This is a genomic window from Chelativorans alearensis, assembly GCF_010993735.1.
Lineage (GTDB): Bacteria > Pseudomonadota > Alphaproteobacteria > Rhizobiales > Rhizobiaceae > Chelativorans > Chelativorans alearense.
On the sequence record NZ_WQNI01000007.1, the window covers coordinates 2,501 to 114,779 of the forward strand.

The window sequence follows — 112,279 nt, forward strand, 5'->3', positions numbered from 1 at the left end:
TACGTGAGTTGGGTTCAGAACGTCGTGAGACAGTTCGGTCCCTATCTGCCGTGGGTGTAGGAATATTGACAGGATCTGTCCCTAGTACGAGAGGACCGGGATGGACGTACCTCTGGTGGACCTGTTGTGGCGCCAGCCGCATAGCAGGGTAGCTATGTACGGAAGGGATAACCGCTGAAGGCATCTAAGCGGGAAACCCACCTGAAAACGAGTGTTCCCTGAGAGCCGTGGTAGACGACCACGTCGATAGGCCGGGTGTGGAAGTGCGGCAACGCATGAAGCTTACCGGTACTAATAGCTCGATCGGCTTGATCATTCTCATTGCTCGTGCCCATCTCTTCGCGCTCACGCATGAGCGGCCCCGCGGGCCTATGCTCCGCGGGGGCGCCGGGCGACCGGCGGCGCGCAGTCGCGCGCTCACGATGGTTCTTTGTCCTCACGGATGAACGCGGCTTGCGCCGCTATCCTCCGGACGGGGCGCGCAAAAGTGCGCGACGGCCGGTCGGCCTTGCGGAACCTGCAGTTCCGGAGGCGCCTGACCGATCACGGCATGGCACAAATCCAGCTTCTCGAAAATCATGCGTTTGGCCGACCTGGTGGTTATGGCGGGGTGGCTGCACCCGTTCCCATGCCGAACACGGCCGTGAAACGCCCCAGCGCCGATGGTACTTCGTCTCAAGACGCGGGAGAGTAGGTCGCCGCCAGGTCTGCCAAACGCATGAAACCTCTTCAAAACGCCGCAAAGCGGCCATCGCCGGAAAAAACGCTTCCCATAGGCAACTGCCTATCGCGACGCGGGGTGGAGCAGCCCGGTAGCTCGTCAGGCTCATAACCTGAAGGTCGCAGGTTCAAATCCTGCCCCCGCAACCATCTTTACTTGCGATGACCCCGCCCGACCGGCGGGGTTTTTCGTTTGGACGGAAAGCGTAAGGATTCCAGCGAGATCGCCGCGCACGTCGATCTCCACCTTGCCGTCCACCGGCGTCAGCACGATGTCCTCGACCAGCGTCCTGATGATATCGGCGGCCTCCGTGCGCTTCTCTTCGTCCTCATCCTGCAGCGCATCGTAGAGCTGCTGGACGCGCGACCGGTAGAGCTCCGCCATGGAGGGATGCAGAAGGGGTGGCGGCTCATCGGCTTCAGCAAGGAAGGCTTCGACTTCCTTCTTCCGCTGTTCCAGGCCAACCATCTTCGCATTGATCTTGTCGGCCGCGCCTCCCTTGAGGACCAGATCGAGGAGGGTATCCAACTCGCGATCGATCTTCCTAATCTCGGCTTCGGCCGCAGCGATGTTGGCGCGGCCTTCCATGCGGAGGCTATTAACCTCCCGTGTGAAGACCTCGCAGAACCTGGCGAACAGCGCGGGATCAACCAGTCGGGTGCGCAGGGCGTTCAAGACGCGCGATTCCAGTTCATCGCGCCGGATGTTGACGCGATTGTCACAGGTGCCCTTGTTCCGTGCTGTGGAGCAGCCGATCAGCGTTGCGGAAATTGCCGAATACCCTCCGCCGCAGCAGGCGCATTTGGTGAGGCCGGAGAAAAGATACTTCGGACGCCGGCGACGGTGGACCGCCGCCACATCGGCCTGGCCGTTCTCGTCTCGCGCGATCCTGTTTCCCGCCTGGCGTGCCTTCACTTCCTCCCAGAGCTCGTCATCCAGGATGCGCAGCTCCGGCACGTCCTGGATCACCCATTCCTCTTCCGGGTTCGGCCGCGCCTGCCGCTTGCCTGTGTCGGGATCCTTCACGAAGCGCTGACGGTTCCAGACGATCTTGCCGATGTACATTTCGTTGTTGAGGATGCCGTTCCCGCGCTTCGGGTTGCCGTTGATCGTGCTGAAACCCCAATCCCCGCCTGAGGGAGCAGGGATCCCCTCCTTGTTGAGCGCGAAGGCGATCGTCTTGGCCGACTTGCCCGCGGCATAGTTACGAAAGATGCGGCGGACGACCTCGGCCTGCGTTTCGTTGATCGTCCGGCCGCCCCGGATCGGCTCGCCATTCACGTCGAATTTCTTGACGACGTCGTAGCCATAGGAGTTTCCGCCACCGGACTTGCCGGCTTCCACGCGACCGCGCTGTCCTCTCCGCGTCTTGTCGGCCAAATCCTTGAGGAAGAGCGCGTTCATCGTGCCCTTCAGACCGACATGCAGGTGGGTGACCTCGCCCTCGGACAGGGTGAGGATTTTCACGTCCGAATAGGCCATGCGCTTGAAGAGGCCAGCAATGTCCTCCTGGTCGCGCGAAAGGCGGTCCATCGCCTCGGCGAGAACGAGATCGAAGCGGCCACGCGTCGCGTCAGAGATCAATGCCTGAACACCGGGCCGCAGCAGCGAGGCGCCGGAGATGGCATGATCGGAATACTCCTCGACGACGATCCAGCCCTGCTTCTCGGCATGGAGGCGGCACATGCGGAACTGGTCGGCGATGGACGCATCGCGCTGATTGTCGGAGGAATAGCGGGCGTAGATGGCGACTTTCAATGTGCGTCTCCCAAGGCGATCAGGAGCCGCGTGAGCCCTGCCTCTTGCTTTCCTTCTCGAAGAATTCGCGAGCCGCCTGCCGGGCGAGAAACTCGACCAAGCGGACGAGGCGAGGGTCGGGATCGCCCCGCGGCGTGAACCTCAGCTCGGGCTTCTCGACGAGCATAGCCTCGAGCAACTCTTCGCGCTCGGTCGGCAAAACGCCCTTTCTCGATTGGCTTGCTTTGCGGTTCATGCAGAGCAGAATTCATGCCCTGAGCATGATAAGCAACTGAATTGAAAGGCGGATATTTGGCGGCGTTTCGCCTGCTCTCGCGCATCACTGCGTATGGCCGCGCACTGTAGCAGGCGCTGGCATAGCGAAATAACCTAGCACGGCTCCAAAGGTTCTGCGCGCTGCGCATACGAACTCCTGCTTGAAAATCGTCTCCCTGCCGCCGTGCCTCCACAGCCCGCACCATGCCGATCACCTCCGAAAGCGCGGTGTCCAGCGCTCTTCCAGGTCGGCATCCTCATCCTCGTCTTCGTCCTGATAGGCTTCGTCAACAAGCGAGGGGCATGTGAGCACTGTCAGGGTTTTACCGTAGCTTCCCAGTCCGATGACCTCTTCAACGGCCTCAACGGACCGGGTGCCGCCGAGCCAATCCATGATGTCGATATCGGCCTCTGTGCGATCCGCATTCGCAATCCGGCTGGGATCGGCATTGAACTGTGCTGTCGCCGTTTGCCTAGGAACCGGAGTACCCTTGCGCAGCCAGGTGAGTTGCGGCAGCGACTTGATGGTGTCGGACAAAAAGCAATAGTCGATGGTCTTGCCCGTGCTCACGACAACAGCCACGGCATCGTCGGTCAGTTCGGCATAACGGATGGCGGTCGCGGTGAGGGATGTTCGGCACAGACCGGCAGCCGATTCGACGGCCACAAGCCCTTGCCCGGCACGGCTAAGCGCCCGGCTGAACAAGGTGCTGGGCATTAACAGCCCAGCACTGAAGTGATCGGCTTCAAGCTCGTACGGATCGGCAGACACGAAACCGGCACGTGAGGCGTGAACGCCGTCTTCCGGCAGCACATGATCGATGTGGCCGTCGAGGAAGTAATGCCCCAGTTCATGGCCGACGCTGAAGCGCTGGTATCCCTCGCTCGGAATATAAGTCGCGTACAGGATGCCGAAGACATCGCCGTGGCGAAGCAGCATGCCAGAGACGCCTGGCTCAGTGTCCGGTTTAGGCTCAACCAAAATATCATGGTCCACTGCAATCGCGAACGGGTCAACCGGTAGCGAATCGATCTTGCGTTCGCGGATTAGCGCTTCGCCTTTCTGCTTGGCCATTTTCAGGCGAAAGGCGAGATTCACGGGTCATCCCCCTTCTTCCTCGCGTGGCTGCGCTCAGCCAACATCTTCAGAAAGTCCTTGGCCAGTTCGCGGTCACGGGAGGTCAGCTTGCTCACATCGCGGTAGAGCGGATCACCTGACTCGGCGAGCGCGGGGTCGTCGGTTCGGCCAAGCAGATAGTCTGTTGTCACTTCAAGGGCATTGGCGAGCTTGCGCAGCGTATCGAAAGACGGTTTGCGGGAACCAGCTTCGAAATGAGCGATGGAGCTGGGTGGCAAACCGGCCTTTCCGGCCAGTTCCCCCTGGCTCAGCCCTCGCAGGTCGCGCGCGGCCTTCAGCCGCTCCTTAAAGATTTCGGACGGGGCTTCTTTCTCAGTCATGTCGAACTCGACATATAGGGGTTGACTCCTTTTTCAAGACGCATACATACTCGACACATATTGCATGGCGATATCGCCAATAGCAAGAAGGTTTGAAGGATGAGCAGAGAGCATGTGAACCACGGCGACATCGTTCGCTTTGCCCAGGACAGGGTGAACCTGCCCAAGGACAAGGCGAATGAATTTCGCGCACAGGCTCGCCGTCTGCGCGAAAGGCTCGACGGCTACCTCGATGAGCACCCGGACTTCACCCTGAAAAAGATGATGCTATCCGGCAGCCTCGCTAAGGGGACGGCTCTGCGCTCCCTGAACGATATCGATGTCGCCTGCTATATCAGTGGCGCCGACGCGCCGAGTGATATCGCCGCCCTGCTGGAGTATCTCGCCGAGCGGCTGCGCAAGGCGTTCCCGAACTTCAGCCCCGACCAGGTCCAGCCGCAGACATATAGCGTGACCGTGTCGTTCCGCGGATCGGGCCTCGATGTCGACGTCGTGCCAATTCTCTATGACGGCGACCCGCAGTGGTACGGCAACCTCGTCAGCCAGGACGACGGCTCGTTCCTGAAAACCAGCATCCCGCTCCACTTGGAGTTCACGCGCAAGCGCAAGACGGCGCAGGAAACGCATTTCGCCCAGATCGCACGGCTGGTGAAGTTCTGGGCGCGGAAGATGAAGCAGGAGCGAGCGGATTTCCGGTTCAAGTCCTTCATGATCGAGATGATCCTCTCGCACCTGTGCGACCGGGGGCTCGACTTCTCCGACTACCCGGAAGCGCTGCAGCACTTTTTCACCTATGTCGCCCGCAGCAACATGCGGGATAAGATCATCTTCACCGACTACTACGCGGCTTCGGCGGTCGGGTCGTTTTCCGAACCTGTGCAGATCATCGATCCAGTGAACGAGAAGAACAACGTCAGCCGGCTCTATACCGCCGCGCAGGCCGACGCGATCGTAGATGCCGCGCTCGATGCGGGCGATGCCATCGATTCGGCGCTCGCCGCGCCGACGAAGCAGGAAACCGTCTATTACTGGCAGAAGGTCTTCGGACCTTCGTTTCAGGTGTGAGGGACGAATGAGTTACAGCTTTACAGTTGCCGAAACGGCCACGTTCACCCTCACCCACGCGAAGCACATGGCGGCGAAGGTCGCCACCGACCTCAAGCGGATGCAGCGGCTGTACGGATACCCGAGTGACTCGGAGATTGCCGGCTACGAAGCGGAGGCGATCGAGTTCCTCAAGGCGGGATATCTTGGCACCGTCACCTACGGGTTTCGCCGCAACGGCGAATGGATCGAGCCGACACTACGGTATACGGCGCGTGACCTCGCAGGCGGTTCGGCGAACGACGATGATCCGGGCCGGATTCGCCCGGGAGCGGATATCAGCGGGGCCTCCTTCTACAGCTACATGACCTACAGCGCGGCGTGGCACAGCCTGACCGACGCCGAGAAGGCAGAATTCGAAAAGCGCCTGCCGTTCCCGCGGACGGGCGCCCCGGAGCCTGCCATCAACGGCTACCTGAGTGGCGACCGAACCTATTCGTCAGGTGGCCGGGCACTCGATCGCGCTAGCGTAAGGAGTTACTGATGACGACGCGGCCTGGTCTCGACGAACTGTTTGAGCGACGTATCACTTACCCGGACTTCGAGCCGCAGGAACGGCTCGCACGTCTCGTCGGTCTGGACGATCACAAAGCGCGTCTGGCGAAGATCCTCGGGTTGCTGGTCAATCCGGCGGGCCTCGAAGCCTGGGCGAAGAAGCACCATCCCGGCGCCAACGGCGTGCTGCACGCGGTGCTGCGCCGTCCGCCCCTTGTTGTGTTGGCGGGTGATGTCGGGTCGGGAAAATCGGAACTTGCCGAGACGATCGGCGATGCCGTGGCGCGGCAGGAGGATATCGAGATTACCCTTTTTCCGATGAGCCTCTCGACGCGGGGCCAGGGCCGCGTCGGCGAGATGACGCAACTCCTCTCCGCCGCATTCGACTATGCCCATACGGAGGCCAGCAAGCTCAAGGGCAGCGGCGCGCGGTCGCGCGGCGCGGTCATCCTTCTCGTCGATGAGGCGGATGCCCTCGCCCAGTCGCGCGAGGCGGCACAGATGCATCACGAGGACCGCGCGGGCGTGAACGCCTTCATCCGGGGCGTGGACCGACTCGCCAACAGCCGCGTACCCGCCGCAGTGATTATGTGCACGAATCGCCTCACCGCGCTTGATCCGGCCGTACGCCGCCGGGCGGCGGATATTTTGACGTTCCAACGGCCCGATGAAACGCAGCGGCGGGCCGTTCTCGGGCCGGCGTTCAAGCAGCTCGGATTCTCGCAGCCACAGATTGACGCCGTGGTCACCGCCACCGGCGCGACGGAAGGCGGCTACGGATTTACATTCTCGGACCTGACGCAGCGGTTGCTACCCGCCATTGTGCTCGACGCCTATCCGACACGAACGGTGACGGCGGCTCGCGCGCTGGAGATCACGCGAACGATGGCGCCGACGCCCCCCTTTCAGGACCGTGCAACATGAGCGAGTGGTCTCTTTCGCAGCTCCTCTCGGGGCTGCACGACGACATTCAGCGGCGCCTGGAAACGGTGCGCAAGAGCTTCGGTCATCCGGGTACGAAAGGAGACGCCAGCGAGAAGGTGTGGCTGGAGCTCCTGCAGACCTATCTGCCGCAGCGGTATCAGGCCGCCACCGCCCACGTCGTCGACAGCCGGGGCGTGTTCAGTCAGCAGATTGATGTCGTCGTTTTCGACCGCCAGTATTCGCCCTTCATCTTCCATTATGAAGGGCAGACCATTATCCCCGCCGAAAGCGTCTACGCCGTGTTCGAGGCGAAACAAGCGATCAACGCAAGCCAAGTGAACTACGCGCGGGAGAAAGTGGGAAGCGTACGACGTCTTCACCGTACCAGCCTGCCGATCCCTCACGCCGGGGGCACATACCCGGCGAAACCGCTGATCCCGATTCTCGGTGGCATACTGACATTCGAGAGCGACTGGACGCCGGCCTTGGGTGACTCACTAATCGAAGCGCTCGATGGCGGACAGGACGGGGATCGCCTTGATCTGGGCTGCGTGGCGGCACACGGATATTTCAGCTTTCGCCAGCAGGACAGCCGTTACGAGGTTCACGCCGGTGGCAAGCCGGCAACGGCGTTCCTGTTCAAGCTGATTTCGCAACTGCAATTCAGCGGCACCGTTCCGATGATCGATGTGCAAGCTTATGCCGAATGGCTTTCCAAGTAGCCGAGCCGGACGAAGCAGATCTATTGGCTCATTGAGGGCGCGGCAGAAGATCCCAGAAGACCGGGTCTTTGTCGATGAGCGCCTCAACGGAGAGCGACGCCAGTGTAGAAAGATCGGAACGGAAATGAACGTCGCTAACTCCCGCAGGCAATGCCCCTCGTATCGCCGGAACATCCTCAAGGCTGAAAAACTGCAGGGACGACTCCGCTAGCCGCATGTCGAAGCGCCTGGACAGCGCATCATTCAAGCTTGCGCCCAAGGTTGCTGCCACGGTCTCATGGAGCTTAAGCACGAGATCGGCGTGAGCAGATACGCGGGCTTCTATCTGCTCCATTAGGGTGTGGAGGAGCATGCCGCCCGCAGCCTGCTCCGCGTGCAACGAGGCTACGACCGCTATAGTCCCCGATGAGGGATTGCATTGCTCATATGAGAATGAGTGGATGCGGCCTCGGCCACCTGTCGCCTTCACGTCCAGCCGGACATCCCCGTCAGAGAAGTCGAACCTTGCGTTCTCGTCAGTGCGCCAAGCTCTCAGCGCCCGGACGGCATTGCCGCTGCGAAAGAGAAGGTAAAGCTCCCCAAATAACCCATTGAGCGGTCGTGCAGGCGGCTGCCGGACTCTCTGGAAGATGGCGGCCAGCCGATTAACGGCCGTGGCAATCTGAGTCCGCGCGGGATTGTCGCCAAGCATGCGAAGAATCGTCTCGCAGACCGAAAGGAAGTAGCGCGTCGTCTCGCTGTCGCTGTCCCGGCAGCGGATTACGGTGAAAGTGCCCTCGCGCTCCAGCTCACCCACCTTCTTCAAATGGCAGCGCAACTCGAACTGTGCGTCCAGGCTCTCAAGCCGGATGGGCGGATGCGGCCTGCCGGTCTGATCGCTCGTTGAAACGAGGAGGCAAGCCAGCGACTCCCTGTCCTTACCGACGAAATAGCTAGTATGACCGGGAACCGGCATAACCGCGTAGAGCGGTTTGTCTGAGGAGTCCGGAGAAGGCGAAGGAATCGCTTCGAAGATATCGGCTAGGCCGGTGGCCATCATTGCTCATCCTGAGAGATCCAGGCACGGGCCAGCCGCGCCGGAACCCAGACGGCAAGGACGGGTACATTCTCGGCAACCACCTGCTCGTCGCGCGTCAGATCGAGCGTATGAATCTGAATCGTTACATTGTCGTCGTCGCGGATTGCGCGGTCGCCGGGATACACCTCGCCGCGCCGCTCGCGCGGATGAACAGGCGCCTCACCTTGAAACAGGTTGGTAACCTCGCCGTTCTCGTCGATACCACGGCGCCGTCGGGTGGCCGGGCTTATCCTGTAGATCGTGCAAAGCTCATCGGGGTCGTCTTCGAGTGCCTTGCTGAGTTGAAGCAACACCCCCGTGTTCCGTTGCGAATCTGTCGTGCCCGTGATCCGCATGGTTACGAGGAGTTGCTCGATCGCCGCGCGCAGAGGGATGTCGCGGCAGATATGGTGGTGTTGAGCGTCCGTTCGGTCTGGATGGCCGCTATCCTCCTCAAACGCGAGACCCTGGATGAAACCGGCTACAGCCTCGCGGTTTGCCTGCACGACGGCGTCTGACGCGAGGACGACCCGGGGTGCCACCCAATCATTCGAGAAACGCCCACGCATGTAATCAAATTCAAGGACGTGATGTCGGCACGGCCGAAATGCCGTATCGAGGACAAAGGCCCTCTTCCAATCGTTCAGGGGATGACCGTTGTCCTGAAACTCCTCAAGCTGGCCGCGAACGTCCTCCTCATGCTCAACATATTTCTGGAAGGCGCGAAGCGTCCCCTGCTCAAGGTAAACGCGGCAATAGCCGAGATAGGATCGCTTGTACCCGAAGAACCGCGCACGCTGCTGCACGGTGTCGGCATTGCCGACGCCAATGCCGCGCGGCATGTATGTGACCGTAAGACCTTCCACCGTGAAACCACGATCCATTGCCTGACCGCCAACAAGAATCCAGCCATAGGCGCTACGCCAATCGACGGGTGGCGTGCGCCCTCCGCGGGCGTTCACCTCAAGCACCCGCGTATTCCGAAAGGCAAAGCGCAAGGACGGCACGAGCTCGTCGAAATCTGGGAGGGGATCCCCGACGCTTTGAGCAAGATCATCGTAGGCTCCGCGGAAATCTTCGATTAGCTCCTGCTTGTCGGGATCGTTGTCTGGCAAGTTGAGGGTGCGCTTCCAGTCGTCGAAGATATCGCGTACCCAGTTGTAATATTCCTGATGCTGGGCCGTACGATGTGATGGGTGGACCAGCATGGATCGGTTGCCTGTATTGCGACCCTGGCTAATCCCGGCGGTCACACCCACCATGAAAACACGTAGCGCATCCAGAAGCGATTCCGGCGGCTCGCTGAGGGGATTGGCGTTAGTGGGAACGTCCTGCGGCGGAATCACGCGGACATAGGTTTGATTATCGGCAAAGAATTCGCGCCCGCCCACGTAGGCTTCGCCCGGCTCAAGAACTTGCACGAAGTTCGGCGAAAGGGAGTCTATGATGCTTACCAACAATGGTGCTTGCGGCGTTGCGGTGTATTGCAGGTACGTATGGGATGGCAAAGCTTGCCTGAGCGCCATGAGGCAACGGTAAGTAGTGCTTTCTTGTCCTTGCGCCACTTCAGTGTTCAGGCTGGCCTGATCGGCCTCGTCGTCAATGATCAGGACCGGCACGCCCTCTGCCCCAACCGCGCGGATAAGATCGGCCAGATTCTGAAGGCGCCTGTGATTCTTGAGAATGGTCACAAGCACCGTCTTCTTGTATTCCTCCGGCGTGCCAGGATCCCGCCAATCATCCAGCACGTCGCGGATCGCTTGCACGGTGGCATCATCCGCCGACGGATTCTGAAACTGTATCCATCGCCGCACACGATCCGGCTCGTCGAGCCGCAGATCGCGGCGCAACCGGCCCGTTGATTGATCAAGAAGCGGGTTTGCGATGCCGGCCACAACGATGACGATCTGGAAGGCGTTGTCGCGTGCGAGAGCAGCCACCGTCTCAAACGACATTGTCTTGCCGCTCTGGACGTAGCCGACGACAAGGCCTGTCTCTTGCCTGAACTCGCCGGTGGGTGGGACGCCTTTGGCTAGAATGGAGACGGCGGTGTCGCGCACATCATCCCGGCTTGCCTCCGGAACCACGGTGGCCAGGAAGTCAAGCGTCTCCGGCCCCGCAAGCGGTGCCCATCGACCACCTGCCGGCGCGACAACAGGCTCGACGATAATAGGATTGTCGTTTGTCATTCGTGCCCCCTTCCCATTACGGCTCTGAGAGAGCGTCCCGGAGAATATCGTTGACGTTGCGCCTCACCGTTCCTGCCTTTCGGACGCCGGCGTCTCTGGCCAGCACCTCGGCGACCGCAATAGCAGCAGCTACGCGAAGAAGAGCCTCGACATCCTCCGAGTCCGTCTGCGCAAAGCGCACCATGAAAGGGTGGACCATTGACACCCGGATATCCACGCGTCTCGGCTGCTCTCGGGATTGCGCTACATCGGTCACGGCCAGCCACTGGCCTTCCGCCGGATCGTCAGCTAGCTCGACATTGATGGTCCACTCCCTGTCGCGAAATCGGACATCGAAACGCCGGTTGGCCAGCGTCGAAGCGTGAGGTGTTTCCTCCGTGGGCGTATCCACCGGCTCGGCGTCCGCAATAGAAGGAATCACATCAGGCAAGCGTCTTTCGAGCGCCTGAGCGGTGTTCTCGACGGCCTGACGCGCGGACGTTGTCAACTGGGCCCGGGCCACGCGCACGCGATATCCCTCAGCCTGCTTCAGCAGCGGCAATTCCTCGCTGTCGAGATGCTCTCGGAGCAACTCGAGAAACGGTTGCTCGTTTTCGTCCCAGCGAAAGCCATCCTTGGTGTGGCTGACTTCAAAACCGTCGAGATGAAGCTCGCCGAAAAGTCGTTGATATCGGTAGCTGTTGGAGCTGCCGAAAATGTAGGCCGGGCGATAGCCTTCATCCCCGCTGCCTTGAATTACGCGGCCGCGCCGGAATAGGGAGAAGCCGGCCTTGGCGGTGTTCGCCGTCTCTCGGAGGGCCGCGAAGCCGTGGACGGAAAGACCGTTGCCAAAATCGAACTCAATCGGCTTGCGCCATTCCTTGGCTGAACCGCCCTTGTCCTTGAAATACGCCGCTTTGAGGACCTTCGGCTCTCGATATACGAGGGGCTCGCCATTGAACCGCAACTCAAGGGTTCCGTCGCGCATGAACGCCCGGTAGATGTCGGTTAGGTGCTCCTTTAGCTTGGCGACGGTCCGTCCGACTGGAACGTGGAACACATCCTCCAGGACGATTTCCGTGTAGTGCCTATCTGCCGCCTCCTGGACCTCTTCTATAGTGAGCTCTTCAATGTCGTCGTTGACGATATTCTCAATGTCGAAATGAACGGTGCGCGCCACCGGCTCGCTAAGGGCGGACGTCCGGACCGTCCACCGAGGCGCGAACCAGCATGCGGCGCTTTTCATTCCCATCCCGAATTCCGCCAAGCCCGTGCGGTTCGGTGGAATGGCAGCAGGGCGGAATGCGCGGCTGTACTCCGACTCAAATATGCCGGCGGCGTTATCCCGGATCGAGATACGTGGCGGCGATGCGGTATCGATATCGATGTCTACGCGCAGCTTGAAGTCGTTCCCGTGCATCTCTTGAAGAGCAAGGCGATGCTCGGCAAAACTTTGCACTGCGTTATCGACGAACTCACCCAGCGCGTACCAGGGGCGGTAATTCAGGTGCCGCAAGACGGCTAGGACACTGACGCCCGGTCGTATGTCTACCTTCTTCACCCCCAACGTTCCGCCCCTTCGTCTACGCCGCCCTCACCATTCTGCGCACCGGCTCGGAAACAGCTCGCAGTCGGTCATTGCGTGATGAAGCTTTGGTTTGCGGAGGCGTAGGGTCGAGTGCGAGAAGATGACGGGCAATCTCCTTCACCACATCGACATTGACGGCGTTTCCCAAAGCCTTGAACGCCGCGGTTTGCGCCGACGGAAAATGCTCCAGGTCTCCCATGCTCTGAAGCCGGCTGGCCTCGCGGATCGTCATGTAACGACGCTCCCACGCCACGACAGGAACCTGGCTCGTGGTCATCGCGACCAGCGAAGGTGCCGTCGTCGGGCGTTTGACTCGAATGCCTGAAGCGCGGAACTGGATAATATATTTCCAGACATCACGCTCCCCACCTTTGCAATTCCACTCAAACTTCTGGAAGCTGGGCGCGAACTCAAGAACGGAAGGCAACCATCCGTCAATCCACTTCTTATGTCGCTTGTAGAAATCGCGATTCTGGCGAATGAAATCGATCTTCCACTTCGGAAATTTCTTGGCAGAGTCCCGCGCATAAGGTGGCACCGCGGCAAGCACGTCCTGCTCTGACAGGCCGCGCAGGGACTGACCAAAGCTTCCTCTGAACGGGCCAATGGCATTCAGGCCAACGCCAGAAGGCGAGTTCTCGGCATAAGGATAAGTTGCGCCGAACTCCATCGCCCATATCGGGAAGGATGGGAGCTGCTCGTCCTCAGGGAACAGGTCGAGAAACGTCTGCCACGCCTCCAGGTATTTGATGAAGCTCTCAGGTAGCGCACGCGCTTCAATCGGATTTTTATCAAGGATCGAGTGGATGGAAAGCTCATCGCTATCCAATCGCTCCGGCCAGGCAAGCCCTTCAAGGCCACCGCGCCTGCCGACGATGAAAGCTCTCTCGCGAATCTGCGGGACGCCGAAATGGTGAGGGGAAAGCAGCCTGTCCCTGACGCTATAGCCGGCTAGCCGTAGACGATGCTCGATTGTCCGCCAAGTCTTGCCCTGCCGGTGGCGCACGAGATTGGGCACATTCTCGATAATGAAGTAGCGCGGCTTATGTAGGCGCAGAATCTGAATTACGTAGTCGATAAGATCTCCCCATTGGGGGCATTCAAGCCCCTGTTGTCCGCCCGCCTTCGAAAATGGCTGGCAAGGGAATCCGGCGCACAGGATGTCGTGGTCGGGCACAGACGATAGCTCGATCGACCTGATATCGCCGTGCGGGCGTAAGCCGAAATTCTTCTCATAGAGATCGGCCAGGTCCTCATCGACCTCGCAGGCGAACACGCACTGATGGCCGAGCGCCTTCAGCGCTTGATGGAAGCCGCCCAGTCCTGCGAACAAATCAATGAACCGATATCCCCCCAACTTTGCGCTCCTTTATTGTTCTTTCTTGTTGAGCGGCAACTGAAGTTGCTTGCCCCTATGCTCGTCCAAGAATCTTTGTAAAGCGTAACGAGCGACAAATTGAAGGGAGAGTGGTGGCCTGCTTGCCTGCGCGATGCGGCGCAACTCAGCATATTCGTTCGGCTCAAGCGACACACTGAACCGCTTCATCTGTGATTTTTTCGACATCATGCTGCAGTCAAGATTCTCCCTTGCCGTTCAGGATGATACACTGAAACGCACCAAAATGCATCTATTTGGTGCAAGTCGCGCCAGTGCGGGAAAGGAGCTTTGTCACAAGGGCTTAGGCACCTACGTGCTATCTGCAAGAAAACTTTTGATGAGCCGATCGAGGCGGTCGGGCGCCTTCGTTTCGCATTCCCAGATCACCAGGACGCTCCAGCCCTCGTCCGCGAGGCGCTTCCGAGCGTGCCTGTCCCGCTCGACGTTGCGGGCCAGCTTCGGCAGCCAATACTCCGGATTGGTCGAAGGCCGCTTGGAGCCGAGGCGGCAATCGTGCTGATGCCAGAAGCATCCATGCACGAATATGATCTTCCTCAAGCGAGGAAAGACGAGATCGGGTGTGCCAGGCAGGTCACGCCGATGAAGTCTGAAGCGATAGCCCAGCCGATGGGCAACTCGGCGCACCACCAACTCTGGCTTCGTATCTACCTTGCGGATGCGCCGCATGTGGGCGCTGCGTGCCTCGGGAGAGAGCCTGTCAGGCATTCTTTTGGCGCAAGTCCTCTATAAGGTCGGCCACTATTGTGCGTACCCGGGCCGGTGTCATCTGGCGAAGCCGCCCGAAGGACGAAGAGTATATGGATCGCGTTCACGATGCCCACGGTCCGCTATCGTCCCATCTGAAATTGAATTCGGCGAGCTCTGCTGCCGCTTTGATCGGCGGCAGCGCGAAACTTCCGACCTCGTTGATTGTCTCTCCGAGGTTTGGCGCCGCAATTAGCAGCGGTTCGCGGCGGACAAATGCTGCCCATTGCCGCTGCTTCTCATGGTCCTCCGCAAACCTGTCACTAAGGCCTTCCGGCGCCGCCACGGGGATAGCCGTCCCGCGCCGCTCAAAAGTCGCGCGGATGGCCGAGACAAGGGTACCGCCATCGAAATCGAACAGGCGTGACAGCGCGAGCAGGTCATAAAAGTCCTTCATCCGGCTGTTTGCGCGGCCGAGGGAAACGATCGCCTGAAGCTTCTCGGCGACGACGGTTTCCTTGGGATACGCCTTCAGCCGCGGGCCGGCGGGTTCGAGTAGCGATGGAAACTCCAGTTCTTTCGCCGCCGGCGTGATCACGTCGCCGAAGCCGATATCGACCTGCACAGGAATTCGGGTCTTGCCGAGAAGCGCCGTTGTCTTCACACGAACGCCGCCGTACTGCTGATCCTCGCGTATTGGCTCGACACGCAGGCTGTCAGCATCGAACACCAATCCATCATCATCCGTCGACACCTGACAGATCGTGCGGAAGGCGGCTTCGATTGATGAGGTTGCGGGATCGCCGTGGCCGAGGAGGTCAAGGTCCTGCGTCGGGCGGAACGCATCCTCGAGCCATGCCGTGAATAGCATCGCACCCTTCAGGATGAACCGATCCCGATATGGAGAGATGCTGAGCCGATAAAGCAGCCGCTCGATGGCGTAGCGGCGCAGGATGAGTTGATAGTCGGAGTTCTTTGCCCGCGCCACATTGCGCAGGCGGGCGAGGACCGAAGCGCGGAGGTTGGTCGGCTTATCCTTCATCAGCGACGACGCTTTCGAGATAAGGGCGCACTATGCTCCAGATGCGCAGTTCCTGCGCGTATCTCGCAATGTCGTCGGGCTTCGCCTTGCGGGATCGCCAGCCCATGCGCAGGGCTTCAAGTGCGACATCAAGACCGACTGAATTGCGAAAACGGAAGCAATCCACAATCGACTTCGCAGGATCGAAGATGCGGACGGGCACGGAATCGATCTTGTGCCTTTCGAGGCCGAGGGCGAGCGCCTTCTCACCGAATCGGACGACGCGAATTGGTGGGTAGTCAATCGCCGGTGTTCGGTCCTTCTGCCCAATCGCGACCCAGACACTGCGAGGAAGCTGAAGCGTGATTTCGTGGAATTGGAGCGCCGAAATCAGGCAGATCACGCCTTTCGGAACACGCTTGGCGACTTCGGCGAGAGCATGCGCGGCTTCGATGTCGGCGTCGGCGAGTTCGTAGAGCCCGCGCGAGGGGCGGTGCAGGACGCCTTCCTTGACCAGGCGCGCAAGCGTGGCCGGATTGATGCCATGGCTTTTCAGGTCCGACTGGCGCATGATGCCGTGCTGCTCAATCAGGGTCACAGCAAGGTCTCGCTGGGTGGTTTGAGAAGGCTCAGCCATGTAACATCTTGTCGGTATATGGGGGTATCTTCCGACATTTTGTTACATCACGAGCGGCATCGGGGCAACCTAAATCTGCCCATCAGCCGGCTCCACACCAAGGATGCCACACACTGCCTTCCTCCTAGAACGCAGTGTGGATCGGTTCCGGCAAGCCGTCATGATCATCGGCGGCATCATGGCCATGATTGTCGACGAAGGCGTCGTCATGATCATCGTTATCATCGTCGAGATGATCATGCTGATGATGTTGACGCAGTCTGTGCGCGGCTTGATGTCTGTATTCGTACATGAAACGGGCGCGTACGCAGCCACGCGCGGCCATTTGGAAGTCAGTGCGCCGCTAATTGGAACCCACCAGATCGCGATCTGGAAGGAGCGGGGAGGGGAAAGCCTTCCCCTGCGGCCGACCCCTTCGAGCGGGGGATTCCCCCGCAACGCCCCCTTTGGGAGTGAGAGTGCGGACCGGTTTGCCGTGACGGGTTGGAAGCCGAGGGAGAGGCTCTCGGTGCCCGTCGCGGAGAACCGCGATGTCCAGACAGAACCGCAAGACCGGTGCCAGGCGCGACCGGGCCAATCTCTATTCCGAGATCACCGACAAGATCATTGCCGAACTGGAGGCTGGCCGCGTGCCTTGGGTCCAGCCATGGGGCACGGCGGCGGCGAAGGCGCCGCTCGGCCTTCCGAAGAACGCTTCGACCGGCCGGACCTATTCCGGAATCAACGTGCTGCTGCTCTGGGGCGCCGTCATCGAGCGCGGCTTTTCCGGCCAGAGCTGGCTGACATTTCGCCAGGCGCTGTCGCTCGGCGGAAATGTCCGTAAGGGCGAACGCGGCACCACCGTCGTCTATGCCGACCGATTCGTGCCGGAGGACGAGAAGCGGCGCGCTCGCGAGACCGGCGAGGATGCGCAGGCAATCCCGTTCCTGAAGCGGTTTACCGTCTTCAACACCGACCAGTGCGAGAACCTGCCCGAGGATGTCCAGACGGCTGCGCCGCCGGCACCGACGGGTTTGATAGAACCGCGCTTCGAGGCCCTGATCGAGGCCACCGGCATCGATTTCCGCATCGGCGGCAACCAAGCCTTCTATGTGCCGGCGCACGACTACGTGCAGGTGCCGCCGCCGCAGGCCTATTTCGAGCCGGTCAACTGGCATCGTACGGCGCTGCACGAGCTCGGGCATGCCAGCGGCGCGCCCCACCGGCTCAACCGTGATCTCTCCGGATCGTTCGGATCGAAGAAATATGCCTTCGAAGAGCTGATTGCCGAGATCAACGCCGCCTTCTGCTGCGCCTCGCTCGGCATCGTGCCCACCGTCCGGCATGCCGACTACATCGGCTCCTGGCTGGAGGTGCTGCGCGAGGACAATCGCGCCATCGTCCTCGCTGCGAGCCAGGCGAGCAAGGCCGCCGACTGGCTGCTGTCACTGCTTGACTAAACGCCGTCTTTATCGGTGCTCTCGTCGCGTTCCGTCGGTTCCAGGGGCCGGATATCGGTAATCACATTGCGGACAAGGACAGGTTTTCCATCTTCATCAACCTGCACGAAATAGGGATTGGCCGTCTCTTCGTGTTTCAACTCGACGTCACGAACCTCGTGCAATGCGCATGTCACTAGCTTCGCGGCGTCGAGATCAAATAGCGCGATGTTGAAGCGATCCGTTCCGAATGCGCTTCTGTAGGCTACCCCGTCATACCCTTCGGACCTGAACACCTCCGCGATGATCTGGGTCGGAGCATACTCGGCGATATCATCGTCGCGCGTCGCAGGTTCTCTGAATGCGCGTGCCATATGACTCCAAACTACCTGATCTCGCTCGTCTACAGCTGGCTCGCCTTCGAGAAAGAAGCGATTGCGATCCGCGTCCCTTGTACAATCGACAATCTTCAGAGCTCGTTCCGTCCGGAATACGCCAAGCGAGACTAAGGAACCAATCCACGGTCTCGCCTCTGCCATTGCAGTATGTTTGTCACTCGCCATGTAAAGGCAGGGAATCCCCTTCGGATTGACGCGGCCCTCCCGAGCGCGGCCGCGCAGCGGGTTCATTCGGTTCGGAAGGGCGGGCCCCGGAAAGCTGTCGCCGACTTCTGGCTCGAATACGTCATGATGTGCGACCTGGGCACGAAAGAAATGCTTCCCTTCAGGAATATCGACCGATCGGTCATGGCAGGTGGTCGCAACAGCGGACAGAAAGGCTTGAGCCGTCTTCGAACGGACATAACGCCAGTCTCGAATAACCTCACGGCGAAACTCCCAATAGCTACGCCACGACCTGAACTCACCGTTTCCGGGCTTTTTGTTGTTCATTTCATCACCGTCAATGCCGCCGACGCGGGACAGTCTACTCCGCTCCACCTCAGATGAGCGAGAGCATACCTGAAATCCCTATTTTCCGGCGTTGTCCCTCGACTGAGATCCAGCAAAGGAGAGTGAGAGGGCTGCGCCCCTTTTCCGTGATGGGTTGGAAGCCGAGAGAAAGGCTCTTGGCGCCCGTCGCGGAGTAACCCACCATGGCAACTGCTAGTCACAAGATCACCCTCAGCGCCTCGCGCGACATCCCCTTCAACAAGCTCGTGCTCAGCCAGTCCAACGTCCGGCGGGTCAAGGCCGGTGTCTCGATCGAGGAACTGGCCGAGGACATCGCCCGTCGCGGCCTCCTGCAGAGCCTCAATGTCAGGCCGGTCGTGGATAGCGACGGCAACGAGACCGGCATGTTCGAGATTCCCGCTGGCGGGCGCCGCTACCGGGCGCTCGAACTGCTCGCCAAGAAGAAGCGGCTCGCCAGGACCGCGCCGGTGCCCTGCATCGTGCGCGAGGGCAGCAGCGACATTTCGGCCGAGGAGGATTCGCTGGTCGAGAACGTCCAGCGCGCGCCGCTGCATCCGCTCGACCAGTTCCGTGCCTTCCAGACGCTGCGCACGCAGGGCCTGACCGAGGAGGAGATCGCCGCGCGCTTCTTCGTCTCGGTCAATATCGTCAAGCAGCGGCTCAAGCTCGCCTCGGTGTCGGAGAAGCTCCTCGACATCTATGCCGAGGACGGCATGACGCTGGAGCAACTCATGGCCTTCACCGTCTCGGCCGATTCTGCACGCCAGGAACAGGTCTGGGACGCTGTCGAGCATAGTTGGTCGAAGGAGCCCTATCAGATCCGCCGCATGCTGACGGAGAACGCTGTTCGCGCGTCCGACCGGCGCGTGCGCTTCGTCACCATCGAAGCCTATGAAGAGGCCGGCGGCTCCGTCATGCGCGACCTGTTCCAGGACGACGACGGTGGCTGGATCGAGGATGTGCCGCTGCTCGAACGGCTCGTCGCCGACAAGCTCAAGGCCGAGGCAGAGACCATCGCCGAGGAAGGCTGGAAGTGGATCGAGGTCGCGGCCGATTTTCCCTATGGCCATACGCACGGGCTCCGGCAACTCGTCGGCACGCCCGTCGATCTGACCGACGAGGAGCGCGCCAGCCGCGAGGCCCTGCGCGAGGAGTTCGACCAGCTTGAAGCCGAATATGCTGAGGCCGACGAGCTGCCCGATGGGGTGGACGAGCGCCTTGGCGAGATCGAGACGGCGCTGGAGGCCTTTGAGGATCGGCCGATGCGCTACGACCCTGCCGAGATCGGCCGTGCCGGCGCCTTCGTCAGCATTCGGCACGACGGGCAGCCTTCGGTCGATCGCGGCTATGTCCGCCCCGAGGACGAGGCCCCCGAGGGTGACGATGACGCGGGCGCGGGCGTCGATGGCGATACGGCGACCAACCCCGGCGCGGTGCAGCGCACGGTGATCACCGTGGGCGGCGAGGCCGAGAGCCCGGATGAGGAGGAAGACACGGTCAAGCCGCTGCCCGAGCGGCTCGTGATCGAGCTCACCGCGCATCGCACGCTCGCCCTGCGGGACGCGCTGGCGAACAATCCGCATGTCGCGATGACCGCACTCCTGCACAAGCTGGTGCGCGATACCTTCCGGCACGCCTCCTCGACCGGTTGCCTCGAAGCGTCCGTTCGCCACGTCTTCTTCCCCGTTCAGGCCGACGATCTGAAGGACAGCCCGTCCGCCAGGTCCGTCGAGGAGCGGCAGGAGGGGTGGCAGGCCGACCTGCCGACCGATGACGATGCGCTCTGGGCGAAGATCGATGGGCTCGATGAGGCAAGCCGCCTGGCGCTGCTCGCCCATTGCGTCTCGTTCGGCGTGAACGCGCTCTACGAGAAGGCCAATCCCTACGGTACGGGTCCCACGTCCCATGGCGTGCAGCAGCGCATCAACGAAGCGGACCGGCTGGCCCGTGCCGTGGGGCTCGACATGGTGGAGGTCGGCTGGCGGCCAACGGTCGACAACTATTTCGGCCGCGTGACCAAGCCCCGCATTCTCGAAGCGGTCCGCGAGGCCAAGGGCGAAGAGACGGCACAGCTCATCGACCATCTGAAGAAGCCGGACATGGCGAAGGAAGCCGAACGGCTCCTCGCCGACAGCGGCTGGCTTCCCGAACCGCTGCGCCTCTCCACGCCCGATGACGTCAACGCCGGCGAAGACGGGGCCGAGTCCGATGCGCTTCCGGCGTTCCTCGCCGAGGGCGAGGACACCGAAAACGACGGCGCCGACGATCCGCAGCCCGTCGCGGCCGAATGAACCGAGGGCGGGGCGACTCCAGCCACCCCGCCGCTCTTTCCCACCAATCTCGATCAACGCCCGGCGATCGCGCCGGGCTTCCTCGTTTCAGGAGCCCGCTATGGCTGACTATTTCACACACTTCTCGTGCCTGCTCGATGTTGGCACGCCCGGCAACGCCGCCCGCGCGCTGGAATTGTACAATGATCTTTGCGCGGAAGGTGCTGCGGAAGATCCGCCCTCCGATAGTTTTCTCCTGTCGCTCAATCCCGCCTATGGAGGCTCAAACCTCTGGATGCGGGACGACGGCACCGGCGATCCGCAACGCGTCATCGACTTCGTCCTGCGCTGCGCGGACGCCTTCGCGCTCACCGGCCGCTGGGGATTTCAATGGGCGAACACCTGCTCGCGTCCGCAGCTGAACGCCTTCGGCGGCGGCGCGCATGTGCTCGACCTTGGCCGACGCGACACGGTCGCCTGGATCGGCACGCATGGCTGGCTCGACGACACGATCAAGGGAGGCCGGCCATGAGCATTCCCGATCACGTCCGCGCCAATTTCCAGACGCTGCTGTGCGCGGCCGCCGACGGCAATCTCGCTTTGCTCGAATGCACCGACGCCGCGACTGGCGCTCCGCGCTACGTCGTCTGCGCCGTCGGCCGGGACGGCGAGGAATTCCTCTTCACGCCGTTCGGGCATCTCGCCGAGGGCAACCCCTACGACGCCTATGTGCCACCGGCGCCGGAGGCGCCGTGAGAGGGAGAGACAGGCCGGGACGGGTTTGAGCCGGTTCGGTCCGAGAGAGAGCGCCGGCCGGCTCGTCCCGTTCCCGCTCTCCCGAGGTTCCCTCCATGACACAGCTCGCTTCGACGGCGGCGCTTGCCAGCGCCGCCCAACCACTTGTCCCGGCCAATTCCACGCCCTTCGTGGTCGAGGCTGCCCGCCTTCTCTTGCCGCATCTCGAACAGGGACGCCGCATCGATGCGCCAGACTTGCGCGCCGCGATGGACGCCGCCTTCGGCGGCTCCGACACCGATGGCGCCTGGGACTGGAAGACAGCTTACGATGCCTGCGAAGGCGCGGCGGTCCTGTTTCTGCGCAAATACGGAAAGGCGCTTCTGCGTAAAGCCGGGTCTCCGGCGGCTGCGCTGCCGCTGCTCGCAAAGATCGCCCATCTTCTGCCGTCGCACACGCGCCGCTCCGAAGAGAGCGAGGCCTTCCAGCAATTCTCGACGCCGCTCGCCCTCGGCTTTGCCGCGGCGACCGCCGCCGCCATCACGGCGGACGACATCGTGCTGGAGCCGTCCGCCGGCACCGGCCTGCTCGCCATTCTCGCCGAGATAGCCGGAGGCAGCCTCCGCCTCAACGAACTCGCCGAGACACGCGGCGACCTTCTGTCTTCTCTCTTTCCGGCTCTGTTCGTCACGCGCTTCGACGCGGCCCAGATCGATGATCATCTGGACGCCGCCGTTGTTCCCAGCGTCGTGCTGATGAACCCGCCATTCTCGGCAATGGCAAATGTGTCGGGCCGCATGGCCGACGCCGCCTATCGCCATGTCGCCTCGGCGCTGGCGCGCCTGGCGCCCGGCGGCCGGCTCGTCGCCATCACCGGCGCCAGCTTCGCGCCCGATGCGCCCAGATGGCGGGACGCCTTCGTCCGCCTGCAGGAAAGCGGACGTATCGTCTTCACAGTCGGCATCGATGGCGCAGTTTATGCGCGGCACGGCACGACCATCGACACGCGGCTGACGGTGATCGACAAGATCGCGGCCGACGATCCGTCCATCTTTCCGGGATCGCCGGGCGTCGCCGCCGATGCGGCCACGCTGCTCGCCTGGGTCCAGGCGCTAATGCCGCCGCGTCCGCCCGTGACGTTGCCGACAGGCTCCGCGCATGTGAACCGCCCGGCTCCCCTGAACGGAGCGATCTCCAGGCGGGTCGATACCACGCCGGCGCCGATCCTGTCCGCGCCGGAGGGCGTGGCGCTCGACTACGAGACCGTCGACTGGACGCCGCCGGAGGGCACGCGGCTCACCGATGCGCTTTATGAAGAATACGCGCTTCAGTCGATCCGTGTTCCCGGGTCTCAGGCGCACCCGACCAGGCTGGTGCAATCCGCGGCCACGGCCTCGGTCGCCCCTCCAAAGCCGAGCTATCGTCCGCATCTGCCGCCGAGCCTCATAGCCGATGGCGTTCTGTCCGACGCCCAACTCGAAAGCGTGATCCATGCCGGCGAAGCCCACAGTCAGCATCTCGCCGGCGCCTGGACCGTCGATGAGACCTGCGATGTCGTCACCGCGGCCACCGACGATCACGACGGCGCCATTCGCTTCCGGCGCGGCTGGTTTCTTGGCGATGGCACCGGAGCCGGCAAGGGCCGCCAGGTCGCCGGCATCCTGCTCGATAACTGGCTCAAGGGCCGCCGCCGCGCCGTCTGGGTGTCCAAATCCGACAAGCTGATCGAGGACGCGCAGCGCGACTGGTCGGCGCTCGGTCAGGAACGGCTCCTGGTCACGCCACTGTCGCGTTTTCGCCAGGGCACGCCGATCCGGCTCTCGCAAGGCATCCTTTTTACAACCTACGCCACGCTGCGCTCCGACGAGCGCGGATCGAAGGTTTCGCGCGTCCGGCAGATCGTCGATTGGTTGGGAGAGGACTTCGATGGAGTGATCATTTTCGACGAAAGCCACGCCATGCAGAATGCCGCCGGATCGAAGGGCGAGCGCGGCGACCAGGCCGCCTCGCAGCAGGGCCGCGCCGGGCTGCGCCTGCAGCACGCATTGCCCGATGCGCGCGTGGTCTATGTCTCGGCGACCGGCGCCACCACGGTCCACAATCTCGCCTACGCCCAGCGGCTCGGCCTGTGGGGCGGCGAGGATTTTCCGTTTGCCACCCGCGCCGAATTCGTCGAGGCGATCGAGGACGGCGGAGTCGCGGCGATGGAGGTGCTGGCGCGCGATCTGAAGGCCCTCGGTCTCTATCAGGCCCGCTCGCTCTCCTATGAAGGCGTCGAATATGAGCTGGTCGAGCACCAGCTCACCGACGAGCAGCGGCGCATCTATGACGCCTATGCCGGCGCCTTCGCGATGATTCACAACAATCTCGACGCCGCCATGCGGGCGACCAACGTCACCGGCAGCGAAGGAACGCTGAACGCACAGGCGAAGTCCGCCGCGCGGTCCGCCTTCGAGAGCGCCAAGCAGCGTTTTTTCAATCATCTCATCACGGCGATGAAAACGCCGTCGCTGATCGCTTCCATCGAGGCCGACCTTAAGGCCGGCCATGCCGCCGTCATCCAGATCGTCTCGACCGGCGAAGCCCTGATGGAAAGGCGCCTCGCCGAGATCCCGACCGAGGACTGGAACGACGTGCAGGTCGACATCACGCCGCGCGAATATGTGCTCGACTATCTGGCGCATTCCTTCCCGGTGCAGCTCTACGAGCCCTTCACCGACAGCGAGGGCAATCTGTGCTCGCGTCCGGTGTTCCGCGACGGCCAGCCCGTCGAAAACCGCGAGGCCGTCGCCCGGCGTGACCGGCTGATCGAAAAGCTCGCCTCGCTGCCGCCCGTACCCGGGGCGCTCGACCAGATCGTCCAGCGCTTCGGCACCGATGAGGTGGCCGAGGTGACGGGCCGCTCGCGCCGCATCGTCCGCAAGGGTGACCGCCTCGCCGTGGAAGGCCGCGCCGTCGCCGCCAACCTCGCCGAGACCGCTGCCTTCATGGACGACGCCAAGCGCATCCTGGTCTTCTCGGACGCCGGCGGCACCGGGCGGTCCTATCATGCCGACCTCGCGGCGAAGAACCGGCGGCTGCGCGTCCACTATCTGCTGGAGCCGGGCTGGAAAGCCGATGCAGCGATCCAGGGCCTGGGGCGCACCAACCGCACCAACCAGGCGCAGCCGCCGCTCTTCCGACCGGTCGCCACCGACGTGAAGGCGGAGAAACGCTTTCTTTCCACGATCGCCCGCCGGCTCGATACGCTCGGCGCGATAACACGCGGCCAGCGCCAGACCGGCGGTCAGGGCCTCTTCCGCGCCGAGGACAATCTCGAAAGCGCCTATGCGCGCGATGCGCTGCGCCGGCTCTATCTGCTGATCGTCGCCGGCAAAGTCGAGGGATGTCCGCTGCAAACCTTCGAGGAGTCGACCGGTCTCAAGCTGACCGACGCCAACGGCATCAAGGACGAGCTGCCGCCGATCACCACCTTCTTGAACCGCCTCCTGGCGCTCACCATCGATCTGCAGAACATCCTCTTCGCGCGCTTCGAGCAGCTTCTCGCGGCGCGGATCGAAGGCGCCATCGCCAGCGGCACCTATGACGTCGGACTGGAGACACTGCGCGCGGAACGTTTCACGGTCCTCGATCGCCAGGCCATCCATACCCATGCCGCGACGGGCGCGGTGACGACGCTGCTAACCATCGCCCAGCGTAAGCGCAACCGGCCGGTCACGCTCGATGACGCGCTCGACCATCTCGCCGATCCGCGCGCCTGTCTGCTGGTTAACGAGCGCTCCGGCCGCGCCGCGGTGCGCGTGCCCACCACCAGCCTCATCAACGATGACGGCTCGGTCGAACAGCGCGTGCGTCTGATCCGGCCAATGGAGGCGACCAACGTGCCGGTTGTCATGATGGGCGACACGCATTGGGTGGAGGCCGATCGCGCCACGTTCACCAATGCCTGGGAGGCGGAAGTCGCATCGGTGCCCGAATTCACCGACAGCACCATCCATATGGTCGCCGGCCTCCTGCTGCCGATCTGGAAGCGCCTGCCGAACGAATCGACGCGGGTCTACCGGCTGCAGACCGATGACGGCGAACGGATCATCGGCCGGCGTGTCTCGCCTGCCTGGGCCGCGACAGCCACCACAACCGGCACGGCGACGCTCACCCCGGACAACGCCTTCGCCGCGCTGATGGACGGCCGCACGATCCTCGACCTTGCCGAGGGGCTGCAACTTCGCCGCGCCCGCGTCATGGGCGCGAACCGCGTCGAACTCACCGGCTTCACCGACACGATGCGCGACCGCCTCAAGGCCTATGGCCTGTTCGGCGAGATCATCTCCTGGAAGCTGCGCCTGTTCGTTCCGACCGACGCCTCCGGCCCCGCGATCCTTGCCAAGCTTCTGGAGCGCTTTCCGATCGAGCGCATCGCCGAGCGGGAGGCTGCATGATGACCCGCGACGCATCCGAACTCGCACATCGTCTCGGCCGGCAGGCCGAGGCCGTGTGCCGCGAATACCTGTCTGCCGGACGGCGCGAGGGCCGCTACTGGATGGTCGGCGACGTTCGCAACACGCCGGGGCGCTCGATGTTCGTACGCCTCGTCGGCCCGGAATCCGGCAAGGGCGCGGCGGGCAAATGGACCGATGCCGCGACGGGCGAGCATGGCGACCTGCTCGATGTAATCCGCGAAAGCTGTGGCCTTGTCGAATTCAGGGACGTTGCCGACGAGGCGCGGCGCTTCCTCGCTCTACCGCATCCCGAACCGGAGTCCGCACCACGATGTGGACTGAAGACGCCCGCACCAGCGGGTTCGCCGCTCGCAGCGAAGCGGCTGTTTTCGATGGCTCGGCCGATCATCGGTACGCTCGCAGAATCGTATTTGCGTAATCGCGGCATTACGGCTTTGCACGGCGCCGGATCGCTGCGATTCCATCCGCGCTGCTATTACCGGCCCGACGAGCATGCGCCGACCGAGACTTGGCCGGCCGTGATCGCCTCCGTCACCGACCTCGACGGCCACCAGACCGGCGCCCATCGAACCTGGCTCGATCCGAAGGGGTTCAGCGAGGTGAGGCTCGGCAAGGCGCCGATCGACACGCCGCGACGGGCAATGGGCGACCTGCTCGGCAATGCGGTGCGCTTCGGCGTGGCGGGCGAGATCATGGCCGCCGGCGAAGGCATCGAGACCATGCTGTCGCTGCGATGCGTCCTGCCCGACATGCCGATGGTAGCAGCGCTTTCCGCCGCCCATCTGACCGCCCTCGCACTCCCGGGCTCGCTGCGCCGTCTCTATATCGTGTGCGATGACGATCCGGCAGGCGAAGAGGCGCGTGACAGCCTGGGCAAACGCGCCGACGCCGAGGGGATCGAGGCGCTGACCATCGCGCCGATGCTGGGCGATTTCAACGAGGATCTGCGGCTGCGCGGACTGGATGCGCTCACGGCGTCGGTTCGGGTCCAGCTCGCCCCGCAGGATGTCGCGCGCTTTCAGAAGACCGCTCAGTTGGCCTGAACGGGAAGCGGCATGGTGGGGCCAGTGTCCCCGCCGTCACGCGCGGGCTCTCCCATCGATGTCGCAGAGGGCCGCGCCCCGGCCTTCTTCAGAGGGCGACCGGACGGCAGCCGGGTCGGGCCGGCAATGGCTGCGGCCGACGATTTTCCGGCGCGGCCTGACGGCCGCTTTCCATCGCGAAGCAAAATCGCCGGCCTCCGCCATCCTCCACTGAGCTCCGGCCCGTCCGCTTGCGCTTCCGGATGCAGGCCCGGCCCGCCCGCCGTCTTGCGGCGCCATGAAGGCCGCGGCGGGCGCGGCCAACCGACAAGGGAGCATCCCCATGGCGCATGAAGACGACGACACCTTCGAGCCCCACCACGAATCCTCTCCGACCGACCACGCGCTGAGCGAACTGCAGCTCTACGGCTATCACCACGACGAGAACACGCAGGACCCGAGACCCGTCCCTGACGATCGCACCATCGAGGGCGCCGTCTCCGACATCTTCGACGCCCTGATCGCCACCATGGCCGACACAGCGCTCGATTTCGACCTCGACGACCTGCTCTGGTCGACCGTCAACAGCTTTCACCGCGCCGTCGACCGGGTGGAGCGCAAGCTCGACGACAACGAGCAGGCGCAGAAGCGCCGGCAGCGCGAACAGGACGGCTCGGAAGTCAAAGCCGTCGAGCTCGAGCGGCTGATCGAGGTCGGCAAGAGCCTCATCGAACGCCGCGACAGCCTGGAGTTCTTCCGCGAAAGTGCCGCCGAGCACTATCTGCGCACCACCGGCACGCCCTGGTCACCGCGAACCGGATCACGAGTCAACCATCGCACGCTGACGTCAGCCATGATCGACAGCCGCGACTTCATCGCCGCCCGGAAACGCGCCGACACGCAAGTGCTCCTGCCCGATGGATCAAAGGTCGCCCTCACCGGCGGGCTCGACTTCAACGACCACAGGCTGATCTGGGACAAACTCGACCAGGTCCATGCCAAGCACCCCGACATGGTGCTGATGCACGGCAAGTCACCGAAAGGCGCCGAGAAGATTGCCGCGCGCTGGGCCGACCACCGCAACGTGCCCCAGATCGGTTTCGCGCCCGACTGGACGAAGCACGGCCGCGCCGCACCTTTCAAGCGCAACGACCAGATGCTCGATGTCCTGCCAATCGGGGTCATGGTCTTTCCCGGCACCGGCATTCAGGAGAACCTCGCCGACAAGGCCAGGAAGCTCGGCATCCCGGTCTGGCGGTTCGGATGAACCTCGGCCGATGGATGCTCAGCGGGACGAAGTGGAACATCGGGTCGATGGCCCGTCAGGATCCGGTGAGCGTCCTCAGGTTTAACTGAACTCCCGGTCCAGCAAACCCATTATGACGTCGTCTTGCCAGGCGCCGTTGACAAATGCAGCTTCGCGTTCCCGGCCTTCTTCGACAAACCCGCATTTGCGGTAACAGGCGAGTGCGCGTGCATTGCTCGACAGGACCCGCAGGGAAATACGATGCAGGCCGCTGTCGAAGGCGTAGGCGAGAACGAGCATAATTGCCTCGGTGCCGTACCCCTTGCCCAGGCGGGAGGGGTCATCGATACCAATAGCCAATGCTGCCCGCTTGTCCTGCTGGCTGAAACCATGGAGGCGGACATGGCCGATGAAACGACCTGCATCGATGACCCAAGCATGGTCTTGTCGCTCAATGAACTGAATGGCTGCCTCTGCATGGCTCCGGGTAAAGGCGGCTGTGCGATCGAATGTGCCGCCATACGCCTCGACAATCTCCTTGTGCCGACCCAACCCGAGCCGCGTTTCCACGTCTTCGGGTGTTGGTCTGCGAAGGACAATACGGGCGCCTCTGAGTTCTGGAATTTCGATTGTCATTGCCAAATTCTTGATCATCGTGGACTTGCTGGCGAACGCGTTCCGATCGCAGAGTAACGTTTCAGGCCGCGCTCGACCGTTATTGTGATAACCTATTTTCAGTGCGCCATGGAGGTGGTGGCAGGCGCAACCATTAGCCCTTGGGAGACCGCCACCATGATTATCCTCGCCATTCTCGGTTCAATCGCGGCAATCGGCGTCATATGCTGGTTGCTATTCACGCTCGCCGTCTACGCCTTGCCCGCGCTCGGCGGAGTGGCCGCCGGAATGTGGGCGTATCAGACTGGAGCGGGCCTCCCGGGCAGCGTCACTGTCGGTCTAGTCGGTGCCGGCCTTGTGTTCGGCGTCGGGCAGTTTCTGATCCTGTTTGCCCGACCGATGTGGCTGAAAATCACCATTACGCTCGCTTTCGTCGCGCCTGCCGCAATCGCGGGGTTCCACGCCACCCATGGGATCGTGCAACATCTCATGCCGTCGGAAACTTGGCAGACCATTTTCTCGGTGATCGGCGCGGTTGCGGTCGCAATCACAGCCTTCGTACGCGTGACTTCCATAGCCGCGCCCGGACCTACTGGGCAGAAGCCCGCCAGCGTCTGAGCACCGCCGGTGGCTGACCAGGACGGGGCGAAGAAACCCGGCGCCATGACTGTGTCGAGGGATAAGGCGAAGAGCGGCCTATCCGTGCAGGACCGTCGATTTCGGTAGATGGGCGACTCCCGTCGAATGCGTGATCGTCGTTGCCCACAATAGCGCGACGGAGTCATGAGGGGGAAATGGCTGTGGATTCTCTTTCAGCAGCGTCACCGGGCCCTTATTCGGACTGGCCTGCTCGGCGGTGACGAACTCGGTGCTTTCGCCGGAACGAAGCTTGAGTGCAGGGCGTCGCCACTGCCTCCTTGAACGATCCCTGAGAGCCGACCGCTCCAAACGGCCTCTTCAATGGGCTGATCTGGCCGAAGACCGGCTGCGCCTCGATCGCCTATGGCGCAATGACGCCCGTCAAGTTTCTTCCCCTGACGGCTGCGCCGCCATTCCTCGCGAAACAAGAAACCCGCCGGATCGTCATCCTCCGCTGACGCTCCGGTCGCAAGCGATGCGCCGTCGATCGCCTCCGGCCTCTCCGATCGCCATCGAGGCCGCAATGGTGCGGGCTCGAAACCAGTGATCAAGGAGAACTACCATGGCGACCATCGGCACCTTCAAGAAGTCCGGCAACGAATACACCGGCGAAATCGTCACCCTTAACGTGCAGGCCAAGAACGTCCGCGTCGTCCCGGAGACCAACCAGACCAACGAGAACGCCCCCAGCCACCGCGTCCTGGTCGGCCGCGCCGAAATTGGGGCAGCTTGGTCCAAGCAGTCCAACGAGGGGCGCGATTATCTGGGTCTCAAACTCGACGATCCGAGCTTCACCGCTCCAATCTACGCCAACCTTTTCGACGACGAAGACGGCGGCTACAACCTCATCTGGTCCCGCCCGACGCGCCGCAACAGCGACTGAGGCCCGCCCGAGCCCCGCCCGGCAAGTCCGGGCGGGGCCAACGCCGTCGGGCAACCGAATCAGTCCAGCGACTTCCTGGCTTCAACCCTCAAAAGAAGGATAATTCAGTGGCATATCCCGCCAAGAGCGACTAAAATAGTCGTAGTTCTGGCGTGCGCATTCGTGGCTGTAGGAGGTGATCATGCATGATCACCGCCCGACAGTCGCGGGCCGCGCGTGCGTTGCTGGGTTGGACGCAGGAGACGCTCGCTGACAAGGCCCGAATATCGCTGACCGCTCTCAAGCGCCTCGAATCTGAAAACGATCTGAGGGTGTACGAGACCACGCGCGATCAGGTCCGCCGGGCGCTCGAAGCGAACGGCGTTGTTCTCCTGACCTCCGACCGAGGCGAAGGAGTGATGATCGTTCATGCCGCGGCGAAGCGGGATCAGGAAACGTCGTTCTGACAAAAACCTGCCGATTGGCGCAATGCCCGTCTCCGTCACAGCGACTCGCGGTGCCCCGCTACAATCTTGGTGGGATTGCATTAACCATAGCCACTTGCGGATCCGCGCCGAAACAAGGAGCACCCATGGGCAAAGCCGATTTCCTGGATGAACCACCGAATAGTGAGCATCTGACAGACTACGATCGCGCCCATGTCGTGACCTATCTGCGATTGCTCGACGCCGAGGCGGCCGCTGCACATTGGCGTGAAGTCGTTCGCGTGGTCTTCGGTCTCGACCCCGACAAACAACCCGAACGCGCCATGCGGGTTCACGAGACCCATCTCGCCCGTGCTCGGTGGATGACGGAGAACGGTTACCGCGACCTCCTTCGTTCTGCCTACCATTAGATGCTCGAGGTGATGCGCAGATCGCATCGCCATATGTCGATTGCCCCGCTATCCAGAATTGAATTTCGCCGCGATCTTCCAAGGACATGCGGACCCACTGCATAGAGTCGGGGAGGAAATCGGCATGGTGGTGCTGGGGAGTTGGCGAGACGCCGAGACATATCGGTACCTCAAAGACCTGAACTCGGCGGAACTCGCCTGGGAATTCCTGCGGCGCAATTCCGACTATCAGCGGGAGGTCGCGGCCTCGGATCCGTTGGATGAGCGAGCCGCAGCGGCGCTGAACGCGCACTGGGGGTTGCGCTTTCCCGATACTTCCAGACCTGCCCGCCACGAACGCCGACATCTTCTGGAGCCCCGCTGTCGATCCGGCCGCAGTCATTCTGGCGCCGATAGTCGTGCCAGGCTTGATCACGGCAACGATCGCCATCGATCCGATCAGCGCCAGATCGGCTGAGGAAGGCCTCTATCTCCGCTTCGTCGTAGCCGGCGAGCGCTTCGCTGCCATTGCCCTTGACGGCAAAACACCTCGCGGCCCTGTGGCCGTCCTCACTCCCGTCGATCCGCTACTCCATGATCGCGTCGACGCGCTGTTCCGATTCCGCGATGCTCTCGTTCATCATCGAGCGGCACCAGACGTTCGCCTCACGGTCCAGCGCAGGCTTCATCTCATCGAAATGCTCCGGGCGATCGATGGCCGACGGGCAGGCGCCACATATCAAGACATCGCGGAGGCGGTGTTCGGCGCAGAGCGCGATAGCGCGATTTCATGGAAATCGATGCCGTTGCGCGACGTCGTGATGCGCCGGGTACGCACTGGCTTCGATCTTGTGGCCGGCGGCTATCGCACACTGCTTCACAAACACCGAGCCCGATGTCGCCAAAGTCCGGCGTAGCTTCCTGATAGGTCTTCGACGCTCGGAAGGGGTGCGAATCTCTTTAGACATCTTCGCACTCCCCCGCGTCGTTCCTTCTCCGCCACCGTGGTCGCCATTCGCCGCTGAACCGCAGCGGTCACCGGCTACCCCACGGAGGCCCGATCCATGCGAACCGATCAAGCCGCACTGCCCCCGCGCTTCCTGCGCACGAAGGAAGCCGCCGAACTCCTCAGCCTCTCCGCACGCACCCTGGAGAAACACCGGACCTACGGAACCGGTCCGGCGTATCGCAAGCTCGGCGGCCGCGTCGTCTATGCCGTCGATGACCTCGAAGCCTGGGCGGCGCGCGGCGCCGTGACGTCCACCTCGGACCCGCGCGGGCGCGTGTTGCCTGCCAAACCCCAGACGCTCCCCGACGTTCCGCAACCCGGCCGTCACGCGCGCTGAGTGCGAGCAGGTTCGTGAATGACGGCGCGACGTCGATCCCTGTCGGAGCGCGGGCAGCTCGATCTGTTTCGGGCGCTCCCCGGCGATTTCGCGCCACGAGACGCGCAGGATCTCATGGCTTATCCCTTCTTCTCCCTGTCCAAATCCCATCGCACCGCGCCGATCGATTTCACCGCCGGCGGCGTCTCGATCCGCGTTGAAGCGGTGCCGGACCACGGCATGGCGACCATCTGGGATGCGGACATCCTCATCTGGGCCGCAAGCCAGATCGTCGAAGCCCGCGACGAGGGGTTTCGAACGTCGCGCCTGATGGCGGCGACGCCTTATGAAATCCTGACCTTCGTCGGCCGCGGCACGTCGATGCGCGACTACCAGCGCCTCAAGGCCGCTCTCGACCGTCTCCAGTCCACCACCGTTTCCACCTCGATCCGTCAGCCGAGCGAAGGCCGGCGTCATCGTTTCTCCTGGATCAACGAATGGCAGGAGCGCGCCGATCACCAAGGCCGACCGGACGGCATCGAGCTGATCGTGCCGGACTGGTTCTATCGCGCCGTGCTCGACGACGGGCTCGTGCTGACCATCGACCGCGCCTATTTCGGCCTGACCGGCGGGCTCGATCGCTGGCTCTATCGCCTCGTGCGCAAGCATGGCGGCCGGCAGCGCGGCGGCTGGCGGTTCGACTTCCGCCACCTCCATCAGAAATCCGGCAGCCTCTCGCCCTACAAGCGCTTCGCCTTCGAGCTGCGCCACATCATCCGCCGCCAGCCGCTGCCCGGATACACGCTCTTTCTCGAAGTCGAGGCGGGCGGCCGCACGCTGCTCGCCTTCGAGCCTGTCCCGGCCTGTGGGAACCCTGTGGATGGCGTCGTGCTATCGGGAACCCGCACTATCGTGCCATCAGGAACCCGAGGCTCGTGCTATCGGGAACTCAAATCGGACTTAACGTGCGAGACAAAAAAGAAAAATCGCCCCCGTAACTTAGAGTCTAACAAAGAATCTAACTCTGTAGAGGGCGCGCGCGATGTGGAAAACATCGCTCAAGACCCTACGCCATGCCGCTCGAAAGCGCGTGAAGTCAACGCTTCTGCGCCATGCCCAGACACGCGGATGCTGCCTCTCGATGACCGTCCGGGAGGCAAGCGATGATCGTCGCCTTGCTCAACCAGAAGGGCGGCACCGGCAAAACGACGCTCGCCCTGCATCTCGCCGGCGAATGGGCTCGGCGCGGCAGTCGCGTCACGCTGATCGACGCCGACCCGCAAGGTTCGGCCCTCGACTGGTCCGAGCAGCGCGCCCGTGAACATCTTCCGCGCCACTTCGGCGTCGTCGGCCTGGCACGCGATACGCTTCATCGCGAGGCGCCCGAGCTCGCACGCAACGCAGATCATGTCGTCATCGACGGCCCGCCGCGCGTCGCCGGGTTGATGCGCTCGGCTTTGCTCGCCGCCGATCTCGTTCTCATTCCCGTGCAGCCGTCGCCGCTCGATGGCTGGGCGTCGGCCGAGATGCTGGCGCTCGTCAACGAGGCACGCATCTATCGGCCCGAACTCATCGCACGCTTCGTTCTCAATCGGTGCGCGGCGCGCACCGTGCTCGCACGCGAAACGGCCGAGGCGCTGGCCGATCACGATCCGCCGGTTCTCTCCGCCACCGTCGGGCAGCGCATCGCCTTCGCGGCCGCCGTGCAGACCGGCCGCCTCGTCTCCGAAATCGACAATGCCGCAGCGGCCGCGCGCGAGATCACCGCCCTGGCCAATGAGACCGACCGCATCGTCGCCGGAAAAGCGTCGCCATGACCGACCGTCCGAACCGCCGTGCATTCGCCGCCAGGCCTGCCGATCCCGAGCAGTGGATCAAATCCGCCGATGCCGCCTCCCGCGACGGCAGGTCATCCGGCTACACCGCGCGATTGACCATCGACATCACGCCCGAGTTGCGCGGCCGCATAAAGATCGCTGCCTTCCAGCGCGGCGTCACGGTCGCCGACATGCTGCGCGACCTGCTCGCGCGCGAATTCTCAGAAGACGAAGGAGACCTCTCATGACCGGCACCGCGGCCCCCCGCGTTGGCGGCGGCCCGATGCCGTCCGCCGACACCCCCGATGCGCTCACCCATGTCGAACTGACCTGGATCGAGAAGCGGATCGAATACTGGATCCGCTTCGGCCGCGAGGCCGGCGAGCGGATCATCGACCGCCGCCGGCGCGTCGTCTACTTCCGCCCCGGCGCCGTCTTCGCCTTCGTGCGATGGGCGGCCAACGACTACGGCACGGTCATCTCGCGCATCGACATCGTGCGCGCCGTCGACCCGGGCGCCGCCTATCAGACGCTGCCCTTCGTGCGCCCCGGCGGCGAAATCCTCCTCAAGATCGAAGGCTGGCCCAAGGTCGAAATGGTGCTCCAGCACATCGACGCGGTGGAAGCCGCCGGCGTCGATCCCTGCGACGCCGCGCCCGAGCACTGGCGCCATGTGGCGCACAGGATGAGCGCCGGCCAGGAGCCGCGTGCCTACACGCAGGAGCGCCATCAGGCATGGCTCAAGCGGCGGGAGATCGAACAATGACCCGCTTCGGCTATGTCATGCTGACGTACTTCGCCGCTATGGGTGTTGCCGCGGCCGCCGTCATTCCGATATCCCTCAAGCTCGTCTGGAACGTGTCGGCCAGCGCGCCCATCGGGCTTTACCGGATCGAACCCGCCGAACACCTCGAAGTGCCCGATCTGGTTGCAGTGATGCTGCCCGCGCCGCTCGAGGACTTCATGGTCGAGCGCGGCTATATCGGCCGCGACGTGCCCATCCTGAAGCACATCCTCGGCCTGTCGGGACAGCGCGTGTGCCGCACCGGTCACGTCATCACGGTCGATGGAATCGCGATGGGCTACGCGCGCGACCGCGATCGGCTCGACCGCCCGCTGCCGGTCTGGAGCGGCTGCCGCGTCGTCGCGGCCGACGAGCTCTTCCTCATGAACTGGCAAGCCTCCGACAGCTTCGACGGCCGCTATTTCGGCCCGCTCCCGGCGGCGACCGTCATTGGCCGGACCATTCCTCTCTACACCGACGAAGACGGAAACGGCCGCTTCGTCTGGCGCGCGCCGACGCGGTGACGACGCATGCCTTCCTGCAATCCCACCGCAACCAAACAGGAGCTCATCATGCCCCAGATCGGTCAATTCACCCGCACGCCAACTGGCTATAGCGGACGTATCCGCTCGCTCTCGTTCGACTGCGAACTCACCTTCGTCACCGCCGACAATGCCGACAGCGAGAACGCGCCCGCCTATCGGGTTCATCTCGGCGACGAGGACGGCCCAGAGGTCGGCGCCGGCTGGAAACACTCCGGCGAACGGGCCGGCACCTACATCTCCGTCGTCCTCGACGACCCCGCCTTTCCGTTGCCGGTCCGCGCGCGGCTGTTCCAGTCGGACGAGGATGGACGCGACTGGGGCTTGCACTGGACCCGCCCGAAAAAACGCGGCGAGCGGGACTGAGCGATGCAGTTCATCGGTCTTTTAGCAACATTGCGGCGGTGCGGTCCTTGCGGCCGCATTGCCCTCTTTCTCCTTTCCGGCCTGTCTCTCGGCCTGATCGAGAGCGGCGGCGCATTCGCTCAGCCGGTGGTCGTCATGGAGCAGGAGGCCGATCATCCCTTCGCCGCACATATCGCGGAGGTGGCGCAGCGCTTCGGCATTCCCACAGGCTGGATCGTCGCCGTCATGGAGGCCGAAAGCGCGGGCGATACGCACGCAGTCTCACATGTTGGCGCGATGGGGCTAATGCAGGTCATGCCCGGCACCTGGAATCACTTGCGCACCCGTTATCGGCTCGGTCTCGACCCATTCGATCCGCGCGACAACATCCTCGCGGGCGCGGCCTATCTGCGCGAGATGTACGACCGCTACGGCACCATCCCGGCGATGCTGGCGGCCTACAATGCGGGACCTGACCGCTATGACGAATACCTTGCCACAGGTCGGCCGCTGCCCGCCGAAACCCGCGCCTATGTCAATCAGCTTGCGCCAGCGCTGGGCGTTGCAACGCAGTCGGTGGACGCCCCGGCCGCACCGCCGCTGCCACCAGACTGGCGCGAAGCACCGCTGTTCGTTCCGCGCTCGAACGACCGCCGGATGGCCGTAGACCGCACCATCGAGAATCCATCGGCGCGCAGCTCTGCTTCCGTGCCGGTACAACGCGACGCCGAGGACTCTTCTGATCCGAAGACGGTGTTCGTCGTACAGAACACGCCGAGGGACGCCCCATGACGCGGACCAGCTCATTTCGCATGATGTCGGGCTCTGGCGTATCATGGCGGACGAGAGTGGGAGCGGCAAGCACCACAACCGCACGATGGCGAGATAAAAGGGCGCACGTTGCGCTTCCGTCGGGTGGTTGTTTTTGTTCATGTTTCTGGCGCGTTCCGCACGTTGCAGGGTTTTTGCGCACCGTGCGCCGAAGGTCCATGCCTTTGAATTTTCCTGGTATTTTGAACGTCGCGGGGGTGCGCCATGTCCGATGAGCGTGACTTCCGCATCCGTCCCGGGCGCATCCGCTCGACCCGCGCGCAACAGGCGCGGCCCTTCATCGCGCAGGCGCTGGCGGCGGCACAGAAGGCCGGCGGTCGCGTCTCGCGTTCCGGCAGGATCACCCCCGGCAATCGCTCACGCTTCGGACGCGGCCAGCGCGCCGCCATCCAGGCCAATCGCCTGCTCACCGGGCGCTCTCGCATCGTCGTCATCAAGACCCGCGTCGTCCGTCACAGTGCGCGCTGCGCTCCGCTTGGCGCACATCTGAACTATCTGCGCCGCGACGGCGTGACCCGTGACGGGGAGAAGCCGCGGCTGTTCGGGCCGGAGAGCGAGGACATGGACGGCCGCGCCTTCGCCGAGCGCTGCGAGGACGACAGGCATCATTTCCGCTTCATCGTGTCCCCGGAGGATGCGGTGGACATGGCCGACCTCAAGTCCTTTGCCCGCGATCTGATGGCCCGAGCAGAAAAGGATCTCGGCACGAAACTCGACTGGGTCGGCGTCGATCACTGGAACACCGACAATCCCCACGTCCACATCATCCTGCGCGGCCGCACCGATGATGGCCAGGACCTCGTGATCTCGCGTGACTACATCAAGGAGGGCATGCGCGCCCGCGCGCAGGATCTTGCCACCATGGAGTTGGGGCCGCGCACCGACCTCGACATCCGCCGCAATCTGGAGCGTCAGGTCGAGGCGGAACGCTGGACGCAACTCGACCGGCAGCTGGTGCGCGATGGGGGCAAGACCGGCATCGTCGATCTCGCTCCGCATCCTGACCGCCAGCCGGACGAATTCCATGCGCTGAAGGTCGGGCGGTTGCGCACCCTGGAAGTCCTCGGCGTCGCCGGCCAGGTCGGCCCGGCGCAGTGGTTCATCAAGGACGAGGCCGAAACGGTCCTACGGGAACTCGGCGAGCGCGGCGACATCATCAAGCGCATGCACCGCGCCTTGAGCGAAAGCGGCATCGAACGCGGTTCGGCGAGCTATGTGCTCGCGGCGGAAAGCCTCGACGTTCCTGTGATCGGACGTCTGGTGGAGCGCGGCCTCGATGACGAACTGAAGGGCACGGCCTATGCCGTGGTCGACGGCGTGGACGGCCGCACCCACCACATCAAGCTGCCGCATCTCGACGCCGCCGGCGACAGCGCGCCCGGCTCGATCGTCGAACTACGCACCTATGAGGATGCGCGCGGCGAGCGTCGCGTTGCGCTCGCCGTTCGTTCCGATCTCGATCTTCAGCAGCAGGTCTCCGCGCCGGGTGCCACCTGGCTCGACCGGCAAGCCATCGCCCGCGATCCCGTGGCGCTCTCGGAAGGCGGTTTCGGCGCCGAGGTGCGCCAGGCCCTCGAACAACGGGCGGATCATCTGGTCGGCGAAGGTCTCGCCGAGCGTCAGAGCGGGCGCACCATCTTCGCACGCCGGCTGATCGACACGCTTCGTCGCCGGGAGCTTGACGCCCTCGGCGACAAGCTCACCGCCGAGATCGGCCTGCCGTTCAACCGCGCCGGCAGCGGCGAATATGTCGCCGGTTCCTATCGCCAGCGCTTCACGCTCGCCTCCGGCCGCTTCGCGATGATCGATGACGGCCTCGGCTTCCAACTCGTGCCCTGGTCGCCCTCGCTCGAAAAGCAACTCGGTCGCCACGTCTCCGGCATCGCCCGCGACGACGGCGGCATCGACTGGAGCTTCGGCCGCAAACGGGGGCTGGGCCTCTAACCTCAACCAGAAAGGACAGCCGCAATGTCCGCGACGAAAATCCTCTGGGGGCAGATCATCGTGGTCTTCCTCATCATCCTCTTCACCACCTGGGGCGCAACGCAATACGTAGCGTGGAGCCTCGGGTTTCAGGCGCAGCTCGGCCCACCCTGGTTCGAACTGTTCGGTGTGCCGGTCTATTACCCGCCCGCGATCTTCTGGTGGTGGTACTTCTACGAAGCTTATGCGCCACCGATTTTCGCCACGGGCGGCATCATCGCCGCATCCGGCGGATTCATCGCGATCGCCGCGGCCATCGGCATGTCGGTCTGGCGCGCGCGCGAGGCGAAGAACGCCGCCACCTATGGCTCGGCGCGGTGGGCGGAAGAGGGAGAGGTCAAGGCGGCTGGGTTGCTCGATCCCGATGGCGTCGTGCTTGGCCGTTACGAGCATGAATATCTCCGTCACGACGGACCCGAGCACGTGTTGTGTTTCGCGCCCACGCGGTCGGGCAAGGGCGTCGGCCTTGTCGTGCCCTCGCTTCTGACCTGGCCGGGCTCCGCCATTGTTCACGACATCAAAGGCGAGAACTGGCAGCTTACCGCCGGCTTCCGTTCGCACCACGGGCGCGTGCTGCTATTCGATCCGACCAATCCGAACTCATCGGCCTACAACCCGCTGCTCGAGGTCCGCCGCGGCGAATGGGAAGTCCGCGATGTTCAGAACATCGCCGACATCCTGGTCGATCCGGAGGGTTCGCTGGAAAAGCGGAACCACTGGGAGAAGACCAGCCATGCCTTGCTGGTCGGTGCGATCCTGCATGTCCTCTATGCCGAGAAGGACAAGACGCTCGCCGGCGTCGCCGCGTTCCTCTCCGATCCGAAGCGCCCGATCGAGTCGACGCTGGCTGCGATGATGAAGACCACGCATCTCGGCAAGGCCGGTCCGCATCCTGTTATCGCCAGCGCCGCGCGCGAGCTCTTGAACAAATCCGACAACGAGCGTTCGGGCGTGCTCTCCACCGCCATGTCGTTCCTGGGTCTCTACCGCGATCCGGTCGTTGCCGAGGTGACACGCCGCTGCGACTGGCGCATCACCGACATCGTGGGCGGTGAGCGCCCGACAACGCTCTACCTCGTGGTCCCGCCCTCCGACATCAACCGGACAAAACCGCTGATCCGCCTGATCCTCAATCAGGTCGGCCGCCGCCTGACCGAGGATCTGCAGGCGAAGACCGGCAGGCACCGGTTGCTGCTCATGCTGGACGAGTTTCCGGCACTCGGCAGGCTCGACTTCTTCGAGAGCGCTTTGGCTTTCATGGCCGGCTACGGGCTCAAATCCTTCCTCATCGCGCAGTCGCTGAACCAGATCGAGAAGGCTTATGGCCCGAACAACTCCATCCTCGACAACTGCCATGTGCGCGTGAGCTTCGCCACCAATGACGAGCGGACTGCCAAACGTGTCTCGGACGCGCTCGGCACCGCGACGGAAATGCGGGCGATGAAGAACTATGCCGGACATCGGCTCTCGCCCTGGCTCGGTCATCTGATGGTGTCGCGCTCCGAGACTGCCCGCCAGTTGCTGACGTCGGGCGAGATCATGCAGCTTCCGCCAAGCGACGAGATTGTCATGGTCGCCGGCACGCCGCCGATCCGGGCGAAAAAGGCGCGCTACTACGAGGACGTCCGCTTCACGGAGCGCGTTCTGCCGCCACCGGAGCTGTTCCAGTCCGAGGTTGCCCATCCGGACGACTGGGGCCGCCTGCCGATCCCGGCGCAGCCGGAAGCGGCTGCGGCGCCGGCCGCGTCCGGAAGGCAAGATGAAGATCCGACCGAATCCGAACGCCGGCAGCAACCCGAACTCAGCCGTGTGAAACCCGTCGAGAAAAAGAAGCCGATCGACAACGAGTTCGAGATCGAGCCGCCCGACGACATCGACGAGGACGCGACACGCAATCAGCGCATGACCCGGCTCGTGCAGGGTGTCGCCTGCCAGGTCTCGCTCGACCCTAATGACGGCATGGAGTTGTAAGCGTCATGACGGCTAGTATGAAGAAACGGAAGGTCTCCGTCTATCTCGACCCGGATGTCATGAGAAGTCTGGCCGACTACGCCGTGCGCCGGGAACAATCGCAATCCATGATCGCCGAGGCGGCCATCGCTTCGTTCCTGTCGCCGGATGACGCCGAGCGGCGCGAGGCGTTGATCGTCAAGCGCCTCGACCAACTCGACCGCCGCATGACCCGGATGGAGCGCGATGTCGGCATCGCGGTCGAGAGCCTGGCGGTGTTCATCCGGTTCTGGCTGAGCACGACGCCGGCCCTGCCTGAACCTGCCGCCCAGGCTGCGCGCGCCGAGGCGGGCAAACGTTATGAGCGGTTCGTGGCAGCGCTTGGCCGACGCCTCGCACATGGCCCAAAGCTCAGGCAGGAGATCTCCGAGGACGTAGGCGAATCGCAGGCATGACGGCGGGAGCCCGCCATGGGATTGTGTGACTCCCGATTAAGGTCAGCGTGTCACCGCCGTTCTCCTGTATTTGCACGCCACGCTACTACGACGCCGGAAACCTGTTGAACAGGCCTGATTTCGGGCTCTTTTAATCATCCCCGACCGGGGATCATCTGTTGCGTCCCCACGAGAAACGGGGACGAAATGGCATCCACCCACCAGAGACAGGAAGCGATCCAGCGCGGGGCACGCATGCTGCGCACCGCGCTCGGCCCGGCAATCGCGCGGTTTCTGGAAGACCCGGTCATTGTCGAGGTGATGCTGAACCCGGATGGCCGTATCTGGGTGGACCGGCTTTCCGAAGGTCTGGCCGATACAGGCGAGATGATGTCAGCCGCTGATGGTGAGCGCATCGTGCGCCTCGTCGCGCACCATGTCGGCGCGGAGGTCCATGCGCGAGCTCCACGTGTCTCGGCCGAGCTTCCCGAAACCGGCGAGCGGTTTGAGGGGCTGTTGCCGCCGGTCGTCGCGGCGCCGGCCTTCGCTATCCGCAAGCCGGCCGTCGCGGTGTTCAGTCTCGATGACTACGTCGCCGCCGGCATCATGACCACCGATCAGGCCGCGACGCTGCGCACGGCCGTCCAATCCCGCGCCAACATCCTCGTCGCTGGCGGCACCTCGACCGGCAAGACCACGCTGACCAACGCGCTGCTCGCCGAGGTGGCGAAGGGCACGGATCGCGTCGTCATCATCGAGGACACGCGCGAGCTGCAATGCGCCGCGCCGAACCTTGTCGCCATGCGAACGAAGGACGGCGTGGCAACGCTCTCCGATCTGGTTCGCTCGTCGCTTCGCTTGCGTCCCGATCGCATCCCCATCGGCGAGGTGCGCGGCTCCGAAGCCCTCGATCTCCTGAAGGCCTGGGGAACCGGTCATCCGGGCGGCATCGGCACGATCCATGCCGGCACCGGCATGGGCGCGCTCCGGCGCCTCGAGCAGCTTATCCAGGAAGCCGTCGTCACGGTCCCGCGCGCGCTGATCGCCGAGACCATCGACCTCGTTGCCGTGCTGTCCGGCCGCGGCGTCTCGCGCCGACTCGCTGAGCTCGCCCGCGTCGAAGGGCTCGGCTCCGACGGAGACTACCGCATCACCCCCGCAACCCAAGCCTCCAACCCGACAGGAGAACCGACATGATCCGATTCCTTTCGCGCGACCGCCAACGTATGGCAACGGCCGCCACCGCCGTCGCCATCGGCGTGATGCTGGCGCCCGCCGCCCGTGCGTCAGGGTCGTCAATGCCGTGGGAAGCCCCGCTGCAATCGATCCTCCAGTCCATTGAGGGACCGGTTGCGAAAATTGTTGCCGTCATCATCATCATCGCGACGGGCTTGGCGCTCGCCTTCGGCGACACAAGCGGGGGATTTCGCCGCCTGATCCAGATCGTGTTCGGCCTATCGATCGCCTTCGCAGCGTCGAGCTTCTTCTTGTCCTTCTTTTCGTTCGGCGGCGGGGCGCTCGTCTGATGGCGGTCGCTTTCGAACAACTCGACGCGGTGCCGGGATTTTCGATCCCGGTCCACCGGGCGCTGACCGAACATATCTTGCTCGGGGGCGCACCGCGCTCCATCGCAATCATGAACGGCACGCTGGCCGGAGCCGTGGGCCTCGGCCTGCGCCTCTGGCTGGTCGGAATCGCCGTCTGGGCCATCGGCCATTTCGCGGCCGTGTGGGCGGCGAAGCGCGATCCGCTCTTCGTCGAAGTCGGGCGGAGGCACCTGCGCATTCCCGGTCATCTGTCGGTGTGAGGGAGGCTTCGCAATGATGAATCTGGCCGAATATCGCCGCACCTCCAGCCGGCTTTCCGACTATCTGCCCTGGGCCGCGCTGGTCGGGCAGGGCGTCGTGCTCAACAAGGACGGCTCTTTCCAGCGTACCGCGAAGTTTCGCGGTCCCGATCTGGATTCCGCCGTCGCCGCCGAACTGGTCGCGGTCGCTGGCCGCATCAACAATGCCTTCCGCCGTTTAGGCTCCGGCTGGAGCATCTTCGTCGAGGCGCAGCGAAGCGAGGCAGCGACCTATCCCGAAAGCACCTTTCCCGACGCGGCATCGGCGCTCGTCGATGCGGAGCGCAAGGCCGATTTCGAGGAGGAAGGCACGCATTTCGTGTCGGGCTACTTCCTCACCTTCCTGTTTCTCCCGCCGGCCGAGGAAGCCGCCCGAACTGAAGCCTGGCTCTATGAAGGCCGCGAGAAAGCGGGTGTGGACCCGTGGGAAGTCCTGCGCGGCTTCGTGGATCGCACCGACCGCGTGCTGGCGCTGCTCGACGGTTTCATGCCGGAATGCGCCTGGCTCGACGACGGCGAGACGCTGACCTACCTGCACTCCACCATCTCGACCAACAGGCATCGCGTCCGCGTGCCTGAAGTCCCGATGCATCTCGACGCGCTGCTCGCGGACCAGCCGCTGACCGGCGGCCTGGAGCCCCGGCTTGGCAGCCAGCACTTGCGCATCCTGACCATCGTCGGTTTCCCGACGGCGACGACGCCCGGCCTGCTCGACGAGATGAACCGGCTCGCCTTTCCCTATCGCTGGTCTACCCGCGCGATCCTGCTCGACAAGACCGACGCGACCAGGCTGCTAACCCGGATCAGGCGGCAATGGTTCGCCAAGCGCAAGAGCATTGCGGCGATTCTGAAAGAGGTGATGACCAACGAGCAATCAGCGCTCGTGGATACCGATGCGGCGAACAAGGCCGCCGACGCTGATATGGCCCTGCAGGAGCTCGGAGCCGACATGGCGGGCATGGCCTATGTCACGGCCACCGTCTCCGTCTGGGACGCCGATCCGCGCCTTGCCGACGAGAAGCTGCGGCTGGTCGAGAAGATCATGCAAGGCCGCGACTTCACGGCCATGATCGAGTCGGTCAACGCGGTGGACGCCTGGCTCGGCTCGCTCCCCGGCCACGCTTACGCCAATGTCCGCCAGCCCCCCATCAGCACATTGAATCTCGCCCACATGATCCCCCTCTCCGCCGTGTGGGCGGGGCCGGAACGGGACGAGCACTTCGGCGCACCCCCGCTGCTTTACGGCAGGACCGAAGGCTCGACCCCGTTCCGGTTGAGCATCCATGTCGGCGACGTGGGCCACACCCTCGTCGTCGGCCCGACCGGTGCCGGCAAGTCCGTGCTCCTGGCCCTCATGGCTCTGCAGTTCCGCCGCTATGAGCGCGCCCAAGTTTTCGCGTTCGACTTTGGCGGTTCCATCCGGGCGGCCGCACTCGCCATGGGCGGAGACTGGCAGGATCTCGGCGGCGGCCTGACCGAAGGTTCGGATTCTTCCGTCTCGCTCCAGCCGCTTGCTCGCATTCACGACACCTACGAGCGCGCCTGGGCTGCCGACTGGATCGTGGCGATCCTGACGCGCGAAGGCATCAAGATCACCCCCGAAGCCAAGGAGCATATCTGGACGGCGCTGACATCGCTTAGCACTGCACCCGTTGAAGAACGCACCATCACCGGCCTTGCCGTGCTGTTGCAGGCCAATGACCTCAAGCAGGCCCTTCGGCCCTATTGCGTGGGCGGCGCCTATGGCCGGCTGCTCGATGCCGAGACCGAACATCTGGGCTCGGCCGACGTGCAGGCCTTCGAGATCGAAGGGCTAGTCGGAACCGGGGCCGCGCCCGCCGTGCTCGCCTATCTCTTCCATCGCATCGGTGACCGGCTCGACGGGCGGCCGACGCTGCTCATCATCGACGAGGGCTGGCTTGCACTGGACGACGAAGGGTTCGCCGGCCAGCTCCGCGAATGGCTGAAAACGCTCCGGAAGAAGAACGCCAGCGTCATCTTCGCCACGCAGTCGCTCAGCGACATTGACGGCAGCGATATCGCGCCCGCCATCATCGAAAGCTGCCCGACACGGCTTCTTCTGCCAAACGAACGCGCCATCGAGCCGCAGATCACGGCGATCTATCGCCGCTTCGGTCTCAATGACCGGCAGATCGAAATCCTCGCGCGGGCGGCGCCCAAGCGCGACTACTACTGCCAGTCGCGGCGCGGCAACCGCCTGTTCGAGCTGAGCCTTTCCGAAGTCGGCCTCGCGCTCTGCGCCGCGTCCTCCAAGACTGACCAATCGCTGATCGCCAGCCTCGTTTCCGAACACGGCCGCGAAGGCTTTCTCTCCGCCTGGCTCAATGCCCGAGATGTCGGCTGGGCGGTCGATCTCATTCCCAACTTCCCGACGCCCATGCCCCAGCCCGAAAAGGACCCACAGCCATGACCACCCGCCGTTTCCGCTCGCGCGCCGTTCTCCTGGCCGCAACCATCATGGCTGCGCCACTCGCGCTCTCGCCCATGCTGGCCACGCCGGCCTTTGCGTGGCGGATCGTCTTCGACCCCAGCAACTACGCGCAGAACGTGCTGACCGCCGCCCGGACGCTGGAGCAGATCAACCACCAGATCACCTCGCTTCAGAACGAGGCGACCATGCTGATGAACCAGGCCCGCAATCTGGCGAGCTTGCCGTTCTCGTCGCTTCAGCAACTCCAGCAGAACGTCAGGCGGACGCAGCAGCTCCTGGATCAGGCGCAGAACATCGCCTTCGATGTTCAAGGCATCGATCAGGCATTTCAGCAGCAATACGGCAATGTGTCGATGTCGGCGACCGACGCAGAGCTGGTCGCGAATGCGCGCAACCGTTGGCAAAACACCGTGGGCGGTCTGCAGGACGCCATGCGGGTTCAGGCCGGGGTTGTCAACAACATCGACACCAATCGCACGCATATGTCGGAACTCGTCGACCGGAGCCAAAGCGCGACCGGCGCGCTTCAGGCCACGCAGGCCGGCAACCAGCTTCTGGCGCTCCAGTCGCAGCAGCTCTCCGACCTGGTCGCGTTGCTTGCCGCCAACGGCCGTGCCGGCGCGCTGACCGAAGCCGAACGCACGGCGGCGGCCGAGCAGGGACGCGAACAGCGCCGCCGCTTCCTCACGCCGGGCACAGGCTACCAGCCCGGCCACGCGCAGATGTTCAACGGAAACTGAGGATAGGCCAATGGACGGCAAGACGCTGGCCCGGCTGGGCGCTGTCGTGTTCGTCGCCGTCGCGGTGACGGCGACCGTCATTGAGATGACTCGCAAGGAAGACGCGCCGGCATCCTCGCCGGTACGCCTCCTTCAGCCCGAACGCGACCCGCTGCGCGAGGGCCAGCGCCGGTGCCAACAGCTTGGACAGCAGGCGGCCGGGGATGCGGAATGCCTGCGCGTCTGGGCCGAGACCCGTGACCGATTCCTCGGCCGCACGCCCGCGCCCGCCGCTCCGCAATCCACCGAAGGACGGTGATCCATGGGTGGCGCGGGTGTCATCGACAACTTCCTCGGGGTCTTCACCCAATACATCGACTCGGGCTTTGGCTTGCTCGGGGGTGAAGTGGCCTTCATCGCCACAACCCTGATTGTCATCGACGTGACGCTGGCGGCGCTCTTCTGGTCCTGGGGAGCCGATGACGACATCATCGCGCGCCTAGTCAAGAAGACGCTGTTCGTCGGCGTCTTCGCATATCTCATCTCCAATTGGAACAACCTCGCGAAGATCGTCTTCGACAGCTTCTCCGGCCTGGGCTTGAAAGCCACTGGCACCGGCTTCTCCGCGCAGGATCTGATGCGCCCCGGCAAGGTCGCCCAGATCGGCCTCGATGCCGCCCGGCCACTGCTCGAATCCATCTCCGACCTAATGGGCTGGGTCGCCTTCTTCGAGAACTTCATCCAGATCGCCTGCCTGCTCTTCGCCTGGGCGCTGGTACTGCTCGCCTTTTTCATTCTGGCCGTACAGCTCTTCGTGACGCTGATCGAGTTCAAGCTGTCGACGCTCGCCGGCTTCGTGCTGATCCCGTTCGGCCTGTTCGGCAAGACCGCATTCATGGCTGAACGTGTGCTTGGCAATGTGATTTCCAGTGGCATCAAGGTGCTGGTGCTGGCCGTCATCATCGGCATTGGCTCCACGCTTTTCAGCCAGTTCACGGCCGGTTTCGGCGGTCAGACCCCGACCATCGACGACGCCATGGCTGTCGTCCTGGCCGCACTTTCCCTTCTCGGCCTCGGCATATTCGGACCTGGTATCGCGAGCGGTCTTGTTTCCGGTGGGCCGCAACTCAGCGCTGGCGCCGCCGTTGGCACCGGCCTCGCGGTCGGTGGCGCGGCTCTTGCTGCTGGCGGTGCGGCCGGTCTGGCCGTGAAGGGAGGATCTGCTGCCCTATCTGGAGGCGCCGTTGCGGTCCGCGGTGGTGCCTCCGCTGCTGGCGCAGCTTCCTCCGCCTACACCCTCGGCTCCATGGGGCAGACCGGCGCTTCCGGCGTGGCCTCCGGTCTTGGTGGCGTTGCCCGCGCGGGTGGATCTGCAGCCAGCTCACCGCTTCGTCGGGCCGCCACACGAGCCAGTGAGAGCGTCAAATCCAGCTTCTCGGACGGCGTGAAGGGTGGCTTTGGGGCAACCGGCGGCTCCTCGACCATGGGTACCGTGGGAGGTGACGCCACCGGCGACACCTCCGGCAGCATTGCCTCGACCGCTGGTTCGGTACCCTCCCGCGAAGACCCTCCCGACTGGGCGAAGCGCATGAAACGCAGCCAGGCGATGAGCCACGGCGTCAGCACGGCCGCGCACGCGATCCGCGCCGGCGACAGCCACGGCTCCGGCTCCTCCGTCAACCTTTCCGAAAGTGACCGCACATGAGCATCTTCAAACGACCGGCAACGCACTACGGCAAGACGCCGGAACCTGAGACCCCTTATCAGAAGGCCGCACAAGTCTGGGACGAACGCATCGGCTCGGCTCGCGTACAGGCGAAGAACTGGCGGCTGATGGCCTTCGGCAGCCTGGTCCTTTCGGCCGGCTTCGCCGCCGCGCTTGTCTGGCAATCGGCACGCGGGACCGTCGTTCCCTGGGTGGTGCAGGTCGACAATCTCGGCCAAGCACAGACTGTCGCTCCGGCCACGGCCGACTATCGCCCGACCGACCCGCAGGTGGCCTGGCATCTCGGCCGCTTCATCGAACAGGTCCGCTCGATCCCGGCCGATCCGATCATTGTGCGGCAGAACTGGCTGCGTGCCTACGAGTGGACCACCGATCGCGGCGCGGCGGCGCTCAATGACTATGCCCGCGCCAACGACCCGTTCACCCGCGTCGGCCGCCAGCAGGTCGCCGTCGAAGTCTCCAGCGTCATCCGGGCGTCGCCGGACAGCTTCCGCGTCGCCTGGACCGAGCGCCATTTCGAGAACGGCCAGCTCTCCACCACCGAACGCTGGACCGCGATCCTGACCATCGTGATCCAGCCGCCGCGCGATGCCGAGCGGCTCAAGGTCAATCCGCTCGGGATCTACGTTAATGCCATCAACTGGTCGCGGGAGATGAGCCAATGACCCGCACGACTTTCCTTAAACCCGCATTGGCGGCTTTGCTGGCCGCGACTGCGCTGGCTGGTTGCGCCACCAACCGCACGCCGCAGTTCAGCTATGACAGCGACGTGCCGCCGCTGCCCGTGGTGCAAGCCGCCGTCACCGATGACCGGCCTCGGCCATTGCACACGCCTCCGGCCTGGACCGTTGCGCGGGGTGGGACCGCTGCGACGACACCAGCGGGCCGCGTCGAGAACGCCAATGCCGCCGCCCGTGTCGAGCCGCGCCGCGAAGGCTATTACAACGCCATCCAGATCTACCCGTGGTCCGAAGGCGCGCTCTATCAGGTCTATGCCGCACCGGGGCAGATCACCAATATTGCGCTGCAGCCGGGCGAGAGTCTGACCGTGGCGGGACCGATTGCGGCGGGCGATACCGCGCGCTGGATTATCGGCGACACCGAGAGCGGCAACGGCGTGAACCGCCGCGTCCATATCCTCGTTAAGCCGACCCGGCCCGACATCTCGACCAATCTCGTAATCACCACCGACCGGCGCACCTACATGATCGAGCTGCGCGCGCGCGAAACGCTCTACATGCCCGCCGTGGCATGGGCTTATCCCGCGCCGCCCGCAGGCCTGCGCCAGACCGTGTCCGCTGCGCCGGTCATCCCGGCCGAGGCGGCGCGCAACTACCGCTACGGTCTGACCGGGGACAGCCCGCCCTGGCGGCCGATCTCCGTCTTCGACGATGGCCGCCGCGTCTATGTCGTCTTCCCGCGTGGCATCGTGCAGGGCGAGATGCCGCCGATCTTCGTTCTCGGCTCGGACGGCGAGCCGCAGATCGTCAACAGCCGCATCCACCGGAACATCCTGATCGTGGACCGCCTGTTCGGCGCGGCCGAACTGCGCCTTGGCAGCGGCGAGCGTGAGCAGGTGGTCAGGATCGTCCGCATCGAGGAGCGGCAGGCCGCAGTCCCGCAGCAGAGAAGCGCAGGCAAAAGAGGCTCGTCGTCATGACCGAAAACACGACCACGAATGCAGCCCCCATGCGCCTGCGCGCCGAGCCGCCGCGCGTCACGCGCCTGTCCCGCAAGATGCTTGCCGGCGTCGGCGCCGCAGCACTTCTCGGCATCGGCGGGGCGCTGATCTATGCGCTCCAGACCCGCGACATGGGATCTGGCGGCGAAGAACTCTATTCGACCGAGAACCAGCCCACGGCGGACGGCCTGTCCGGCCTGCCGCGCGACTATACCGGCCCGGTCCTGGGACCGGCGCTGCCCGGCGATCTCGGCCGTCCGATCCTCGACGCGCAGGACCGGGGCCAGCCCATCGCGCCGCCCGTCATGACGACGCCTGCGGTCGATCCCGAGGAACAGCGCCGTCTCGCCGAGGGAGAAGCCGCGCGCGTCAGCCGCGTCTTCTTCCAGACCGCGCCGGGCACGGGCACTACACCCGGAGCCGGCGCGAGCCTCGCCGGTCTCGGCCTGGCCGGTCAACTCGACCAGACGGCCACTCAGGACCGGCACACGGCGTTCCTCAACGGGCCGGTGGACCGTCGGACGGTCGCGGCGGACCGCATCATGCCGCCGGCCTCGCCCTATGTCCTACAGGCGGGGTCCGTGATCCCGGCCGCGATGATAACCGGCATCCAGTCGGACCTTCCCGGCCAGATCACCGCGCAAGTGACGGAGAACGTCTATGACAGCCCAACCGGCAGCCTGCTCCTGATCCCGCAGGGGACGCGCATCATCGGCCAATACGATGCCGGCGTGACGTTCGGCCAGCGCCGTGTCCTTCTGGTCTGGAACCGTTTGATCCTCCCCAATGGCCGATCCATCGTTCTGGAGCGCCAGCCTGGCGCGGACGCCTCCGGCTATGCGGGCCTTGAGGATGGCGTCGATTACCACTGGTGGGATCTGATGAAGGCCGCCGGTCTTTCGACGCTGCTCACGGTCGGAACCGAACTCGCCACCGATGACGAGGACCGGCTGATCCGCGCCATCCGCGACGGGGCGCAGGACACCATCAATCAGGCCGGGTTGCAGATCGTCCAGCGCCAGTTGCAGGTCGCGCCGACTCTGACGATCCGGCCGGGCTTCCCGGTCCGGGTAATCGTTACGAGAGATCTAGTGCTCGAACCCTACAGGAGTTGACCACGGCAAAGCTGAAGCTCGGTTCCCTCGTGAAGGACAAACCCGTCAAGGTGATGGTGGAACTACCGACGGTGCTCCACCGCAACCTCGTCGCCTATGCCGATTATCTGAATAGTCAACATATCCATGTCTCATGGACGGGAGGTAAAACATGCCGGAACTGAAACTCGGCCGTCTACCGAAGGTCGGCGTGGCGCGTCTGACGATCGCGTTGCCGGAACCACTCAAGGAAGAACTCGACCAGTATGCGGCCGAACACAGCCGCCTCTACGAGCCTGTGGAGACCGCAGCGTTGATCCCGCACATGCTGGAAGCCTTTCTTCGCTCGGATCGCGGTTGGCGCAGCCGCAAGGCCAAGACCGGTCGTGCCCGTCAGCGCGGTGCGTCTCTTCCGGCCAGCGGCACGATCCGGAGCGATTGACGGTCGCTACGAGCCACATGCGATGCGATCGAGAAGTTCTGTAAGCAAATGCCGTTCGCCATCGGTCAGGACGGATGTCTGATCTAAAGACGCGCGGAGTGCCGCTGCGGCGGCACTGGGACCGGAAGCAGTCGGCGAAGTCGCTGCGCTGGCAATCTCGGATATGACCGCCTCGCGGGCGGCGATTGACAGACCGGGATCACGGTAGGTTTCCGGCTGGCTGAGAAGCGTCAGCACCCGCCAGGAAATTCAGCACCAGCCGACAGACTATCATGCGTATCCGCGATGGAAGGTTCACGGCTGTTCGGTCTTAGTGTGTCTGGCGGAATAGTCTTTTGTTTCGGCGCCTGATAAGATTGGGTCACTGAAACCGTCGTAGTGACCGTTGCGCCCCCAATCGCGGGATAAGGTTTACGGCAAGCATATCCAGCGGGTCTGCGCCGCAGCCCAGACCAGTTCATAATTCAGTGCAAATTCTGCCGTTTCACTTGGAAACCCAATCACGGCTCCATTGTTTGTTGAGCCCCCTCAAGACGGCATCTCAACGATCTCGCCCAGGAGTTGAACATGTCAGCCCGCAGACGGATCATATGTGTTCGCGGCAAAGGCTTCACAATCCGTTCGACCTTGGCGTGTCTGGGAGAACAATTCTCCTGTGGTTGCCGTCCGTTGTGCAAGTAGTTTCTGACCTTTTTTGACGTGTGATCGAGTGCGGTCTTCTGTAGGCGCGCTGCGCACAGTGAACGACGTGGTCAGGCTTCGCGGCGACCCGGCCGTCGCGTGTCACGGTCTAATCCTGCGAGATATCTTCGAGGTGCGAGGGCTTAGAAATGGGGGTCCGAATAGCGCCCACCGACGCATCGAGAACATCCCGAAGCCGAAGCACGGCCGCACGCAGCTGTTCGGTTGAAAAACCACCGAAACCAAGCATCAGACCGACACGGGCAGGGGTGGCCGCATACATGGGTGATATTGGCCGGACAACCAATCCCGCCCGCTCGGCCTGATCCGCAAGCTTGACGTCATCCATCCCAAGCGGCAACCAGAGCACGAGATGCATGCCCTGGTCGCAGGGCTGGAGCGTGGCCCAGGACGGCAATTCTTGCTTTATCGCGGCGATCAAGGCGGCGCGACGCTCGGCATACGCGCCTCGGATGCGTCGAATGTGGGCTTCGAAAAGTCCTTCACGCATGTATTGGGCCAGAACGTGCTGCTCCGCCGTCGGGGAATGGCGATCCACCATTGCGCGTGCGCCGGCGAAGGCGTCAATCAAGGGCTCCGGCACGATCGCGTATCCAAGGCGCATCGATGAAAACAGCATCTTGCTCATCGTCCCGAGATAGACGACTCGCGACGGGTCAAGGCCTTGAAGAGAAGGAAAGGGATGGCCTGCATAGCGCAGTTCGCTGTCGTAATCGTCCTCGACGATCCACGCGTTGCTCCGTCGGGCCCAGGAGAGGATTGCCGTTCGCCGTCTCATGCTCATCGGCATACCCAAAGGATACTGATGGGAAGGGGTTACGAAGGCGACGCGCGCCTCCGGACATCGGGAAACGCCTTTCTTGACGTCGATCCCTTCGGCATCGACCGGAATTCTCCAGGTTTTAACGTCGAAATTCCCGAGAACAGCGTCGATCCCGGGATAGGCGGGATCCTCCGCCCAAACCGCATCGCCGGCCGTTAGCAAGACCGTTGCGGCGAGAAAGAGACCCTGCTGGGTTCCCGCGGTTATGATGACCTGTTCGGGCTCGCATTTCACGGCGCGTGCCTTGCGCACATAGTCGGCAATTGCCCCCCGCAGTTCCGGGAGGCCTCCGGGGTCGATATATCCCGTTGGAGCGGCAGCGCGCGTCGCACGGACGCGATTCCCGAGGCGCCTCCATTTGTCGTCGGGGGCGACCGCTCCTGCCGGGTGCGCGATGGCGAAGGGTAGCGCGCCCTGGGGTCGGAGCATCCGCGCAACAGCAGAAAGACGGGCGACGTTTGCGGGCAGACTGAGTTCGACCGAGTCGGGCTGCATCGAAATTTCAGGACGGGCGATCTCGGCGGCGCCAGCGTGTACGTTTGTTACAAACGTACCACTTCTGGCGCGAGCCTCCAGGTATCCTTCTGCGTGCAACTGATCGAAAGCTTCGACGATTGTACCTCTCGCAAGCCCAAGCGACGTCGATAGGGCACGGGTCGAAGGAAGGCGCTCACCAGCCTTCAGTTCGCCGTTTGCGATCGCGTCGCGGAGCGCTTGGGCAAACTGCTGCCCGATATGGCCAGCCGACCGATCGAGCGACTTCAATGAGGGAATAGTAACGATGCTCCGTCGCCGCGCCATTTTTTTTGTGGACTACCTCATTCTCTAACTTGGCAGTTCAATACTAGACCACCAACGAGCTTCGATAAAGCAATGCGGATTCCAACTGCGCGGGCTTGCGTCGGGAGATACACAGCATCAGCCAAGTTCTTGCATGATTTGACCGAGAGGGAGGTCGCAAGGTGTGCCGGGAAAATTTGTATTCATGAGCAGTCTCAGGTCCGCACCACACCGGGCCAGTAGTGGCCGTCGGGTGTGGGGCGCTTTCCGAAGATTGCTTGACCGACACGCACGACATCAGCGCCCTCTTCAATCGCCACCTCGAAATCACCGGACATTGACTGTGGCGAGATTGGTCTTGAAAGTGACGAGCGGATCAACACCGAAGCGTTCGATGTCTTCGTGTGAGAGTCCAACCGGAGATGCCTGTGAGATCATAGTAGGCTCCCTAGGGTCAGGACCTATTAATCTTGCTGGATTGGCGGAGTTTACTCTTACGTATCCGCATCGGCAGTTGCGGCGGACGCCTGCCGGAATTTGACCGGCTTGAAGAGTTCTTCGGGAAATTCGGCCAGGCGAGAATTATGCAAATTGCATCCGAGACCGTAGAACTCGCGGAAACTCATGATCAAAGGTCGCCATTTCTCTGGATCAATACGGTCCTTGTTGTCATTCCGCAAAATGTTTTCTGCAGCATGGACCCTGACAATTCGCACTTCGATGGCCTTCATCGGGGTACGGATTCTGGGATTGTCGACTCCGAATTCGTGAACGGCCGCAAGCTCGGCCTCCAGCTGCACAGGACACTCCAGAGCGCGCGGTACTATCACCTGATCGGATGGGACGGGGGTCAAGCCTGCAAGGCGGAATTTGTCGGCCACATATCGAAAGCCAATGGGTACTTTGTTCGGGGGGACCGGGTTACTCCCCGTTGTGAGTGCGAGTCGGTCCACGGAGGCCACTTGCGTCTCGGCAGGCAGATTGAGAACGCATTGTCCGGTCCGAAGAATATTCTCGACTGTCTTGGAACTCCGGTTCAGACCAAGCATGCAGCCCCAGCCCAACCACCATGCCGATGACATTGGCGCGAGGTTAGGAGTTCCATCCTCATTCAATGACGAAATAAGCACGACCGGCGTTCCCATATAGAGGATCGCCGGATCGATGGTGACCGTATCCGGTGGCGCCACCTTTATAGCGTCCAGTTGAAGCTTTCCTGACATATTCTGAATCCTTTAACTCTGGCGAAATTCCAATTGCTGTCAGCGGTCGGTTGGCTCACGCAGGCGTAAGAACCATTCGCAGATTGAAAGCGGGATCGGCGACCTGTTCCGGTGTCGGCAGCCGATCCCTGGCAATGAGCTGTCGCGCCAGAAGGTGTTCGCCGGGTCTGTTGATGGTCTCGACGGCGTGTAGCCTTTTTTCCGCGAAGTGCCATAACGAGAAGGCGCCATCCTCGCCGTCGCGTCTGATGGTGCGGTCCACTCGGTCCAAGAACCCCACCATCTGGAACTTGCAGTCATGTTGATCGGACCAGAACCATGGGGCAGAAACATAAGGGCTCGACCGACCCACGAGGGTTGCCGCCGCCGTTGCCGCCTGGTCGTGGGCATTCTGGATACATTCGAGCCGGATCGGGATGCGGAGTTGATGGCTCGGGAAAGACGTGCAGTCGCCCACCGCGAGGATATGCGGGTCTGCGGTCCTGCAAAATTGGTCGACGAGGATGCCGTTGTCGCAGGGCAGACCGGCATCCGCCGCCAATTCGATATTGGGCACTGCACCAATCCCGAACAGCAGCATATCGGCCTCCAGTTCGAGCCCGTTCGTCAGTGTTACCCGCTCCAGCCGTTCACTGCAGGCATGGATTTCGGCCAGGCCGGCCTGAAGATGCAGTTCGATGCCGGCGCTTCGGTGAAGGCCCTCGATCGCGTCCGCAACTTCGGGTGAGCAGGATCGTGCGAGCAGACGCGGCTGAAACTCAACCAGCGCGACCTGACAGCCTATCGTGGTCAGCGCCGAGGCGACTTCGAGACCAATAAACCCGCCGCCGACAACGACGATCCTGCGCGCTGAAGCGACGGCGGTGCGGACGAAGCGAGCATCCTCGATCGTCCGCAGACTGAGCACGCCTGACGGGATCTTGCCGAAACTTGCGGGCAATGTGCGAGCGCGGGCCCCGGTCGCGAGGGCAAGAGTTTCATAGCGAAGCCGTGCCCCGTCCGAAAACGCGACGGTTTTCGCGGTCCTGTCGATTCCGACGCAACGTTTCTCGGGCAGGAGGTTGATGCCCGCGTCCGCGAAAAACCGCTCGGAGCGAAGGGCGAGATCACCTTCGTCGATCTTCCCAAGCAGAAACGCCTTGGAGAGCGGTGGCTTCTGATAGGGAAGGCCGGGTTCGCCGTTGATGAGCGTGATCGGCTCTTGATATCCCAACTCCCGGGTCTTCGCGGCGAGCTGAACGCCGGCGTGCGAAGCCCCGATGATGATCAATCCTCCTGGCATTCGACTCCCCCATGAACTTGAGCCGCAACCGAAAGGCTTCCGCGCCGACGCGGTGCTTCGTTGCAATCGACGGCTGCCGCCGAAATGGCTGCCGCGGTATCGAGCGTCGTGATTGGGTTTAATGCTTCAAAGGCGCGCGCTGCGCGCAGCACAAGCGCGTCGGATCTCAGCGGTCCGACGATCTGAAGTCCCACCGGTAGCCCGCCTCGAGTGAAGCCACAGGGCACGGAAATCGCTGGCAGCTGCGCGATGTTGATGGGATAGGTAAACGGACTCCAATTGGTCCAGTTCGCACCCCAGTCTTCAACGCCGGCATAGCCCGGCGGCGGAGTGTCCGACCCGACCGGGATGGCGGCCGTCGGCATCTGCGGCGTCAGCAGAAGTTCGTATTTCGAGAAGAGAGCATCGAGCTGGCTCGAGAGCGCGAGGCGCTTGCGCGTCAGCGCTTCGACTACGTCGGCTCCGCTGACTTTGACACCGCGTTGGGCGGATTGCACCAGGCCGGCGTCGCAAAGCGACCAGGAATCGGGCTCATAAGCGCGCAGCGCAAGCGCAGCCCCCGCGGTCCAGAGCGTCGTCAGAATGTCGATAGGATCCGCAAGGCCCGGATCGACCTCATCGACGATCGCACCCAGATCGGCAAAGGCTCTGGCTGCATACGCTGTGACGTGCGCCACATCCGGATCGATCTGTGTCGCGAAACCGAGGGTGGGCGACCAGGCCACACGCAATCCTTTGATGCCGCCATCCAGTCCCCATCGATAGTCCGGTGCCGGCACATTCCACGCGGTCGGATCGCGGCTGTCCGGCTGCGCGATGATTGACAGCAGATGCGCGGCATCCGTAACGGTCCTGGTCAGAGGACCGATATGCGCCAGGCCACCCATCACCGATGTCGGAAACGACGGTACGCGCCCGTAGGACGGCTTCAGCCCCACCACTCCCGTGAAGCTGGCCGGAATACGAACCGACCCGGCGGCGTCCGTGCCGAGGTGAAACACGCCCATTCCTAGAGCGGCCGCGACAGCGGCGCCCGAGGATGAGCCGCCACTGGTGCGCTCTAGGTGCCAAGGGTTTCGGGTAACCCCCGTGAGAGGACTGTCACCAACGCCCTTCCAGCCGAACTCGGGCATTGTCGTCTTGCCGAGAAGGACGCAGCCGGCCTCCTTCAGGCGGGCGATGGCAGGCGCGTCGAAGTTGACCGGTTCCTTGGAGGTGAGGCGCGAACCCTGCCGGTTTGGGTGCCCGCTCCAAGCTATATTATCTTTCACAGTCGCCGGGATACCGTCACCGGGGCCGAGCGCCTCCCTTCGCAGCCAGCGCCGCTCCGATGCCTCCGCGGCCTTAAGCGCTCCGTCGCGGTCCTGAAGGACGAAGGCGTTTACCTTCGGCTCGAAGCGATCGATGCGGTCCAAGCAGGCTGTCAGGACTTCGACCGGCGAAAGCGCCTTTGTCCTGTATGCAGAAAGAAGCTCGGTTGCTGATAGGGTGAGTGGGCTGGGCATGAGGCAGCTCTTGGAGTTGGGAGTCACGGCCGGACCGGTTTGGGATGAACGGCTCGCATCGCTGCGAGAGTCACATTTGCCGGTCGGGAAGGTGAACGACGAGGCCATCCACCTCTTCAGTCGTCACGATCTGGCATGCCAGCCGGCTCTCAGGCCGGCGCCCGGCGGCAACCATGTCGAGGACATCATTCTCTTCCGGGCTCGCTGGTGGGAGGCGATCTGCCCAGGAGGGATCGATGTAGACATGGCAAGTTCCACAGGCCATCGATCCGCCGCACTCGGCGACGATTCCAGTGATGTCATTTCGCACCGCAGTGATCATTACGCTGCTGCCATTCGAGGCCTTGACTGCACGATCAGTCCCGTCGCCTAGCTTAAATGTGATCGTGGGCATGGCGTTGCTCCCTTTCTCGGTCCATGCGCGCGACGCATCGAAGCTTTGCTGCGACTGCTCGCGGCCATCCGCGTTCATGACGAGCAAAGCTTCGATGCGCCGCGCGGCGTGCCCTGATTTGGCATTGCCGCTGGCCTTATGTGCAGCGCCAGTTAGACGCAAAGTCACAGGACCAGAATTGGCACGCTACACGCAGGACCGGTGAGCGCGGAGGTCGCAGTGATGCCAATCCTGGTGTTCCGGCATGTGTGCCGACAGGACGACGGGCTGGCCTGTCTCTGGCCACAAGGTTCAGACGTCTGCAGTGGACCAGTATTCGTGCTATCTGATCCAATTCTGTGCGAATCTGGACCTAGCTCAACAAGTGGGCAGGAGGAATGATCTTCCCATTCTGACCGCATGGGAGCCTTCGATGTACAATCCACCCCTTTTCCGCGAGGAAGACCCCAAACTCATCGCGGAAATCATTCGCAAGACCCGGCTGACGACGCTGGTCTCCAATGGTCCTGACGGTGTGCCGGAAATATCTCATCTCCCGCTGATCTATGACGAGGCGGACGGACCGCACGGGTCGCTCCTGGGCCATTTTGCCAAGGCGAATGGTCACTGGAAGACGATCGGTACGGTTGGCAAGGCAATCGCCATTTTCGTGGGGCCCGATGCCTACGTCTCTCCGACCTGGTATCCGACCAAACAGGAACATCATCAACACGTGCCGACCTGGAACTATGAAGTCGTGCATGCGGTCTGTTCCGTTGAGGTGTTCGACGATCCGGCGCGCCTGCGCGACGCGGTAACGCGGCTGACGAAGCTGCACGAGGACCATCGCGCAGATCCGTGGACTGTCGAGCAGGCGCCGGCCGATTATCTCACAGCCCAGTTTCGGGCGATCGTCGGGATCGTCCTGCGCATCGAGAAACTGGAGGGCAAGCGCAAGCTCAGTCAGAACCGCGTACCCGAGGATCGTGCGGGTGTTCGCGAAGCATTGGCGGGAAGCGCTGACCCGATGGATCGGACGATTGCGGTCCACATGGCTGAAATTGAAGCCGCAAAGGCATCCGCGGGCAAATAAGGCTCTGCCCGCTAACGGGAGGATCTAACCCGACGCACACATCGAGCCTGACGCGAGCCTTCTCGCGTGACGGACTCTGCAGGCGCAAGCGCGCAATACGCTCAAACGCATGGTCATAAAAAAGGGGAACCAGCTATGCAGCCAGTGAATTATTCTCGCCGAACCGTCCTGATCGGGGCTGCCGCACTAGCCGGCATCCTCTCTTTTGCAGCCATTTCAGGATCAGCCAATGCTCAAGATGAAGACACGCTCCGTGTCGTCATGCAGGCAGATGTTCGAATTGTCGATCCGATCTGGACGACGTCTTATATCGTCCGCGACCATGGCTACATGATATACGACACGCTGTTTGCCATGGACGCGAACGGCGAAATTCAGCCTCAGATGGTGGACCGCTACACGGTCAGCGAGGACAAGCTCACCTATACGTTCACCCTTCGTGGCGGCTTGCTCTGGCATGACAACCAGCCGGTAACGACAGCCGACATCATCCCGTCAATCAAACGCTGGGCAGCGCGCGATGCGCTTGGCCAGACAGTCATGACCTTCGTAACGAGCATCGAAGCCAAGGATGACTTGACCTTCGAGATCAAGCTCAAGGAACCAACCGGGCTTCTGATCTTTGCACTCGGAAAGCCATCATCGAACGTACCGTTCATGATGCCGAAGCGCATCGCTGAGACGGATCCGAACACCCAGATCTCAGAATTCATCGGATCCGGCCCCTTTGTCTTCATGAGCGACGAATGGCGTCCCGGTGACAAGGCCGTTTACACCAAATTCGAAGGCTACAAGCCTCGCTCCGAGGCTCCATCGGGACTGACCGGCGGCAAGGTGGCCAAGGTCAGTCGCGTGGAATGGCGCGTGATCGCCGATCAGCAACAGGCAGTGAATGCGCTTCTCAACGGCGAAATCGACATCATCCAGCAGCCTGGGGCGGATCTCTTCCCGCTGCTCAAGGACGATCCATCGATCAAAATCGTCGACTGGAATCCGTACGGCTATCAATTCAATCTGCGCTTCAATCAGGCGGTAAAACCCTTTGACAACCCGAAGATCCGCCAAGCGGCGCTCTATGCATTGAACCAAGAGGACTTCCTCCAAGCGGCGATCGGCAATCCGGAGTATTACACGGTATGCAAGGCCATGTTTGTCTGCGGGACGCAGTTGGAAACAATCGCGGGCATGGAGGACAAGCTCGAGTCGAATTTCGCGAAGTCCAAGCAACTGCTGGCCGACGCTGGCTATGACGGAGAACCTGTCGTTCTCTTGCATTCAACGGACCTGCCGGCACTGACCAATATCGCACCGGTGGCGAAGTCCCTCCTGGAACGCGGCGGCTTCGTGGTCGACATGCAATCGATGGACTGGCAGACGGTTCTTTCGCGCCGTGTCCGGAAGGAGCCACCATCTCAGGGCGGCTGGAACGCCATGGCGACATACTGGTCGTCTGCCGATGTTCTCAATCCCGTGATGGGCGCATTCTTCAACGCGTCGGGCGACAAAGCGGCCTTCGGCTGGCCCAATGACCCGGAAATGGAGGAACTGCGTCGCCGCTTTGTCCGCGCAGATGCGCTTGAGGAGCAGAAAGGCATCGCCGAGGCTGTCCAGCTTCGCGAGGCGGAAAGCCCGACCCATATCGTTCTCGGGCAATTCAACCTGCCTGGGGCCACCCGGTCGAATGTTTCAGGATGGATTCCGGCGGCGGCGCCTGTGTTCTGGAACATCGAAAAAGGGAATGGTGGAGAATAAGTCGGTCGGTCGGCAAAGCCGGCCGCCAACCCTCCTTTCCTGAAAGGTCGCGCCCGATGATTTCCTATATTCTTCGCCGCCTTGCGGCGACCATACCCGTCATGTTGATCGTGGCAGTGTTGGTATTCCTGATGCTGCGACTGACGCCCAGCGACCCGGCGGCCATTATCGCCGGCGACAACGCTACTTCTGAGCAAATACTCGCGATCAGAGCCAAACTTGGCCTCGACCAGCCAATTGTCACCCAGTTCTTCACCTGGCTCGGTCGCGTTCTCAGCGGCGATTTCGGAAACAGTTTCTTCTTCAAGAAAACGGTGTGGGAACTTGTTTCTAATCGTATCGAACCAACACTCTCGCTCTCGGCGCTCACGATGGTCTTCGCCATCGCGATTGCCGTACCGCTCGGCGCTATCGCCGCTTACAGGCAGGGAACCCTGATCGACCGCGTTGTCATGGGCTTTTCGGTTCTCGGATTTTCGGTCCCGGTCTTTGTAATCGGCTACGTGCTCGTATACGTCTTCGCTATCAACCTCGGCTGGTTTCCGGTCCAGGGATATCAGCGTCTGGCAAGCGGCATCGGCCCTTGGCTCCAAAGCCTGATTCTTCCCGCCGTGACGCTGTCGGTCATCTACATCGCTCTGATCGCCCGTATGACGCGCACCAGTATGCTCGACGTGCTGTCCGAGGATTATATTCGAACCGCGCGCGCAAAGGGTCAGACGGAAGCCAAGGTGCTCTTCCGGCACGCGCTCAAGAACGCAGCTGTGCCAATCGTTACCGTAGTCGGCATCGGCATCGCGCTCCTGATCGGCGGCGTCGTCGTGACGGAAAGCGTGTACTCGATCCCGGGTCTTGGACGCCTCACGGTCGATGCTGTGCTTGCCCGCGACTTTCCCGTCATCCAGGCGATCATCCTGCTCTTTTCCCTCGTCTATGTCCTGATCAACCTGATCGTCGACCTCTCGTACACGATCTTTGACCCGAGGATACGCCATTGACCGCCCGAACTTCGATCGCTCCCCCAGCTGAAATCGTTGGCGCGCCCGTGGCGTCTCGGCCGACTGTCTGGCGCAAGCTGAGGAAGAACCCGTCGGTTCTCCTTGGGGCAACCATAGTGTTGATCATGCTGTTCATAGGGCTGATCGCGCCAGTGATCGCCCCCACCGATCCGACCGCCATCAATCCGGCGGCTCGCAATCTACTGCCACTGGCTGAGAGCAGCGCCCGTCTTGAGGACGGAACACGTGCGACAATCGTTCATCTGATGGGCACAGATTCGCTCGGCCGCGACGTCTATACGCGGGTTCTCTATGGTGCCCGTGTTTCGATCCTGGTGGGCATCACCGTTGCGCTCGTCTCGGTGGCGATCGGCACTATTATCGGCACGGCCGCAGGATATTTCCGGTGGCTCGACAGTCTGATCATGCGCATCATGGACGGCCTTATGGCGATACCGGCAATCCTGCTCGCCATCGCGCTTGTCTCATTGTCGAGTGCAGGCATTACTACCGTTATCATTGCCATCACGGTTCCGGAGGTGCCCCGTATCGTGCGCCTGGTGCGCTCGATCGTTCTGTCGGTTCGCGAGGAGCCCTATGTCGAAGCGGCTATTACGGTCGGGACGCCGGTTCTGCCGCTGCTGATTCGCCACGTGCTTCCGAACACAATTGCACCTCTCATCGTGCAGGGCACCTTTGTCTGCGCTTCGGCAATCCTTGTGGAAGCTATCCTCTCCTTCCTCGGTATCGGCATCCCCCCAGAGACCCCGACCTGGGGCAACATCATGGCAGAGGGCCGGCAACTGTTCCGGCTGTTTCCTCACAATATCCTTTTTCCGGGCATTTTCCTCGCCGTGACTGTCCTCGCCGTGAACATTCTCGGCGACGGCCTGCGCGACACGCTCGATCCTAAGATGGAGAAACGCGCATGAGCGAGCCGATTCTTCAAATCAGCAACCTTTCCGTAGATCTGCCTAGGAATGGCGATCGCAGCCACGCCGTGGAGAAGGTGTCATTCTCGGTTAATGCCGGTGAGATTGTCTGCGTTGTCGGCGAATCTGGATCGGGCAAATCGGTGACGGCCCATTCGGTGATGGGCCTGTTGCCGAAAGGCCAGTTGACCCCGACCGGAGGCGAAATTCTCCTTGAGGGCGAGAACGTTCTGAATGCTTCGCCCGGTCGGCTGCGCGCTTTGCGCGGGACGCGCATGTCGATGATCTTCCAGGAACCGATGACTGCTCTAAATCCCGTGTTGACCTGCGGCGAGCAGATCGACGAGGTGCTCCAGATCCACACGGATCTCGCGCTTGCAGTTCGCAAGGAGAAAGTGCTCGCGATCATGGAAGCGGTGCATCTGCCTGACCCGGCGAGGATATATGGTGCGTACCCGCACCAGCTCTCCGGAGGTCAACGCCAGCGTGTGATGATCGCTCAAGCGCTGGTCCTGGACCCTGTGCTGCTCATTGCCGACGAGCCGACCACCGCGCTCGACGTGACCACTCAGGCACAGATCCTCAGGCTCATATCTGAGATGCAGGAACGGCGAGGGACGGGTGTGCTCTTCATTACCCACGATTTCGGCGTGGTGGCGGATATCGCCGACCGAGTGGTTGTGATGGAGAAAGGGCAAGTGGTGGAAATGGGGACGACCGAGGCGGTGCTGAAGCGGCCCCAGCACTCCTATACGCGCATGCTGATCGACGCGGTGCCGACCCTTGATCCACCGTCGCGCGAGGAAAACGCGGCTCCGATCATGCTCGAGACGGCCAAGTTGTCGAAGATATACGGCACGGGCGGGTTCTTTAGGAAGACCGGAGAAGTCCGCGCAGCCTCCGAGGTCGATCTAAAGGTCCGCGGCGGTGAGACGCTGGGGATCGTCGGTGAATCCGGATCTGGCAAGTCGACGGTGGCGCGTTGCATCGCACGACTGGTCGACCCAACCTCCGGCTCGATCAGGGTCGGAGATTTGGACGTTGCCACCATGAGCGAGCGGGAGCTGCGGCCTCACCGCCGACGCTGTCAGATTGTCTTCCAGGACCCTTACCGATCGCTCAACCCGCGCCGGTCCGTTGGGGCCTCGATCATTGAGGGCCCGGTGAACTTCGGCACACCGCACAAAGAGGCGTACGCGATGGCGCGCGAGCTGATGAGTCTCGTCGGCCTGTCGCCGGACGCTCTCGACCGCTATCCGCATCAGTTTTCCGGAGGGCAGCGCCAGCGCATCTGTATCGCACGCGCTTTAGCCATGCGGCCGGAAATCCTGATTGCCGACGAGGCCGTCTCAGCGCTCGATGTTTCCGTTCAGACCCAGGTGCTGGAACTTCTCGAGGACGTCCGCAGGAAGTTCAATCTTGCCCTGCTCTTCATAACGCATGATTTGCGCGTCGCCGCGCAAATCTGTGACCGGATCATGGTGATGAAGAGTGGCCTCGTTGTCGAGCAGGGTCGCACGGCCGAGCTCTTTGCCGCGCCTCAGCACCCATATACCAAGGCTCTTTTCGAGGCCGCCCCAGGCAGGACATTTGAGTTCGCCCGAACCCCCTCCATGTGATCTTCGACCGAGGAAATGATGACAACGCTCAATGGACTTTCCGCCTTTCCGATCACACCATCGAACGCCGATGGCGTTGTGGACCTACCGGCTTTGCGGCAGCTTCTTTCACCACTCATGGCAGCGCAGGTCGATTCCATCGGCCTTCTTGGAAGCACCGGAACCTACATGTATCTTTCGCGCGCGGAGCGGCGCCGCGTGATCGAAACGGCCGTGGAGGCGGTCGCCGCAAGGACGCCGATCCTGGTGGGGATTGGCGCGTTGCGGACCGACGAAGCGGTAAGGCTTGCACAGGATGCAAAGGCCATAGGTGCCGCTGCCGGACTTCTTGCACCTGTGTCCTATACTCCACTCAACGACGATGAGGTCTTCGAACATTTTGAGACCGTCGCCCGCGACAGTGGACTGTCGATCTGTATCTACGACAATCCCGGCACGACGCATTTCCGCTTCAGCCCCGCGCTCGTCGGTCGGCTGAGTCGGATTCCCGGCATTGTCGCGATCAAAAGTCCCGCTCCCGATGCCGAATCCATCGCGGCGCATCTCGCCGAACTGAACAGTACGTCGGCTGAAGGCTTCTCACTGGGATATAGCGGTGACTGGAATTCGGTCGAAGGACTGCTGGCGGGTGCAAGCACCTGGTACAGCGTGCTCGGCGGCATCTTTCCCGAGATATGCGTCACGATCGTTCGCGCCGTAGAAAAGGGCGATGCTGCAGAAGCCAGGCGGCTGAACGTCTCTCTCGAGCCAATATGGGACCTCTTCAAGACCTTCTCCAGCCTGCGCGTTGTCTACGCGATCGCTGAGGCACGGGGCATCTGCCGGGCACACCCTCCGCGCCCGATCCTGCCTTTGCCGACAGAGGCTCGACAAAGGGTCGTCAAGACGCTTGGCGACCTGGCTCCCGAGTTCGCGCGCTGATGCCGGGCGAGCATGTCATCCTGACTTTGATTTTGGCAGGCTGAAGCTTCGCAAGCGGATGCCGCCTGGCGGACGAAAGTGCGAGCCGGTCTCGTTTCGATCCGCCAAGATGGACGTCGGAGGGAAGAACTTTGGTGGCAAGGCGGCTGGACGGAGATTTCGACTACATTGTCGTGGGCGCGGGTACTGCCGGGTGTATCGTCGCCAATCGGCTTTCGGCGGATCCGCGCAAGCGCGTCCTGCTTCTTGAAGCCGGCGGGCGGGACAACTGGATATGGTTCCACATCCCGGTCGGTTATCTGTTCGCCATCGGCAATCCGCGTGCTGACTGGATGTTCAGGACGGAGCCGGAGCCAGGCCTCAACGGCCGGGCCTTGGCCTATCCCCGCGGAAAGGTGATTGGCGGCTCGTCGGCGATCAACGCGATGATTTCGATGCGCGGTCAGGCGACCGACTACGACCACTGGCGTCAGTTGGGCTTGAACGGCTGGGGTTGGGACGACGTCCTGCCAGCGTTCAAGAGGCTTGAAGACCATTTTCTCGGTGAGAGTGAACACCACGGTGTTGGCGGCGGATGGCGAATTGAAGCGCCGCGAGTCTCGTGGAAGGTCCTTGACGCGGTGGCCGATGCCGCCGTGGAAATGGGGATATCAAAGGTTTCTGACTTCAACACCGGAGACAACGAGGGCGTTGGCTATTTCCACGTCAATCAGAAGCGAGGTCGTCGCTGGTCGTCGGCGCGCGGGTTCCTCAAGCCGGTATTGTCACGGCCGAACCTGCGTCTCGAAACCCGTGTCCTCGTGGATCACTTGATCATCGAAAATGGTCGCGCCGTGGGTGTGCAGTTCTCACGCGACGGGGAGACATTAAAGGCACGCGCCCGAGGCGAGGTCATCCTATCCGCCGGTTCGATCGGATCGACGCAAGTGTTGCATCGCTCCGGGATCGGACCGGGCGAATGGCTGGCCCCGCTTGGGATCGAGGTAGCCCTCGAAAGGAGCGGTGTTGGTCGCAATCTCCAAGATCATCTCCAGCAGCGCGCGATATACAAGATTGAGGGCATCCGCACCTTGAATGAGACATATTATTCGCTCATGCGGCGCGCCTGGATGGGAGCAGACTACGTGCTCCGGCGACGCGGCCCCCTGACTATGGCGCCGTCGCAGCTTGGGATATTTACCCGCTCAGACGCTCGTCAGGAGCGAGCGAACATTCAGTTCCATGTCCAGCCCCTGTCTCTGGACAAATTCGGCGATCCCTTGCATCGCTTCCCCGCGATCACCGTCGCTGCCTGTAACCTGCGGCCGAGTTCGCGAGGGAGCGTGCGGATCAGGTCGAAAGCGCCCGGCGACGCTCCTGAAATCGTGCCTAATTATCTGGCGACCAACGAGGACCGGCAGGTGGCGGCCGATGCCATACGTGTCACGCGCAAGCTCATGGCACAGCCGGCCCTCGCAGCCCACCGGCCGCAGGAATATCTCCCCGGACCGACTGTTGGCGACGACGCCGCCTCGTTGGCCAAGGCGGCCGGCGACATTGGTACGACGATATTTCACCCCGTCGGCACCGCCAAAATGGGCCAGGCAAGCGATCCATTGGCCGTTGTTGACGAGCGACTGCGCGTCCATGGGGTTGAAGGGCTGCGCATTATCGATGCATCTGTGATGCCCACCATAACTTCCGGTAACACCAACACGCCGACCGCTATGATTGCCGAGAAAGGAGCACAAATGGTCATTCAGGACACGTGGGGCTGACGGGTTTGTATCTCAAGCATTCCAAGCCTGTAATGCCTGAATCCAGGATCGAAACGGACATTCTAACGGCATCGAGAGATACTCCGTATATGATACCCATGAACGTTTTCAATAGGTTACAATGATAACGTTAGAGAACCATCAGATGCTGGCCGGAACGTGTTGGGCTGCTTTGGTCTGAGAAACTGAAACTTCTCCCCATCGATCGCGATCTTTATCTTGAGTCCAGTTGCTGTCAGATTGATGCTGGCTGCGCCGCCTGGGCCGAATGCCAGCGGGATGTTCGCTAAGGCTGGGTCGCTTATTGACCTCTATGCCTTTAGTCAGTATGTTGATCTAAAATAGTCAATATATGTTTGGCGGTCAGCATGTTACCCACGGCGCTGATCTGAAATGCGACACCTTTCTCCCCACCCGTCGCGATCCTTATACCGATTCCGAGTTGCTGTTTCAGGTTAGTTTCATGGCCATCGACGTCCTACGCCACCTAAAGTATGTTCTCGTCACATTGGAGCACGGCAGCATGCGGCAGGCAGCGGAGGTGCTAGGTGTACGGGGAACCACTGTCAGTCGCAACATCACCACCATTGAGCAACAGTTCGATATGCAGATTTTCGAACGACGCAACAATGGTGTCCGGCTGACGGAGGAAGGGCAGCGATGGCTGGAAAGTATTCGAGGGCTCTACGATGGTCTTGATGAGATATTGCGCGAAACAGCCCGGCGCAACAGGAAGGAAGGCACACTCCGGATTGGACTATGCTCGCCTGTCGGACTGGAGTTCCTACTTCGGCTCATCGAAAGGTTCCGGGCACGACATCCTGAAATCAGAGTAGCTATCCGTGATGGCGTGAGCAACGACCAGGTGAGTGCTATCCGCCGCCGCCATATCGATGTCGCCTTCGTGTGCGGCAGCTGTGACGTCCGACACTGTTGTAGCGAGGAGATATGGGAAGAGGGGCTTTCCATTATGCTCCCCGCAGGCCACCGACTGGCGAAAGATGAAACATTGACTTGGGAAGAGTTGGCCGGGGAGCGTCTCCTGGTACCGATGGGAGCGAATGGTCCGCAGCTCGACGAATGTTTTCTAGAGCGTGTCAAATCCGATTCTGCTGCGCCCACTATTGAGCATTGTCATGCCGGCCAAGCGACAGTTCTGATCAAGGTCCGGCTGGGTAACGGATTCACAGTGGTGGGCGAAAGCTTCGCCAGAGAGATCGCGATTAACGGCACGATCTGGCGGTCGGTTACAGGGAAAAACAGCCGCTGCCCGGTCAAGGCCGTCTGGCTCGACTCGAACCCCAAACGCGCCGTCCTTCACCTCATCTCTATCGCCCGGAACATGGCAGAGGAGAGAAGAGCCCATCCGGCCACCGACGGGCGGGAAGGGTGACTAATCATAACGCTTGTATTTAAGCAATTTCACGCCATCGCGTGAAAAAGCAAGTTGAGATGTTTGCGAGCCCCGCAACCAATATACATCTTCGAAATGCTTTGAAAATCAATGGGTTGTTGATGCCATTTTGTCTGGCTGCAAGTTGGCTCAACAATATCAGCTATCCCAATTAAGGTTAGCCGGCGTTATGAATTTGGCGGCAGGCTACCTGCGCAGCCTCTCGGAGTCACTCGCGTCTGCCAGTCATACGATATGATCGGGAGCCGACTATCACAGATGCGGTGCTGAAAGGTTTTGTTCACAAGGTACCCGCATTTGGCTACATCAGAATTCACCCCGGCAGCACTAGCAGAAGCAATTCAGCGCCCCCAGCGACCGCTCGTAGCACGTGCTTCATGTGGCCCGGGAACTCCATGAAGTCTCCTCTCTCAAGGACAAGATCGCGTCCTGGCAGGCTGATCCTGAGAGTTCCGTCGATCACATAGATGAGCTCGCACCCGGAATGGAATGCTTCGGCATTGTGCTCGATACCCTCAGGGCATCTGACGACAAAGGCGGTATAGTTGGGGCGCCCCGACAAGGTCCCATTCAGAGACTGCATGATCAGGCCTCCATCTTCCAGTTCGGCCGTCAGTTGACGGCGTTCGACCCGTCGCACGAGGCGGACAGAGTCTTGCGGCTGATCCTCGCCTAGAAGGATCGCCATGGTAGTATCGAGGGCCTCGGTCAACCGCAGCAGCGCCGCAATGCTGAGTGATTTCTCTCCCCGCTCAAATCGCGACAGATGCGCTTTGCTCAGCGAGGACGCGGCCGAAACCATGTCCAGCGTCAATCCCCTCCGCCGCCGCAGATCGCGCGCCCTGAGTCCGATTTGCTGAAGATCCGAAGCGTCCTGCACCTGTACCTCCTTGTTGTCTAGAGACATATTCATTGTCCTACAGAATTTGGTCAAAAGTCCATCACTTACTGCCTAAAATTTCATCTTTTCAAGGATATTGCCGGGCAGAGCAAATTTTTGTTGCCTTAAGGACAATTAGTTGTTCAATGGTACGAGGGAACAAAAACAGAGGGGAATGAACATGAAAAGACGGAACTTTCTTGCAGGGTCGGCCGCGCTGCCTGCTGCCGCCACCCTTTTTTCGCCTGCGGTGGCGCGGGCTGAAGCGAAGGTGAGATGGCGGATGCCGTCCAGCTTTCCCTCCAGCCTTCAGACGATCCACGGCGGCGCAGTCCGAATGGCTGAGCGAGTGGAGCAGCTGACGGATGGCGCCTTCGTGATCCAGACCTATGCGGCTGGCGAACTCGTTCCGCCGCTGGGCGTGCTCGAGGCTGTGCAGACCGGCACCACGGAGGCGGGCTTTACTCCGGGCTTTTTCTATGTCGGCAAGAAGCCGGCGCTGTCACTCGATGCAGGTGTCCCCTTTGGTATGACGCCGCGACAGCATTTTGCATGGTTTCATCACGGAGGTGGACGTGAACTCCTGGCCGAGGTCTATGACGCCTTCAACATCGTCTCCGTACCGGCGGGCAATACCGGGGCCCAAATGGGCGGCTGGTTTCATAAGCCTGTCGAGCAGATTTCGGATCTCGAGGGGCTGCGCATCCGGGCGGCTGGCTATGTGGGCTTCGTCTTCTCGCAGCTTGGTGCCGTGCCGCAACAGATAGCCGTTGGTGACCTTTATTCCGCCATGGAGCGGGGGACGTTGGATGCGGTCGAGTTCACCAGCCCCATTGACGACGAAACGCTCGGGCTGAACAAGGTCGCAAAATACTACTATTCCCCCGGGATCCTCGAGTTGGGCGCGTCGCTCAATACGATGATCAACAAGGACGCATACGCTGATCTTCCGGAACCCTACAAGATTGCGCTACAGACCTCATGCGCCTGGTCCTACAGCGACATGCTGGCGCGTTATGACAGTCTGAACGTGGCTGCTTTGCGGCGTCTCGTTGCCGGAGGCACCGAGCTGCGCGCGTGGAGCCCCGAGATCAAGGGCGCAATGCGCGCCGCCGCCGACAAGTTGTTCGCGGAACAGTCGGAGGCGGACCCGGACTTCAAGCGTATATATGCGCACTGGAAGTCCTTCCTCGACGATCAACTGCGCTGGATGTCCGTCAACGACGGCGCCGCAGCAAACTACCTGCAGAACGGCTGAGAGCCGGCGATGCGCTCGGTCGTCCTGATCGAACGCGCGAACCGTGCATTGGGGCGGGCAGCGGCATGGCTGCTGCTGGCCTCGGTGCTGGTGAGTGCCGTTAATGCGGTCCTGCGAAAGGCATTTTCGCTCAGCTCGAACGCGATGCTTGAGGCGCAGTGGTATCTGGTCGGCACGGCTGTGATGCTGGGCGCGGCCTGGGTGCTGCAGGTGAACGGGCACATCCGGATCGAGCTGATATCATCTCGATTCTCGCCCGGCCTGGGCCGCGCAATCGAGATCGCGGGCCATGCGCTGTTGATCTTGCCGTTCGCTGGAACAATGTTGTGGCTGAGCATTCCCTATTTCCTGCGCTCCTGGGCTCAGGGCGAAAGCTCAATCAACACTGGCGGGCTTCTGGTCTGGCCGATACGCGGGATCATCTGCCTGGGCTTCTTACTGCTGCTACTCCAATCGCTTGCCTGCCTTGCGCGTCTGCTGCTCGGTGAGGAGGCGCCCCCGGATGCGAAGGACCATGAACATGCCTCCTGACCGGCAGAGGAGCTTCGCATGCTTCATCTGATTGCGCAGAATTTGGCGCCGATTATGTTCGTCGTGGTCATGGTGATGCTGCTGTCCGGCTTTCCCGTGGCCTTCGTCTTGGCATCGGCAGGGCTGGCTTTCTTTGCGATCGGGACATGGCTTTCCGGCCTTGCACCAGAGGACATTACGCTGGCCTGGCCTTTGCTGCAGGCACAACCCGACCGGATCTTCGGCATCATCAGCAACGATGTGCTCCTGGCGATACCTTTCTTCACCCTGATGGGACTGGTGTTTCAGAAGTCGGGAATCGCGGAAGAACTGCTTTCTGTCGTGGCGCGGCTGTTCGGCAGAATCCGCGGCGGCCTGTGCTATGCCGTCATACTCGTAGGAGCGCTGCTCGCCGCCACGACCGGGGTCGTCTCGGCTTCGGTCATGACCATGGGATTGATTGCCCTGCCGATCATGATGCGCAGCGGCTATCACCATCATCTGGCTGCGGGAACGATATCGGCTGCGGGAACCCTGTCGCAGATCGTTCCGCCATCGCTGGTTCTTATTGTCATGGCCGATCAGGTCATGGTCCCGGTCGGCGACATCTATCGCGCAGCGCTGATGCCGTCCGTGCTGATGATCGGCGCCTATCTGCTGGCGATACTGGTGATATCGCTGCTCTTCCCATCCATGCTGCCGCATTCCACGGAAGATCCCCCCGGCAGGCAGGATTACAAGGGTATCGGCCTGTTGCTGCTGGCAGGGGTCGCCGGCGGCGTTGCCACCCATGTGTGGCTTGCTTCGATGGATCACGCGCCGCGGCTGGTCCTGTCGTGCGCGGCTGGCGGCCTTACGGCACTGGCCGCCGCATGGCTCGACGGCCTGCGCGCCAGGGTCGCGCTTGTGGAGGGGGCTGCAGGCGCACGCGACGCGGGCATCCTGATTGCGGGTACGCACGCCGGCCTGACCTCGGATTTCGCGCGCCGGGCGACCTATTCCGTCGTGCCGACACTGGGCCTCATCTTTCTCGTGCTGGGGACGATATTCCTGGGCATCGCCACGCCCACGGAGAGCGGTGCCCTAGGCGCGGCCGGCGCATTGCTTCTGGTGTGGCTGCGAGGACGGTTGAACAAGGGCGATCTGCAGGTCTGCGTGCTGAGCACCGCGAAACTGACGGTCTTCGTATTCTTCATCCTGATCGGTGCCCGCATGTTCAGCCTGACCTTCTATGGTCTGGGCGGGGATGAATGGCTCCATGGCCTGCTTACGCAACTGCCGGGCGGACGAATGGGGTTCATCTTCTTCTCGATGGTTGCCATTTTCGTGCTGGGCTGCTTCCTCGACTTCTTCGAGATCGCGTTCATCGTTGTTCCGCTGCTTCTGCCCGTCGCCCACGCGCTGGAGATCGACCCGCTGTGGTTCGCGATCCTGGTATCGATAAACCTGCAGACCAGCTTTCTGACGCCACCCTTCGGCTTCGCGCTGTTCTATCTGCGTTCAGTGGCGCCCGATGGCTCGGGGAACGATCGCCTGAGCATGTCGAACCAGGCGATCTATTACGGCGCCATCCCGTTTATCGCGATCAACCTTGTGGTCATCGCGTTCATCGCCGGCTACCCCGAAACCGTCATGCGGCCGCAGGCAACCTTCGAGCCCGGTGCCGAAAGCGAAGTCGATTTTGGCTTGGGCAATAGCGGGGATTTCGGTTCGCCGGCCAGCAACGGAAACACCAATCTCAACGACTTGTTCAAGTAAGGAAGGACGATGACCAAACTGGTCCTGCACGACTTTCTCCTGTCGGGGAATTGCTACAAGATCCGGCTGTTCTGCGCCATGAACGGGCTGTCTCTTGAACTGAACGAGGTCAAGGTGCTGGATGGCGCGACCCGCAACGACGAGTTTGCGCGCCTGAATCCCTTCCGCCAGATCCCGGTGCTTTGCGATGGCGATCATGTTGTCCAGGATAGTCAAGCCATCCTTCTGTACTTGGCCATGAAATACGCGCCCCAATGGGTCGACAAGACGCCACAGGGCTTGGGCAAGATCATGGAGTGGTTGTCTTACGCCGCCAAGGAATGCTCGAACGGCCCGCAGATGTCGCGGCTGCATTTCCTAGACCCGCATGAGAACATCGATCTGGCGCGGGCGCAGACGCTGGGCCGAAAGGTCTTGCAACTTCTGGACTCCGAGCTTGCCAGCCGCGATTGGTTGTGTCTCGATCGTCCGACGATCGCAGACATCGCCGTGTTCCCTTATGTCGCATTGGCCCGTGAAGGGAAACTGCCGCTGGACGAGCATCCGGCCGTGCTGGCCTGGATCGACCGCATCCGCGGTCTGCCCGGCTATCATCCGATGCCCGGCTTGCAGGAGGCGCTCTAATGGATCACGCCGTGACAGATCAAAAGGCCGTCCAGACCAGCTGGACGGGGCGAGTGGAGTTTCTTCACATCGCGCCCCGGTCCTTCCTGCCTATGCGGTCTATGCCATGCATCGAGTTGGTCGCCGGCGCCGGGATAACGGGGGATCGCTATTCCACGGCCTCCGGCTTCTACTCCGACCGACCTGAGGAAGGCCGGCAAGTGACGCTGTTCGAGGCTGAAACGCTGGAGGCGCTGGCCCGCGACCACCAGATACAGCTGGGCCCCGAAGACCACCGGCGCAACATCACGACGCGGGGGGTGCCGCTGAATCACCTCGTCGGCAGGTGCTTTCGGATCGGACAGGTGCTGCTTGAAGCAACGCGCCTTTCTACGCCCTGTCGGCATATCGAGCAGATCACCGGCAAGGAAATCTTCACGCCCCTGCTGCACAGATCGGGGCTGCATGCTCGAATCCTGACCGGCGGTGAGGTCTGCGTTGGCGACGTGGTGAGGCCGGAATAAGCGATGACGAAGAGCATTCACCGGGTCACCGTCGAAATCCGCCAGATCGAGAGGTTGTCGGATCGGGTGCGCATGCTGGAACTGGCCGATATGGACGATTGGGAACTGCCCCCCTTCACGGCCGGTGCGCATCTGAACGTTCATCTGCCCAGTGGCCTGGTACGGTCCTATTCGCTGTGCAACGATCCCGCGGAGCGTAAATTTTACCGCATAGCCGTGTTGCGGGAAGATGAAGGCCGTGGGGGCTCCCGGCAGGTTCACGAGCTTCGGCAGGGGGAACGACTTCTGCTGTCCCTCCCGCGCAACCACCTGCCTTTGGCGCCTGAAGGACGAGTTGTGATGGTGGCGGGCGGCATCGGGATGACTCCCTTCCTTTCGATGGTGCCCGTGCTGGAGCGCCAGGGCCGGCCCTATGAACTCCACCTTTGCGCGCGCGATTCCCGCGCGGACGCCTTCTCTGCTCTTCTGGCCCCGATGATCCGTAGCGGCAAGCTGGTCCGGCATTACAGCGGAACGGGAGCGCGTCTGGATATTCAGGCGCTGATCGCGGGGATTGGGACCGAGGATCACGTGTACTTGTGCGGCCCCGAGCGCATGATCAGCGAGGCGCAGTCCTTGGGCGCGGGATTGGGCGAGCGCCTGCATATGGAGCGTTTCGGCCCGGCAGGCGTGGGCGCTGAAAAGGCCTATGTTGTCAAACTCGCTCGCAGCGGCGGGAACATTCCGGTCACAACGGGTCAGACCATGCTCGATGCTCTGCGGGCGGCAGGGGTGGATATACCCGCCTCATGCGAGGCGGGGGTCTGTCTGGATTGCCGCACCAGATTTCTCGAGGGATCCCCCGATCACCGCGACATCGCCATGCCTGTTGCCGACCGGACGTCACATTTGACCCCCTGCGTTTCCGGCTGCCTGGGCGACAGTATCACGTTGGATTTGTAGGAGCGCAGGTTGCGGTAACCGATTGTGACGATACCGTTCGTCCGGGCCACCGCAAAATCATGGTCGTAGTCATGCAGGTCTTTCTACTTATCCGCGCGGCGCGATGGGAGCCTTTTTCCGCGTCCCCACAGAATGAACAGGCAGATGGGGAGCAGGGTGGCGTTCAGCGGCAGGGCCGACAGTTCACCGCGTGAGGCATGGAAAATAATGGCCGCGATCTGCAGCACTACGCACCCCAAGGCGGCCAGAACCGTCAGTCGCGGTAGGATGCGGGTGAGGGCAGGCAGGAGAATGCCGATGCCGCCTGCAATATCGATAAGACCCATCAGTCGCAGGGACCAGGGCGGGACGTCTCCGGGCCAGACCCACATGGCCGCCAACTGATCGATCGGCATGAAGAACTTCATGTAGCCGAATGCGGTAAAGGCGATAAAGATAAGCACTTGAGCGATCCAAAGCCCTATCTGCAGAGATTTTGCAGAACGCGGTGCTGAAAGAAGAGTTGAGCTGTGTGACATCTGATCTCTCCAGAAGAGGTCGTGAACAAGCACCTGTTGGTATGCGCAGCCAGGGGGCGCCTTCGGATGCCCGGTAGGACGCCGCATGCCATCGATCAGGTGGCTTCCTGTTGATCTTACGAACGGAAACGGCCAAAGAAAGCGATATAATTTCGCTTATCTCGTTCAAGAAAACTGATATAGTTGTCGTCGCTTGTTGAGGCTTTTGTGCCCACGGAACCGATCAATCTCTTGGAATTGCTATGGATGCGCTGACTCTTGACCAGTTCCTGGTATTCGTCTCTACGGTTGAGGAGGGCAGTTTTGCTGCGGCTGCGCGGCGTATGAGCAGAGCGCAGTCGGCGATCACCTACACCATTCAGAAACTGGAGGAGCAGAGCGGGCTCCCCCTCTTCGACCGCTCTGCCTATCGCCCGACGCTTACCGAGGCGGGAAAGGCGCTTCTGCCGCGGGCACGACGCATCCTTGACGACGTTGCGGACTGGCGACACCAGGCCCAGGGGATTTCAAAGGGGTTGGAGGCAGAACTTACTCTCGCTGTCGTCAGCTATGCACCGCCCGATTTGCTCAGCCGTGTCCTGAGCGCGTTCAATGCGGAATTCCCCTTTGTCGAAATCCGTCTTCTGATCGAAACTTTCGATGCCGCGGCGAAGGCTCTGCGTGATGGAACGGTTGATCTCGCATTGCTCGCCGAGCGTCAGCCAGAGGAGTTCGAGCGCCGCGTGTGCGGACGGATCGATCTGGTTCCCGTCGCCGCCCCCACACACATGCTCGGCCGGATCAAGGGACCACTCAGCGCTGTACGGCTGCGGGACCACACGCAATTGGTCATCAGCCCCGCACCCCATTTGGACAGCGGGCGGGACTATGGCGTCCTCGCCGCCAACAGATGGCGCGTCAACGATCTCCAGACCAAATACGACCTCATCCTTGCTGGTGTCGGCTGGGGTTCAATGCCCCGCTCCCGTGTGGAGAACGACCTTTCGACCGGGCGGCTCGTCGAGCTTGAACCGGAAAGTTGGGAAGGATCGGATTGGATGCCATCGTTCCCACTGGTCATTGCCTACAGGAAGGAAAGGGCGCTCGGCCCAGCCGGATTGTGGCTGGTGAAGGAATGTGTCGTTCAATGGGAGTTGGCCGGTAAACCTTGAGCAGCGGAGACAGGCTGTTTGCCTCAGCCCCATCAGGCCGCGATCCGACCTTCAAGTAAAGACCATCTCAATTTCGTTTACCGGCATGCTGGGGCTCGTGTCTGGAAAGGCAAATCCCAACGGTTACGGCACTGGCCGTCGTCCTCTCTGAAATTTGGCGGGAACTGGTCTTCCCGACAGTGCCAATTTTAGCTTTAGCTCATCTTGCAGGTCCAGTTTTCATTTCGGATGCGCCTGCCTGTCATGCGGGAACGGCCTCTCGCATTTGCCTGCGCTCAGGCCGCGCCGAGCGCGACTTCACGATTGCCCTTTCACTGTTTTGGCCGCTGCCAGAAGAAGTTGAACGCCCTTTTCGATCTGCCGTGGGGTCAAGGCTGAATACCCCATGACAAGCCCGGTCCTGTCCGCCATCGTCTCGTCCGGTTGCTGCTCACAAAGAGGCGAGATGCTATGAACTCCAATGCCAGCGCGTCGCGCGGTTTCCACCAAGGCCGCCTCGGATAACTTCGGCAGTTCGTTGAACCAGACCACAACATGCAATCCGGCGTCGGCGCCTTCCACCGTCATTCGTTCGCCGAATGCGCGCTGTAGAGCGTTCAACAACGTCTCACGCCGGTCTCTGTTCAGCCGCCGTACGCGGCGCACATGCCTTTCATAGGCGCCGCTTTCGATCAAAGACGCCAAGGCCTCCTGCTCGGTCACCGGCGAATGCCTGTCGAACAGTTGCTTGGCGGTTGCGAATACGTCCTGCAGTTCCGGCGGCACAATGAGATAGCCGATGCGCATCATCGGCGAGAGCGTTTTGGAAATCGTACCGAGGTAAATGACGTTGGTTCCAGTTTCCAGACTATGGAGCGGAGGAACCGGACTGATATCGTAGCGGTATTCGCTGTCGTAATCGTCCTCGATCACATAGGCGTCGTTTTCCCGCGCCCATTCGAGAAGCTGATGACGGCGGGAAATCGGCATGACGCCGCCGAGTGGAAACTGGTGGGAAGGCGTCACATAAGCCAGCCGCGCCCGTACACCCTCCAGGGATTCAGTCTTCAGACCCTCGCCGTCGACGGCAATAGAGACCGGAGAGGCGCCGGTGCTGGCGAAGATCTGACGAGCCATTCGATAGCCGGGGTTTTCGATGACGAACTCGCTGCCAGGGTCGAGGAGAAGCCGCGCGCAAAGATCCAAGCCTTGCTGGGACCCATTCACGATGATGATTTGCTCCAGATCGCACCGCAATGTCCGGGCGCGCCAAAGGTAGCCTTGCAGGGCTTGGCGCAAACGCCGCGATCCTCGCGGGTCATCATAGGCAAGTCGGCTCGGCCGCTGAGCGATGACCGAATTGACAGCTTTCTTCCAAGCACGTGCCGGGAAATCGGACGGAGCGAGATCTCCGTAACGGAAATCAACCATGAGCGAACCCGGCAGATAATCGAGCCATGGCGGTATCGCTCGAAGCCTTTCGCCATAGGCCGAAAGACGCGGTTCCTGCTGTGTTGGCGCTGTGTCTTTCGAACGCTGTCCGAATGGCAACGCTGCGACCCGCGGGCGAGTGCCTTGGCGCAATTCTACGAAGCCTTCCGCTGCAAGCTGCTCATAGGCAACTGTCACCGTCGTTCGCGACACACCAAGCTCATTCGACAGATTTCGCGATGATGGCAGCTGACCGCCAGCTTCATAAACGCGGCTCAGGATCTGATCCTTGAGCGCGTCATAAATCTGGCGTGCTCCTATCTTCCTTGCGCGCCTGGGTGTCGCCTGGCTTTCCAACTGGACCATTTTCTTTCCGCAGAACTGGATATTTCTTGCGGACCAGTATGCTGCCAATGTGGTCGCAAGCAAAGAGGATACTGCGAACAATGAATGGCAGCAGCGAACAAGACAATGTCCACGACCACTCTGATCCGTCGCATGGCGCGGGTCTTGGATTCGACACCCGGGCAATCCATTACGCGTTCGACTCAGCCGCCTTCTCCAGAGCAGTCCAGCCTCCGGTCTTCCTGACTTCGACCTATGGCTTTGAAAGCGTGGTGGCAAACGATGCGGCGGCAGCGCAGGGTGGCAGGCTGTATGCCCGCGAGTATAACCCGACCACAGAGATCCTCGAGCAGAGGCTCGCCAACCTGGAAGGGGCAGAGGCAGGACTAGTAGTGTCGACCGGTATGGCTGCCTTCGGCACACTGATACTCTCACTGCTGTCGCAGGGCGACGAGCTCGTTGTACACAAGACGCTTTATTCGAATACGGTTGCCATGGTGGAGCATGGCCTGCCTCGCTTCGGGATCAAGGTCGTTCCCGTGGATTTGTCCGAACCGTCGAACCTCGACGCGGCAATCACGAATAGGACCAAGCTGGTTTACTTCGAAACGCCCGTAAACCCCCTGAGCGCCATCCTCGACATAGCGGCGATCGTAGAGCGCGCCCACGCGCATGGGGTAAAGGTCGCGGTCGACAGCACCTTTGCTTCGCCTGCACTGCAGCGCCCTCTCGAGCACGGCGCCGACATCGTGCTGCACTCGCTGACGAAATACATCAACGGGCATGGCGATACACTCGGCGGTGCGCTGCTTGGAGACGCTGAAACACTTCATACGCTGCACGAAACCGGCCTGCGCTACATCACCGGGGCAACACTGTCACCGCACTCGGCATTCCTGATTCTGCGCGGCCTGAAAACGCTGTCGCTTCGGATGGAGCGACACAGCGCTTCGGCTCTGACGATCGCGCAGATGCTTGACGAGCATCCCGCCGTGTCCTGGGTGAGCTACCCCTTCCTGGAATCGCATCCCGATCATGTAATAGCCCGCAAGCAGATGGCGCAAGGCTCCGGCATGCTGGCCTTCGGCCTTCATGCGGGCTTCGATGGTGCACGAACAATGCTGGACCACTTGAAGTTGCTGACACGCGCCGTGAGCCTGGGCGACACGGACAGCCTCATCTATCATCCAGCCAGCATCACTCGAGCGCGGCAAACGATCCGAAAAGACGCCCACATGGTATCGGGCGTTGGGGAAGATCTCGTCCGCCTTTCGGTCGGCCTCGAGGACGTAAACGATCTGATTGCCGACCTGCGCCAAGCCCTTCAGGTCTTGTGACAAACATATCGGCCATCGCGAACCTAGAACACAGAAACGGACTCGGAGGATGGAATGGCGTTCCTGAGCGGACTTTCCGCATTTCCTATTACGCTCAGCGATCGCGAGGGTCACGTCGACACCGCCGCGCTTCGCAGGCTGGTCGCTCGACTCTGCAGCGCGCAAGTGGATTCGGTCGGTCTCCTCGGTAGCACCGGAACCTACATGTACCTGTCCCGCGAGGAGCGCCGCCGCGCCCTTAGTACAGCTCTCGAGGAAACTGCGGGGACTGTCCTTGTCGTGGTGGGCGTCGGCGCCTTGCGGACCGATGAAGCAGTCAAGTTGGCTCAGGATGCGAAAGGCTTGGGCGCTGCCGCGGGCCTGCTTGCCACCGTTTCCTACGCCCCCTGACTGAGAGTGAAGTCTTCGAGCACTTCTGCACTGTGGCTCGCGAGAGCGGTCTGCCTATCGTCATCTATGATAACCCGGGAACCACCCATTTCTGCTTCACGCCGACGCTCGTGGGGCGGTTGGCCCAGGTACGAGGCATCGTGGCCATCAAGAACCCAACGGACAAAAGCGACGAAATCGGGGGCAATCTCGCGGATCAGAGAGGGATCGCGCCAGGGGACTTTTCGATCGGATACAGTGGTGACTGCCACGGAAGCCATGATCTGCGGCGCCGATACCTGGTGCAGTGCACTCGCCGGAATCATGCCCGACATCTGCCTCAGGATCGTCAGGGCTGCTCAAGCTGGCGATGTTGCAGAGGCGCGGCGACTGGATGCCGCGCTGAACCCGATCTGGGATCTCTTCAAGCAGTTCTCCAGCCTTCGGTCGTCTATGCCATCGCTGGCTTGCTCGGCATCTGCGGAGCCGAACCGCCCCGTCCGATTTTGCCCCTCCCGGAGCTGGCCAAGCGCCAGGTTGCCGACTGCCTGTCCCTTCTTCGGCAGGATCTTGCTGAGGCGGAGTAGAGCAGGGCCGATTGAGCCGTCTGGTGCCACAGGAGCCTGAGGAGGGCTGGCTCACCGGCTGAACGCCGCCGGAGTCATTTTGCTCGGCGGTGCTCTTGTCCTTCTGATTGCGGCTGCGACGGATAATAGGCCCGAAGGCGGGCGCTGGCGATTTAGCCGAGGATGATCTTCTGTCTGTAGACATCACATCCTGGGGCCAGTTCTCGTAGACCGCTGACCAGCATGTTGGCTGCCTCCTCGAGCGCCTCCTCAGGCATCGTTGCCAAGCTTTCCAAAATGAACCACATCCGGCCGCCCAAGGTCTTTAACCGCGTTCGCGTGCCTTGGCGCCAATTCCAGCGGCGGCATGTAACGCCCACGTCGTCGCGCCAGATGACTTCCCCCTTGGCGGGGCTTTCCACGACTGCCTCCCCATTCATGACTGTGTCGAACGCTTCCGATCCATCAGCGACAGACAATCGCGGTTTGCCGATATACGCATCGAAATTTTCGCCTCCGACCGGTATTGCGAAGCGCAGGCTCACCGCATTGTAGAGGTCGACGACGGGATTGATCGATGGAACACGGGCATCCCTCTCCACCCGCTTTTTCAAAGCCTGGGCAGAGCATGGCGTCCGGTTCGGTTTCGCGCCGAACCGGCTATATGTCTCACCCCAACTGGCCAAATGGGCGTCGCCCCAGGCAGGTCCCCCGGCTCGGACAAAATCGCAAGCCTCTGCCAACATGTCCCTAGCCATGGTGCCCCGGGCACGATCATTGGCATCAACAAGAATGCTGAGCGCGCGAAAGTCAGGCGCGATCTCTGCGATTTCTTGGTCGACCACCGGAAAATCCAACATGGCCTCTAGCTCCCATTGACCAATTTAGTATATGGTACCGACCATGAAAAAGAAAGTCAATATATCGACCGAAACGGTCGTTGATGTTGAACGTGTCAGCACGACCGTGTCTCAAAACCTCAAAATGTTCAGGCGGCAAAGCGGCCTGACACTCGATGAACTGTCTCGAAAATCCGGCGTCAGCAAAGGCATGCTTGTCGAGATCGAGAAGGGAAGTGCCAATCCGAGCATCGCCACGCTCTGCAGGGCAGCGACCGCGCTGGGCGTGTCGGTTGCCGATTTTGTCGGAGTGGCGGCGAGCGTGCCGGTACGCATTGTTCCACTCGAGGACGCTTCCATACTTTGGCGCGGTCCGAAGGGGGGCAGTGCAACGCTTCTGGTTGGAACGCACGGACCGGACGAAATCGAGCTTTGGCGCTGGACACTGTTTCCCGGTGAGATTTTCGAATCGCCCGGGCATTCGCCGGGAACGCTTGAACTCCTGAACGTGGAAACCGGCGAACTCACATTGAAAATGGCCGATAGCGAGCACTTTGTTCAAGCGGGTTCTTCCGTCTTGGCCCGTACCGAGGAAAAGCATGCCTACATGAACTGCGGAAAGAACGAACTTCGGTTCGTCATGGCCGTGGCGGAACTACAGCGACCACGCGTGAGAACGGCTTTGTAGCGCGTCGGGAACCTAATCGAAGGTATCCTCAGGCTCTGGATTTCGGGCGAGCATTTTGCCTTGCCGGAGAAACGCAAGCGGAAGAGGCACCTATCCAAGGACGACACGCTCGCTGCTGAGCACTCGACGACGCTCCTCGATAAGGAAGACTTTCAAACCTACATAAAACAGCTATTCGCCACTCTGCTCCTTCAGGAGACGATAGAGGTGCGCGCGGCTGATGCCGAGCAGATCAGCCGCCCGGCTTTTGTTGCCTTGCGTTTGTTTCAGGGCGGCCCGAATCTCTGCATCCGTCTGGGAGCGTATCCTATGTTTGAGAGGGGGCGTTGTGTCTGTTTGAGCCACGCTTGAGGCAGACTCCCAATCGGAAATGGAAAGCGTGCCGGTGATGATCATCCGCGTCAGCGCGTTTTCAAGCTCGCGCACGTTGCCTGGCCACGCGTATCCGAGCAGCAGTTTACGATCTTGGGCAGCCAAAATTGGCGTTGGCCTTCCGAGCCGGTCTGCGATCCGTGCAAGCAAGCGTTCGGCAAGGAATGGGATGTCTTCTCTTTCCCGCAGGGCAGGGACATTTATCGGCAGAACATTCAGCCGGTGATAAAGATCCTCGCGAAACCGGCCGGCTCTAACCAGATCAAGAAGAGGCTTGTTGGTCGCGCAGACGATGCGCAAGTCGATGCTGACCGGATTGGTGCCTCCGACACGCACGATTTCGTTCGTCTGGAGAACGCGCAGCAAACTGCCCTGGAGCTGGAGCGGCATGTCGCCGATCTCGTCTAGGAAGAGCGTACCGCCTGCGGCAAGTTCTAATTTGCCCGGTTTGCCTTGGCTGCGAGCGCTCGTGAAAGCACCGCCTTCGTAACCGAACAGTTCGGCTTCGACAAGCTCGCTTGGGATAGAAGCGCAGTTAACCCACACAAACGGTCCTACGCTTCTGTCAGACAGTGCATGAATCGCGTGCGCGGCCAGTTCTTTGCCAGCGCCTGTCTCGCCACTAGTCATCACAGGCAGGTCGTATTGCGAAGCCATCTTGAGAGCGTCGCGATAGGAGCCCATAAGCTCGCCGGTTCCTATTATGTCATCCAGGCCGAACTTCGATTGCCAGAACCTGGGGTTTTGGGGAATGGCAAGCTCCGCCTTCGATATGCGGGTATAGGTCTTCTTCAAGGCGTCGTAGTCGGAGAACAGGGCAAGGCCAACGGCGCCGATGATCCTGCCGTCCCTTTGTACCGGAACTTGCTTCGTCACCAGTTTGTGCCCACGCACCTCGAGCGGATAGCCGACATGGGATCCGATCCCGCGTGCAACGAAATGAAGCTTGGTCTGCGGCCCGACCACATCGGTTATGTGTCGTCCCAGAAAATCATCGGCCTCCCCTTCGAGCAACCGGCAGTACGGCTCGTTGATCAGAACGATTGTTCCGGCTGTATCGACAGCGACGAGGCAATCCGAGACATGATCGAGCACGAGCCGAAGGAATCCGGCTTCTTCCGGTGAACCTGCGAACCACTCCGGAAGCGTCATCTGAGCCTGCCCTGGTTGGAACCGCAATACGCTGTGCGAAGGCATTCTATCTGGCAGTTGTCTCGGAAGCGAGACAATAAATGTCTCTCATGAGTGACAGTTTGGACAGGAGGCTGACGTGCAAGCGCCTTCCGAAGGATCGATGGTCCTCGGAATTCAGGCTTGTTTCCAGCGACTTAGGCAGCGTGCTCCTCGAAGGCTTTGAACTGGCCCAAACCTTGCGGGGTTCCAGATGTAAAAACCAAATGGGGAACAGGCATATGCATATCGAAACCATGGAAATTGGCGACACAATCGTCCGGGTATCGGGCGCGGGTTCGCCACTCGTGTTTGTGCACGGGTTCACGACCACCGCCGAATTCTGGCGTGATCAGGTCGAGGCGTTCTCGTCCCGATACAGGGTTATCCGCATCAATCTGCCGGGACATGGTGATTCACCACGACCTGAAGGGCGCAGTTACACAATCCCGGCTTTTGCCAATGATATCCTCGAAGTCTATCGGGCACTCGATATCGACGACGCCATCCTCGTAGGTCTCTCGTTGGGGGGGACTGTGGCGCAAAGCTTCGCCCTATCCCACCCCGAGCGTGTCCGTGCGCTCGTCCTTGTCGGAGCCACACCCCACGGACTTGGAGAGGATGTCAATGTCGACAACGTCCTCAAGGCAATCGATGAACTCGGCGTTGTTCAGGCGAGCCAGAATGTCATCGAGCGGTCGTTCGGCGGTGCGGCAAGCCGCGAGCTTGTCGAATTCGCCAAGCTGGAGGTCGCCCAGACGCCGGCTTTCGTGGCGCGAGAGGCAATTGCCTCGCTCAATGCCTCGGACAGCCGGGCCCGCCTTCGTGATATCGGCGTGCCGACGCTGGTCGTTGTCGGGAATGAGGACATCATCACGCCTCCCGGCGAATCCGTTATTCTCTCAGAGGGAATTCCAGGGAGCCGCCTGGAGATCATACCGGACGCGGGTCATTTCCCGATGCTCGAGCAGTCCCAGGCGTTCAATCACGTCCTGAAGGATTTTCTCGATGCCTGTGACAGTCGGTTATCTTATGTGGGAGGCGAAGGCCTCTCGCGGCAAGCCGTTTGAAGGGGAGGCTCAAATGTCTGTTCAAGAAGTGATTTCAAAGGCTGCCCCACAAGCGGATAATCTGGACCGCAACACCAAACGGACCGTGTTTGCGGCCGCACTTGGGACCGTTTTCGAATGGTACGACTTCTTTATCTACGGCTCCCTTGCCGCCTTCTTCAGCACCTTGTTCTTCCCAAAGGGCAACGAAACAGCGGCCTTGCTCGCGGCCTTGGCGACCTTCGGGGCAGGCTTCGTGCTTCGCCCCTTTGGTGCAATCGTCTTTGGCAGGCTCGGTGACCTTGTCGGTCGGAAGAAGACCTTTCTCGTGACAATGCTCGTCATGGGGCTTGCAACCGCTGCAATCGGCCTGTTGCCGACTTACGAGTCCATCGGATGGGCGGCACCCGCCTTGCTCGTGGGATTGCGACTGCTGCAAGGTTTGGCGGTCGGCGGCGAGTTTGGTGGCGCGGTCACCTACGTCGCCGAGCATTCTGACCTCGACCGCCGGGGTTTCACGACAAGCTGGATCCAGATTACCGCAACGCTTGGCCTGTTCCTGTCCCTGATTGTGATCGTTCTATGCCGGTCCCTGCTATCGGGGGAGGATTTTGCGAGCTGGGGATGGCGCATACCCTTCCTCGGCTCGATCCTGCTTTTGATCCTGTCGCTCTACATTCGCCTCAAGCTGCATGAGTCGCCGGTCTTCCAGGAAATGAAGGCGCAGGGAAAAGGCTCGAAAAACCCGATCGCCGAAACCTTTGGCGACGGCAAAAATCTGCGCCTCGTGCTGGTGGCGATCTTCGGCGTCGTCGCGGGGCAGGCGGTCATTTGGTACACGGGCCATTTCTACAGCCTGTACTTCATGACGACTACACTGAAGATGACCCACGACCAGGCCAACTTCTACCTTCTGATCGCGCTTACGCTCGGCACGCCGTTCTTCCTCTTCTTCGGTTGGCTTTCCGACAGGATCGGGCGGAAATGGATCGTCGTGACGGGATGCGCCCTGTCGGCTCTGCTGATCATGCCCCTGTTCCAAGCGCTTGCGAGCTACGGCAATCCTGCGCTGGCGGAATTCCGTTCCAGCACTTCCGTGGTGCTGACGGGCAGTGACTGCGGTCAGGATCAATCCTTCATCGGACAACTGTTCCGGCCGCAGGCAACAACGGAATGCCAGAAAGTGAAGGCACTGCTGACGGCGCGGGCCATACCTTACACTGTGAAGGGTGCCGGCGAGGCTCTCCGAATCCAGATCAATAGCGGCGAGGCGAAATCCCTGAATGAGGGCGATCTCCTTGCAGCCTTGACTGAAGTGGGGATGCCGGCGGCAAATGCGCCGGTCCAGCCAAACGGACCCATGGTCGTCGCCATTCTCTTTGCCTTGGTCTTCCTGGCAACGATGGTCTACGGGCCGCTTGGTGCGCTTCTGGTCGAGCTCTTTCCCGTTCGGATACGGTACAGCGGCGTTTCGGTGGCCCTGCAACTCGGCAACGGCTGGATCGGTGGATTTGCGCCTTTCGTGGCAACGGCAGTGGTGCTTGCGACCGGAAATATCTTTGGCGGCCTCTGGTACACAGTTGCAATTGCCGGTTTGACGGCGGTGATCGGTGCGCTTCTTCTCCCGGAGACCCGCGGGCGGGATCTCAACACTTAGCGTTCACCAAGGGCGCGCTGCACAAAACGGACCGCCGTGGATCACGGCTCCCGCGTTCAGTTCCCTTGAGAGCCAGAGTCCGGGCGCTTGCCCGGACTTTTCAGTCACAGCGCGGGTCACGCCGCCCCTAGCTGACGTGGCCGATAGTGCACATGGCCTCATGATGGCGCTCAATCTCTTTGCATATGCCTAATTGTTGTTCATGCCTATATTTTACTCAGAGATTGGCGCGTTTTGCATGTCATTTGGCTGAAAGTGCACTGGCCGGCCCGTTGTAAGCGGTGCGACTTCGTACTGTAATTCTCGTCAGCCAGCCGCATCGGGCGGTGAAACTTCGACTGCAACATCGGTCAATATTTCCCCAATTGTATTGGATCGGGCTGACCAAGTGTTGCCTTTGCTTGGGGAAGACAATGAAGTTAAACGCAACCATTCTGACCGGGTTTTTAGGGGCGGGCAAAACAACGCTTCTTAATCGCCTCTTGTCTGAGCGCCATGGCGAACGCATAGCCGTTATTGTCAATGAATATGGTGAGGTCGGCATAGACGGCAAGCTGGTCGTCGAGACGGTAGATAATGTCGTCGAACTGAACAACGGCTGCATCTGCTGCACTGTGCGCGACGACTTGATCGGCGCGCTTCGCGGTCTCCTGGCATCCGATCGCCTCTTCGCCCGCATCGTGATCGAGACATCCGGTCTGGCTGATCCCGCCCCAGTCATTCAGTCCTTCATGCTCGACGAGGTTTTGTCACAGCGCGTACAGCTCGATGCGATCGTCACCGTGGTAGATGCCCGCTATGTCGAGCAGCAGCTGACCCAGGATGAGGCCGTCGAGCAGATCAGCTTCGCCGACCTTATCCTGCTCAACAAGACGGATCTCGTGGTAGACGCCGATCTTCTCCGGACGGAGAGTAGGGTTCAACAGCTCAATCCGCTGGCGCGGATCATCAAGACCCAGTCCTGCGCAATACCGATCGACGAGGTTCTCGATCTTGGTGCATTCGACCTCAAGAACATCCTTTCAATCGACCCCTCGATCCTCGAGGACCATGAGCACGAACACGACCAGTCGATCGCTTGCGTCGCCATTCGGGAAACCCAGCCGCTCGATCCGGCCGCCTTCAACCCCTGGCTGAACCGCCTTATCCAGGCGAGAGGCGCCGACATCTTGCGTATGAAGGGCATCGTCAATTTTGCCGGTGAAGCGCGCCGCTATGTTTTCCATGGCGTCCACATGACGCTTGAAGGCCGTCCGGGAAAGCCCTGGATGAGGGATCCCCGCCTGACGGAGATCGTCTTCATCGGCCGCGATCTGGACGAAGCCGAGCTTCGCCGCGGCCTAGGCGCTTGCGTTTTGCCCGCCGTCGCCCTTGTCATCTGAACCATTTCGCCATCACGAGAAGGAGAAGTCCTCATGCCACCCCTCTTGGCCGCAATGATCAGCCTTGGCGTCCTGGGCGCGATCGACACCTACATGACCGCAACCATCTTTCCCGTCCCTGTTTGGGTGACCTTCATCGCCTGGGCGTCGTTCTTCGCCTGCGGCGGCGGACAAGCGGGGCTCATCAAGTCGATCGTCTCCAACTGGACGGGCATCGCGATTGCGTCCGTCGCCCTGCTGACCATTCAGTTTGGACCCGCTCACCCTCTGTTTGCGGCCATTCTCGTCCCTCTCGGCACCGCAGCGATGATCCTCGTCTCGGCCAAGCAGATCCTGAACTTCCCCCCGGCCATCGTTTTTGGCTTCGCGTCGCTCGTCGGCACGTCGGCTGCAACGGACACCACGATCACGACGTCGGGTCTCACTCATCCAACGCTAGTAGCGATGGCCGCGATGTTGTTCGGAGGTCTGTTCGGGTTCATCTCGGAATTGGGCACCAGCCTGCTCGCCGGAGCAAAGCCTAAAACCATCTGATCGATCATCGTTTGGAAAAGGAAAATCCTCATGAAGCTCCAGCATTACCTTGGCGGACTGGAAGGACTCGGACCGGTGAGCACCGAAACGCGCGTCTTCGTTGAACCGTGGGAGACGCGGATCTTTGGTATCCACACGGCGATGATGGCGCTGTCCGTGCAACTGCCGCTGCCGGCAACGCCGTCCGCCTTCAACACCATCTGGACCTGGGCGGATCTGCGCAAGGGGGCCGAAAGCCTGAACCCCTTCGACTATTTCAAGTACCGCTATTACGAGAAGTGGCTCGGCGGCATTTCCGGCTACTTCATCGAACGCGGCTACATCACGGCTGAGGAACTCGACGCCCTGACGGACGAATACTATCAGGACCCGTCTAAGCCGCTGCCCGTCGCAGGCGACGCGGCGATCGACGACCGTGTGGTCCAGTATCTGGTGGAGGGCGATAGCCCGAAGCGCGATGTGACGGTCACCGTGGACTTCTCTGTCGGCGACGTGGTCAGGATCGAAAACGTGCCAAGCATCGAGCACACCCGCCTGCCAGGCTTCCTGCGCAACAAAACCGGAACTGTCGAGACGGTTTATCCCGGGGCCTACACCTATCTATGCGACACCGGTCCCGACGGCATCGGCCCGACCATGGCCGTCTACTGCATCCGCTTCGAACCCGCCGAGCTTTGGCCGGGCAATGCGGAACAGAACTTCAGCCTCTATGCCGACCTCTACGCTCGCTACGTCGCAGCCATCGATAATGCGACCGCGACCAAGGCTGCCTGAATACGATCATCGAGGAGACTGACATGTCCGAACGTTTCAAATATCGCGAAGACCGCGAAGCGTACAGCGCAGCTCGCGTGCGGGCGCTTGAAGCCTTGCTCATCAAGAAGGGCATCATCACCGATCGGACCGTGGACACGGTGCTCGAGTTTTTCGAGACCAAGATGGGACCATTCAACGGCGCCAAGATCGTCGCTCGCGCCTGGGTAGACCCCGCCTTTAGGGAGAGGCTGATCGCAGACACACCCAAGGCGATTGCCGAACTCGACCTGCCGGACGGCATGGCTGGCGCCGAAGGCGAGCACATGCGCGCAGTCGCCAATGCTCCCGGCGTCCACAACCTGATCATCTGTACACTCTGCTCCTGCTATCCCTGGCCTGTTCTCGGACTGCCTCCCTATTGGTACAAGGATCCGACGTTCCGCAGCCGCGCCGCCCGCGAGCCGCGCGCTGTCCTTGCCGAGTTCGGCCTGCCGATCGCCGAGGACATCGAGGTCAAGGTCTGGGATTCGAGCGCCCAGATCCGCTGGTTCGTCGTTCCGGAACGGCCGGCAGGAACCGAAGGCCTGTCGGAATCCGAACTCGAGACCCTCGTCACGCCTGAGGCGATGATGGGTGTCGCCGTCGCGAAGGCCGCCTGAGGGTAGACCATGTTGACGCAGTTCGAACATTTCGCGGTCACCGAAATGATGGGAAGCGCCGATAGTCCACCACGGGCTAACGGCACCCTCTGCTTCGGATCCGACTGGGAGCGCACCTCATTCGGGATTGCGCTTGCTCTCGCAAAGGAGGGCTATTTCGAATGGGATGACTTCCGGGATGAATTGATCGCCTCCATCAAGGCATGGGAAGACGCCAATCCGTCGGATCACTCCTCCTGGAATTACTACGAACAGTTTCTGACGGCGCTCGAGAGCGCCGTCGTGAAAACGAACCTGCTGACCGCTTCGGAAATGCGAGAAATCTTCGATCTCAGCAATCAAACCAGCCAGTAATGGCTTCTTCGGAGACATCAAGATGCACATTGAACCTGGAATTGTGGACGGCGCAAAGATCGTATTGAGTTATTCCACTGCGGCCGGCGCCGCACTCTTCACCCTGAAGGCCGCCGGCGATGAAATCCGGCGTCGGGGCGTGTCATCCCTATTGGGAGGAAGCGCTATAGCGACGGCCCTTGTCTTTTCTTTCTTCGAGATCCTGCCGCATTATCCGGTTGGCGTTTCCGAGGTGCATCTGATCCTCGGCTCGACGCTCTTCCTGCTGTTCGGCGGAGCGCCCGCAGCAATCGGCCTTGCGGCCGGGCTGCTGGTCCAGGGACTGTTCTTCGCGCCGTTTGATCTGCCGCAATATGGCATGAACGTTACGACCCTGCTCGTGCCGCTGTTTGCGCTACAGCTTCTTTCAAAGAAGATTATCGCACCAAAGACGCCCTACGTTGACCTCAAGTACCGACAGGCGCTGGCGCTGTCGACGGCCTATCAGGGCGGTATCGTCTCCTGGGTGGCGTTCTGGGCGCTCTACGGCAACGGCTTTACGGCCGAGAATATGCTGTCAATCGGAAGCTTCGGCTTTGCCTATATAGCCGTCATCCTGATTGAGCCGCTTGTCGACGTCATGGTGCTTGCGCTCGCCAAATCGATGAAGGATGTGTCGCACATCGGCTTGTTCGACGCCCGACTGACGTCTGCTGCCTGACGTTCTGAAGCTGACCATCATCCACGGCCGGGTGATGGTCAGTCCTGGCAGGTTTCTTGCTTCGCACTTAAGGGTAGTCAAACGTTACCTTGCAGGGGGTACGCCAATGCGGATCGTTATTCTTGCGCCACCCGGCGTCCAGTCCTTGGATGTTGTTGGGCCCGCAGAGGTGTTCTGGGAGGCTGCGCGCCGCTATGGCGACATGAGTAAGTACGACATACAGGTTATGTCGACTGGCCAACCCTCCATCGGCGGAACCGGTCAGTTGCGGTTCCTTGCAGACCGTACGATCTTTGACAGCGATGAGCCAATCCATACTTTGCTGGTCGCAGGCGACCCTTCGTTCCAGGCGATCGATCCGAGAGTCATCTCCTGGCTGCGCCGCCGGGTGCCAACGGTCAGGCGATACGGTTCAATCTGCACTGGCGTCTTCCTGCTCGCTGCGGCGGGCCTGCTTGAAGGGAAGCGGGTAACAACTCACTGGGAATGCGCTCCGAGATTCAACAAGGAATATCCGCAAATCGAGCTCGAGCCGGACGCCATCTACATTCGCGACGGCAAACTCATCACTGCCGCCGGCGTAACGGCAGGAATTGACCTGGCTCTTGCCCTTGTTGAGGAGGATCTTGGGCGCGAAGTCGCCTTGGCTGTCGCCAGATATATGGTCATTTTCGTGAAAAGGCCTGGCGGGCAATCACAGTTCAGCGCGCATCTGGTCGGCCAAATGTCCGAAACGACCTTCATTCAGAAGGCGCAGGCCTATATGCTGGAGAACTTGGATCAAGAACTCCATGTCGAGGCAATCGCCAAGAAAGTCGGAATGAGCACACGCAATTTCGGCCGCGTGTTCAGAACCGAACTTGGGATGACGCCGCTGGATTTCATCATTGCCGCTCGGATCGACGCAGCACGCAGGCTGCTTGAAGACACAAACCGCCCTCTGCAGTCTGTGGCGAAGGCGTCCGGTTTTTGCGACTTGGGCGCGATGCGCCGGGCGTTCAGCAAGACAATCGGGGTAACCCCGAGCGAGTACCGCTCGAGATTCCAGATCCTGCAAGATTACAAGTCGGCATTTCGCGGGCCAGCAACTGAGCTGTCAGGCGCCAGCCACGTGACCGATTACGGACCCAAGACCGCTATCGCACGCTGAGTGGCTTGGGCACGGGTCCGGGCCGCGTCCGCGCAGCCGGCGATCCGACTCGAACGCGGCGGCAATTCCTTCGGAATCTATCCAGTGTTCAGCGACCTGAACCTTGCGGTCAAGCCGGGCGAAGATCCTGCTCCCGCAACCATCTTTGCCGGCGTCGATTGCAAGTTTGATCACACACAGACCCTAAAGCAGAGATCGGCTCCTATGAACAGGTGAGCTACGCGATCCAAGATTCCCGCATCGTGAGCCTCCAACAGTAAGAACGCGAAGCGGCTGGACTAGATAAGCAATCGTTGCGTCTTGAGCGGACCCGCACTCCAGCGCACCATTGTGAAGATAAGCTAACGAGATGTGTAACACTAGGTGAAGGACAGAGCAGGATCACTCGGATATCTCACGATGGAAGGCATTGCTGCCTAAGGGAGGAGATCATGACAGAAGAGCGTCGCGCCAGCGCGACTTCCAACCTTTCACTCGAGCAGCGTGCGTGGAATATCCGCCGCAAGGCGCTCTTGATGGGTGAAGTTCAAGGCCAAGGATATATCGGACAGGCGCTCGGAATCGCTGACATACTGGCCGCCTCGTACTTCCACGCGCTCGAATACCGCGCCGAAGATCCCGAATGGGAGGGACGTGACCGCTTCCTGCTTTCGATCGGGCACTACGCGATCGCGCTCTATTCGGTTCTCATGGAGGCGGGCATCCTACCCGAGGACGAACTCGAGACCTACGGGATGGATGACAGCCGGATGCCGATGTCTGGTATGGCTTCCTATACGCCGGGCATGGAGATCACCGGCGGCTCTCTCGGTCACGGCCTCGGGATCGCGGTCGGCATGGCGCTCGGGCTGAAGCGCAAGGTAAATCCGGCCTTCGTGTTCAACCTGATGTCGGATGGCGAATTGGGCGAGGGCTCGACCTGGGAGGCGGTGATGTCCGCGGTCCAGCACAAGCTCGACAATCTGATCTGCCTCGTCGATTTCAACGATCAGCAGGCGGACGGCAAATCGACCGCCGCGCTGGCACAGGGTGACGAACTAAAGAAATGGCAGGCCTTCGGCTGGCATACTCAGCGCGTCGACGGGAACGACCTCTCGGCCGTCGTCGCAGCGTTTGACGAAGCCCGTGCCACCGATCATCCCGGTCCGCGCGTCATCGTCTTCGACACTCGGATGTGCAAGGGTGTCGATTTCCTCGAGACCCGTGAGATCACCCACTTCGTCCGCGTCGAAGCCGACGAATGGTCGAAGGCGCTCGCCGTTCTGGAAGAAGGAAAGCCGCAATGACCATCGCCTCGATGCAGCGCAAATACGAGCCGCGCAAGGTTCAGCTCGGCCCCGACGGCCAGCGCGTCGCAACCACTGCCATGATCGCCTCGCTTGCAGCGGAAGGCTATGACACCGTCGCTGCTCCGTTCGGCCATGCACTGGTGGACGCCGCGAAGAAGGACGACAAGATCGTCGGCCTTTCCGCGGATCTCGCGAAATACACCGATCTGCACATCTTCGCACAGGCGATGCCGGACCGGTTCTATCAGATGGGCATGGCTGAGCAGCTTCTGATGTCCGCTGCTGCGGGACTGGCCCGCGAGGGGTTCAATCCGTTCGCCACGACCTACGCCGTCTTCGCCTCGCGTCGGGCCTACGATTTCATCGCGATGGCGATTGCCGAAGAAAACCTGCCGGTCAAGATCTGCTGCGCGCTTCCGGGTCTTACGACGGGATATGGGCCAAGCCACCAGGCGACCGAGGATCTGGCGATCTTCCGGGGTCTGCCGAACATGACAATCATCGATCCCTGCGACGCGGACGATATCATGGGCATGGTGCCGCAGATCGCTGCACATGACGGTCCGGTCTATACCCGACTGCCGCGCGGCAAGGTGCCGACGGTGCTGACCCGCCACAAGCCGGACTACAGGTTCCAACTGGGCAAAGCGCAGATGATCCGTGAAGGCAAGGACGTCTTGATCGTCTCCACTGGCTTCATGACTATGCGCGCACTCGATGCGGCCGAGAAGCTCACCGCGGACAACATTGACGTTGCGGTGCTGCATGTTCCGACGATCAAACCCTTCGATGCCGAGACGATCCTCGCCGAGGCTCGCAAAGGTGGACGGCTGGTTGTTACGGCCGAAAACCACACGGTCGTCGGAGGCTTGGGCGAAGCAGTAGCCCGTACGCTCCTGACGAACAGCGTGACGCCCAGGTTTCGGATGATCGGGCTGCCGGACGAGTTCCTTGAGGCCGGGGCGCTGCCGACGCTGCACGACATGTACGGATTGACCGTCGACAAGGTCGCCGAGCGCATCAAGGGCTGGCTCTGAGCGCCAGGCAACTCTGATATTTCAAAGGGAGGAGAGAGGCCATGGGGCTTCTACAAGAGAAGTTTGTCATCGTGACAGGTGCCGCCTCGGCACGCGGTCTCGGCAAGGCTACGGCGCAGATGTTCGTCGAGCACGGCGCCACAATTGCCATTCTGGATCTCGACGCCAGCGCTGCGAAGGCTGCCGCGGCCGATCTGGGCGACAGACATGTGGGCCTTGTCTGCAACGTCACCGACAAGGCTGCCTGTGAGTCGGTGGTCAAGACTCTGCTCGATAGGTGGGGGCGGGTCGACGTGTTGGTGAACAACGCGGGGATCACCCAGCCGCTCAAGATCACGGAGATCACGGCGGAAAATTACGACGCGGTGCTCGACGTGAACCTGCGCGGCACGCTTTACATGAGCCAAGCGGTCATCCCCGGTATGCGTGCACAGAAGTCGGGCAGTATCGTCAACCTTAGCTCGGTCTCGGCGCAGCGCGGCGGCGGCATATTCGGCGGTCCGCACTATTCGGCCGCCAAGGCGGGCGTGCTCGGCCTCACCAAGGCCATGGCGCGCGAACTTGCACCGGACAACGTGCGTGTGAACGCGATCTGTCCCGGCTTCATCGCCACCGACATCACAGCAGGCAAACTGACGCCCGAGATGAACGTGCAGATCCTCGCCGGCATCCCCATGGGACGCGCCGGTGCGGCGTCCGACGTCGCCGGCTGCGCCTTGTTTCTTGCGTCCGACCTCTCCGCCTACTGCACGGGCACCGAGGTCGACGTCAACGGCGGTTCGCTGATCCACTGAGCCATTTCACGGCGCCCGGAGGAGCGGCGTCATTCGTAGAAGTCTTCAAAACGGGAGGAGTTCACCATGAAGACCAGACTGCTAGCCATCCTGGCCGCCACCATCATCGCCGGCGCCGCGCAAGCTGACGAAGTGATCTTTGCGCACGGCGAAAATCCGGGCAACCCGCGCACCGTCGCGGCCGAGAAATGGGCCGAGCTCTTCACCGCCTGCACGGGCGGCGAACACACCGTCAACGTAGCGCCGTCGGCGACCATGGGCGATGACGCCGAGATGCTGACGTCGGCCACGGCAGGCGTGATTCAGGTCACCGCCAACAGCCAGGGTGCGATGAGCCAGATCGTGCCGGAGATCGGCCTGCTCGGCCTTCCCTTCCTGTTCGAGGATCTTCCCACCGCGTGGGCAGTTCTGGATGGTGAGGTCGGCGACATGATCGATGAGCGTGCACAGAATGCCGGGCTGAAGCTGCTCGGCTTCTGGGACAACGGCATCCGCAACGTCAGCCACATGTCGAAGACCATCCCGGAGCCGGGCGACATTAAGGGCATGAAGATCCGCACCCCGCCGGATCAGATGACGGTCGACATTTTCGAAGCGCTCGGCGCTTCTCCCGCTCCGCTCGCTTTCTCGGAGCTCCCAACGGCACTCCAGTCGGGCGTATTCGACGGACAGGAAAATCCGCTCGTCAACATCTATTCAGCGAAGATCCACGAGATCACCAAGTTCATCACGCTGACCGGTCACAAGTACGAATCCACGCCGGTCGTAGCAGGCCTTGCCTGGTGGTCCGGTCTCGACGAAGAGACGCAGAATTGCACGCTGGATGCGACTGCCGAAGCAGGCAAGATGCAACGCGAGCTGGTGTTGGCTTCCGATGCGGACCTGCGTCCTAAGATGGAGGCAGAAGGCGTGGCCTTCGCCGAGGCCGATAAGGCCGCCTATCAGGCCGCGACCCAGTCGGTCTACGACAAGTATGCCGAGAAGTATCCGGAGCTTGTCGCAGCTCTGCGCGAAGCGGCGGGCCTCTAGATGTCCGCCGGGGACAATCCGTCCCCGGAGAACGGCCGGAAGGGGCGCCATCGCCCCTTCCTCGGCCTAGTTCGGGGAACGACGACGACACTCGACTGGAGCGGGCGCCTGATCGTGTTCGTCTGTCTTGTCACGATGTTCGTTGCCTTGCTCGCCAACGTCGTGCTGCGCTACGCCTTCGGGTCCGGTATCTCTTGGGCCTACGAAATTCATGCCCTGCTCTTGCCTTGGCTGGTTGCCGGCGGCCTCGTGATCGCGTCGGCGCGCGGACGCAACATCGCTATCACGCTTATGTCCGACATGCTGAAGGGGCGCGCCCTGCTCGGCTTGAACCTAGCTATCCAGTTAGCGATCTTGGTCATCGCCCTGAGTGTTCTCTGGAGCTGCCAACCGATCCTGAAGGCGTCGCAATTCCAGTCGCTCTCGACCCTCGGGATCAAGCAGGTTTGGGGCTATTCGAGCCTGGTATACGCGTTCGGCGCCATGGCCCTGATCGCGGCGCTCGACATCGTGCGAACGCTCGCTGGCGAGGATATCGCTGACCACGATCCCGGCCACGCAAGCCAGAGTTGAAGGAGCCATGTCATGATTGCCCCCCTCATCTGGATATTCTTCCTTCTGCTCGCGATCTCGGTTCCCGTGGCCCACGCGATGCTCGGCGGCGTCGCCGCCGCGCTCTGGCTCGACGGTAAGCCGATGGCAGCGATCGCCCAGCGGCTTTACACCCCGACGCAGAGCTTCCCGATGCTCGCCATCCCGTTCTTCATCCTGGCCGGCAACCTGATGATGTCGGGCAATTTCGGCATCTATCTGGTCAACATCGCCCGCCTCATGGTCGGCAACTTCAAGGGCGGGATGGGCCAGGTCTCGATCATCGGATCGGTGATGTTCGGCGGGGTCTCAGGTTCTGCGGTGGCGGATGCCTCTGCAATCGGCAACGCTTTGATCCCGGTGCAACTGAAGGAGGGCTATCCGCGCGGCTTCGCCGCCGCGATCAACTCGGCCTCCTCGACCGTTTCTGTGCTGATCCCGCCGTCGATCCCACTGATTCTCTACGGCCTGGTCTCTAACGTCTCCATTATCGATCTTTTCGTTGCCGGCATCCTGCCGGGCCTGATGCTCGGCATCGGAATGTTCTCGGCAGTTGCGATCGTGGCGAGAATCCGCAACCTCCCGCGCTCGCCCCTGGCCGGCGGCTTCCGGGCGTTTCGTCCGCAGATTGCCGCCGCCGTCCCCGCTCTCCTGATGCCCGTCTTCGTGATCGGCACGCTGCGCTTCGGTGTGGCAACCCCGACCGAGGTCAGTGTCATGGCGGTGGCCTATGCGCTCCTGGTCAGCGGCATCATCTATCGCGACCTATCGTTCCGCAGTATCTGGGAGGCGGTGGTCGACACCGGTCTGATGACCGGGGCTGTCATGATCATCATCATGGCATCGTCGACGATCCAGTGGGTGCTGACCGCCGAACGTGTGCCGCAAGACCTCGCCGTCTGGGTGCAGGCGACCTTCTCCGAGCCGTGGATGGTCATCCTCGCCCTCAACTTGGTGATGCTGGTCGTGGGTGCTTTCCTCGATCTGCCGGCCGCGGTCCTGCTCCTTGGTCCAATCTTCGTTACGATCGGCACCGCCATCGGGCTGGACCTCGTGCAATTGGGCCTGATGATGGTGGTGAACCTCGCCGTCGGCCTCTACACGCCGCCCGTAGGAACGACGCTGTTCATATCGGCCGCGATCTCCGGGGCCCGGATCGGCGAAGCGGTAAAGGCGCTGCTGCCCTTCTACGCGGTAGCGATCGTTGTTCTCCTGCTGATCTCCTATGTCCCGGTACTGACGATCTACTAAAGCCCCCATGGCTTCACATCGATCAGGTTCGGCCCGGATTCGGGCCGGAAGCCGCACCCGTGGCCGACCAGGAGGGATCGTGCCTCACTTTCGTGTTCTTTGGCCTTCCGGCCGAGCCAGTCGGCAAAGCGGTTCACGATTCGCCGGTTGAAGTGACGCGGCGGGCAAACGAACCAGTAAGCTGGGAAGTCGATTACCTCAAACTCCGTCGAGAAGGGTACGAGTTCGCCGCGCTGCAATTCGGGCAGGCACAGCGTCACGCTGTCGAGCGCGAGGCCGCCGCCCTGTTTTGCCAGTTCAATCGACATCGATGACCGGTCGAAGCGGAAAGGATAGCTGAGTCCGGTGACCTCGATCCGGTTCGATGCGAGCCAGAGGTCCCACCGATAGAGCGTCTTCACGCTGTCTATAAGACGCGCGGCCCGGATCTGCTCGCGCGGGTCCGGGGACGTCTCGCGCAGCTGATCCAGGTAGGCCGGGCTGCAAAGAGGCAAGATAAGGTCGTGCATGACAGTGTTGACCGTCAGACCCATCCAGCCGCCGAGACCATATCGAAGATCCAGGTCGACCGCCTCCGTTTCGAAGGCAGTGAAATCGGGCGTCGCATCGATGCGAATGTTCCAGTCACGGTTCTCCGCGGCAAAATCCGCGATCCGCGGCCCGAGCCAGCGCACCCCAAAGCTGGGGCTCACGCGGATCGTCAGGTTCCGCGTGTCCCGTTGCCGCGCAATAGCGCTGCGGGCGTTGCGAATCGCTCCGAAAGCCTGTGACGTCGTCTGAAACAGGCGATCGCCATCCAGAGTGAGCACCAGCCTTCGCTTCTCCCGCCGGAACAGCTTGACGCCGAACTGGCTTTCGAGAAGCCTGATCTGCTGGCTCACCGCGGACGGTGATATGCCGAGTTCGGCCGCGGCTTTGGTGACGGTCCCGAGCCTGGCAACTGCCTCAAAGTATTCCGTGGCCCGGATGTTGATGTCGCGCATGTCCGCTCCAACGCCGGTGGATATCGCGCAACTGTAAGCCAGGCTTCACTAAAGCGAAAGCGCTTCTGAATACCTTTCGGCTCAGGACACCGCCTCTGATCCGTCAGAGACGATAGTAGCGGGCGGCGTTGTCGTGAAACAGCTTCATGCGATCGGACTTGGGGTAGTCTTTCGTGATTTCCTTGAACGAGTCGAAGGTCGCGTCGTAGCTGGAGAACAACTTGTCGACCGGGAAGTTCGACGCGAACATGCAACGGTCGACGCCGAATATGTCGATCGCTGCTTCTACGTAAGGCCGGATCGACTCTGTCGTCCAGGTGAAGTCCCCCATGCCGAGCCCGGAGATCTTGCAGGCCACGTTCTCGGCCGCCGCAAGTGTCCTCATGCCATTGCGCCAGCCGACGAAATGGTCCGGGCCGTCCACCTGCATCCCGGTATGGTTCAGGATGATCTGGGTGTCGGGAAATTCGCGCGCCAGTTCGTGGAATTCACCCATCTGCGGATAGTACAGCTGCAGGTCGAAGGAGAGGCTGCGCTTCACCAGTTCCTTGAAGCCACGACGCCACTCGGGCGTTCGACTGACCTCTGGCCGATCCAAATAAGTCTTTGCCGGATCTTCGTGGTAGTTCATCGACTGCCGGATACCGCGAAAGTTGGGGAATTCCATATGCGCGTCTAGCAGGTCGCCAACGTCGGGCTTCCGAAAATCTGCATAGCCGACGATCCCGTGCGGAAACCCAAGCTTGTCGGCGATACCCTGCAGCCATTTCGTCTCGCCAACCGGATCGGCGGGATCATAGCCAACATCGAGATGCACGGACTTGACCAGGTTCTGGTTCTTCGAGTCATCGAGGAAGTCCTCGATGAGGTAGTCCGAGATAATGGCCGTGTAGTCGCCAAAGGCCGAAGGTTTCGGCCCGTCGTTCAGCCACGGATAGTAGTTGTTGGTGATGTCCCACAGGTGATGATGCGGGTCGATCAACGGGATGTCATTCGCCATGTCATTGTCCTCCCTGCCGAAAAGGCGGGCCGGCCTTGTGGGACTGTCCCGCGCTGGTCGATCTGCGTTTCCGCAAGCGGCGCGTCAGTTCTGCGGGAAGACCCGCGCCACGACCGCCTTGGCCTTGTCGCTGTCGATCTCGTCGGCGGTGACGAGCGGCATGACCAGCGCAAGATTCTGGGTCGTTTCTTCGCCCTTGAGCGCCTTCCAGACCTGCTCGGTGGCGTCGATTCCCTGCCCGACGGCTTCCTGAAAGAAGATGCCCTGGATGGCACCATCTTTCATGAGCTGGATGGTGGTCGGGCTGCCGTCGGCGACAGTGATGCCGATCTCGCCCACGAGCCCGCGGGTTTCGAGAACCTTCGCCGCGCCCGTCCCGGCCTGATCGTACATGCCGTAGATCGCCTTGATGTCCGGGTTGGCGGTCAGCAAATCGTTGGCCTGGGTCACGGCTTCGTTGATCGTCAGGCCCTTCGTTTCGAGGATCTGCACGAGCTCGCAGCCGTTCGCTTCGAACGCTTCCCGCGCACCCGCCAGGTATTTCTGAGCGTTTTCGCGATCCTGTGGCAGAGACAGCATGCCGACCTGGTTCCCGCCGCGCTCTTTGGCAAGTTCACAGGTGTATGTCCCTTGCGCGATCCCGGTCTCGTAGTTGTTCGCCGTCACGGCCGAAGTGAAGTTCGTGAGGCCCGGCTGGGGACCGATGCCAGCGAAGGCCACCGGGATGCCCTGCTGCTCGAGGTAGTTGAGGAACGGCGGGGTCGAGGTCGAGCTCACCGGCCCGATCACGATGGCATCCACGCCCCGGGTCACGGCCACTCGAGCATTGTCCATCTGCTTGGCCGGCGAGTTCTCCGAGGTGTATTCGACATAGTCCATGCCGAGTTCCTCGGCCTTCTGCTGGACGCCGTGCGCCACCCATTGCCAGTAGTCGATGTCCAGCGACGGTGCGATGTAAGCAACCGACTTGCGTTCCTGAGCGAGGGCGGTCTGACCGGTAATGGTAGTCAGGATGGCTGCAACGATGAGGGTCTTGCTGAGCTTCATGGTGTTTCCTCCTCCATGTGATGAAGCGTTACTTGTGGCTGAATCGGTCGATCAGCACCGCGATGAGAATGGCGATGCCGGTGACTGACCCTTGCCAGAAGCTGTTGATTCCGATCAGGTTCACACCGTTCTGGATAACTGTGATCATCAGCGCGCCCAGAACCGCGCCAATTGCCGAGCCGGTGCCGCCGAAGAGGCTGGCCCCGCCGATGACGACGGCCGCGATCGCCTGCAACATGAGGGACGCGCCGGCCGTAGACTCCGCGTTCAGGATGTAGCTCACGGTCAGGAGCCCCGCGAAGGATGCCATGAGGCTTGAGAAGACGTAGGCGGAAAAGCGGGTTCGCTTCACAGGGACGCCCAGGAGATGAGCCGCATTTGCGGAGCTGCCGACAGCGTAGAACCAGCGGCCAAAGGTCATCTTCCGCAGGGCGAGTTCCAGCAATGCCGCGAAAGCAACGCAGAACAAGACATAGTTCGCGATCCCGGGGATGAGTTGCCCGCTATTCAGAAGCCAGAAGTCGGGTGCGCCGATGCCCATGGATCGACCGTTGGTCACAATGAATGCGAGCGAACCGGCGACTGCGTAGGTGATCAGCGTCACCACGAACGGCGCAAGGCCGACGGCGGTCACGAGCAGTCCGTTGATCGACCCAAAAATCAGGCCAACCCCCAGCCCCGCGGCAGCAGATGGCACACTGCCCCATCCCCAAGACATGATCAGCGCGGTCACCATGCCGGTAAGAGAGAAGACAGAACCAACCGAAAGGTCGATGCCGCCGGTAAGGACCACAAGCAAGACACCCAGCGACATGATGACTAGCGGCGCCGCTGCCTGGAGAATGTTTGCGAAGTTCCCGGCGGAGAGTGCAGCAGGAATGAACGCGCCGACGCCCAACATCAACACGACGATTGCTATCGCGATCGCGATTTCCGTTCGGTAGGTTCCGAGGATCGACGGGCCGATGTTCAGTGCACGCGATATCGATTGTGCTTCGGTGTTCATTGGCTGGGCTTCCATTGTCACGCCGCCATACCGGTCAGGTCGGCCAGGGCGTCCTCGTTGTAGGTTTCATGGGCGAGGGGGCCGGTGCATCTGCCGTCCGTGTCAAAGGCGAGAATTTCGTCGCAGATTTCCAGGAGTTCGACGTTTTCGGTGGACCACCAGACGATGATTGTCCCGCTATCAGCCATCTTGCGGATCAGCGCGTAGATTTCCCGCTTCGTGCCGATGTCGACACCTCGCGTCGGCTCTTCCAACACGACCATGCGGAGAGGCATTCCCAGCCAGCGCGCAATCAACAGCTTCTGCTGATTGCCTCCCGAAAGGGTCGACGGCACGCTCCAGATGGAGTCCACCTTGACACCCAGAGTTCTTACCAGGTCACCGCATTCCGCCCGCTCGCTTCTGGAGATATACCGTCGTTTCTCGCGAATACGCCGGGAAGCGAGTACATTGTCGATGATCGGGAGTTGGGCGAGCACGCCCTTGTGCGCCCGGTCGCCGGTGACATAGCCGATACCATTGCGCACCGAAGCAATAGGTGCAGTCGGGCGCGAGGGCCAGCCCTCACCCTTGAGTGACCATTGAGAGGTGCCGGCTTTCCCGATGAGCGTGGAGATCAGACCCGACGGACCATCTGGCGATCCGGCGAGACCAAGGATGGTTCCCAGGTGAACCGGCAGTTCGATGCCTGGTCCAACTAGCGTGACTTCTACATGATCGCTGCGCGTACGTGCGGCCTCAGAGTTGGAGTTGCGGTGTGCCGGCTGTCCCATATGGCGTACGATCTCTGCATCCGTGAGATCAGCAATCGGCCTTGCATTAACGACCGTTCGGCCGTCGCGGATGATTGTGCAGACATCGCAAAGCTGGCGTATTTCCTTCATCCGGTGAGAAACAAACACGATGCCGATACCGGTTTCCTGGGCAAGGCGCTGCAGGACGGCGAACAGGCGCTCAGTCTCTGCAACGGTCAGGTTTGCGGTCGGTTCGTCGAGCAACAAGACCTCGGCGCCCGTGGACAATGCGCGCGCGATCTCGACGATCTGCGCCTCGTGAAGGGTCAGGTCGCCACCCATCCGAGACAGAGACGTTGCTGCGAGATGTGGGTCGATGAGGCTGAGCGCTTTCGATGCGATGTTCTCCGCCCGACGCGCGCTGTACGGCTCGATGAAGGAACGGGCGTGAACGATGCCAATGTTCTCGGCCAGCGTCAGGTGGGGCAGAACGGCCAATTCCTGATGAACAACGGCCACGACCGGTCTGTCGCCGCGCTTTGAGCCGAACTCGACGGTCCCGCCGTCGTAGGTCAAGTCGCCCGTGATGATCCGGATCATCGTGCTCTTGCCGGCACCGTTGCCGCCGAGTAGCGCGTGGATTTGGCCAGGTTGAACGGCAAAGTCGACGCCTTTGAGAACTACCGTCGCTCCGAACTGTTTCTGAAGGCCGCGAACCGAAACCAGCGTCTGGGGACGGTTGCTCTCGTTTGCGCTTGCGGTACAATTCTCATTGCGACGGCCCGCATCCGGGTCTCGCTCTTCCCAGTCGCTCATCCGGGTGTCCTCCCGCCCGGAACATCTCACGCGACCTCCTGGTAAGAAAGTAGGAATTGTTTCAAAGATGTGTAGCTGGGCTAAACGACAGCGCCGCTGGACTACTGGCTGGTCGTGCTGGCGTGCTAACTAACCCACCTCGGCGTCCCAGAAGGACGTGCGATCGGCCGCGAATAGCTGTCCGCAGCGCGGAAATGCCCTGCAGTTCGACGGTGTCGCCCTGAGCAATCGACACTATGGTCTGCAGCCAGAAGCGGGGTCGGGTATTCAGCTACCAGCGATATCTTGCGATCCTCAGCAAGGGGACACATGCCGAGCCAGTATTCGGCCATATCGTCGTTCACCGGTCGGGCGCCGACTATGCCTGCATAGAGCCGGTCGCGCATGTGGCCAATGGCTTCAATCTTGCATCCCAGGCCGTACTGGGAACCGGAACGCGTTTGCTCGATCCGGGCGAAAGCCTGGGCGGTAGTATTTCGTTCGTTGTTGAGCGAGCATAGGTGGACACAGATGCAGTCCCGTCCGGCGTGTCGACGGACCGCTTCAGGATGGCTTCTTCCTATTCCGTGCCGCTGCAAAGCGGGAGCCAGTCAGCATTTGAGTATTCATTGTCGACCGCATAATTGGTCATGGGCCATGGCCGTTGGAGCGCAACGGCCTCCCCGAGGAATCCTGGGAGCGATCCGGACGGCGCTGGATCGCTCCTGCATAACAGTTACCAACCGCCTTCTGCGCGGCGGTTGTATGTTTCTCCGCCGAGATCGAAAACCAGAAGTTTCTTTTCGGTGAAGGTTTCCAGGAACCACTGGCTGAGCTCCCGGCCGACCCCGGAAAGCCCCGCACCGCCGAAAGGTGCAAGCTGATCCCAGTAATTGGAGGTCTCGTTGATGTTGACCGTACCGTGCGGCAACGCTTCGCCGACCTTCCAGGCCGTCGCAAGGTCGCGTGTCCAGAGAGATGCGATCAGGCCAAGGCCGGAGATGTGAGCGATGTCGATGGCTTCCTGAACATCGGAGAATCTGTAGATCGGTGCGACGGGACCGAACGTCTCCTCGCGCATGATATCCATATCCAGTGTTACATCAGTCAGGATCGTAGCGGGATAATAGAGTCCCTCGTCTGGACCGAATTGTTCGATCTTGGCTCCCTTGGTCCGGGCATCCTCGACGTGGTTCTTGACGCGCGTCAGGGTATCTGCGTTGCAAAGCGGTCCCATCTCGGTGTCTTCCGCGGCCGGATCACCGATCTTCAAGGCTGCCGCTTTCGCACGGAACTTGGCTAGGAACTCGTCGTAGACCTTCTCGTGAACGAGAACCCGCTCAGCGGAGGTGCAGACCTGTCCGGAGTAGTAGAAGCAGCCGTTGATCGCCCCATCCACTGCTGCGTCGATATCGGCATCGTCCATGATGATGAAGGGACCGTCTCCGCCCAGTTCAAGAAGATGCGGACGCAACGCGCACTTCTCGGCAATCTTCCGTCCTGTGGCTGTAGACCCGGTGAAAAACACGCCGTCCACCCCCTTGGCTTCCACCAGCGCCGCGCCCACATCGCCTTTGCCCTGAACGATGTTGATCACACCGTCTGGAAGACCGGCATCCTTGAAAATCGCACCCAGCATGGCGCACGAAACCGCAGCATATTCGGACGGTTTCCAGATCACCGTGTTGCCGGCGGCAACGATATGCGCCAGCGCGATGGAAGAGATATCCGTCGGGAAATTATAGGGTGTAATCGCAGCCACGACGCCAAGCGGCCGATGGCTCATGACAAGCCGCTTGTTGCGCGTGCGCTCCTGGGTTGAGGGGAAGCTCAAACCGCGGTGACGAAGAATTTCCTCGGCAGACTTCGCGTAGGACGGCGCCGAATATTCGAAGACTTCTTCTCGGGCATCGGTAATGGTCTTGCCAATCTCCGCAGTAATCATCTGCGCGATCGGTTCGGCCCGTTCAAGGAAAAGCTGGTGAATGCGGCGCATGATTTGGGCGCGTTCAATGGTCGACAATGCAGCCCAGCCGGACTGTGCCGCCCTGGCCGCGGCGACGGCACGCTCCACGTCATCGATTCCCGCACGGCCGACATGGTGCAGCACTTCGCCGTTGTGTGGGTTCTTGACCTCGAAGGTTCCCGCCGAGCCATCTTGCCATTCGCCGTTGATGAGTGCCGCCTTCAGAACGTCGACCTTGACCTTGGTGTGTTTATTCATTGCAGAAGCCTCCAGGTTTGCCCTTCATCGGGCGCTTGATCTGTCCCGCAGGAGCACCGCGGAAATCAGGATGAGGATGGCCGAGGCCGCGACGATCAAGGCACCGACCGCATTGATCTCAGGGGTGATGCCGCGGCGCAGAGTGGACCAGATGTACATCGGCAGGGTGTTGTCCCTGCCGGTCAGGAAGAAGGTCACGGGGATTTCGTCGAAGCTCAGCGTGAAACTCAGGAGTCCTGCCCCGATCACCGCGGAGCGGATATTCGGCAAGGTGATGAGGAACAAGGTTTGCAACCCGTTTGCCCCAAGGTCGGAAGACGCTTCGGCATAGCTCCTGGGCACTCTCTGCAGCCGCGCATAGACTTGCGTCACGACAACCGCGAGAAGCGCCGTGGCATGTCCGATGATGACCGTCCCCAGGCTCAGATTGAAACCGAACAGACGGAACATGGTCAGCATGGAGATACCGGTGATGATCCCGGGCAAGGCGATCGGCAGCAGGACCAGTTTGCGGAAGACGCCCTTGCCCGGAAAGTCGATCTGATCGAGAGCGAGCGCGGCCGGTACGCCGATTACAAGCGTCAATGCCGTTGCGAAGCTGGCGACATAGAGGGAGTTCCAGGTGGCTTCGATCAACTGCTCATTCTGCGCGAGCTTGGCATACCAGTCGAATGTGAAGCCGGTCATCGGCCAGCTTAACGAACGGGATGCGTTGAAGCTGTAAGCCACGAGGACACCGATCGGCACGTAGAGAAACGCGAGAATGGCTCCGATGCCGATGTACCAGACGGCCGCCTCAGCGTCAGCGCCCAGCCTTTTCGCGACATCCGCCCGGTCGGTCTCGGGGGCAATCCCGCCGGCGGGTTTTTGCTCGAAGACGCTCATGTCAGGCGCCCCGCTCCCAAACGCTCGAACCTGTCCGAGGCGGAGATTATGCCAAGCACGATCACCAGCATGACTACCGCCAGTGCAGAGCCGAGCGGCCAGTTCAGTGCGGCGCCGAATTGAGAGGCGATCACATTGGCGATCATGACCCCGTCAGGCCCGCCGACAAGGAACGGCGCGATAAAGTCGCCGAATGCCAGGCAGAACGTCATGGTGAAACCAGCCACGATCCCGGTCATCGACAGCGGCAAGGTCACTTTCAGGAAAGTCGCGAGGCGGTTTTCACCCAGATCGGCCGAAGCCTCCTTTAGCGACGGTGGAATTTTTTCCAGCGCCGCATAGATCGGCATGACCATGAACGGGATGAAGACGTAGGTCAGCGTGAGCACCATCGCTGCCTGGTTGTAGAGAAAGATCGAGGACGGTTCGCTCAGGATGCCGGTGGAAACCAGGAAGGAATTGAGAACGCCCTGCGTACCCAGGATCGTTTTCCACGTGTAGGCGCGCAGGAGATAGCTCACCCACAAAGGCGCCACGACAGCCATGTAGAGCGTGAGCCGAACCGAAGGCCGCTTCACCTTGAAAACGAGGAAATAGGCGTAAGGATAGGCAAGAACAAGCGCGAAAAAGCTCACCAGCCCCGCGATTTTCAGCGTGCGCAGCAAAACGCGCAGATATTGCGGATCGCGAACGAGCTCCATGTAGTTGCCGAGCTGGAACGCCGGCACGAAGATCGGATACTGCGTCTTCCAGAATGAATAGACGAGCAAGATCGAATAGGGGACGAACATGAACACGACAGTCCACAGAAGCGGCGGCGACAGGACCGCGGCAGAACGCAGGCGTTGCACTGCGGTCATTCCGCGGCCTCCGCATTGAAGGCCATGATGGCGTCGGGTTCGATTTCGACCGCCAAAATATCGCCAGGTCCCGGCAGGCTCGCACGACCGTTGAGTTTCCGGTTTTGCAGATCCACAAGAATCGATCCCTGGCCGAGCTGAACCACGATACGGGCCGCGCCGCCGTGGTAGATGACCTCTTCGACCGACCCTGAAATCACGTTCGACCCGCCTTTTCTTGCCGGTTGAAGGAGGCGGGCCTTTTCAGGTCTGAAGCCGAACAGGCCATTCTTTCGGCCTGCCAGCCCCTCAGGCAGGGCGAGTTGCTGTCCGAAGCAATCTATCCGGCCGTCTACAACTGCGGAAGGAAACAGGTTCGTCGTTCCGACGAACCCGGCGACATAAGGGGACGCCGGCCGATCGTAGAGGTCTTCGGGCGTGCCGTCCTGGACCACACGGCCATCACGCATCACCAAAACCCGGTCTGCCATTGCCAGGGCTTCATTCTGATCGTGGGTGACCATGATGAAAGTGAGCCCGACTTTCTGATGCAGATGGCGCAATTCAACCTGCATGGCCTCACGCAAATTAGCATCGAGCGCCGAGAGCGGCTCATCCAGAAGCAAGACCTTGGGTTGGCGGACAAGGGCGCGTGCCAATGCGACGCGCTGTCGCTGGCCGCCGGACATTTCGTGGGGCCTGGCGTCGTATTTTTCAGCCAGTCCCACCAGAGTGAGCGCCTCGCGCGCCCGGGCTTCGATTTCGGCTTTGGGGACGCCTGCGACGCGCAAACCATATCCGACATTCCGGCCGACCGTCATATGCGGAAAGAGCGCGTAGTCCTGGAACACCATGTTCACCGCACGCTTGTTCGGCGGCAAATGGGTCACATCCTGTCCGTCAAGCCGGATGCGGCCTTGGGTCGGCTCCTCAAAGCCACCGATCATCCGCAGAAGGGTCGATTTTCCGCACCCCGAAGGGCCAAGCAGCGTCACGAACTCACCAGCCCGGATACTGAGGCTGAGCTGGTCCACGCCGACGACATCGCCGAAATGTTTCGACAGGTTTTCGATCCGAACGATCTCGGTCATTCTCAGGCTCCCGGCAAGATCCGAGCCTGCGCGGAACAGGCCCGGATGGTGGCTGTTACTGTGCCTTCACCGCGTTCCAGGCGTTCGTATAGGCCTGGAGCCGCGGACCGAGGTTCTCCCAAAGCAGCAAGCTGTCGAGATAATCCGGATCATCCTGGTGCAGTGAGGTGTACTGCTCGGGTGTCATGCATTGCTTTGCGGCCACCGGGTTTGCCGCGGAATATCCGTTTACATTGGCAACCCCACACTGGCCGGGTTCGCTGGTTGCCATATTGAGGAATTTGTACGCGCAATCCTCATTCGGTGTGCCCTTCACGATCATGAAGCTGTCCATCCACCCTTCCGCATTTTCCTTCGGGATGAACTCGACAACCTCGATGCCTTCGCTTTTTAGAAGCGAAGACTGGTAGCCGGCCCAGGTGTTTGAGATCCAAACTTCGCCGGACTTGTAGAGATCCACCAGTTCGCCTGCGGTCGACCAATATTTCCGGACGAGGGGACGTTGTTCGACGAGCTTTTTCTGCGCCGCCTCAATCTGTGCATCGGTCAGGTGATAAATGTCGTTGTCGCCATTCAGACGGGCGGCAACATAAAGCGCACTCTTGTCGTCCCACAGAGATATCCGGCCTTCCAGCGCCGGATCCCACAGGGTGGCGATGGACGTCGGCGCCTCCTCGAATTTGTCGGGACGATACATGAAAGCGATCGCGCCCCATGCGAACGGAACGGCATAGACCTTGCCATCGGCATTGATGCCGTCCGCCTTCCGGAATTTCTCGTAAATTTCGCCCCAGCGTCCGATACGGTCGGTGTCGATCGGCTCGACGAAACCGGCAGCGATTAGCGGCGCAGTCGTATCGATTGAAGGAGATACCAGGTCGAACACACCTCCACCTGCCGCGAGCTTAGGCGCGAAGTCGTCATTCGACCCCACATAGGTCGCATTCACCGTGCATCCGGTCGCTTTTTCGAAAGGCTTGATGAAGCTCGAATCCGCGTAGCCTTCCCATGTAAGCAAATTCAATTCGCCTTCGGCAAAGGCCGGCGCCGTGGCGGATATTGTCATTGCTGCCAGGCTGATCGTTGCCAAGAACCTCTTTGTCGTCATTTGCATTTCCCCTGTTTCTGGAGTCGTGCGCCGAACCTCAGTCCGACGCCTCGGCGGTCTTTCGGACCACCGTTCCGATATCCACGCCCAATGCCTTTGCGGCTTTTCGTTTCGAGCCGTGAATTCGAATTGCTTTGTCGATCAACGCGCGCTCGAAGCGCTTGACTTCGGAGCGCAGATCCAGCGTGGCTGTGGCCACCAGTTCGGATGCGTTATCCGTGCCCGGAACGTCGATGGGAACGAGGAGATCAGTGAGGATTTCTTCAAGATCGTCCGCATCGTCGAGGAAGATGGCGATCCGCTGGATAATGTTCAGGAGTTCCCGAATATTTCCGGGGAAGCTGTAGTCCGTCAGGATCTCGCGCACCCGCTGGGGTATGATCATCGGCGTATGGCGTCGCTGATTAATCGTCTGCGAGAAGCGATCGATCAGGTGGCTGACCAGCGGCGTCAGATCGCGCAGGGGCGGCACATGCAGGCCGATGATGGCCAGCCGGAAGTAGAGATCGGCCCGGAACCGCCCATCGCGCACCATCTGGCGCAGGTCACGATTGGTGGCGGAAATCACACGGACATGGCTTGGGCGGCTGGATGCCGCCGCCATATGTGGCAGGCGACCGTCTTCCAAAAAACCGAGAAGCTTGGCCTGGGTCGAGCGCGGAATCTCTCCGACTTCATCGAGGAAAAGCGTGCCGCCTTCCGCCTGTTCGATCAGGCCCGGCCGGCGCCGGTCATCCCGTTCCTCCCGTCCGAACAACAGTGCGTCGAACTGCACCTCAGAGGAGGAGGCGCAATTCACCACGATGAAGGGATCGCGCGCATCCGCGGTCGCAGAGTGCAGGAACCATGCGATCTCGGATTTTCCGACACCGGATTCACCGGTGATCAGGATCCGTGCGCCCTGCCGGATCGCGCGCTCGCCGCGCGATAGAAGCACATTGATTTCGGGACATAGCTGGCGCTGGGTTGCAAAATCCGGACGGGTGCGTTCCCCGGAAAGAAAACGGACATTGTTCGTGTCTTTTCGTCCGAAACTCCTGTCGCAACGGAATTCGAAGGCTTCGACATCACGCAGGAGAATCCACTGGACGTGATCGACCTCCGGCTCGCGCATCAGGGTCGCCAGCAACAAACGCCCACCGGCCCCGCGCAGCCCCAAATCGGCCCTGCGACCTTTCGCGACGGCGCTCAACAGCGCTTTCCAGCCGTCCACCTCGGCTTCGAGGTCCGTCAGTGCACAAGACTCCGTCCACTCCGCCAGACCCAGCATGCGGCCAGCCTCACGATTAAGCGAAGCGATGGTTCCGTTTGCCTCAAGCGCAATGAGACCGTCATTGAAGAGATCAAGCCTACTTGTAGCCTCTTTTCTTGTTGCAGCGGAAAACAGAGGATGTTCGGGCCAAAGGGATGCCATCATCAGCGCCTTTCACTCGTGCGCGCGAAAAGGCTTGCGACAACTCCGCCGCCTGGCCGTGGGGCCAAAGCCCAGTCGATGCCGCCCGATGTCAGCCCGGTCGGTGCCCCGCTGGCGCTGACACGTTCGACAAGCTGCAGCAAGGATGCAAAATCGCCGTCCTTGGCCAGCCATCCTCCCAACAGGTCATCCGCTGCGATGCCCAGAAGCCGGCACGCGGCCGGATTGGCCGCGACAACCTCCCTGTTGTCATCGAAAGCCACGACCCCGTTCGGAAGTGCGGTCAGGATATCCAGAGCCTCGTTCAACTCCGCCAGCATCCGCTCTTCGCGGATGCGGTGCTTGCCGACATCGCGCACAATACCGAAGATGCGCAGCAGCAACCCTTCCCGGATGTGGGCGCGAACGTCGTTTTCGACGTAGATCTGTTTCCCGTCGTACCGGGTATCGAGCGCTGGAGCTGCATCGACCTCGAATCCGTTCGCAATGAGCCGGAGAACAAATTCCTCGTTCTGCGCGTTGCGCGGGAAGATTTCAGAGGTCGGGCGCGATTTGAAATCAACGCCAGGATCGAGCAGGTAGAGGCGGGCCATCGCCGGGTTGGTAAAGCGCCAATGGGGATCGTTTTCAAACACCTGACGCACAATTTCATGGTCGGGCGCGGTCAGATCGACCGGCTCGCCAAACTCCATGCACCAGCATGCGTCGTTCGAGGCTGCTATGATGCCTTCCAGAATCTCTGCATCGAGTTCTGAAAGCGGCCCGACGCGGTCGAAGTGCCTTTTCATTTCTGTGGCTGCTTCATTCATGCATCAACGCTGCATTTTTGCATCAATTGAGTCAAGCTCTAAGTTAATGCCATTGCTCTTAGAAATTATGGGGTGCAGACTGTGGGGATGATTGGAATAACGCTTATATGATGCAGGATCGCATCGGATGATGCGTGAACAAGTTCTTCGAACGCGAGGCAGATTTCGAGCCGCTGACGTCGTGCGGCGCGTCTTCGCCCGACAGCCAAACGCGATAACGAAGACCGACATGCGAATTGCGCACAGCTTCGTCTTCCAACGGGGGATCTAATTTGAAAAACTGGTTCATCACGGGGATTTCGCGCGGCCTTGGCTTGGCTCTGGCAAAAGCAGTACTCGCCGATGGCGACAACGTCATCGGCACCGTAAGAGAAACGGCCCCGCTTTTATCCTCTGGCGGAGGCCGGCTCCGAGTTCTCAAGGCCGACATGTCTGACAAGGAAGGCTCCGAGTCGGTTGTCCGCGAAGCATTTCAAATGTTGGGCAAAATCGATGTCATCGTCAACAATGCCGGCTATGGGTTGCTCGGGGCGGTCGAAACCTCCACCGAAGAGGAACTTCGCCATCTGTTCGAAGTGGACGTTTTTGCACCGATTCGCATTACCCGTACCGCATTGCCCTATTTGCGCGCCCAGGGCTCGGGCCACATTGTCAACATCACCTCGATCGCGGGGCGGGCGCCGGGGGTCGGGATAGCGCTATATGCGGCGGCAAAATTTGCGA

At 61.5% G+C, this 112,279-nt stretch carries 109 protein-coding genes, 1 tRNA gene, 2 rRNA genes and 3 pseudogenes (2 of these 115 cut by a window edge); 77 read left to right on the forward strand and 38 right to left on the reverse strand.

The window, feature by feature from the left end; translation table 11 throughout:
- From GPJ75_RS11740 to GPJ75_RS11750, 3 genes are all read left to right on the forward strand, one after another.
- Window positions 1-316, forward strand: a 23S ribosomal RNA gene (locus tag GPJ75_RS11740); its annotated part reaches 2,500 nt to the left of the window's first position; the annotation flags it as partial.
- Between the two features lie 276 nt (window positions 317-592).
- A 5S ribosomal RNA gene (gene rrf / locus GPJ75_RS11745) occupies window positions 593-707 on the forward strand.
- Between the two features lie 86 nt (window positions 708-793).
- Window positions 794-870 (forward strand) — tRNA-Met (locus GPJ75_RS11750).
- Here GPJ75_RS11750 and GPJ75_RS11755 read toward each other — a convergent pair.
- The 4 genes from GPJ75_RS11755 to GPJ75_RS11770 all read right to left on the reverse strand — a co-directional run bounded on the left by GPJ75_RS11755 (window position 827) and on the right by GPJ75_RS11770 (window position 4,192).
- Window positions 827-2,479, reverse strand: coding sequence for a recombinase family protein (locus GPJ75_RS11755; RefSeq protein ID WP_163268689.1), 1,653 nt, complete (start codon window positions 2,477-2,479; stop codon window positions 827-829). The genes GPJ75_RS11750 and GPJ75_RS11755 overlap by 44 nt on opposite strands.
- A 19-nt stretch (window positions 2,480-2,498) precedes the next feature.
- Window positions 2,499-2,714, reverse strand: coding sequence for a hypothetical protein (locus GPJ75_RS11760; protein WP_163268296.1), 216 nt, complete (start codon window positions 2,712-2,714; stop codon window positions 2,499-2,501).
- 231 nt (window positions 2,715-2,945) lie between these two features.
- Window positions 2,946-3,833, reverse strand: coding sequence for an ImmA/IrrE family metallo-endopeptidase (locus GPJ75_RS11765; protein ID WP_205602509.1), 888 nt, complete (start codon window positions 3,831-3,833; stop codon window positions 2,946-2,948).
- Window positions 3,830-4,192, reverse strand: a complete 363-nt coding sequence (locus GPJ75_RS11770; RefSeq protein ID WP_163268298.1) for a helix-turn-helix domain-containing protein — start codon at window positions 4,190-4,192, stop codon at window positions 3,830-3,832. The genes GPJ75_RS11765 and GPJ75_RS11770 overlap by 4 nt, the downstream gene beginning before the upstream one ends.
- A 99-nt stretch (window positions 4,193-4,291) precedes the next feature.
- On the opposite strand from GPJ75_RS11770, the gene GPJ75_RS11775 reads away from it, so the two are divergent.
- From GPJ75_RS11775 to GPJ75_RS11790, 4 genes are read left to right on the forward strand one after another with little or no spacing between them, the layout of a single operon-like run.
- Window positions 4,292-5,257 carry a CBASS oligonucleotide cyclase gene (locus GPJ75_RS11775; RefSeq protein ID WP_163268300.1) on the forward strand — a complete coding sequence of 322 codons (966 nt, stop codon included), beginning with the start codon at window positions 4,292-4,294 and terminating at the stop codon, window positions 5,255-5,257.
- 7 nt (window positions 5,258-5,264) lie between these two features.
- On the forward strand, window positions 5,265-5,780 hold the full coding sequence (locus GPJ75_RS11780) for an HORMA-1 domain-containing protein (RefSeq protein ID WP_163268302.1): 516 nt from the start codon (window positions 5,265-5,267) through the stop codon (window positions 5,778-5,780).
- Complete coding sequence (locus GPJ75_RS11785) at window positions 5,780-6,715, forward strand: AAA family ATPase (RefSeq protein WP_163268304.1); 936 nt, start codon at window positions 5,780-5,782, stop codon at window positions 6,713-6,715. The genes GPJ75_RS11780 and GPJ75_RS11785 overlap by 1 nt, the downstream gene beginning before the upstream one ends.
- Entirely contained in the window at window positions 6,712-7,437 is a 726-nt protein-coding gene (locus GPJ75_RS11790) for a DUF6602 domain-containing protein (RefSeq protein WP_163268306.1), read from the forward strand. Before GPJ75_RS11785 ends, GPJ75_RS11790 begins: the two co-directional genes overlap by 4 nt.
- Window positions 7,438-7,465: 28 nt before the next feature.
- On the opposite strand, the gene GPJ75_RS11795 is transcribed toward GPJ75_RS11790, so the two are convergent.
- The 9 genes from GPJ75_RS11795 to GPJ75_RS11835 all read right to left on the reverse strand — a co-directional run bounded on the left by GPJ75_RS11795 (window position 7,466) and on the right by GPJ75_RS11835 (window position 16,316).
- Window positions 7,466-8,476, reverse strand: coding sequence for a PD-(D/E)XK motif protein (locus GPJ75_RS11795; RefSeq protein WP_163268308.1), 1,011 nt, complete (start codon window positions 8,474-8,476; stop codon window positions 7,466-7,468).
- Window positions 8,473-10,683 (reverse strand): Z1 domain-containing protein, encoded by a 2,211-nt coding sequence (locus tag GPJ75_RS11800; protein WP_163268310.1) that lies wholly within the window; start codon window positions 10,681-10,683, stop codon window positions 8,473-8,475. The genes GPJ75_RS11795 and GPJ75_RS11800 overlap by 4 nt, the downstream gene beginning before the upstream one ends.
- A gap of 16 nt (window positions 10,684-10,699) precedes the next feature.
- Entirely contained in the window at window positions 10,700-12,223 is a 1,524-nt protein-coding gene (locus GPJ75_RS11805) for an ATP-binding protein (RefSeq protein WP_163268312.1), read from the reverse strand.
- 22 nt (window positions 12,224-12,245) lie between these two features.
- Window positions 12,246-13,607 (reverse strand): DNA cytosine methyltransferase, encoded by a 1,362-nt coding sequence (locus GPJ75_RS11810; RefSeq protein WP_163268314.1) that lies wholly within the window; start codon window positions 13,605-13,607, stop codon window positions 12,246-12,248.
- Window positions 13,608-13,619: 12 nt separating this feature from the next.
- Window positions 13,620-13,817, reverse strand: a complete 198-nt coding sequence (locus tag GPJ75_RS11815) for a hypothetical protein (protein ID WP_163268316.1) — start codon at window positions 13,815-13,817, stop codon at window positions 13,620-13,622.
- A gap of 120 nt (window positions 13,818-13,937) precedes the next feature.
- Window positions 13,938-14,354, reverse strand: coding sequence for a very short patch repair endonuclease (locus tag GPJ75_RS11820; protein ID WP_163268318.1), 417 nt, complete (start codon window positions 14,352-14,354; stop codon window positions 13,938-13,940).
- 103 nt (window positions 14,355-14,457) lie between these two features.
- Window positions 14,458-15,375 carry a nucleotidyl transferase AbiEii/AbiGii toxin family protein gene (locus tag GPJ75_RS11825; protein WP_163268320.1) on the reverse strand — a complete coding sequence of 306 codons (918 nt, stop codon included), beginning with the start codon at window positions 15,373-15,375 and terminating at the stop codon, window positions 14,458-14,460.
- Window positions 15,365-15,991 carry a type IV toxin-antitoxin system AbiEi family antitoxin domain-containing protein gene (locus GPJ75_RS11830; protein ID WP_163268322.1) on the reverse strand — a complete coding sequence of 209 codons (627 nt, stop codon included), beginning with the start codon at window positions 15,989-15,991 and terminating at the stop codon, window positions 15,365-15,367. Before GPJ75_RS11830 ends, GPJ75_RS11825 begins: the two co-directional genes overlap by 11 nt.
- Before the next feature lie 124 nt (window positions 15,992-16,115).
- Window positions 16,116-16,316: a hypothetical protein gene (locus GPJ75_RS11835; RefSeq protein WP_163268324.1), complete on the reverse strand. Its 201-nt coding sequence runs from the start codon at window positions 16,314-16,316 to the stop codon at window positions 16,116-16,118.
- 205 nt (window positions 16,317-16,521) lie between these two features.
- Here GPJ75_RS11835 and GPJ75_RS11840 point away from each other — a divergent pair, with 205 nt between their 5' ends.
- The gene (locus GPJ75_RS11840) at window positions 16,522-17,430 is read left to right on the forward strand and encodes an ArdC family protein (protein WP_205602510.1); all 909 of its coding nucleotides are present in this window, start codon (window positions 16,522-16,524) and stop codon (window positions 17,428-17,430) included.
- Here the strand turns inward: GPJ75_RS11840 and GPJ75_RS11845 are convergent.
- Window positions 17,427-18,299 (reverse strand): RES family NAD+ phosphorylase, encoded by an 873-nt coding sequence (locus GPJ75_RS11845; RefSeq protein WP_163268326.1) that lies wholly within the window; start codon window positions 18,297-18,299, stop codon window positions 17,427-17,429. The two genes, GPJ75_RS11840 and GPJ75_RS11845, sit on opposite strands and share 4 nt — an antisense overlap.
- Window positions 18,300-18,502: 203 nt before the next feature.
- On the opposite strand from GPJ75_RS11845, the gene GPJ75_RS11850 reads away from it, so the two are divergent.
- The 6 genes from GPJ75_RS11850 (at window position 18,503) to GPJ75_RS11875 (ending at window position 28,074) form a co-directional block, all read left to right on the forward strand.
- Window positions 18,503-20,611 (forward strand): ParB/RepB/Spo0J family partition protein, encoded by a 2,109-nt coding sequence (locus GPJ75_RS11850; protein ID WP_163268328.1) that lies wholly within the window; start codon window positions 18,503-18,505, stop codon window positions 20,609-20,611.
- 100 nt (window positions 20,612-20,711) lie between these two features.
- Window positions 20,712-21,122 (forward strand): hypothetical protein, encoded by a 411-nt coding sequence (locus GPJ75_RS11855; protein WP_163268330.1) that lies wholly within the window; start codon window positions 20,712-20,714, stop codon window positions 21,120-21,122.
- Window positions 21,119-21,346: a DUF6117 family protein gene (locus GPJ75_RS11860; protein ID WP_163268332.1), complete on the forward strand. Its 228-nt coding sequence runs from the start codon at window positions 21,119-21,121 to the stop codon at window positions 21,344-21,346. The genes GPJ75_RS11855 and GPJ75_RS11860 overlap by 4 nt, the downstream gene beginning before the upstream one ends.
- 95 nt (window positions 21,347-21,441) lie before the next feature.
- On the forward strand, window positions 21,442-25,764 hold the full coding sequence (locus GPJ75_RS11865; protein ID WP_163268334.1) for a strawberry notch family protein: 4,323 nt from the start codon (window positions 21,442-21,444) through the stop codon (window positions 25,762-25,764).
- Complete coding sequence (locus tag GPJ75_RS11870; RefSeq protein ID WP_205602525.1) at window positions 25,764-26,828, forward strand: DUF7146 domain-containing protein; 1,065 nt, start codon at window positions 25,764-25,766, stop codon at window positions 26,826-26,828. Before GPJ75_RS11865 ends, GPJ75_RS11870 begins: the two co-directional genes overlap by 1 nt.
- 322 nt (window positions 26,829-27,150) lie before the next feature.
- Window positions 27,151-28,074 carry a DUF2493 domain-containing protein gene (locus GPJ75_RS11875; protein WP_246249028.1) on the forward strand — a complete coding sequence of 308 codons (924 nt, stop codon included), beginning with the start codon at window positions 27,151-27,153 and terminating at the stop codon, window positions 28,072-28,074.
- 81 nt (window positions 28,075-28,155) lie between these two features.
- On the opposite strand, the gene GPJ75_RS11880 is transcribed toward GPJ75_RS11875, so the two are convergent.
- Window positions 28,156-28,707 carry a GNAT family N-acetyltransferase gene (locus GPJ75_RS11880; protein ID WP_246249029.1) on the reverse strand — a complete coding sequence of 184 codons (552 nt, stop codon included), beginning with the start codon at window positions 28,705-28,707 and terminating at the stop codon, window positions 28,156-28,158.
- 138 nt (window positions 28,708-28,845) lie between these two features.
- On the opposite strand from GPJ75_RS11880, the gene GPJ75_RS11885 reads away from it, so the two are divergent.
- The 29 genes and pseudogenes from GPJ75_RS11885 to GPJ75_RS12020 all read left to right on the forward strand — a co-directional run bounded on the left by GPJ75_RS11885 (window position 28,846) and on the right by GPJ75_RS12020 (window position 50,975).
- Window positions 28,846-29,286, forward strand: a complete 441-nt coding sequence (locus tag GPJ75_RS11885; protein WP_163268340.1) for a hypothetical protein — start codon at window positions 28,846-28,848, stop codon at window positions 29,284-29,286.
- A 583-nt stretch (window positions 29,287-29,869) separates the two neighbouring features.
- Complete coding sequence (locus tag GPJ75_RS11890; RefSeq protein ID WP_163268342.1) at window positions 29,870-30,190, forward strand: DUF736 domain-containing protein; 321 nt, start codon at window positions 29,870-29,872, stop codon at window positions 30,188-30,190.
- Window positions 30,191-30,375: 185 nt separating this feature from the next.
- Window positions 30,376-30,636 carry a helix-turn-helix domain-containing protein gene (locus GPJ75_RS11895; RefSeq protein WP_163268344.1) on the forward strand — a complete coding sequence of 87 codons (261 nt, stop codon included), beginning with the start codon at window positions 30,376-30,378 and terminating at the stop codon, window positions 30,634-30,636.
- Window positions 30,637-30,761: 125 nt separating this feature from the next.
- Window positions 30,762-31,025: a DNA -binding domain-containing protein gene (locus tag GPJ75_RS11900; RefSeq protein WP_163268346.1), complete on the forward strand. Its 264-nt coding sequence runs from the start codon at window positions 30,762-30,764 to the stop codon at window positions 31,023-31,025.
- Window positions 31,026-31,149: 124 nt separating this feature from the next.
- Window positions 31,150-31,482, forward strand: coding sequence for a transcriptional regulator domain-containing protein (locus GPJ75_RS27340; protein ID WP_246249030.1), 333 nt, complete (start codon window positions 31,150-31,152; stop codon window positions 31,480-31,482).
- Complete coding sequence (locus tag GPJ75_RS11905) at window positions 31,424-31,921, forward strand: DUF2285 domain-containing protein (protein WP_246249031.1); 498 nt, start codon at window positions 31,424-31,426, stop codon at window positions 31,919-31,921. Before GPJ75_RS27340 ends, GPJ75_RS11905 begins: the two co-directional genes overlap by 59 nt.
- Window positions 31,922-32,068: 147 nt before the next feature.
- Complete coding sequence (locus GPJ75_RS11910) at window positions 32,069-32,350, forward strand: helix-turn-helix transcriptional regulator (protein WP_163268348.1); 282 nt, start codon at window positions 32,069-32,071, stop codon at window positions 32,348-32,350.
- An 18-nt stretch (window positions 32,351-32,368) separates the two neighbouring features.
- A complete protein-coding gene (locus GPJ75_RS11915; RefSeq protein WP_163268350.1) occupies window positions 32,369-33,496 on the forward strand; it encodes a replication initiator protein A in 1,128 nt (375 codons plus the stop codon).
- Window positions 33,493-34,146 carry a ParA family partition ATPase gene (parA, locus tag GPJ75_RS11920; protein ID WP_163268352.1) on the forward strand — a complete coding sequence of 218 codons (654 nt, stop codon included), beginning with the start codon at window positions 33,493-33,495 and terminating at the stop codon, window positions 34,144-34,146. Before GPJ75_RS11915 ends, parA begins: the two co-directional genes overlap by 4 nt.
- Window positions 34,143-34,394 (forward strand): ribbon-helix-helix protein, encoded by a 252-nt coding sequence (locus GPJ75_RS11925; protein WP_163268354.1) that lies wholly within the window; start codon window positions 34,143-34,145, stop codon window positions 34,392-34,394. The genes parA and GPJ75_RS11925 overlap by 4 nt, the downstream gene beginning before the upstream one ends.
- Window positions 34,391-34,912, forward strand: a complete 522-nt coding sequence (locus GPJ75_RS11930) for a DUF2840 domain-containing protein (RefSeq protein ID WP_163268356.1) — start codon at window positions 34,391-34,393, stop codon at window positions 34,910-34,912. Before GPJ75_RS11925 ends, GPJ75_RS11930 begins: the two co-directional genes overlap by 4 nt.
- Window positions 34,909-35,454, forward strand: a complete 546-nt coding sequence (locus tag GPJ75_RS11935; RefSeq protein ID WP_163268357.1) for a S26 family signal peptidase — start codon at window positions 34,909-34,911, stop codon at window positions 35,452-35,454. The genes GPJ75_RS11930 and GPJ75_RS11935 overlap by 4 nt, the downstream gene beginning before the upstream one ends.
- A gap of 48 nt (window positions 35,455-35,502) precedes the next feature.
- Window positions 35,503-35,838: a DUF736 domain-containing protein gene (locus tag GPJ75_RS11940; RefSeq protein ID WP_163268359.1), complete on the forward strand. Its 336-nt coding sequence runs from the start codon at window positions 35,503-35,505 to the stop codon at window positions 35,836-35,838.
- A gap of 3 nt (window positions 35,839-35,841) precedes the next feature.
- Window positions 35,842-36,609 (forward strand): lytic transglycosylase domain-containing protein, encoded by a 768-nt coding sequence (locus GPJ75_RS11945; RefSeq protein WP_163268361.1) that lies wholly within the window; start codon window positions 35,842-35,844, stop codon window positions 36,607-36,609.
- A 243-nt stretch (window positions 36,610-36,852) separates the two neighbouring features.
- Window positions 36,853-38,592, forward strand: coding sequence for a relaxase/mobilization nuclease domain-containing protein (locus tag GPJ75_RS11950; protein WP_163268363.1), 1,740 nt, complete (start codon window positions 36,853-36,855; stop codon window positions 38,590-38,592).
- 24 nt (window positions 38,593-38,616) lie between these two features.
- Entirely contained in the window at window positions 38,617-40,602 is a 1,986-nt protein-coding gene (locus GPJ75_RS11955; RefSeq protein ID WP_163268365.1) for a conjugal transfer protein TraG, read from the forward strand.
- Between the two features lie 5 nt (window positions 40,603-40,607).
- Window positions 40,608-41,036, forward strand: a complete 429-nt coding sequence (locus GPJ75_RS11960) for a CopG family transcriptional regulator (protein ID WP_163268367.1) — start codon at window positions 40,608-40,610, stop codon at window positions 41,034-41,036.
- A gap of 186 nt (window positions 41,037-41,222) precedes the next feature.
- A complete protein-coding gene (gene trbB, locus GPJ75_RS11965) occupies window positions 41,223-42,212 on the forward strand; it encodes a P-type conjugative transfer ATPase TrbB (protein ID WP_163268369.1) in 990 nt (329 codons plus the stop codon).
- Window positions 42,209-42,541, forward strand: coding sequence for a TrbC/VirB2 family type IV secretion system protein (locus GPJ75_RS11970; RefSeq protein WP_163268371.1), 333 nt, complete (start codon window positions 42,209-42,211; stop codon window positions 42,539-42,541). The genes trbB and GPJ75_RS11970 overlap by 4 nt, the downstream gene beginning before the upstream one ends.
- Window positions 42,541-42,822 (forward strand): VirB3 family type IV secretion system protein, encoded by a 282-nt coding sequence (locus GPJ75_RS11975; RefSeq protein WP_163268373.1) that lies wholly within the window; start codon window positions 42,541-42,543, stop codon window positions 42,820-42,822. Before GPJ75_RS11970 ends, GPJ75_RS11975 begins: the two co-directional genes overlap by 1 nt.
- 13 nt (window positions 42,823-42,835) lie before the next feature.
- Window positions 42,836-45,292, forward strand: a complete 2,457-nt coding sequence (gene trbE, locus GPJ75_RS11980) for a conjugal transfer protein TrbE (protein ID WP_163268375.1) — start codon at window positions 42,836-42,838, stop codon at window positions 45,290-45,292.
- Window positions 45,289-46,053, forward strand: a complete 765-nt coding sequence (trbJ, locus tag GPJ75_RS11985) for a P-type conjugative transfer protein TrbJ (RefSeq protein WP_163268377.1) — start codon at window positions 45,289-45,291, stop codon at window positions 46,051-46,053. Before trbE ends, trbJ begins: the two co-directional genes overlap by 4 nt.
- Before the next feature lie 10 nt (window positions 46,054-46,063).
- On the forward strand, window positions 46,064-46,351 hold the full coding sequence (gene trbK-alt / locus GPJ75_RS11990) for a putative entry exclusion protein TrbK-alt (RefSeq protein ID WP_163268379.1): 288 nt from the start codon (window positions 46,064-46,066) through the stop codon (window positions 46,349-46,351).
- A 3-nt stretch (window positions 46,352-46,354) separates the two neighbouring features.
- Window positions 46,355-47,737, forward strand: a complete 1,383-nt coding sequence (gene trbL / locus GPJ75_RS11995; protein WP_163268381.1) for a P-type conjugative transfer protein TrbL — start codon at window positions 46,355-46,357, stop codon at window positions 47,735-47,737.
- On the forward strand, window positions 47,734-48,423 hold the full coding sequence (trbF, locus tag GPJ75_RS12000; protein WP_163268383.1) for a conjugal transfer protein TrbF: 690 nt from the start codon (window positions 47,734-47,736) through the stop codon (window positions 48,421-48,423). The genes trbL and trbF overlap by 4 nt, the downstream gene beginning before the upstream one ends.
- Window positions 48,420-49,418 (forward strand): P-type conjugative transfer protein TrbG, encoded by a 999-nt coding sequence (gene trbG / locus GPJ75_RS12005; protein ID WP_163268385.1) that lies wholly within the window; start codon window positions 48,420-48,422, stop codon window positions 49,416-49,418. Before trbF ends, trbG begins: the two co-directional genes overlap by 4 nt.
- A complete protein-coding gene (locus GPJ75_RS12010; RefSeq protein ID WP_205602511.1) occupies window positions 49,415-50,554 on the forward strand; it encodes a TraB/TrbI/VirB10 family type IV secretion system protein in 1,140 nt (379 codons plus the stop codon). Before trbG ends, GPJ75_RS12010 begins: the two co-directional genes overlap by 4 nt.
- Window positions 50,551-50,664 (forward strand): annotated as a pseudogene (locus GPJ75_RS12015) (DUF2274 domain-containing protein); the annotation flags it as partial. The gene GPJ75_RS12010 and the pseudogene GPJ75_RS12015, both read left to right, overlap by 4 nt.
- Window positions 50,665-50,705: 41 nt before the next feature.
- Entirely contained in the window at window positions 50,706-50,975 is a 270-nt protein-coding gene (locus tag GPJ75_RS12020) for a DUF2274 domain-containing protein (RefSeq protein ID WP_163268389.1), read from the forward strand.
- Between the two features lie 790 nt (window positions 50,976-51,765).
- Here GPJ75_RS12020 and pdxR (GPJ75_RS12025) read toward each other — a convergent pair.
- The 6 genes and pseudogenes from pdxR (GPJ75_RS12025) to GPJ75_RS12050 form a co-directional block, all read right to left on the reverse strand.
- Window positions 51,766-53,301, reverse strand: coding sequence for a MocR-like pyridoxine biosynthesis transcription factor PdxR (pdxR, locus tag GPJ75_RS12025; RefSeq protein ID WP_163268391.1), 1,536 nt, complete (start codon window positions 53,299-53,301; stop codon window positions 51,766-51,768).
- Between the two features lie 194 nt (window positions 53,302-53,495).
- Window positions 53,496-53,618, reverse strand: a pseudogene (locus tag GPJ75_RS27345) (YggS family pyridoxal phosphate-dependent enzyme); the annotation flags it as partial.
- Between the two features lie 156 nt (window positions 53,619-53,774).
- Window positions 53,775-54,503, reverse strand: a complete 729-nt coding sequence (locus tag GPJ75_RS12035) for a flavin reductase family protein (protein ID WP_163268393.1) — start codon at window positions 54,501-54,503, stop codon at window positions 53,775-53,777.
- A gap of 55 nt (window positions 54,504-54,558) precedes the next feature.
- A complete protein-coding gene (locus GPJ75_RS12040; RefSeq protein WP_163268395.1) occupies window positions 54,559-55,773 on the reverse strand; it encodes an NAD(P)/FAD-dependent oxidoreductase in 1,215 nt (404 codons plus the stop codon).
- On the reverse strand, window positions 55,770-57,290 hold the full coding sequence (locus tag GPJ75_RS12045) for an amidase (protein ID WP_163268397.1): 1,521 nt from the start codon (window positions 57,288-57,290) through the stop codon (window positions 55,770-55,772). Before GPJ75_RS12045 ends, GPJ75_RS12040 begins: the two co-directional genes overlap by 4 nt.
- Before the next feature lie 70 nt (window positions 57,291-57,360).
- The gene (locus tag GPJ75_RS12050) at window positions 57,361-57,684 is read right to left on the reverse strand and encodes a 2Fe-2S iron-sulfur cluster-binding protein (RefSeq protein ID WP_163268699.1); all 324 of its coding nucleotides are present in this window, start codon (window positions 57,682-57,684) and stop codon (window positions 57,361-57,363) included.
- 412 nt (window positions 57,685-58,096) lie between these two features.
- Here GPJ75_RS12050 and GPJ75_RS12055 point away from each other — a divergent pair, with 412 nt between their 5' ends.
- The 8 genes from GPJ75_RS12055 (at window position 58,097) to GPJ75_RS12090 (ending at window position 68,128) form a co-directional block, all read left to right on the forward strand.
- Window positions 58,097-58,756, forward strand: a complete 660-nt coding sequence (locus GPJ75_RS12055; RefSeq protein ID WP_163268399.1) for an FMN-binding negative transcriptional regulator — start codon at window positions 58,097-58,099, stop codon at window positions 58,754-58,756.
- A gap of 135 nt (window positions 58,757-58,891) precedes the next feature.
- Entirely contained in the window at window positions 58,892-60,508 is a 1,617-nt protein-coding gene (locus GPJ75_RS12060) for an ABC transporter substrate-binding protein (protein WP_163268401.1), read from the forward strand.
- A 56-nt stretch (window positions 60,509-60,564) separates the two neighbouring features.
- Window positions 60,565-61,506 carry an ABC transporter permease gene (locus GPJ75_RS12065; RefSeq protein WP_163268403.1) on the forward strand — a complete coding sequence of 314 codons (942 nt, stop codon included), beginning with the start codon at window positions 60,565-60,567 and terminating at the stop codon, window positions 61,504-61,506.
- Window positions 61,503-62,438 carry an ABC transporter permease gene (locus tag GPJ75_RS12070; RefSeq protein ID WP_163268405.1) on the forward strand — a complete coding sequence of 312 codons (936 nt, stop codon included), beginning with the start codon at window positions 61,503-61,505 and terminating at the stop codon, window positions 62,436-62,438. Before GPJ75_RS12065 ends, GPJ75_RS12070 begins: the two co-directional genes overlap by 4 nt.
- The gene (locus GPJ75_RS12075) at window positions 62,435-64,057 is read left to right on the forward strand and encodes an ABC transporter ATP-binding protein (protein WP_163268407.1); all 1,623 of its coding nucleotides are present in this window, start codon (window positions 62,435-62,437) and stop codon (window positions 64,055-64,057) included. Before GPJ75_RS12070 ends, GPJ75_RS12075 begins: the two co-directional genes overlap by 4 nt.
- A gap of 18 nt (window positions 64,058-64,075) precedes the next feature.
- On the forward strand, window positions 64,076-64,978 hold the full coding sequence (locus GPJ75_RS12080) for a dihydrodipicolinate synthase family protein (RefSeq protein WP_163268409.1): 903 nt from the start codon (window positions 64,076-64,078) through the stop codon (window positions 64,976-64,978).
- 134 nt (window positions 64,979-65,112) lie between these two features.
- The gene (locus GPJ75_RS12085) at window positions 65,113-66,735 is read left to right on the forward strand and encodes a GMC family oxidoreductase (protein ID WP_163268411.1); all 1,623 of its coding nucleotides are present in this window, start codon (window positions 65,113-65,115) and stop codon (window positions 66,733-66,735) included.
- Window positions 66,736-67,198: 463 nt separating this feature from the next.
- Window positions 67,199-68,128, forward strand: a complete 930-nt coding sequence (locus GPJ75_RS12090) for a LysR family transcriptional regulator (RefSeq protein ID WP_163268413.1) — start codon at window positions 67,199-67,201, stop codon at window positions 68,126-68,128.
- A 334-nt stretch (window positions 68,129-68,462) separates the two neighbouring features.
- Here GPJ75_RS12090 and GPJ75_RS12095 read toward each other — a convergent pair whose 3' ends face one another.
- Complete coding sequence (locus tag GPJ75_RS12095) at window positions 68,463-69,056, reverse strand: helix-turn-helix transcriptional regulator (protein WP_163268415.1); 594 nt, start codon at window positions 69,054-69,056, stop codon at window positions 68,463-68,465.
- A 154-nt stretch (window positions 69,057-69,210) separates the two neighbouring features.
- Between GPJ75_RS12095 and GPJ75_RS12100 the strand changes: the two genes are divergently transcribed.
- From GPJ75_RS12100 to GPJ75_RS12125, 6 genes are all read left to right on the forward strand, one after another.
- Window positions 69,211-70,287 (forward strand): TRAP transporter substrate-binding protein, encoded by a 1,077-nt coding sequence (locus GPJ75_RS12100; RefSeq protein WP_163268417.1) that lies wholly within the window; start codon window positions 69,211-69,213, stop codon window positions 70,285-70,287.
- 9 nt (window positions 70,288-70,296) lie between these two features.
- A complete protein-coding gene (locus GPJ75_RS12105) occupies window positions 70,297-70,818 on the forward strand; it encodes a TRAP transporter small permease subunit (RefSeq protein WP_163268419.1) in 522 nt (173 codons plus the stop codon).
- A 69-nt stretch (window positions 70,819-70,887) separates the two neighbouring features.
- Window positions 70,888-72,555: a TRAP transporter large permease gene (locus tag GPJ75_RS12110; protein WP_205602512.1), complete on the forward strand. Its 1,668-nt coding sequence runs from the start codon at window positions 70,888-70,890 to the stop codon at window positions 72,553-72,555.
- A 9-nt stretch (window positions 72,556-72,564) separates the two neighbouring features.
- Window positions 72,565-73,179 (forward strand): glutathione S-transferase family protein, encoded by a 615-nt coding sequence (locus GPJ75_RS12115; protein WP_205602513.1) that lies wholly within the window; start codon window positions 72,565-72,567, stop codon window positions 73,177-73,179.
- On the forward strand, window positions 73,179-73,682 hold the full coding sequence (locus GPJ75_RS12120) for an MOSC domain-containing protein (protein WP_163268424.1): 504 nt from the start codon (window positions 73,179-73,181) through the stop codon (window positions 73,680-73,682). The genes GPJ75_RS12115 and GPJ75_RS12120 overlap by 1 nt, the downstream gene beginning before the upstream one ends.
- A gap of 3 nt (window positions 73,683-73,685) precedes the next feature.
- Window positions 73,686-74,624, forward strand: coding sequence for a PDR/VanB family oxidoreductase (locus GPJ75_RS12125; protein ID WP_163268426.1), 939 nt, complete (start codon window positions 73,686-73,688; stop codon window positions 74,622-74,624).
- A gap of 83 nt (window positions 74,625-74,707) precedes the next feature.
- On the opposite strand, the gene GPJ75_RS12130 is transcribed toward GPJ75_RS12125, so the two are convergent.
- Window positions 74,708-75,142 (reverse strand): DoxX family protein, encoded by a 435-nt coding sequence (locus GPJ75_RS12130; protein WP_163268428.1) that lies wholly within the window; start codon window positions 75,140-75,142, stop codon window positions 74,708-74,710.
- A gap of 242 nt (window positions 75,143-75,384) precedes the next feature.
- On the opposite strand from GPJ75_RS12130, the gene GPJ75_RS12135 reads away from it, so the two are divergent.
- Window positions 75,385-76,293, forward strand: a complete 909-nt coding sequence (locus tag GPJ75_RS12135) for a LysR family transcriptional regulator (protein WP_163268430.1) — start codon at window positions 75,385-75,387, stop codon at window positions 76,291-76,293.
- 297 nt (window positions 76,294-76,590) lie between these two features.
- Here GPJ75_RS12135 and pdxR (GPJ75_RS12140) read toward each other — a convergent pair whose 3' ends face one another.
- Window positions 76,591-78,069 (reverse strand): MocR-like pyridoxine biosynthesis transcription factor PdxR, encoded by a 1,479-nt coding sequence (pdxR, locus tag GPJ75_RS12140; RefSeq protein ID WP_163268432.1) that lies wholly within the window; start codon window positions 78,067-78,069, stop codon window positions 76,591-76,593.
- 80 nt (window positions 78,070-78,149) lie between these two features.
- Here pdxR (GPJ75_RS12140) and GPJ75_RS12145 point away from each other — a divergent pair, with 80 nt between their 5' ends.
- The gene (locus GPJ75_RS12145; protein ID WP_163268434.1) at window positions 78,150-79,385 is read left to right on the forward strand and encodes a trans-sulfuration enzyme family protein; all 1,236 of its coding nucleotides are present in this window, start codon (window positions 78,150-78,152) and stop codon (window positions 79,383-79,385) included.
- A gap of 54 nt (window positions 79,386-79,439) precedes the next feature.
- Window positions 79,440-80,341 (forward strand): annotated as a pseudogene (locus tag GPJ75_RS12150) (dihydrodipicolinate synthase family protein).
- Window positions 80,342-80,493: 152 nt separating this feature from the next.
- Here the strand turns inward: GPJ75_RS12150 and GPJ75_RS12155 are convergent.
- Complete coding sequence (locus GPJ75_RS12155) at window positions 80,494-81,180, reverse strand: B3/B4 domain-containing protein (protein ID WP_205602514.1); 687 nt, start codon at window positions 81,178-81,180, stop codon at window positions 80,494-80,496.
- A 43-nt stretch (window positions 81,181-81,223) separates the two neighbouring features.
- Between GPJ75_RS12155 and GPJ75_RS12160 the strand changes: the two genes are divergently transcribed.
- Window positions 81,224-81,847 carry a helix-turn-helix transcriptional regulator gene (locus GPJ75_RS12160; RefSeq protein WP_163268436.1) on the forward strand — a complete coding sequence of 208 codons (624 nt, stop codon included), beginning with the start codon at window positions 81,224-81,226 and terminating at the stop codon, window positions 81,845-81,847.
- 171 nt (window positions 81,848-82,018) lie between these two features.
- Here the strand turns inward: GPJ75_RS12160 and GPJ75_RS12165 are convergent, their stop codons facing one another.
- The gene (locus GPJ75_RS12165; protein WP_163268438.1) at window positions 82,019-83,371 is read right to left on the reverse strand and encodes a sigma-54 interaction domain-containing protein; all 1,353 of its coding nucleotides are present in this window, start codon (window positions 83,369-83,371) and stop codon (window positions 82,019-82,021) included.
- A 260-nt stretch (window positions 83,372-83,631) separates the two neighbouring features.
- Between GPJ75_RS12165 and GPJ75_RS12170 the strand changes: the two genes are divergently transcribed.
- The 15 genes from GPJ75_RS12170 to GPJ75_RS12240 all read left to right on the forward strand — a co-directional run bounded on the left by GPJ75_RS12170 (window position 83,632) and on the right by GPJ75_RS12240 (window position 97,621).
- Complete coding sequence (locus GPJ75_RS12170; protein ID WP_163268440.1) at window positions 83,632-84,459, forward strand: alpha/beta fold hydrolase; 828 nt, start codon at window positions 83,632-83,634, stop codon at window positions 84,457-84,459.
- 13 nt (window positions 84,460-84,472) lie between these two features.
- The gene (locus GPJ75_RS12175) at window positions 84,473-86,095 is read left to right on the forward strand and encodes an MFS transporter (RefSeq protein WP_163268442.1); all 1,623 of its coding nucleotides are present in this window, start codon (window positions 84,473-84,475) and stop codon (window positions 86,093-86,095) included.
- Between the two features lie 413 nt (window positions 86,096-86,508).
- Window positions 86,509-87,477, forward strand: coding sequence for a CobW family GTP-binding protein (locus GPJ75_RS12180; RefSeq protein ID WP_163268706.1), 969 nt, complete (start codon window positions 86,509-86,511; stop codon window positions 87,475-87,477).
- A gap of 33 nt (window positions 87,478-87,510) precedes the next feature.
- Window positions 87,511-88,011, forward strand: coding sequence for a DUF1097 domain-containing protein (locus tag GPJ75_RS12185; RefSeq protein WP_163268444.1), 501 nt, complete (start codon window positions 87,511-87,513; stop codon window positions 88,009-88,011).
- Between the two features lie 30 nt (window positions 88,012-88,041).
- Window positions 88,042-88,785, forward strand: a complete 744-nt coding sequence (gene nthB, locus GPJ75_RS12190) for a nitrile hydratase subunit beta (protein ID WP_163268446.1) — start codon at window positions 88,042-88,044, stop codon at window positions 88,783-88,785.
- Between the two features lie 23 nt (window positions 88,786-88,808).
- A complete protein-coding gene (gene nthA, locus GPJ75_RS12195; RefSeq protein WP_163268448.1) occupies window positions 88,809-89,426 on the forward strand; it encodes a nitrile hydratase subunit alpha in 618 nt (205 codons plus the stop codon).
- A 9-nt stretch (window positions 89,427-89,435) separates the two neighbouring features.
- Window positions 89,436-89,780 (forward strand): nitrile hydratase accessory protein, encoded by a 345-nt coding sequence (locus GPJ75_RS12200; RefSeq protein WP_163268450.1) that lies wholly within the window; start codon window positions 89,436-89,438, stop codon window positions 89,778-89,780.
- A 22-nt stretch (window positions 89,781-89,802) separates the two neighbouring features.
- Window positions 89,803-90,480 carry an energy-coupling factor ABC transporter permease gene (locus tag GPJ75_RS12205; protein ID WP_163268452.1) on the forward strand — a complete coding sequence of 226 codons (678 nt, stop codon included), beginning with the start codon at window positions 89,803-89,805 and terminating at the stop codon, window positions 90,478-90,480.
- A gap of 106 nt (window positions 90,481-90,586) precedes the next feature.
- Window positions 90,587-91,630: a GlxA family transcriptional regulator gene (locus tag GPJ75_RS12210; protein ID WP_163268454.1), complete on the forward strand. Its 1,044-nt coding sequence runs from the start codon at window positions 90,587-90,589 to the stop codon at window positions 91,628-91,630.
- A gap of 431 nt (window positions 91,631-92,061) precedes the next feature.
- Window positions 92,062-92,916, forward strand: coding sequence for a transketolase (locus GPJ75_RS12215; protein ID WP_163268456.1), 855 nt, complete (start codon window positions 92,062-92,064; stop codon window positions 92,914-92,916).
- Window positions 92,917-92,927: 11 nt separating this feature from the next.
- On the forward strand, window positions 92,928-93,956 hold the full coding sequence (locus GPJ75_RS12220; RefSeq protein ID WP_205602526.1) for a transketolase family protein: 1,029 nt from the start codon (window positions 92,928-92,930) through the stop codon (window positions 93,954-93,956).
- Between the two features lie 41 nt (window positions 93,957-93,997).
- Window positions 93,998-94,750 (forward strand): SDR family NAD(P)-dependent oxidoreductase, encoded by a 753-nt coding sequence (locus GPJ75_RS12225; protein WP_163268461.1) that lies wholly within the window; start codon window positions 93,998-94,000, stop codon window positions 94,748-94,750.
- Between the two features lie 66 nt (window positions 94,751-94,816).
- Window positions 94,817-95,779 (forward strand): TRAP transporter substrate-binding protein, encoded by a 963-nt coding sequence (locus tag GPJ75_RS12230; RefSeq protein WP_163268463.1) that lies wholly within the window; start codon window positions 94,817-94,819, stop codon window positions 95,777-95,779.
- The gene (locus GPJ75_RS12235) at window positions 95,780-96,352 is read left to right on the forward strand and encodes a TRAP transporter small permease (RefSeq protein ID WP_163268465.1); all 573 of its coding nucleotides are present in this window, start codon (window positions 95,780-95,782) and stop codon (window positions 96,350-96,352) included.
- 12 nt (window positions 96,353-96,364) lie between these two features.
- A complete protein-coding gene (locus GPJ75_RS12240; protein ID WP_163268467.1) occupies window positions 96,365-97,621 on the forward strand; it encodes a TRAP transporter large permease in 1,257 nt (418 codons plus the stop codon).
- Here GPJ75_RS12240 and GPJ75_RS12245 read toward each other — a convergent pair.
- The 12 genes from GPJ75_RS12245 to GPJ75_RS12300 all read right to left on the reverse strand — a co-directional run bounded on the left by GPJ75_RS12245 (window position 97,618) and on the right by GPJ75_RS12300 (window position 111,556).
- A complete protein-coding gene (locus GPJ75_RS12245; RefSeq protein WP_163268469.1) occupies window positions 97,618-98,604 on the reverse strand; it encodes a LysR family transcriptional regulator in 987 nt (328 codons plus the stop codon). The genes GPJ75_RS12240 and GPJ75_RS12245 overlap by 4 nt on opposite strands.
- Window positions 98,605-98,707: 103 nt before the next feature.
- Complete coding sequence (locus tag GPJ75_RS12250; protein WP_163268472.1) at window positions 98,708-99,604, reverse strand: amidohydrolase family protein; 897 nt, start codon at window positions 99,602-99,604, stop codon at window positions 98,708-98,710.
- A gap of 84 nt (window positions 99,605-99,688) precedes the next feature.
- Window positions 99,689-100,651 (reverse strand): substrate-binding domain-containing protein, encoded by a 963-nt coding sequence (locus tag GPJ75_RS12255; protein WP_163268474.1) that lies wholly within the window; start codon window positions 100,649-100,651, stop codon window positions 99,689-99,691.
- Window positions 100,652-100,679: 28 nt separating this feature from the next.
- A complete protein-coding gene (locus GPJ75_RS12260) occupies window positions 100,680-101,657 on the reverse strand; it encodes an ABC transporter permease (protein ID WP_246249032.1) in 978 nt (325 codons plus the stop codon).
- A 17-nt stretch (window positions 101,658-101,674) separates the two neighbouring features.
- On the reverse strand, window positions 101,675-103,207 hold the full coding sequence (locus GPJ75_RS12265; protein ID WP_163268478.1) for an ATP-binding cassette domain-containing protein: 1,533 nt from the start codon (window positions 103,205-103,207) through the stop codon (window positions 101,675-101,677).
- 715 nt (window positions 103,208-103,922) lie between these two features.
- Complete coding sequence (locus GPJ75_RS12270; RefSeq protein ID WP_163268480.1) at window positions 103,923-105,410, reverse strand: aldehyde dehydrogenase family protein; 1,488 nt, start codon at window positions 105,408-105,410, stop codon at window positions 103,923-103,925.
- A 24-nt stretch (window positions 105,411-105,434) separates the two neighbouring features.
- Entirely contained in the window at window positions 105,435-106,295 is an 861-nt protein-coding gene (locus GPJ75_RS12275; protein WP_163268482.1) for an ABC transporter permease, read from the reverse strand.
- Window positions 106,292-107,155 carry an ABC transporter permease gene (locus GPJ75_RS12280; RefSeq protein WP_163268484.1) on the reverse strand — a complete coding sequence of 288 codons (864 nt, stop codon included), beginning with the start codon at window positions 107,153-107,155 and terminating at the stop codon, window positions 106,292-106,294. The genes GPJ75_RS12275 and GPJ75_RS12280 overlap by 4 nt, the downstream gene beginning before the upstream one ends.
- A complete protein-coding gene (locus GPJ75_RS12285) occupies window positions 107,152-108,225 on the reverse strand; it encodes an ABC transporter ATP-binding protein (RefSeq protein WP_163268486.1) in 1,074 nt (357 codons plus the stop codon). Before GPJ75_RS12285 ends, GPJ75_RS12280 begins: the two co-directional genes overlap by 4 nt.
- 55 nt (window positions 108,226-108,280) lie before the next feature.
- Window positions 108,281-109,333 (reverse strand): ABC transporter substrate-binding protein, encoded by a 1,053-nt coding sequence (locus tag GPJ75_RS12290; RefSeq protein WP_163268489.1) that lies wholly within the window; start codon window positions 109,331-109,333, stop codon window positions 108,281-108,283.
- A gap of 37 nt (window positions 109,334-109,370) precedes the next feature.
- The gene (locus GPJ75_RS12295) at window positions 109,371-110,750 is read right to left on the reverse strand and encodes a sigma 54-interacting transcriptional regulator (RefSeq protein ID WP_205602515.1); all 1,380 of its coding nucleotides are present in this window, start codon (window positions 110,748-110,750) and stop codon (window positions 109,371-109,373) included.
- Window positions 110,750-111,556, reverse strand: a complete 807-nt coding sequence (locus tag GPJ75_RS12300) for a PAS domain-containing protein (protein ID WP_163268493.1) — start codon at window positions 111,554-111,556, stop codon at window positions 110,750-110,752. The genes GPJ75_RS12295 and GPJ75_RS12300 overlap by 1 nt, the downstream gene beginning before the upstream one ends.
- A 272-nt stretch (window positions 111,557-111,828) precedes the next feature.
- Here GPJ75_RS12300 and GPJ75_RS12305 point away from each other — a divergent pair, with 272 nt between their 5' ends.
- Window positions 111,829-112,279, forward strand: partial view of an SDR family NAD(P)-dependent oxidoreductase gene (locus GPJ75_RS12305; RefSeq protein WP_163268495.1) — the 5' portion only. 380 nt of this gene lie beyond the right edge of the window; only the first 451 of its 831 coding nucleotides appear in the window; the start codon lies at window positions 111,829-111,831; its stop codon lies off the right edge, out of view.

Excerpts from the sequence above, each read along its gene's own strand:
- GPJ75_RS11830 (WP_163268322.1), bottom strand. The coding sequence starts at position 15,991 with ATGGCTGAGCCTTCTCAAACCACCCAGCGAGACCTTGCTGTGACCCTG.
- GPJ75_RS11910 (WP_163268348.1), top strand. The coding sequence starts at position 32,069 with ATGCGAACCGATCAAGCCGCACTGCCCCCGCGCTTCCTGCGCACGAAG.
- GPJ75_RS12260 (WP_246249032.1), bottom strand. The coding sequence starts at position 101,657 with ATGAACACCGAAGCACAATCGATATCGCGTGCACTGAACATCGGCCCG.
- nthB (WP_163268446.1), top strand. The coding sequence starts at position 88,042 with ATGAAGCTCCAGCATTACCTTGGCGGACTGGAAGGACTCGGACCGGTG.
- GPJ75_RS11790 (WP_163268306.1), top strand. The coding sequence starts at position 6,712 with ATGAGCGAGTGGTCTCTTTCGCAGCTCCTCTCGGGGCTGCACGACGAC.
- GPJ75_RS11800 (WP_163268310.1), bottom strand. The coding sequence starts at position 10,683 with ATGACAAACGACAATCCTATTATCGTCGAGCCTGTTGTCGCGCCGGCA.
- GPJ75_RS11855 (WP_163268330.1), top strand. The coding sequence starts at position 20,712 with ATGGCTGACTATTTCACACACTTCTCGTGCCTGCTCGATGTTGGCACG.
- GPJ75_RS12105 (WP_163268419.1), top strand. The coding sequence starts at position 70,297 with ATGCGCTCGGTCGTCCTGATCGAACGCGCGAACCGTGCATTGGGGCGG.
- GPJ75_RS11860 (WP_163268332.1), top strand. The coding sequence starts at position 21,119 with ATGAGCATTCCCGATCACGTCCGCGCCAATTTCCAGACGCTGCTGTGC.
- GPJ75_RS11975 (WP_163268373.1), top strand. The coding sequence starts at position 42,541 with ATGGCGGTCGCTTTCGAACAACTCGACGCGGTGCCGGGATTTTCGATC.
- GPJ75_RS11895 (WP_163268344.1), top strand. The coding sequence starts at position 30,376 with ATGATCACCGCCCGACAGTCGCGGGCCGCGCGTGCGTTGCTGGGTTGG.
- GPJ75_RS11840 (WP_205602510.1), top strand. The coding sequence starts at position 16,522 with ATGTCCAGACAGAACCGCAAGACCGGTGCCAGGCGCGACCGGGCCAAT.
- trbG (WP_163268385.1), top strand. The coding sequence starts at position 48,420 with ATGACCCGCACGACTTTCCTTAAACCCGCATTGGCGGCTTTGCTGGCC.
- GPJ75_RS12080 (WP_163268409.1), top strand. The coding sequence starts at position 64,076 with ATGACAACGCTCAATGGACTTTCCGCCTTTCCGATCACACCATCGAAC.
- GPJ75_RS12035 (WP_163268393.1), bottom strand. The coding sequence starts at position 54,503 with ATGTCAGGAAAGCTTCAACTGGACGCTATAAAGGTGGCGCCACCGGAT.
- parA (WP_163268352.1), top strand. The coding sequence starts at position 33,493 with ATGATCGTCGCCTTGCTCAACCAGAAGGGCGGCACCGGCAAAACGACG.
- GPJ75_RS11780 (WP_163268302.1), top strand. The coding sequence starts at position 5,265 with ATGAGTTACAGCTTTACAGTTGCCGAAACGGCCACGTTCACCCTCACC.
- GPJ75_RS12100 (WP_163268417.1), top strand. The coding sequence starts at position 69,211 with ATGAAAAGACGGAACTTTCTTGCAGGGTCGGCCGCGCTGCCTGCTGCC.
- GPJ75_RS11945 (WP_163268361.1), top strand. The coding sequence starts at position 35,842 with ATGCAGTTCATCGGTCTTTTAGCAACATTGCGGCGGTGCGGTCCTTGC.
- GPJ75_RS12205 (WP_163268452.1), top strand. The coding sequence starts at position 89,803 with ATGCACATTGAACCTGGAATTGTGGACGGCGCAAAGATCGTATTGAGT.
- GPJ75_RS12175 (WP_163268442.1), top strand. The coding sequence starts at position 84,473 with ATGTCTGTTCAAGAAGTGATTTCAAAGGCTGCCCCACAAGCGGATAAT.
- GPJ75_RS11815 (WP_163268316.1), bottom strand. The coding sequence starts at position 13,817 with ATGATGTCGAAAAAATCACAGATGAAGCGGTTCAGTGTGTCGCTTGAG.
- trbL (WP_163268381.1), top strand. The coding sequence starts at position 46,355 with ATGGGTGGCGCGGGTGTCATCGACAACTTCCTCGGGGTCTTCACCCAA.
- GPJ75_RS11880 (WP_246249029.1), bottom strand. The coding sequence starts at position 28,707 with ATGATCAAGAATTTGGCAATGACAATCGAAATTCCAGAACTCAGAGGC.
- GPJ75_RS11760 (WP_163268296.1), bottom strand. The coding sequence starts at position 2,714 with ATGAACCGCAAAGCAAGCCAATCGAGAAAGGGCGTTTTGCCGACCGAG.
- GPJ75_RS12125 (WP_163268426.1), top strand. The coding sequence starts at position 73,686 with ATGACGAAGAGCATTCACCGGGTCACCGTCGAAATCCGCCAGATCGAG.
- GPJ75_RS12285 (WP_163268486.1), bottom strand. The coding sequence starts at position 108,225 with ATGACCGAGATCGTTCGGATCGAAAACCTGTCGAAACATTTCGGCGAT.
- GPJ75_RS11955 (WP_163268365.1), top strand. The coding sequence starts at position 38,617 with ATGTCCGCGACGAAAATCCTCTGGGGGCAGATCATCGTGGTCTTCCTC.
- GPJ75_RS12200 (WP_163268450.1), top strand. The coding sequence starts at position 89,436 with ATGTTGACGCAGTTCGAACATTTCGCGGTCACCGAAATGATGGGAAGC.
- GPJ75_RS12060 (WP_163268401.1), top strand. The coding sequence starts at position 58,892 with ATGCAGCCAGTGAATTATTCTCGCCGAACCGTCCTGATCGGGGCTGCC.
- trbK-alt (WP_163268379.1), top strand. The coding sequence starts at position 46,064 with ATGGACGGCAAGACGCTGGCCCGGCTGGGCGCTGTCGTGTTCGTCGCC.
- GPJ75_RS12280 (WP_163268484.1), bottom strand. The coding sequence starts at position 107,155 with ATGACCGCAGTGCAACGCCTGCGTTCTGCCGCGGTCCTGTCGCCGCCG.
- GPJ75_RS12045 (WP_163268397.1), bottom strand. The coding sequence starts at position 57,290 with ATGCCCAGCCCACTCACCCTATCAGCAACCGAGCTTCTTTCTGCATAC.
- trbE (WP_163268375.1), top strand. The coding sequence starts at position 42,836 with ATGATGAATCTGGCCGAATATCGCCGCACCTCCAGCCGGCTTTCCGAC.
- GPJ75_RS12075 (WP_163268407.1), top strand. The coding sequence starts at position 62,435 with ATGAGCGAGCCGATTCTTCAAATCAGCAACCTTTCCGTAGATCTGCCT.
- GPJ75_RS12290 (WP_163268489.1), bottom strand. The coding sequence starts at position 109,333 with ATGACGACAAAGAGGTTCTTGGCAACGATCAGCCTGGCAGCAATGACA.
- GPJ75_RS12115 (WP_205602513.1), top strand. The coding sequence starts at position 72,565 with ATGACCAAACTGGTCCTGCACGACTTTCTCCTGTCGGGGAATTGCTAC.
- GPJ75_RS11775 (WP_163268300.1), top strand. The coding sequence starts at position 4,292 with ATGAGCAGAGAGCATGTGAACCACGGCGACATCGTTCGCTTTGCCCAG.
- GPJ75_RS12050 (WP_163268699.1), bottom strand. The coding sequence starts at position 57,684 with ATGCCCACGATCACATTTAAGCTAGGCGACGGGACTGATCGTGCAGTC.
- GPJ75_RS12145 (WP_163268434.1), top strand. The coding sequence starts at position 78,150 with ATGAATGGCAGCAGCGAACAAGACAATGTCCACGACCACTCTGATCCG.
- GPJ75_RS12090 (WP_163268413.1), top strand. The coding sequence starts at position 67,199 with ATGGCCATCGACGTCCTACGCCACCTAAAGTATGTTCTCGTCACATTG.
- GPJ75_RS11870 (WP_205602525.1), top strand. The coding sequence starts at position 25,764 with ATGACCCGCGACGCATCCGAACTCGCACATCGTCTCGGCCGGCAGGCC.
- GPJ75_RS11795 (WP_163268308.1), bottom strand. The coding sequence starts at position 8,476 with ATGATGGCCACCGGCCTAGCCGATATCTTCGAAGCGATTCCTTCGCCT.
- GPJ75_RS11820 (WP_163268318.1), bottom strand. The coding sequence starts at position 14,354 with ATGCCTGACAGGCTCTCTCCCGAGGCACGCAGCGCCCACATGCGGCGC.
- GPJ75_RS12275 (WP_163268482.1), bottom strand. The coding sequence starts at position 106,295 with ATGAGCGTCTTCGAGCAAAAACCCGCCGGCGGGATTGCCCCCGAGACC.
- GPJ75_RS12270 (WP_163268480.1), bottom strand. The coding sequence starts at position 105,410 with ATGAATAAACACACCAAGGTCAAGGTCGACGTTCTGAAGGCGGCACTC.
- GPJ75_RS12020 (WP_163268389.1), top strand. The coding sequence starts at position 50,706 with ATGCCGGAACTGAAACTCGGCCGTCTACCGAAGGTCGGCGTGGCGCGT.
- GPJ75_RS12055 (WP_163268399.1), top strand. The coding sequence starts at position 58,097 with ATGTACAATCCACCCCTTTTCCGCGAGGAAGACCCCAAACTCATCGCG.
- GPJ75_RS12155 (WP_205602514.1), bottom strand. The coding sequence starts at position 81,180 with ATGTTGGATTTTCCGGTGGTCGACCAAGAAATCGCAGAGATCGCGCCT.
- GPJ75_RS12240 (WP_163268467.1), top strand. The coding sequence starts at position 96,365 with ATGATTGCCCCCCTCATCTGGATATTCTTCCTTCTGCTCGCGATCTCG.
- trbJ (WP_163268377.1), top strand. The coding sequence starts at position 45,289 with ATGACCACCCGCCGTTTCCGCTCGCGCGCCGTTCTCCTGGCCGCAACC.
- GPJ75_RS12160 (WP_163268436.1), top strand. The coding sequence starts at position 81,224 with ATGAAAAAGAAAGTCAATATATCGACCGAAACGGTCGTTGATGTTGAA.
- GPJ75_RS12265 (WP_163268478.1), bottom strand. The coding sequence starts at position 103,207 with ATGAGCGACTGGGAAGAGCGAGACCCGGATGCGGGCCGTCGCAATGAG.
- GPJ75_RS12235 (WP_163268465.1), top strand. The coding sequence starts at position 95,780 with ATGTCCGCCGGGGACAATCCGTCCCCGGAGAACGGCCGGAAGGGGCGC.
- GPJ75_RS12210 (WP_163268454.1), top strand. The coding sequence starts at position 90,587 with ATGCGGATCGTTATTCTTGCGCCACCCGGCGTCCAGTCCTTGGATGTT.
- GPJ75_RS11970 (WP_163268371.1), top strand. The coding sequence starts at position 42,209 with ATGATCCGATTCCTTTCGCGCGACCGCCAACGTATGGCAACGGCCGCC.
- GPJ75_RS12185 (WP_163268444.1), top strand. The coding sequence starts at position 87,511 with ATGCCACCCCTCTTGGCCGCAATGATCAGCCTTGGCGTCCTGGGCGCG.
- GPJ75_RS12135 (WP_163268430.1), top strand. The coding sequence starts at position 75,385 with ATGGATGCGCTGACTCTTGACCAGTTCCTGGTATTCGTCTCTACGGTT.
- GPJ75_RS11930 (WP_163268356.1), top strand. The coding sequence starts at position 34,391 with ATGACCGGCACCGCGGCCCCCCGCGTTGGCGGCGGCCCGATGCCGTCC.
- GPJ75_RS11825 (WP_163268320.1), bottom strand. The coding sequence starts at position 15,375 with ATGAAGGATAAGCCGACCAACCTCCGCGCTTCGGTCCTCGCCCGCCTG.
- GPJ75_RS11950 (WP_163268363.1), top strand. The coding sequence starts at position 36,853 with ATGTCCGATGAGCGTGACTTCCGCATCCGTCCCGGGCGCATCCGCTCG.
- pdxR (WP_163268391.1), bottom strand. The coding sequence starts at position 53,301 with ATGGCGCGGCGACGGAGCATCGTTACTATTCCCTCATTGAAGTCGCTC.
- GPJ75_RS11850 (WP_163268328.1), top strand. The coding sequence starts at position 18,503 with ATGGCAACTGCTAGTCACAAGATCACCCTCAGCGCCTCGCGCGACATC.
- pdxR (WP_163268432.1), bottom strand. The coding sequence starts at position 78,069 with ATGGTCCAGTTGGAAAGCCAGGCGACACCCAGGCGCGCAAGGAAGATA.
- GPJ75_RS12095 (WP_163268415.1), bottom strand. The coding sequence starts at position 69,056 with ATGTCTCTAGACAACAAGGAGGTACAGGTGCAGGACGCTTCGGATCTT.
- GPJ75_RS11885 (WP_163268340.1), top strand. The coding sequence starts at position 28,846 with ATGATTATCCTCGCCATTCTCGGTTCAATCGCGGCAATCGGCGTCATA.
- GPJ75_RS12165 (WP_163268438.1), bottom strand. The coding sequence starts at position 83,371 with ATGACGCTTCCGGAGTGGTTCGCAGGTTCACCGGAAGAAGCCGGATTC.
- trbF (WP_163268383.1), top strand. The coding sequence starts at position 47,734 with ATGAGCATCTTCAAACGACCGGCAACGCACTACGGCAAGACGCCGGAA.
- GPJ75_RS12295 (WP_205602515.1), bottom strand. The coding sequence starts at position 110,750 with ATGATGGCATCCCTTTGGCCCGAACATCCTCTGTTTTCCGCTGCAACA.
- GPJ75_RS11935 (WP_163268357.1), top strand. The coding sequence starts at position 34,909 with ATGACCCGCTTCGGCTATGTCATGCTGACGTACTTCGCCGCTATGGGT.
- GPJ75_RS11940 (WP_163268359.1), top strand. The coding sequence starts at position 35,503 with ATGCCCCAGATCGGTCAATTCACCCGCACGCCAACTGGCTATAGCGGA.
- GPJ75_RS11875 (WP_246249028.1), top strand. The coding sequence starts at position 27,151 with ATGGCGCATGAAGACGACGACACCTTCGAGCCCCACCACGAATCCTCT.
- GPJ75_RS12230 (WP_163268463.1), top strand. The coding sequence starts at position 94,817 with ATGAAGACCAGACTGCTAGCCATCCTGGCCGCCACCATCATCGCCGGC.
- GPJ75_RS11925 (WP_163268354.1), top strand. The coding sequence starts at position 34,143 with ATGACCGACCGTCCGAACCGCCGTGCATTCGCCGCCAGGCCTGCCGAT.
- GPJ75_RS12225 (WP_163268461.1), top strand. The coding sequence starts at position 93,998 with ATGGGGCTTCTACAAGAGAAGTTTGTCATCGTGACAGGTGCCGCCTCG.
- GPJ75_RS12250 (WP_163268472.1), bottom strand. The coding sequence starts at position 99,604 with ATGGCGAATGACATCCCGTTGATCGACCCGCATCATCACCTGTGGGAC.
- GPJ75_RS12220 (WP_205602526.1), top strand. The coding sequence starts at position 92,928 with ATGCAGCGCAAATACGAGCCGCGCAAGGTTCAGCTCGGCCCCGACGGC.
- GPJ75_RS11845 (WP_163268326.1), bottom strand. The coding sequence starts at position 18,299 with ATGAACAACAAAAAGCCCGGAAACGGTGAGTTCAGGTCGTGGCGTAGC.
- GPJ75_RS11915 (WP_163268350.1), top strand. The coding sequence starts at position 32,369 with ATGACGGCGCGACGTCGATCCCTGTCGGAGCGCGGGCAGCTCGATCTG.
- GPJ75_RS12065 (WP_163268403.1), top strand. The coding sequence starts at position 60,565 with ATGATTTCCTATATTCTTCGCCGCCTTGCGGCGACCATACCCGTCATG.
- GPJ75_RS12255 (WP_163268474.1), bottom strand. The coding sequence starts at position 100,651 with ATGAAGCTCAGCAAGACCCTCATCGTTGCAGCCATCCTGACTACCATT.
- GPJ75_RS12110 (WP_205602512.1), top strand. The coding sequence starts at position 70,888 with ATGGTGATGCTGCTGTCCGGCTTTCCCGTGGCCTTCGTCTTGGCATCG.
- GPJ75_RS12180 (WP_163268706.1), top strand. The coding sequence starts at position 86,509 with ATGAAGTTAAACGCAACCATTCTGACCGGGTTTTTAGGGGCGGGCAAA.
- GPJ75_RS11890 (WP_163268342.1), top strand. The coding sequence starts at position 29,870 with ATGGCGACCATCGGCACCTTCAAGAAGTCCGGCAACGAATACACCGGC.
- GPJ75_RS12130 (WP_163268428.1), bottom strand. The coding sequence starts at position 75,142 with ATGTCACACAGCTCAACTCTTCTTTCAGCACCGCGTTCTGCAAAATCT.
- GPJ75_RS12170 (WP_163268440.1), top strand. The coding sequence starts at position 83,632 with ATGCATATCGAAACCATGGAAATTGGCGACACAATCGTCCGGGTATCG.
- GPJ75_RS12300 (WP_163268493.1), bottom strand. The coding sequence starts at position 111,556 with ATGAATGAAGCAGCCACAGAAATGAAAAGGCACTTCGACCGCGTCGGG.
- GPJ75_RS11770 (WP_163268298.1), bottom strand. The coding sequence starts at position 4,192 with ATGACTGAGAAAGAAGCCCCGTCCGAAATCTTTAAGGAGCGGCTGAAG.
- GPJ75_RS11865 (WP_163268334.1), top strand. The coding sequence starts at position 21,442 with ATGACACAGCTCGCTTCGACGGCGGCGCTTGCCAGCGCCGCCCAACCA.
- GPJ75_RS11785 (WP_163268304.1), top strand. The coding sequence starts at position 5,780 with ATGACGACGCGGCCTGGTCTCGACGAACTGTTTGAGCGACGTATCACT.
- GPJ75_RS12215 (WP_163268456.1), top strand. The coding sequence starts at position 92,062 with ATGACAGAAGAGCGTCGCGCCAGCGCGACTTCCAACCTTTCACTCGAG.
- GPJ75_RS27340 (WP_246249030.1), top strand. The coding sequence starts at position 31,150 with ATGGTGGTGCTGGGGAGTTGGCGAGACGCCGAGACATATCGGTACCTC.
- GPJ75_RS12245 (WP_163268469.1), bottom strand. The coding sequence starts at position 98,604 with ATGCGCGACATCAACATCCGGGCCACGGAATACTTTGAGGCAGTTGCC.
- nthA (WP_163268448.1), top strand. The coding sequence starts at position 88,809 with ATGTCCGAACGTTTCAAATATCGCGAAGACCGCGAAGCGTACAGCGCA.
- trbB (WP_163268369.1), top strand. The coding sequence starts at position 41,223 with ATGGCATCCACCCACCAGAGACAGGAAGCGATCCAGCGCGGGGCACGC.
- GPJ75_RS12120 (WP_163268424.1), top strand. The coding sequence starts at position 73,179 with ATGGATCACGCCGTGACAGATCAAAAGGCCGTCCAGACCAGCTGGACG.
- GPJ75_RS11835 (WP_163268324.1), bottom strand. The coding sequence starts at position 16,316 with ATGGCCGCGCGTGGCTGCGTACGCGCCCGTTTCATGTACGAATACAGA.
- GPJ75_RS12010 (WP_205602511.1), top strand. The coding sequence starts at position 49,415 with ATGACCGAAAACACGACCACGAATGCAGCCCCCATGCGCCTGCGCGCC.
- GPJ75_RS11960 (WP_163268367.1), top strand. The coding sequence starts at position 40,608 with ATGACGGCTAGTATGAAGAAACGGAAGGTCTCCGTCTATCTCGACCCG.
- GPJ75_RS11900 (WP_163268346.1), top strand. The coding sequence starts at position 30,762 with ATGGGCAAAGCCGATTTCCTGGATGAACCACCGAATAGTGAGCATCTG.